108 protein-coding genes (2 of these 108 cut by a window edge) are annotated in these 115,343 nt (G+C 67.6%); 31 read left to right on the forward strand and 77 right to left on the reverse strand.

Features of this window, described 5'->3' with window-relative positions; translation table 11 throughout:
- From AU072_RS24715 to AU072_RS24765, 11 genes are all read right to left on the reverse strand, one after another.
- Positions 1-536: the beginning of a glutamate synthase subunit beta gene (locus AU072_RS24715; protein ID WP_064416198.1), read on the reverse strand. Its footprint begins 973 nt before the window's first position; the window shows 536 of its 1,509 coding nt (coding positions 1-536); it begins with the start codon at positions 534-536; its stop codon lies beyond the left edge, outside the window.
- A complete protein-coding gene (gene gltB, locus AU072_RS24720; protein WP_064416199.1) occupies positions 529-5,070 on the reverse strand; it encodes a glutamate synthase large subunit in 4,542 nt (1,513 codons plus the stop codon). Before gltB ends, AU072_RS24715 begins: the two co-directional genes overlap by 8 nt.
- Positions 5,071-5,153: 83 nt before the next feature.
- Entirely contained in the window at positions 5,154-5,564 is a 411-nt protein-coding gene (locus tag AU072_RS24725; protein ID WP_064346208.1) for a DUF2752 domain-containing protein, read from the reverse strand.
- A complete protein-coding gene (locus AU072_RS24730; RefSeq protein WP_064416313.1) occupies positions 5,554-5,967 on the reverse strand; it encodes an NINE protein in 414 nt (137 codons plus the stop codon). The genes AU072_RS24725 and AU072_RS24730 overlap by 11 nt, the downstream gene beginning before the upstream one ends.
- 196 nt (positions 5,968-6,163) lie before the next feature.
- The gene (locus AU072_RS24735; RefSeq protein WP_064416200.1) at positions 6,164-7,597 is read right to left on the reverse strand and encodes an HNH endonuclease signature motif containing protein; all 1,434 of its coding nucleotides are present in this window, start codon (positions 7,595-7,597) and stop codon (positions 6,164-6,166) included.
- A 75-nt stretch (positions 7,598-7,672) separates the two neighbouring features.
- Complete coding sequence (gene lgt / locus AU072_RS28735) at positions 7,673-10,414, reverse strand: prolipoprotein diacylglyceryl transferase (RefSeq protein WP_082697461.1); 2,742 nt, start codon at positions 10,412-10,414, stop codon at positions 7,673-7,675.
- The gene (trpA, locus tag AU072_RS24745) at positions 10,411-11,199 is read right to left on the reverse strand and encodes a tryptophan synthase subunit alpha (protein ID WP_064416201.1); all 789 of its coding nucleotides are present in this window, start codon (positions 11,197-11,199) and stop codon (positions 10,411-10,413) included. The genes lgt and trpA overlap by 4 nt, the downstream gene beginning before the upstream one ends.
- A complete protein-coding gene (trpB, locus tag AU072_RS24750; protein ID WP_064416202.1) occupies positions 11,196-12,455 on the reverse strand; it encodes a tryptophan synthase subunit beta in 1,260 nt (419 codons plus the stop codon). The genes trpA and trpB overlap by 4 nt, the downstream gene beginning before the upstream one ends.
- 3 nt (positions 12,456-12,458) lie before the next feature.
- A complete protein-coding gene (gene trpC / locus AU072_RS24755) occupies positions 12,459-13,277 on the reverse strand; it encodes an indole-3-glycerol phosphate synthase TrpC (RefSeq protein WP_064416203.1) in 819 nt (272 codons plus the stop codon).
- A gap of 77 nt (positions 13,278-13,354) precedes the next feature.
- Positions 13,355-13,948, reverse strand: coding sequence for a TIGR02234 family membrane protein (locus AU072_RS24760; RefSeq protein ID WP_064416204.1), 594 nt, complete (start codon positions 13,946-13,948; stop codon positions 13,355-13,357).
- The gene (locus AU072_RS24765) at positions 13,945-15,471 is read right to left on the reverse strand and encodes an anthranilate synthase component I (protein WP_064416205.1); all 1,527 of its coding nucleotides are present in this window, start codon (positions 15,469-15,471) and stop codon (positions 13,945-13,947) included. The genes AU072_RS24760 and AU072_RS24765 overlap by 4 nt, the downstream gene beginning before the upstream one ends.
- Positions 15,472-15,661: 190 nt before the next feature.
- Between AU072_RS24765 and AU072_RS24775 the strand changes: the two genes are divergently transcribed.
- Complete coding sequence (locus tag AU072_RS24775; protein ID WP_064416207.1) at positions 15,662-16,126, forward strand: peroxiredoxin; 465 nt, start codon at positions 15,662-15,664, stop codon at positions 16,124-16,126.
- Between the two features lie 28 nt (positions 16,127-16,154).
- Here the strand turns inward: AU072_RS24775 and AU072_RS24780 are convergent, their stop codons facing one another.
- The 10 genes from AU072_RS24780 to AU072_RS24825 form a co-directional block, all read right to left on the reverse strand.
- Positions 16,155-17,066, reverse strand: coding sequence for an alpha/beta fold hydrolase (locus AU072_RS24780; RefSeq protein ID WP_064416208.1), 912 nt, complete (start codon positions 17,064-17,066; stop codon positions 16,155-16,157).
- Positions 17,063-17,407 (reverse strand): phosphoribosyl-AMP cyclohydrolase, encoded by a 345-nt coding sequence (gene hisI, locus AU072_RS24785; protein ID WP_064406212.1) that lies wholly within the window; start codon positions 17,405-17,407, stop codon positions 17,063-17,065. The genes AU072_RS24780 and hisI overlap by 4 nt, the downstream gene beginning before the upstream one ends.
- Positions 17,404-18,186, reverse strand: coding sequence for an imidazole glycerol phosphate synthase subunit HisF (gene hisF, locus AU072_RS24790; RefSeq protein WP_064416209.1), 783 nt, complete (start codon positions 18,184-18,186; stop codon positions 17,404-17,406). The genes hisI and hisF overlap by 4 nt, the downstream gene beginning before the upstream one ends.
- Entirely contained in the window at positions 18,186-19,001 is an 816-nt protein-coding gene (locus tag AU072_RS24795; RefSeq protein ID WP_064416210.1) for an inositol monophosphatase family protein, read from the reverse strand. Before AU072_RS24795 ends, hisF begins: the two co-directional genes overlap by 1 nt.
- Positions 19,001-19,783 carry a bifunctional 1-(5-phosphoribosyl)-5-((5-phosphoribosylamino)methylideneamino)imidazole-4-carboxamide isomerase/phosphoribosylanthranilate isomerase PriA gene (gene priA / locus AU072_RS24800; protein ID WP_407937626.1) on the reverse strand — a complete coding sequence of 261 codons (783 nt, stop codon included), beginning with the start codon at positions 19,781-19,783 and terminating at the stop codon, positions 19,001-19,003. Before priA ends, AU072_RS24795 begins: the two co-directional genes overlap by 1 nt.
- On the reverse strand, positions 19,780-20,400 hold the full coding sequence (gene hisH / locus AU072_RS24805) for an imidazole glycerol phosphate synthase subunit HisH (RefSeq protein WP_064416211.1): 621 nt from the start codon (positions 20,398-20,400) through the stop codon (positions 19,780-19,782). Before hisH ends, priA begins: the two co-directional genes overlap by 4 nt.
- Positions 20,397-21,011 carry an imidazoleglycerol-phosphate dehydratase HisB gene (gene hisB / locus AU072_RS24810; protein ID WP_064395562.1) on the reverse strand — a complete coding sequence of 205 codons (615 nt, stop codon included), beginning with the start codon at positions 21,009-21,011 and terminating at the stop codon, positions 20,397-20,399. The genes hisH and hisB overlap by 4 nt, the downstream gene beginning before the upstream one ends.
- Positions 21,008-22,138 carry a histidinol-phosphate transaminase gene (locus AU072_RS24815; protein WP_064416212.1) on the reverse strand — a complete coding sequence of 377 codons (1,131 nt, stop codon included), beginning with the start codon at positions 22,136-22,138 and terminating at the stop codon, positions 21,008-21,010. The genes hisB and AU072_RS24815 overlap by 4 nt, the downstream gene beginning before the upstream one ends.
- Entirely contained in the window at positions 22,135-23,469 is a 1,335-nt protein-coding gene (gene hisD, locus AU072_RS24820; protein ID WP_082681012.1) for a histidinol dehydrogenase, read from the reverse strand. The genes AU072_RS24815 and hisD overlap by 4 nt, the downstream gene beginning before the upstream one ends.
- An 84-nt stretch (positions 23,470-23,553) precedes the next feature.
- A complete protein-coding gene (locus AU072_RS24825) occupies positions 23,554-24,060 on the reverse strand; it encodes a hypothetical protein (protein WP_064416316.1) in 507 nt (168 codons plus the stop codon).
- 652 nt (positions 24,061-24,712) lie between these two features.
- On the opposite strand from AU072_RS24825, the gene AU072_RS28830 reads away from it, so the two are divergent.
- Together AU072_RS28830 and AU072_RS24835 are read left to right on the forward strand one after the other, a co-directional pair.
- Positions 24,713-26,038, forward strand: a complete 1,326-nt coding sequence (locus AU072_RS28830; protein ID WP_064416213.1) for a PGRS repeat-containing protein — start codon at positions 24,713-24,715, stop codon at positions 26,036-26,038.
- Positions 26,039-26,122: 84 nt separating this feature from the next.
- Positions 26,123-26,533, forward strand: coding sequence for a nitroreductase family deazaflavin-dependent oxidoreductase (locus AU072_RS24835; RefSeq protein WP_064416214.1), 411 nt, complete (start codon positions 26,123-26,125; stop codon positions 26,531-26,533).
- Between the two features lies 1 nt (position 26,534).
- Here the strand turns inward: AU072_RS24835 and AU072_RS24840 are convergent, their stop codons facing one another.
- The gene (locus AU072_RS24840) at positions 26,535-27,560 is read right to left on the reverse strand and encodes a zinc-dependent alcohol dehydrogenase (RefSeq protein ID WP_064416317.1); all 1,026 of its coding nucleotides are present in this window, start codon (positions 27,558-27,560) and stop codon (positions 26,535-26,537) included.
- 64 nt (positions 27,561-27,624) lie between these two features.
- On the opposite strand from AU072_RS24840, the gene AU072_RS24845 reads away from it, so the two are divergent.
- On the forward strand, positions 27,625-28,191 hold the full coding sequence (locus AU072_RS24845; RefSeq protein WP_064416215.1) for a TetR/AcrR family transcriptional regulator: 567 nt from the start codon (positions 27,625-27,627) through the stop codon (positions 28,189-28,191).
- Between the two features lies 1 nt (position 28,192).
- Here AU072_RS24845 and AU072_RS24850 read toward each other — a convergent pair whose 3' ends face one another.
- The 4 genes from AU072_RS24850 to nadA are packed head-to-tail and all read right to left on the reverse strand — an operon-like array spanning position 28,193 to position 32,172.
- Positions 28,193-28,675: a hypothetical protein gene (locus AU072_RS24850; protein WP_235629959.1), complete on the reverse strand. Its 483-nt coding sequence runs from the start codon at positions 28,673-28,675 to the stop codon at positions 28,193-28,195.
- 22 nt (positions 28,676-28,697) lie between these two features.
- A complete protein-coding gene (nadC, locus tag AU072_RS24855) occupies positions 28,698-29,555 on the reverse strand; it encodes a carboxylating nicotinate-nucleotide diphosphorylase (RefSeq protein WP_064416216.1) in 858 nt (285 codons plus the stop codon).
- Complete coding sequence (locus tag AU072_RS24860; protein ID WP_064416217.1) at positions 29,555-31,132, reverse strand: L-aspartate oxidase; 1,578 nt, start codon at positions 31,130-31,132, stop codon at positions 29,555-29,557. The genes nadC and AU072_RS24860 overlap by 1 nt, the downstream gene beginning before the upstream one ends.
- Entirely contained in the window at positions 31,129-32,172 is a 1,044-nt protein-coding gene (gene nadA / locus AU072_RS24865; RefSeq protein WP_064416218.1) for a quinolinate synthase NadA, read from the reverse strand. The genes AU072_RS24860 and nadA overlap by 4 nt, the downstream gene beginning before the upstream one ends.
- A gap of 47 nt (positions 32,173-32,219) precedes the next feature.
- Between nadA and AU072_RS24870 the strand changes: the two genes are divergently transcribed.
- Both AU072_RS24870 and AU072_RS24875 read left to right on the forward strand, forming a co-directional pair.
- Positions 32,220-32,912, forward strand: a complete 693-nt coding sequence (locus AU072_RS24870; RefSeq protein ID WP_064416219.1) for an NUDIX hydrolase — start codon at positions 32,220-32,222, stop codon at positions 32,910-32,912.
- A gap of 42 nt (positions 32,913-32,954) precedes the next feature.
- Positions 32,955-34,292 (forward strand): lipase family protein, encoded by a 1,338-nt coding sequence (locus AU072_RS24875; protein WP_064346187.1) that lies wholly within the window; start codon positions 32,955-32,957, stop codon positions 34,290-34,292.
- Here the strand turns inward: AU072_RS24875 and AU072_RS24880 are convergent.
- The 3 genes from AU072_RS24880 to bioB are packed head-to-tail and all read right to left on the reverse strand — an operon-like array spanning position 34,249 to position 36,113.
- Positions 34,249-34,905, reverse strand: a complete 657-nt coding sequence (locus AU072_RS24880) for a DUF2567 domain-containing protein (RefSeq protein ID WP_064416220.1) — start codon at positions 34,903-34,905, stop codon at positions 34,249-34,251. The two genes, AU072_RS24875 and AU072_RS24880, sit on opposite strands and share 44 nt — an antisense overlap.
- A complete protein-coding gene (bsaP, locus tag AU072_RS24885) occupies positions 34,902-35,093 on the reverse strand; it encodes a biotin synthase auxiliary protein BsaP (protein WP_064346185.1) in 192 nt (63 codons plus the stop codon). Before bsaP ends, AU072_RS24880 begins: the two co-directional genes overlap by 4 nt.
- Before the next feature lie 24 nt (positions 35,094-35,117).
- Entirely contained in the window at positions 35,118-36,113 is a 996-nt protein-coding gene (gene bioB, locus AU072_RS24890; protein ID WP_064416221.1) for a biotin synthase BioB, read from the reverse strand.
- A gap of 69 nt (positions 36,114-36,182) precedes the next feature.
- Between bioB and AU072_RS24895 the strand changes: the two genes are divergently transcribed.
- Positions 36,183-36,788 (forward strand): TetR/AcrR family transcriptional regulator C-terminal domain-containing protein, encoded by a 606-nt coding sequence (locus AU072_RS24895; RefSeq protein ID WP_064416222.1) that lies wholly within the window; start codon positions 36,183-36,185, stop codon positions 36,786-36,788.
- Positions 36,789-36,814: 26 nt separating this feature from the next.
- Positions 36,815-37,150 (forward strand): MmcQ/YjbR family DNA-binding protein, encoded by a 336-nt coding sequence (locus AU072_RS24900; RefSeq protein WP_064416223.1) that lies wholly within the window; start codon positions 36,815-36,817, stop codon positions 37,148-37,150.
- Here the strand turns inward: AU072_RS24900 and AU072_RS24905 are convergent.
- The 4 genes from AU072_RS24905 to AU072_RS24920 all read right to left on the reverse strand — a co-directional run bounded on the left by AU072_RS24905 (position 37,143) and on the right by AU072_RS24920 (position 40,836).
- Positions 37,143-37,664, reverse strand: coding sequence for a 2'-5' RNA ligase family protein (locus AU072_RS24905; protein ID WP_064416224.1), 522 nt, complete (start codon positions 37,662-37,664; stop codon positions 37,143-37,145). The two genes, AU072_RS24900 and AU072_RS24905, sit on opposite strands and share 8 nt — an antisense overlap.
- A gap of 2 nt (positions 37,665-37,666) precedes the next feature.
- The gene (gene bioD / locus AU072_RS24910; protein ID WP_064416225.1) at positions 37,667-38,332 is read right to left on the reverse strand and encodes a dethiobiotin synthase; all 666 of its coding nucleotides are present in this window, start codon (positions 38,330-38,332) and stop codon (positions 37,667-37,669) included.
- Positions 38,329-39,477: an 8-amino-7-oxononanoate synthase gene (locus AU072_RS24915; RefSeq protein WP_064416226.1), complete on the reverse strand. Its 1,149-nt coding sequence runs from the start codon at positions 39,475-39,477 to the stop codon at positions 38,329-38,331. Before AU072_RS24915 ends, bioD begins: the two co-directional genes overlap by 4 nt.
- 69 nt (positions 39,478-39,546) lie before the next feature.
- Complete coding sequence (locus AU072_RS24920) at positions 39,547-40,836, reverse strand: adenosylmethionine--8-amino-7-oxononanoate transaminase (protein ID WP_064416227.1); 1,290 nt, start codon at positions 40,834-40,836, stop codon at positions 39,547-39,549.
- Positions 40,837-40,859: 23 nt separating this feature from the next.
- Here AU072_RS24920 and AU072_RS24925 point away from each other — a divergent pair, with 23 nt between their 5' ends.
- Genes AU072_RS24925 through treZ form a run of 4 tightly spaced genes read left to right on the forward strand, consistent with a single transcriptional unit; the run spans position 40,860 to position 49,234 of the window.
- Positions 40,860-43,037, forward strand: a complete 2,178-nt coding sequence (locus AU072_RS24925) for an acetyltransferase SucT (RefSeq protein WP_064416228.1) — start codon at positions 40,860-40,862, stop codon at positions 43,035-43,037.
- Positions 43,037-45,214: a glycogen debranching protein GlgX gene (glgX, locus tag AU072_RS24930; protein WP_064416319.1), complete on the forward strand. Its 2,178-nt coding sequence runs from the start codon at positions 43,037-43,039 to the stop codon at positions 45,212-45,214. Before AU072_RS24925 ends, glgX begins: the two co-directional genes overlap by 1 nt.
- A gap of 11 nt (positions 45,215-45,225) precedes the next feature.
- Positions 45,226-47,517, forward strand: a complete 2,292-nt coding sequence (gene treY, locus AU072_RS24935) for a malto-oligosyltrehalose synthase (protein ID WP_064416229.1) — start codon at positions 45,226-45,228, stop codon at positions 47,515-47,517.
- Positions 47,510-49,234 carry a malto-oligosyltrehalose trehalohydrolase gene (gene treZ / locus AU072_RS24940; protein ID WP_064416230.1) on the forward strand — a complete coding sequence of 575 codons (1,725 nt, stop codon included), beginning with the start codon at positions 47,510-47,512 and terminating at the stop codon, positions 49,232-49,234. The genes treY and treZ overlap by 8 nt, the downstream gene beginning before the upstream one ends.
- Positions 49,235-49,252: 18 nt before the next feature.
- Here the strand turns inward: treZ and ilvA are convergent, their stop codons facing one another.
- Entirely contained in the window at positions 49,253-50,533 is a 1,281-nt protein-coding gene (gene ilvA / locus AU072_RS24945) for a threonine ammonia-lyase IlvA (protein WP_064416231.1), read from the reverse strand.
- Between the two features lie 29 nt (positions 50,534-50,562).
- A complete protein-coding gene (locus tag AU072_RS24950; protein ID WP_064416232.1) occupies positions 50,563-51,000 on the reverse strand; it encodes a nitroreductase family deazaflavin-dependent oxidoreductase in 438 nt (145 codons plus the stop codon).
- An 88-nt stretch (positions 51,001-51,088) separates the two neighbouring features.
- On the opposite strand from AU072_RS24950, the gene AU072_RS24955 reads away from it, so the two are divergent.
- Positions 51,089-51,319, forward strand: a complete 231-nt coding sequence (locus AU072_RS24955) for a hypothetical protein (protein WP_064416320.1) — start codon at positions 51,089-51,091, stop codon at positions 51,317-51,319.
- Here AU072_RS24955 and AU072_RS24960 read toward each other — a convergent pair.
- On the reverse strand, positions 51,316-51,729 hold the full coding sequence (locus tag AU072_RS24960; RefSeq protein WP_064416233.1) for an SRPBCC family protein: 414 nt from the start codon (positions 51,727-51,729) through the stop codon (positions 51,316-51,318). The genes AU072_RS24955 and AU072_RS24960 overlap by 4 nt on opposite strands.
- Before the next feature lie 30 nt (positions 51,730-51,759).
- Between AU072_RS24960 and AU072_RS24965 the strand changes: the two genes are divergently transcribed.
- Positions 51,760-52,443: a hypothetical protein gene (locus tag AU072_RS24965; RefSeq protein WP_110765834.1), complete on the forward strand. Its 684-nt coding sequence runs from the start codon at positions 51,760-51,762 to the stop codon at positions 52,441-52,443.
- A 2-nt stretch (positions 52,444-52,445) separates the two neighbouring features.
- On the opposite strand, the gene dnaE is transcribed toward AU072_RS24965, so the two are convergent.
- The 5 genes from dnaE to lspA all read right to left on the reverse strand — a co-directional run bounded on the left by dnaE (position 52,446) and on the right by lspA (position 59,194).
- Complete coding sequence (dnaE, locus tag AU072_RS24970) at positions 52,446-55,991, reverse strand: DNA polymerase III subunit alpha (protein WP_064416235.1); 3,546 nt, start codon at positions 55,989-55,991, stop codon at positions 52,446-52,448.
- Between the two features lie 89 nt (positions 55,992-56,080).
- Entirely contained in the window at positions 56,081-56,740 is a 660-nt protein-coding gene (locus AU072_RS24975) for a TetR/AcrR family transcriptional regulator (RefSeq protein ID WP_064416236.1), read from the reverse strand.
- Between the two features lie 31 nt (positions 56,741-56,771).
- Positions 56,772-57,671 carry an EamA family transporter RarD gene (gene rarD, locus AU072_RS24980; protein ID WP_064416237.1) on the reverse strand — a complete coding sequence of 300 codons (900 nt, stop codon included), beginning with the start codon at positions 57,669-57,671 and terminating at the stop codon, positions 56,772-56,774.
- The gene (locus AU072_RS24985; protein WP_064416238.1) at positions 57,668-58,597 is read right to left on the reverse strand and encodes an RluA family pseudouridine synthase; all 930 of its coding nucleotides are present in this window, start codon (positions 58,595-58,597) and stop codon (positions 57,668-57,670) included. The genes rarD and AU072_RS24985 overlap by 4 nt, the downstream gene beginning before the upstream one ends.
- Positions 58,598-59,194 carry a signal peptidase II gene (lspA, locus tag AU072_RS24990; RefSeq protein ID WP_064416239.1) on the reverse strand — a complete coding sequence of 199 codons (597 nt, stop codon included), beginning with the start codon at positions 59,192-59,194 and terminating at the stop codon, positions 58,598-58,600.
- A gap of 73 nt (positions 59,195-59,267) precedes the next feature.
- On the opposite strand from lspA, the gene AU072_RS24995 reads away from it, so the two are divergent.
- Complete coding sequence (locus tag AU072_RS24995; RefSeq protein ID WP_064416321.1) at positions 59,268-59,735, forward strand: hypothetical protein; 468 nt, start codon at positions 59,268-59,270, stop codon at positions 59,733-59,735.
- Here AU072_RS24995 and AU072_RS25000 read toward each other — a convergent pair.
- Positions 59,717-61,087, reverse strand: coding sequence for a DNA polymerase IV (locus AU072_RS25000; RefSeq protein WP_064416240.1), 1,371 nt, complete (start codon positions 61,085-61,087; stop codon positions 59,717-59,719). The genes AU072_RS24995 and AU072_RS25000 overlap by 19 nt on opposite strands.
- Before the next feature lie 33 nt (positions 61,088-61,120).
- Here AU072_RS25000 and AU072_RS25005 point away from each other — a divergent pair, with 33 nt between their 5' ends.
- Entirely contained in the window at positions 61,121-61,354 is a 234-nt protein-coding gene (locus AU072_RS25005) for an RNA-binding S4 domain-containing protein (protein ID WP_064416241.1), read from the forward strand.
- On the opposite strand, the gene ileS is transcribed toward AU072_RS25005, so the two are convergent.
- A complete protein-coding gene (gene ileS, locus AU072_RS25010) occupies positions 61,351-64,503 on the reverse strand; it encodes an isoleucine--tRNA ligase (protein WP_064416242.1) in 3,153 nt (1,050 codons plus the stop codon). The two genes, AU072_RS25005 and ileS, sit on opposite strands and share 4 nt — an antisense overlap.
- Positions 64,504-64,775: 272 nt before the next feature.
- Complete coding sequence (locus AU072_RS25015; RefSeq protein ID WP_064416243.1) at positions 64,776-65,420, reverse strand: hypothetical protein; 645 nt, start codon at positions 65,418-65,420, stop codon at positions 64,776-64,778.
- A gap of 136 nt (positions 65,421-65,556) precedes the next feature.
- Here AU072_RS25015 and AU072_RS25020 point away from each other — a divergent pair, with 136 nt between their 5' ends.
- Both AU072_RS25020 and AU072_RS25025 read left to right on the forward strand, forming a co-directional pair.
- Positions 65,557-65,928, forward strand: coding sequence for a hypothetical protein (locus AU072_RS25020; protein WP_064416244.1), 372 nt, complete (start codon positions 65,557-65,559; stop codon positions 65,926-65,928).
- 44 nt (positions 65,929-65,972) lie between these two features.
- On the forward strand, positions 65,973-66,710 hold the full coding sequence (locus AU072_RS25025) for a hypothetical protein (protein ID WP_064348408.1): 738 nt from the start codon (positions 65,973-65,975) through the stop codon (positions 66,708-66,710).
- 19 nt (positions 66,711-66,729) lie between these two features.
- Here the strand turns inward: AU072_RS25025 and lipL are convergent, their stop codons facing one another.
- The 4 genes from lipL to mutA are packed head-to-tail and all read right to left on the reverse strand — an operon-like array spanning position 66,730 to position 73,131.
- Positions 66,730-68,004: an esterase/beta-lactamase LipL gene (lipL, locus tag AU072_RS25030; protein ID WP_064416245.1), complete on the reverse strand. Its 1,275-nt coding sequence runs from the start codon at positions 68,002-68,004 to the stop codon at positions 66,730-66,732.
- Positions 68,005-68,051: 47 nt separating this feature from the next.
- Positions 68,052-69,044: a methylmalonyl Co-A mutase-associated GTPase MeaB gene (meaB, locus tag AU072_RS25035; protein WP_064416246.1), complete on the reverse strand. Its 993-nt coding sequence runs from the start codon at positions 69,042-69,044 to the stop codon at positions 68,052-68,054.
- Positions 69,045-71,312 carry a methylmalonyl-CoA mutase gene (gene scpA / locus AU072_RS25040; RefSeq protein WP_064416247.1) on the reverse strand — a complete coding sequence of 756 codons (2,268 nt, stop codon included), beginning with the start codon at positions 71,310-71,312 and terminating at the stop codon, positions 69,045-69,047.
- 1 nt (position 71,313) lies between these two features.
- Positions 71,314-73,131 (reverse strand): methylmalonyl-CoA mutase small subunit, encoded by a 1,818-nt coding sequence (gene mutA, locus AU072_RS25045; RefSeq protein ID WP_064416248.1) that lies wholly within the window; start codon positions 73,129-73,131, stop codon positions 71,314-71,316.
- A 99-nt stretch (positions 73,132-73,230) separates the two neighbouring features.
- On the opposite strand from mutA, the gene AU072_RS25050 reads away from it, so the two are divergent.
- Entirely contained in the window at positions 73,231-73,977 is a 747-nt protein-coding gene (locus AU072_RS25050) for a TVP38/TMEM64 family protein (RefSeq protein ID WP_064416249.1), read from the forward strand.
- 48 nt (positions 73,978-74,025) lie between these two features.
- Positions 74,026-75,222 (forward strand): phytanoyl-CoA dioxygenase family protein, encoded by a 1,197-nt coding sequence (locus AU072_RS25055; RefSeq protein ID WP_064416250.1) that lies wholly within the window; start codon positions 74,026-74,028, stop codon positions 75,220-75,222.
- A 6-nt stretch (positions 75,223-75,228) separates the two neighbouring features.
- Here the strand turns inward: AU072_RS25055 and AU072_RS25060 are convergent, their stop codons facing one another.
- Both AU072_RS25060 and AU072_RS25065 read right to left on the reverse strand, forming a co-directional pair.
- Positions 75,229-76,437 carry an SPFH domain-containing protein gene (locus tag AU072_RS25060; RefSeq protein WP_064416251.1) on the reverse strand — a complete coding sequence of 403 codons (1,209 nt, stop codon included), beginning with the start codon at positions 76,435-76,437 and terminating at the stop codon, positions 75,229-75,231.
- A 30-nt stretch (positions 76,438-76,467) separates the two neighbouring features.
- On the reverse strand, positions 76,468-76,899 hold the full coding sequence (locus AU072_RS25065; protein ID WP_064416252.1) for an NfeD family protein: 432 nt from the start codon (positions 76,897-76,899) through the stop codon (positions 76,468-76,470).
- 60 nt (positions 76,900-76,959) lie between these two features.
- On the opposite strand from AU072_RS25065, the gene AU072_RS25070 reads away from it, so the two are divergent.
- On the forward strand, positions 76,960-77,808 hold the full coding sequence (locus tag AU072_RS25070; protein WP_064416253.1) for an Rv1486c family protein: 849 nt from the start codon (positions 76,960-76,962) through the stop codon (positions 77,806-77,808).
- Here the strand turns inward: AU072_RS25070 and AU072_RS25075 are convergent.
- From AU072_RS25075 to AU072_RS25120, 10 genes are all read right to left on the reverse strand, one after another.
- Positions 77,805-78,794, reverse strand: a complete 990-nt coding sequence (locus AU072_RS25075; RefSeq protein ID WP_064416254.1) for a ferrochelatase — start codon at positions 78,792-78,794, stop codon at positions 77,805-77,807. The two genes, AU072_RS25070 and AU072_RS25075, sit on opposite strands and share 4 nt — an antisense overlap.
- A complete protein-coding gene (gene inhA / locus AU072_RS25080) occupies positions 78,791-79,600 on the reverse strand; it encodes an NADH-dependent enoyl-ACP reductase InhA (RefSeq protein WP_064416255.1) in 810 nt (269 codons plus the stop codon). The genes AU072_RS25075 and inhA overlap by 4 nt, the downstream gene beginning before the upstream one ends.
- Before the next feature lie 29 nt (positions 79,601-79,629).
- The gene (gene fabG1 / locus AU072_RS25085; protein ID WP_064406122.1) at positions 79,630-80,409 is read right to left on the reverse strand and encodes a 3-oxoacyl-ACP reductase FabG1; all 780 of its coding nucleotides are present in this window, start codon (positions 80,407-80,409) and stop codon (positions 79,630-79,632) included.
- A gap of 60 nt (positions 80,410-80,469) precedes the next feature.
- Positions 80,470-81,480, reverse strand: coding sequence for a VWA domain-containing protein (locus AU072_RS25090; RefSeq protein ID WP_064416256.1), 1,011 nt, complete (start codon positions 81,478-81,480; stop codon positions 80,470-80,472).
- A 23-nt stretch (positions 81,481-81,503) separates the two neighbouring features.
- A complete protein-coding gene (locus AU072_RS25095) occupies positions 81,504-82,511 on the reverse strand; it encodes a VWA domain-containing protein (protein WP_064416257.1) in 1,008 nt (335 codons plus the stop codon).
- Positions 82,512-82,532: 21 nt separating this feature from the next.
- On the reverse strand, positions 82,533-83,480 hold the full coding sequence (locus AU072_RS25100) for a DUF58 domain-containing protein (protein WP_064416258.1): 948 nt from the start codon (positions 83,478-83,480) through the stop codon (positions 82,533-82,535).
- Entirely contained in the window at positions 83,477-84,625 is a 1,149-nt protein-coding gene (moxR1, locus tag AU072_RS25105) for a chaperone MoxR1 (RefSeq protein ID WP_064348434.1), read from the reverse strand. The genes AU072_RS25100 and moxR1 overlap by 4 nt, the downstream gene beginning before the upstream one ends.
- A gap of 135 nt (positions 84,626-84,760) precedes the next feature.
- Complete coding sequence (ripB, locus tag AU072_RS25110; protein WP_082681011.1) at positions 84,761-85,468, reverse strand: NlpC/P60 family peptidoglycan endopeptidase RipB; 708 nt, start codon at positions 85,466-85,468, stop codon at positions 84,761-84,763.
- 31 nt (positions 85,469-85,499) lie between these two features.
- Positions 85,500-86,924, reverse strand: a complete 1,425-nt coding sequence (gene ripA / locus AU072_RS25115; RefSeq protein ID WP_064416259.1) for an NlpC/P60 family peptidoglycan endopeptidase RipA — start codon at positions 86,922-86,924, stop codon at positions 85,500-85,502.
- Between the two features lie 245 nt (positions 86,925-87,169).
- Complete coding sequence (locus AU072_RS25120) at positions 87,170-87,733, reverse strand: Rv1476 family membrane protein (RefSeq protein ID WP_064416260.1); 564 nt, start codon at positions 87,731-87,733, stop codon at positions 87,170-87,172.
- A 160-nt stretch (positions 87,734-87,893) separates the two neighbouring features.
- Between AU072_RS25120 and AU072_RS25125 the strand changes: the two genes are divergently transcribed.
- Together AU072_RS25125 and AU072_RS25130 are read left to right on the forward strand one after the other, a co-directional pair.
- Positions 87,894-90,728 carry an aconitate hydratase gene (locus tag AU072_RS25125; RefSeq protein WP_064416261.1) on the forward strand — a complete coding sequence of 945 codons (2,835 nt, stop codon included), beginning with the start codon at positions 87,894-87,896 and terminating at the stop codon, positions 90,726-90,728.
- A gap of 20 nt (positions 90,729-90,748) precedes the next feature.
- The gene (locus tag AU072_RS25130; protein ID WP_064416262.1) at positions 90,749-91,342 is read left to right on the forward strand and encodes a TetR/AcrR family transcriptional regulator; all 594 of its coding nucleotides are present in this window, start codon (positions 90,749-90,751) and stop codon (positions 91,340-91,342) included.
- Here the strand turns inward: AU072_RS25130 and AU072_RS25135 are convergent.
- The 14 genes from AU072_RS25135 to AU072_RS25200 form a co-directional block, all read right to left on the reverse strand.
- The gene (locus AU072_RS25135) at positions 91,339-91,530 is read right to left on the reverse strand and encodes a helix-turn-helix domain-containing protein (RefSeq protein WP_064348432.1); all 192 of its coding nucleotides are present in this window, start codon (positions 91,528-91,530) and stop codon (positions 91,339-91,341) included. The genes AU072_RS25130 and AU072_RS25135 overlap by 4 nt on opposite strands.
- Before the next feature lie 121 nt (positions 91,531-91,651).
- The gene (locus AU072_RS25140) at positions 91,652-93,280 is read right to left on the reverse strand and encodes an ABC-F family ATP-binding cassette domain-containing protein (RefSeq protein ID WP_064416263.1); all 1,629 of its coding nucleotides are present in this window, start codon (positions 93,278-93,280) and stop codon (positions 91,652-91,654) included.
- Between the two features lie 12 nt (positions 93,281-93,292).
- Positions 93,293-94,129, reverse strand: coding sequence for an enoyl-CoA hydratase (locus AU072_RS25145; RefSeq protein ID WP_064416264.1), 837 nt, complete (start codon positions 94,127-94,129; stop codon positions 93,293-93,295).
- 26 nt (positions 94,130-94,155) lie between these two features.
- Positions 94,156-94,521, reverse strand: coding sequence for a thioredoxin (gene trxA / locus AU072_RS25150; protein ID WP_064406104.1), 366 nt, complete (start codon positions 94,519-94,521; stop codon positions 94,156-94,158).
- A 40-nt stretch (positions 94,522-94,561) separates the two neighbouring features.
- Positions 94,562-95,194 (reverse strand): hypothetical protein, encoded by a 633-nt coding sequence (locus AU072_RS25155; protein ID WP_064416265.1) that lies wholly within the window; start codon positions 95,192-95,194, stop codon positions 94,562-94,564.
- Positions 95,191-95,721 carry a hypothetical protein gene (locus tag AU072_RS25160; protein ID WP_064416266.1) on the reverse strand — a complete coding sequence of 177 codons (531 nt, stop codon included), beginning with the start codon at positions 95,719-95,721 and terminating at the stop codon, positions 95,191-95,193. Before AU072_RS25160 ends, AU072_RS25155 begins: the two co-directional genes overlap by 4 nt.
- A 101-nt stretch (positions 95,722-95,822) precedes the next feature.
- Positions 95,823-97,115, reverse strand: a complete 1,293-nt coding sequence (locus AU072_RS25165) for an MFS transporter (RefSeq protein ID WP_064416323.1) — start codon at positions 97,113-97,115, stop codon at positions 95,823-95,825.
- Positions 97,116-97,265: 150 nt separating this feature from the next.
- Positions 97,266-97,613, reverse strand: a complete 348-nt coding sequence (locus AU072_RS25170; RefSeq protein WP_064416267.1) for a metal-sulfur cluster assembly factor — start codon at positions 97,611-97,613, stop codon at positions 97,266-97,268.
- The gene (gene sufU, locus AU072_RS25175; RefSeq protein ID WP_064416268.1) at positions 97,610-98,068 is read right to left on the reverse strand and encodes a Fe-S cluster assembly sulfur transfer protein SufU; all 459 of its coding nucleotides are present in this window, start codon (positions 98,066-98,068) and stop codon (positions 97,610-97,612) included. Before sufU ends, AU072_RS25170 begins: the two co-directional genes overlap by 4 nt.
- Position 98,069: 1 nt before the next feature.
- A complete protein-coding gene (locus AU072_RS25180; protein ID WP_064416269.1) occupies positions 98,070-99,323 on the reverse strand; it encodes a cysteine desulfurase in 1,254 nt (417 codons plus the stop codon).
- 2 nt (positions 99,324-99,325) lie between these two features.
- Positions 99,326-100,096, reverse strand: coding sequence for a Fe-S cluster assembly ATPase SufC (gene sufC / locus AU072_RS25185; protein WP_064416270.1), 771 nt, complete (start codon positions 100,094-100,096; stop codon positions 99,326-99,328).
- Positions 100,093-101,289 carry a Fe-S cluster assembly protein SufD gene (gene sufD / locus AU072_RS25190; RefSeq protein ID WP_064416271.1) on the reverse strand — a complete coding sequence of 399 codons (1,197 nt, stop codon included), beginning with the start codon at positions 101,287-101,289 and terminating at the stop codon, positions 100,093-100,095. Before sufD ends, sufC begins: the two co-directional genes overlap by 4 nt.
- Entirely contained in the window at positions 101,290-102,735 is a 1,446-nt protein-coding gene (gene sufB, locus AU072_RS25195) for a Fe-S cluster assembly protein SufB (RefSeq protein ID WP_064416272.1), read from the reverse strand.
- Positions 102,732-103,451: a helix-turn-helix transcriptional regulator gene (locus AU072_RS25200; protein ID WP_064416273.1), complete on the reverse strand. Its 720-nt coding sequence runs from the start codon at positions 103,449-103,451 to the stop codon at positions 102,732-102,734. The genes sufB and AU072_RS25200 overlap by 4 nt, the downstream gene beginning before the upstream one ends.
- A 91-nt stretch (positions 103,452-103,542) precedes the next feature.
- Here AU072_RS25200 and mptB point away from each other — a divergent pair, with 91 nt between their 5' ends.
- From mptB to AU072_RS25215, 3 genes are read left to right on the forward strand one after another with little or no spacing between them, the layout of a single operon-like run.
- Positions 103,543-105,228: a polyprenol phosphomannose-dependent alpha 1,6 mannosyltransferase MptB gene (gene mptB / locus AU072_RS25205; RefSeq protein ID WP_064416324.1), complete on the forward strand. Its 1,686-nt coding sequence runs from the start codon at positions 103,543-103,545 to the stop codon at positions 105,226-105,228.
- A gap of 35 nt (positions 105,229-105,263) precedes the next feature.
- Positions 105,264-106,172, forward strand: a complete 909-nt coding sequence (locus tag AU072_RS25210) for an ABC transporter ATP-binding protein (protein ID WP_064416325.1) — start codon at positions 105,264-105,266, stop codon at positions 106,170-106,172.
- A complete protein-coding gene (locus AU072_RS25215) occupies positions 106,172-106,945 on the forward strand; it encodes an ABC transporter permease (RefSeq protein ID WP_064416274.1) in 774 nt (257 codons plus the stop codon). The genes AU072_RS25210 and AU072_RS25215 overlap by 1 nt, the downstream gene beginning before the upstream one ends.
- Here AU072_RS25215 and AU072_RS28375 read toward each other — a convergent pair.
- Positions 106,859-107,542: a hypothetical protein gene (locus AU072_RS28375; RefSeq protein ID WP_064416275.1), complete on the reverse strand. Its 684-nt coding sequence runs from the start codon at positions 107,540-107,542 to the stop codon at positions 106,859-106,861. The genes AU072_RS25215 and AU072_RS28375 overlap by 87 nt on opposite strands.
- Positions 107,543-107,635: 93 nt before the next feature.
- On the opposite strand from AU072_RS28375, the gene AU072_RS25225 reads away from it, so the two are divergent.
- Together AU072_RS25225 and AU072_RS25230 are read left to right on the forward strand one after the other, a co-directional pair.
- Positions 107,636-108,205, forward strand: coding sequence for a TetR/AcrR family transcriptional regulator (locus AU072_RS25225; RefSeq protein WP_064416276.1), 570 nt, complete (start codon positions 107,636-107,638; stop codon positions 108,203-108,205).
- Between the two features lie 52 nt (positions 108,206-108,257).
- Positions 108,258-109,208: a COX15/CtaA family protein gene (locus AU072_RS25230; protein WP_174523816.1), complete on the forward strand. Its 951-nt coding sequence runs from the start codon at positions 108,258-108,260 to the stop codon at positions 109,206-109,208.
- Here AU072_RS25230 and AU072_RS25235 read toward each other — a convergent pair.
- Positions 109,158-110,099, reverse strand: coding sequence for an ATP-grasp domain-containing protein (locus AU072_RS25235; protein WP_064416277.1), 942 nt, complete (start codon positions 110,097-110,099; stop codon positions 109,158-109,160). The two genes, AU072_RS25230 and AU072_RS25235, sit on opposite strands and share 51 nt — an antisense overlap.
- A gap of 29 nt (positions 110,100-110,128) precedes the next feature.
- Here AU072_RS25235 and AU072_RS25240 point away from each other — a divergent pair, with 29 nt between their 5' ends.
- Positions 110,129-111,100, forward strand: coding sequence for a quinone oxidoreductase family protein (locus AU072_RS25240; RefSeq protein ID WP_064416278.1), 972 nt, complete (start codon positions 110,129-110,131; stop codon positions 111,098-111,100).
- 9 nt (positions 111,101-111,109) lie between these two features.
- Here AU072_RS25240 and AU072_RS25245 read toward each other — a convergent pair whose 3' ends face one another.
- Positions 111,110-112,063 carry a heme o synthase gene (locus AU072_RS25245; RefSeq protein ID WP_064416279.1) on the reverse strand — a complete coding sequence of 318 codons (954 nt, stop codon included), beginning with the start codon at positions 112,061-112,063 and terminating at the stop codon, positions 111,110-111,112.
- A 187-nt stretch (positions 112,064-112,250) separates the two neighbouring features.
- Here AU072_RS25245 and tkt point away from each other — a divergent pair, with 187 nt between their 5' ends.
- Complete coding sequence (gene tkt, locus AU072_RS25250; protein WP_064416280.1) at positions 112,251-114,344, forward strand: transketolase; 2,094 nt, start codon at positions 112,251-112,253, stop codon at positions 114,342-114,344.
- Positions 114,345-114,371: 27 nt separating this feature from the next.
- A protein-coding gene (tal, locus tag AU072_RS25255) for a transaldolase (protein WP_064416281.1) crosses the window boundary here: on the forward strand, positions 114,372-115,343 show its 5' portion. The gene runs 147 nt beyond the window's last position; the window shows 972 of its 1,119 coding nt (coding positions 1-972); the start codon lies at positions 114,372-114,374; its stop codon lies beyond the right edge, outside the window.

A 115,343-nucleotide genomic window follows, 5' to 3' on the forward strand; every position in this document is an offset into this window, starting at 1 on the left:
TCGTGGCCGGCGCGGGTGAGCTGTTGTGCCGCAGCCAGTCCCGCCGGCCCGGAGCCGACGATCGCGACACGCTTACCGGAGGCGATGGCCGCCGGTTGCGGTTCCACCTGGCCGTTGAGCCACGCGTGGTCGGCGATGGTCTGCTCGATGCGCTTGATCGTGACGCTGCCGCCGGTCTGCTCCTCGGAGATCGACAGCACGCACGCCGCCTCGCACGGCGCCGGGCACAACCGGCCGGTGAACTCCGGGAAGTTGTTGGTGGCGTGCAGGCGGTCGCTGGCCGCGTCCCATCTGCCGCGGCGCACCAGATCGTTCCATTCCGGAATCAGATTGCCCAGGGGGCAGCCCGCACTTCCCGAGTGGCAGAACGGAATTCCGCAGTCCATGCATCGCCGAGCCTGCTCGGATACCTCCGCGGCGCGCCGGTTCGGGTCCTGCTGCTCGTAGACTTCGCGCCAGTCCCCGACGCGTTCGTCGACCGGACGTTTGGCCGCCTCGACCTTCGGAACTTTGAGGAATCCGGTGGGATCAGCCACGGCTGGCCTCCATGATCGCAGTGTCGACGTCGCGTCCCTCGCGCTTGGCGGTGAGAGTGGCCTGCAGGACGCGCTGGTAGTCGCGGGGCATGATTTTGGTGAACTGTGTGCTGCGCCTGGGCCAGTCCGACAGCAGTGAGGTCGCCAGGCTGCTTCCGGTGAACTGGGCGTGCCGCGAGATCACGTCGCGCAGCCACGCGAGATCTTCCGGGTCCAGGCGCTGCAACTCCACCATTTCGGTGTTGACCCGTCTCGGATCCAGGCCGAGGACGAAGGCGATACCGCCGGACATGCCTGCGGCCATGTTTCGGCCGGTCTTGCCGAGGACGACGACCCGGCCACCGGTCATGTACTCACACGCGTGGTCGCCGACGCCCTCGACAACCGTCAGCGCACCCGAGTTCCGGGCGGCGAAGCGTTCGCCGGCGCGGCCGCGCAGGTACACCTCCCCCGACGTCGCGCCGAACAGCAGCGTGTTTCCGGCGATCACGTTGTCCTCGGCCAGGAACAGCACGTCATCGGGCGGTCGCACGACGATCCGGCCGCCGGACAAGCCCTTTCCGACGTAGTCGTTGGCGTCCCCGACGAGCTCCAGGGTGATACCGGGCGGCAGGAACGCACCGAGCGATTGTCCGGCCGAGCCGGTCAGGGTGATGTGGATGGTGCCGTCGGGCAGGCCCTGCGCACCGTAGCGACGGGTCACTTCGGCGCCCAGCAGTGTGCCGACGGTTCGGTTGACGTTGCGGATGGGCAGTTCGAGCCGGACGGTATGGGCGTCCTCGAGTGCGCCCTCGGCGAGCTGGATCAGCGTCTGGTCGAGCGCCTGGTCCAGCGCGTGGTACTGCTCGCGGACCTTGCGGCGGGGCGCGGGTTGCCCCGTGTGCGCGTCGTTGGGCACGGCGAAGATCGGTGAGAGGTCCAGGCCGCGGGTCTTCCAATGCTCGACGCCCTTGTCGGTGTCGAGCAGCTCGGCGTGTCCGATCGCCTCGTCGAGAGTCCGGAATCCGAGCTCCGCCAGGTACTTACGGATGTCGTCGGCGATGAAGCGAAAGAAGTTCTCCACGAACTCGGGCTTGCCGGTGAACCGGGCGCGCAGTTCTGGGTTCTGCGTGGCGACGCCGACCGGGCAGGTGTCGAGGTGGCAGACCCGCATCATGATGCAGCCCGACACGATCAGCGGGGCGGTCGCGAAACCGTACTCCTCCGCGCCGAGCAGCGCGGCGACGACGACGTCACGTGCGGTGCGCATGCCTCCGTCGCACTGCACGGTGATCCGGTCGCGTAACCCGTTGAGCATCAACGTCTGCTGGGTCTCGGCCAGTCCGATCTCCCACGGCACGCCGGCGTGTTTGAGGCTGGTCAGGGGTGCGGCTCCGGTGCCGCCGTCGTAGCCCGAGATCAGCACGACGTCGGCGTGGGCCTTGGACACGCCTGCCGCGACGGTTCCCACGCCGACGCTGCTGACGAGCTTGACGTGGATACGCGCCTGGTCGTTGGCGTTCTTGAGGTCGTGGATCAGCTGCGCGAGATCCTCGATGGAGTAGATGTCGTGATGCGGTGGCGGTGAGATGAGGCCGACCCCGGGCGTGGAGTGTCGTGTCTTGGCGATGTTGGGATACACCTTGAAGCCCGGGAGTTGTCCGCCCTCACCGGGTTTCGCCCCTTGGGCCATCTTGATCTGGATGTCCGTCGCGTTCACCAGGTAGTCACTGGTGACGCCGAAGCGACCGGAGGCGACCTGCTTGACCGCGCTGCGACGCTTGGGGTCGTAGAGCCGATCGGTGTCCTCACCACCCTCTCCCGAGTTCGAACGGCCGCCGAGATTGTTCATCGCGATCGCCATCGTCTCGTGGGCCTCGGCCGAGATGGACCCGTAGCTCATGGCGCCGGTGTTGAATCGCTTGAGGATTTCCTCGACGGGCTCCACCTCGTCGAGCGGCACCGGCGGTCTGACCTTCTTGAACTCGAACAGCCCGCGCAGCGTTCCGCCTTCGCGGCTGAGGCGGTCCACTTCGTCGGAGTACTGCTGGAAGATGTCGTGGCGCGCGGTGCGGGTCGAATGTTGCAGCAGGAAGACGACTTCGGGTGTGAACAGATGTAATTCGCCTTCCCGACGAAACGCGTAGTCGCCGCCGACCTCGAGGCGTCGGTGCACGCGCTCGGTCGGGTTTTCCGGGTAGGCCCGGCGGTGGCGCTGTTTGACCTCTTCGGCGATGACGTCGAGGCCGACACCACCGAGTTGGCTGGGGGTGTCGGTGAAGTACTCGTCGAGGACGTGTTTGTCGATGCCGACCGCCTCGAAAGCCTGCGCGGCGGTGTAGGAGGCGACCGTGGAGATGCCCATCTTGCTCATCACCTTCATGACGCCCTTGCCGAGGGCTTTGCAGTAGTTGCGCACTGCGGCGGCGGGTTCGATGCCGGTGAGTTCGCCTTCGCGAACCAGGTCCTCGATCGACTCGAAGGCCAGGTACGGGTTGACCGCGGCGGCGCCGAAGCCGATGAGCATCGCGATGTGGTGCACCTCGCGGGCGTCGCCACTCTCGACGACCAGCGCAACCGTGGTGCGTTCCTTGGTGCGCACGAGGTGGTGGTGCACGGCCGAGACGGCCAGCAGCGAGGGAATCGGCGCACGGGTGTGGTCAGAGTCGCGATCGGAGATGACCAGCGTCCGTGCACCTTTGGCGATCGCCTCACAGGCCTTCGCGCGAAGGTCCTCGAGAGCCTCGGCGAGCCCTTCACCACCGCGTTCGACGTCGTAGAGGGCCTTCAGCACGGTGGTCCGTAGTCCCGGATGTTCACCGTCGTCGTTGATGTGAACGATCTTGTTGAGCTCGTCGTTGTCGAGAACCGGCCAGCGCAGGACGATCTGGCGACATGAAGCCGCGGACGGTTCGAGCAGGTTCTGTTCGGGGCCCATGATGCGGGCCATCGATGTGACGATCTCCTCGCGGATGGCATCCAGGGGCGGGTTGGTGACCTGTGCGAAGAGTTCGACGAAGTAGTCGTAGAGAAGTCGTGATCGTTGTGAGAGGACCGCGGTTGGAGTGTCGGTGCCCATGGACCCGAGCGGTTCTGTCCCGGAGGCGGCCATCGGTGTGAGCAGTACGCGCAGATCCTCTTCGGTGTAACCGAAGGCGATCTGACGCTTGACGACGTTGGCGTGATTGGGCTGCACGCGGGTGCGGTCGGGCAGGGTGGCGATGTCGAGCAGTCCGGCGTGCAACCACTCGCCGTAGGGCTCTTTTGCCGACAGGTCCGCCTTGATCTCGTCGTCGGTGACGATGCGTCCGGCGCCGGTGTCGACCAGGAACATCTTGCCCGGTTGCAGGCGGCCCTTGGCGACGATCTGCGCCGACGGCACGTCGAGCACGCCGCTCTCGCTGGCGAGGATGACGCGGTCGTCGATCGTACGCCACCACCGGCCGGGACGTAATCCGTTGCGGTCCAACACCGCCCCGACGAGTGAACCGTCGGTGAAGGTCACGCAGGCGGGGCCGTCCCACGGCTCCATCATGGACGCGTGGAACTGCCAGAAGGCACGCTCGGCGTCGTCCATAGTGGTGCTGTTCTCCCAGGCCTCGGGAATCATCATCAGCACGGCGTGGTGCAGGCTGCGGCCGCCGAGGTGTAGCAGTTCGAGCACCTCGTCGAATGAGGCAGAGTCCGAAGCGTCCGGCGTGCAGATCGGGAACAGGCGGGACAGGTCGCCGGGAATGTTGGCGCTGGCCAGCATCGCCTCCCGCGCGCGCATGCGGTTGCGGTTGCCGCGGACGGTGTTGATCTCCCCGTTGTGGGCGACGTAGCGGAATGGGTGCGCCAAGGGCCATGACGGGAACGTGTTCGTCGAGAACCGGCTGTGCACGATCGCGATGGCACTGCGGCAACGCTCGTCGCGCAGATCCGAAAAGTACTGTGGCAACTGCTTTGTGGTCAGCATGCCCTTGTACGCCATGGTGCGGCTGGACAGCGATGGGAAGTAGACGCCTTCGCGCTCGGCCCGCTTGCGGAGCGGATAGACGCGCCGGTCGAGGTCGATGCCGCCGACCTCACTGGTCGAGGTGACGAACAGTTGCTCCATGTGAGGCATGCAACTCATCGCGGTGGCGCCGAGGTTCGCACCGAGAGGGTCGATCGGCAAGGGTCGCCAGCCGAGAACCTTGAGCCCTTCGTCGTCGGCGATGGCCTCGACGGTTTCGCGGGCGGCTGCGCGGGCCGCGGACTCCTGAGGCATGAAGCAGATGCCTGCGGCGAAGGTGTTGCTGCCGTCGAGTGCGGTTGCCGGGAGGTCGAAGTCGACCGCTTCGCGCAGTAGTTCGACCGGCAACTGGATGAGGATGCCGGCGCCGTCGCCGCTGTTGGTCTCGGCGCCGGCGGCACCGCGGTGGTCGAGATGTTCGAGGGCGGTCAATCCGTCGGCGACGATGGAGTGCGAGCGTCGACCCTGGATGTCGACAACCATGGCGACACCACAGGAATCCGCTTCATTGGCGGGGTCGTAGAGACCTTGGGGCTCGGGGAATGCCGAAAACAGCATCGAGGGGCACCTTCGCAGTCCGGAAGAATTCATGTCCGGGACTGCACCGGCCCGCAGCCGATTGTAACAGCGCGGCTATCGCCTCACCCGTCGAGAACCGTGGGGACCAGCGGGAATCCGGGCAGATTGCGCGCCACTGTCCAGGTCAGGGCCGAGACGACAATCACGACGATCAGCGGAGTGTTCATCAGCGGTTTGCTCTGACGCCATCGGATCAGAAGCCACGTCAGCAAGAGGGGAAGGCCGACGAGCAGGTAGACGTTGTCGACGACCGCTGCGGCAAGGTCGCCGTGCAGTAGGTCGTGCGTCATGCGCAGACCACCGCAGGCGGGGCAGTCCAAACCGGTGATCGCCTTGAACGGACAGGCGGGGAAGACAAATCCCGGGCGATGCGGGTCGGCGATGCCGACGTACGTCAGGGCGCCGGCCAGTACGGCGCCGGTGCCGAGCGCGCCGTATAGCTGTCTGCGGCTCGTGCCGGCGCTAGGTGCCATCGCGCAGAGGGCGCCCCTGTGGATCGCGGACTTTGTCGGTGAGCAGCATGACGGCGTCGATGATGCCCCAAATGATGGCGCCGATACCGCACGTGACCAGGCCGACGACTAACTGCGCGACGCCTAACCCGGTGTAGCCGAGATAGATGCGGCCGATACCGACCAGACCGAAGAGGCCGAGCAGCTGCAGCAGACCGGCGATGAGTTTGGACTTGTCGGAATACGGCTCGCCCGTGATGGGGTGACGGCCGTAGGGGGCCAATGGATCGCCGTATGCCGACGGGTAGCCCCCGAGAGGCGGCCCGTACTCGCTGCCGGGCGGGGGCGGGTATTGCGGCTGGTAATTCGGCTCCTGAGGGGGCGTGCTGCCATGCTCACTACCACCGAACTGCGGCTCCGTCATGGCTCCCAGCATGCCAGACACGGGTGGGCCAGTCAGTAAGAATTCTGTGGCGCATCGGCCCCAGGGTGTAGCCCAGGCATGCGCGGGTGCGTGCCCAAACCCGCGGTCGTGGCGACATCGGTCAACGGATTGTCGCTCAGGGAGATTCGCTGGAGCTTGGACGGAACGGTTCCGCGGCTCTTCACGGCCGGGCGTGTCAGAACGGCGGGGGCTGGTAGTTGGCGGCCAGCCAGGCTTGCCGCTGCCGCTCTTCTTCGGCGATCAATTCGGCGCGCTCGCGGCGTTCGGCTTTGATCCGGTCGCGAAGGTCGTCCTCACGCGTCTGTTTGCGCCGGGGCATCATCAAGGTTCGATCCGCGGTGTCGTCGGAGATATCCGCGGGAACGTCGAGCTCGCCCGTCGACTGTCCGAGCGCTGGAAACATGCTTGCGCCATGAGGTTCGGTGCGCCACACGTGACCCGTGGGCGCGATCAACTCGATTGTGCCGTCGGGAAGTTGTCGCTCGGTCCAGCCACGTGGCCCACGGAAGAACGTCTTGAGCAGATGGTGAGTCCGGCAGTAGTGCTTGGTATTCGACGGATGCGTCGGTCCCTGGGGCCAAGGCGTGGTGTGGTCAACGTCGCAGTGTTGCACCGGCTTGTCGCAGCCCGGCCATCGGCACGTCAGGTCCCGCCACTGGAGGAACTCCCGCAGCGCGACGTTGGGCCGGTAGCTATTGCCGCCCTTGGCTTCCGGGGTGGGCACGGCCAACGGCTTCGATTGCGCGGTCTTGGCCACCCTGCGTACCGACTCGGCGGGCAGCACTCCGAACCCTTTCAGATAACCGGGTTTGTCGCTGGTTCCATCGAGAGTGCCTTGTTCGGCCAGCAAATGGATGACCGCCGTCTCAACGGCCGCGCGCTCCGCGGCCGCCGGGCAGTCGTCAAGCCCGCATTCGCAGGGCAGTGTGGCCTCCATGCGAGAAAGCGGACCACAGGCGTCAGCGCGGCGCTGATCCTTGGTTCGAGGGTCGTTGTCACATACGGTGGCGGCCAAAGCGTCGAGCCTGGCGTTCAGCGCCGCACCGTCCTCGGCGCGCAGATTGCCTGTAAGCCAGACCATTCCGGCGTCCCCCGGCTCGATCTCGACGTGGCGATTGTTCTCGGATCGGCGCGGCACCCGCACAGCCTCCGGGTCGAAGCGCGTCACGAACATGTCCACGCGGTCAATCAGTTTGGGACCCGAGAGCTTCATCCACTTCTCGGCCTTGGCGGCCAGAGCCTCGTCGAGCGCGGGCATGATGTCCGGTTCCACGTTCTGAGTACGCGACATGATGGTGGCCACTACCCGGTAGTCGATCCACCCGCGCCGAAAGATCTCAGCCACCCGGGGGAGCCGCTCGCGCAGAGCCTTCGCGGCATGGACTTGACCGAGTGCCCTGGCATGACTGATGTTCTGCACCGGCGAAATCTCTGCCGCTACGACGACCGCAACGTCGGTGAAGAACATCCTCGCTTCCTCATGTTCCCTCTCCCGCCGCGCATAGAGTTCGGCCACGAGTGCCAGCCTGCGCCCCATCGCCGCAGCCTCCTCGCGAGCCTCTTCACCCATGAGGGTGAGGAGATCGCCGCTGGAAGCGTCCTCGAACATGTGTTCGATACTACTCGGACCCTATGACACGAAGACGTTTTCGAGCGATGCGCTGAGGAAAACCCGGAAAATTGTCTAGCCCCTCCGGCGGCGGCGCAGCCACTTGCGCACTCGCCCGCCGTCCGAGTTCTCGGCATTGTCTGCGGACTCTTCGGTTGTTTCTTCGGCTGTCGCGGCATCTTCCGTCGCTTGCGCGTCGGTCGGCTCCGTGGCTTCGGCCTCCGCTTCGTCGGCTAGCTCCGCGGCAGTCGCCTCACCCTCGACGGCGGACTCGTGTGCCTCAGCGGCGTCGGCGAGTGCGTCGCTGGCCTCCTCGCTCTCGACCGTGCCCACACCACCGACGTCGGCGGGCTCACCGGACTCAGTCTCCTCCTGGCCTTCCGCCGTGCCATTGCCCTCTGCCTCGGCACCTGCCGATGCGTGGTCGATCGACTCCTCGGCTTGCGCCTCGGCCGCTCGCGCCAGCTCTTCGGCTACCAGCTCATCCTCGGCGGCCTCGACCGCGGCCTCGGTGGGCTCACCGGCTTCGTCGGCTTCAGCCTCGGCCTCACCGGCCAATTCCACGGCTGCAGCCTCGCCCTCGACCGCGGCCTCATGCGCCTCAGCGGCATCCGCGAGCGCGTCGCTGGCTTCTTCACCTTCGACCGCACCGACACCGTCCGCGTCGGACAGCTGCCCGGTCTCGGCGAACTCCTCCGCCTCAAGAATCTCCTCGGCAGGCGCCTCGTCCACCTCGTCAGCTAGGGCTTCGGCCTCCGCGACCGCCTCCGCCTCTACCTCATCGGCTTCAGCTTCATCGGCCAACTCCTCGGCAGCAGCCTCGCCCTCGACGGCGCCCTCGGTGGGCTCACCGGAGTCAGCCACCTCAGCGGGCTCGTCGGCTTGAGCCTCGGCCTCGTCGGCCAACTCCTCAGCTGCAGCCTCGCCCTCCACCGCGGCCTCGTGTACCTCAGCGGCATCCGCGAGCGCGTCACTGGCCTCTTCACCCTCGACCGCTCCGACACCGTCCGCGTCAGCCGCCTGCCCGGCCTCGGCGAACTCCTCCGCCTCGAGAATCTCCTCGGCAGGCGCCTCGTCCACCTCGTCAGCGAGGGCTTCGGCCTCCGCGACCGCCTCTACCTCGTCCGCCTCGGCCTCATCGGCTTCATCAGCTTCTGCCCCAGCCTCGTCGGCCAACTCCTCGGCAGCAGCCTCGCCCTCCACCGCAGCCTCGTGTACCTCAGCGGCATCGGCGAGCGCGTCGCTGGCCTCCTCGCCCTCGACCGCACCCACGCCACCGACGTCGGCCGCTTCACCGGCCTCGGGGACCGCCGCACCGCTTACGTCCGCGCCTCCAAAGGGCTCCTCCGCGGCGACGACGTCCTTTCGCCCGCGCTTCGGCCAGAACCGCAGCCTGCGTCGTGCCTTCGTTGGTGGCGTCGCAGCCGTCTGCGCGGCCGCCTCGTCCGCCAGCTCCTCGGCTGCTTCCTCAGCCTCGACCGCAGCTTCGTGTGCCTCGGCTGCGTCGGCCAACGCGTCGCTGGCTTCTTCACCTTCGACCGCACCGACACCGTCGGCGTCGGACCCCCGTCCGGCCTCGGCGAACTCCTCCGCCTCAAGAATCTCCTCGGCAGGCGCCTCGTCCACCTCGTCAGCGAGGGCGTCGGCCTCCGCGACCGCCTCGATCTCGGGCTCGGACTCTTTGGCCGACCCCTCGTCGCCCTCGGCTGCGAACTCCTCGGCCTCTTCCAAGTCGTCCGCCGGCACACCTGCCACGTCCGCGCCGAGCTCCTCCGCCGACACGTCCTCGACCGGGATCTCCTCGCCCTCCGGTACGTCCGCGGTGAGCGATTCGGCTTTCACCGTCTCCGACTCTTCGTCGGCGGCGGCCTTGGCGGCGGCGAACACACCTGTCGTCGACGCCACCGCGGCCAACTCTTCGGTGAGGTCCTCGACGGTCGGCCGTTCCGGCTCTGCCTTACCCCTGAGGGAGGCCGGATCTTCGCGGCCCTTCGGCGCGACCATGATGTATACGACTGCACCGATGAACGCGAACGTCGCCGTGAAGGAGTTGATCCGGACGCCTTCGATCAACGTCGCATCGTCGACCCTCAACAGCTCGATCCAGAACCGGCCCACGCAATAGCCCGCAACATACAACGCGAACAGGCGGCCGTGGCCGAATTTGAAACGCCGGTCGACGTAGATGAGAACCGCGAAAACCAGCAGGTTCCAGAGCAGTTCGTACAGGAACGTGGGATGGACGAGGTGAACCACTTCGCCGGTCGACACTCCGTTGAGATTGTCGATCATGCCGGCTGAATCGCGGCGCTCATAGATCTTCAGCGCCCAGGGCAACGTCGTTTCGGCGCCCCACAGCTCCTGGTTGAAGTAGTTGCCGAGGCGGCCGATCCCTTGCGCCAGAATGACTCCCGGCGCGACCGCGTCCGCGAACGCGGGCAGCGGAATTCCTCTGCGCCGGCAGGCGATCCACGCGCCGACGGCACCGAAGGCGACAGCCCCCCAGATCCCGAGACCACCGTCCCAGATTCGGATCACGCCGGCCAGCCCGGCGCCGTTGTCCCCGAAGTAACGCCACCAGTCGGTCGCCACGTGGTAGAGCCGGCCGCCGATCAACCCGAAAGGCACGGCCCACAAGGCGATGTCGTAGATGACTCCGCGTTCTCCCCCGCGTGCCTCCCAGCGCCGGTCACCGATGATCAGCGCCGCCACGATGCCGACGATGATGCAGACCGCGTACGCCCGGATCGGTACGGGACCGAGATGCCAGACGCCCTGAGCCGGGCTGGGAATGGCGGCCAAGACAGTCGTCGTCACGCAGTAACCCTTCGCCTGACTCCATCCGCAAGCTCAGCCGTCAATGCTCCGACCGCGTCGACGCCGTCCTGCAACGCCGACACCAACGCCGACCCCACGATCACCCCGTCGGCGTAAGCACCGATCTCGGCTGCCTGCGCTCCCGACCGCACCCCCAGGCCCACGCCCACAGGGATGTCCGAGACGGCCTTCACCCGGCGAACCAGTTCAGGGGCGGCCGTCGACACCGCATCGCGCGCACCGGTCACGCCCATCGTCGAAGCCGCGTAGACGAATCCGCGCGAAGCCTGCACCGTCATCGTGAGCCGTTCCGGTGTCGACGATGGCGCGACCAGGAAGATCCGGTCCAAATCGTGAGTCTCCGAGGCGGCGAGCCATTCGTCGGCTTCGTCGGGGATTAGATCCGGGGTGATCATCCCGAGGCCGCCGGCCGACGCCAGATCGCGGGCGAATGCGTCGATGCCCCACCGCAGCACGACGTTCCAGTACGTCATCACCACGGCCCGACCGCCGGCATTGGTGATCGCCTCGACCGCGGCCAGCGAGTCCCGCACTCGCACTCCCCCGCGCAGCGCGGCCTCGGTGGCCGCCGCGATCGTCGGACCGTCCATGCCGGGATCGGAGTACGCGATGCCGACCTCCACGAGGTCGCAACCGTTTTCGACCAGTGTCGTCATCGCCGAAATCGACCCGGGCACATCGGGAAAACCGGTCGGCAGATAGCCGATCAGGGCGCTGCGTCCCTCGCTTCGGCAGGTGTCGAACAGCGGTGCCAGCCGGCTCACGGCGCACCGTCCAGCAGGCCGAACCATTTCGCCGCCGTCTCGACGTCCTTGTCCCCACGACCCGACAGATTCACCAACACGATCGCCCCGGGTCCGAGTTCCCGACCCAACTGCAAAGCACCCGCAAGACCGTGCGCGGACTCGATCGCGGGGATGATTCCCTCCGTGCGACAGAGCAACGAGAACGCGTCCATCGCCTCGGTGTCGGTGATGGGCCGATACTCTGCACGGCCGGTGTCCTTGAGGAACGCGTGCTCGGGCCCGACCCCCGGATAGTCCAAACCCGCTGATATGGAATGTGATTCGATGGTCTGGCCGTCCTCGTCCTGCAGCAGGTACGAGAAGGAGCCTTGGAACGCACCAGGTGATCCCCCGGTGAAAGTCGCTGCGTGCCGCCCGGTTTCGACGCCGTCGCCGGCGGCCTCATAGCCCACCAGCCGCACGTTGGGATCGTCGATGAACGCGTGGAAGATCCCGATCGCGTTCGACCCGCCGCCGACACAGGCCGTCACCGCATCGGGCAGCCGGCCGGCCTGCGCCTGGATCTGGGCGCGCGCCTCCAGTCCGATCACCCGCTGGAAGTCGCGCACCATCGTGGGAAACGGGTGGGGTCCGGCGGCCGTACCGAAGCAGTAATAGGTGTTGTCGGCGTTGGTGACCCAGTCGCGGAACGCTTCGTTGATCGCATCCTTCAACGTCTTCGAGCCCGCCTCGACCGACACCACCGTCGCCCCCAGAAGACGCATCCGCGCGACGTTCAACGCCTGTCGTGCCGTGTCGACGGCACCCATGTAGATGACGCACTCCAGGCCGAGCAGCGCGCACGCTGTCGCAGTCGCAACACCGTGCTGCCCCGCGCCGGTCTCGGCGATCACCCGGGTCTTGCCCATCTGCCTGGCCAGCAGGGCCTGGCCGAGGACATTGTTGATCTTGTGGGATCCGGTGTGGTTGAGGTCTTCTCGCTTCAGGAAGATCCGGGCGCCGCCCGCGTGCTCGGACAACCGCTCGGCTTCGTACAACGGCGAAGGCCGTCCGCTGTAGTGCCGCTGCAGCCGATCCAACTCGTCGAGGAAGGTCTGGTCGCCACGTGCCTTCTCGTAGGCCGTGGTGACCTCCTCGATGACGGCCATCAACGCTTCGGCGACGAATCGCCCGCCGTAGACGCCGAAATGGCCACGCGCATCCGGGTCGTGGGTGGTGGGTTCGGCTACGGCCGCGCTGGAACGGGGCAGCTCAGGCCCGGCGAGATCGGCCACTTCTCAACGCGCGGGTTTCGGGCACGACGGGTGCGTGCCTGCGGTGACCAGATCGGCGACGGCGCTGCGGGGGTCACCGCTGGTGACCAGTCCCTCACCGACGAGTACCGCGTCGGCGCCCGCACCGGCGTACGCCAGCAGATCGGCGGTCCCGCGAACCCCCGACTCCGCGACGCGGATGACGTCGGTCGGCAGCCCAGGGGCGATCCGCGCGAAGCAATCCCGGTCCACTTTCAACGTCTTGAGATCGCGTGCGTTCACGCCGATTACCGCGGCGCCGGCCGACAGCGCGCGGTCGGCCTCCTCCTCGGTGTGCACCTCGACCAGAGCCGTCATACCCAGCGACTCGGTGCGCTCCAGCAATGACTCCAGCACCGGCTGCTCCAACGCCGCCACGATGAGCAACAACATGTCCGCACCGTGGGCGCGGGCCTCGTGGATCTGGTAAGGCCGGACGATGAAGTCTTTGCGCAACACCGGGATTGACACAGCCGCGCGGACCGCGTCCAGATCCTCGAGCGACCCGTTGAAGCGACGCTGTTCGGTGAGCACGCTGATGATCCGCGCGCCACCGCTTTCGTAGGCGCTCGCGAGTTCGGCGGGGTCCCCGATGGGGGCCAGCTCGCCGCGGGAGGGGCTCGCACGCTTCACCTCGGCGATCACCGCGATTCCCGGTGCGCGCAGTGCGGCCATCACGTCCAGCGGGGGCGGCGCGTCCTTGGCCTTCGCTTTGATGTCGGCGAGCGGGATGACGGCTTCGCGGGCGGCGACGTCGGCTCGGACTCCCTCGATGATCGAGTCGAGTACCGTCGCCGAACTCATGAGTGCCGCTTCCCTTCCCCCGGAAACACCGAACGATCTTCAACCACGAAGGGTAGCCGCCACCACAACACCGCCGATCACCGACCCTTGTTGTCCGGATTCGTCGCATCCTGCGTCGGATCGGAACCGGCGTCGAGGGCGTCCCAGATCGCGCGTTCGGACATCTCGCCTGCGGGTTCGTCGGCCGGTGCGACGGTGCGTCGCGAATACCGGGCCGCACCGGAGCGCTCACTTGCCGCAGACCGCATCAACAGCACCGCGCAGGCCAGCGCCACCGCCGCGGCGACCACGGTGATCACCGCACCCACGTAGTGCCGCTGCGTGCCGACCAGGTCCGCCACGGGCGCCTCCGCGATGTGCGAGGCGCGGACGGCCACGTCCTTGACAACCCACAGGCTGATGGCCAGGTAGGCGGTTCCGGCGCTGGCAGCGGCGACCAGCAGAGCCAGCAGCCGGAGCGGCCATCCACGCACCGCCAAGGCCGCGACGGCCGCCGCCAGCAGCAGGACCGCGAGCGGGATCAGAGCGGTCGACCAGGTGCCTCCGGACAGGGCGACCGTCTTCGGCTCCCCGAGGCCGTCGAACGAGGTCACCTCGACCCAGGTCATCCGTGACGCCACCCACAGCCCCGCCGCCGCGAGCACGAGACCGAGCTGGGCGACCCTGATCATGGCTCGGTCAGCGTCTCGGCGGCGGCGATCGCGTTGAGCACCGCGCGAGCCTTGTTGGCCGCCTCGGTGTACTCGTATGGCCCGTTGGAATCTGCGACGACGCCACCGCCCGCCTGCACGTAGGCGGTGCCGTCGCGCATCAACGCGGTGCGGATCGCGATCGCGAAGTCGGCGTTGCCCGCAAAGTCGAGATAGCCCAGCACACCGCCGTACAGGCCGCGACGCGTCTTCTCGACCTCCTCGATCAGCTCCATCGCCCGGACCTTCGGGGCGCCGGAAAGCGTGCCCGCCGGGAAACAGGCGGTCACGGCGTCCAGTGCGGTCTTGCCGTCGGCCAGCAGTCCCGTCACCGTCGACACCAGGTGCATGACGTGGCTGTAGCGCTCGATGTGGCTGTAGTCCTCGACGCGTACGGTGCCGGGCCGGCAGACCCGGCCCAGATCATTGCGCCCCAGATCGACGAGCATCAGATGCTCGGCGCGCTCCTTCTCGTCGGCCTGTAGCTCCTTTTCGAGCAGCAGATCCTCTTCCTCGGTCTCGCCGCGCCACCGCGTACCCGCGATCGGATGGGTGGTCGCGCGTCCGTCCTTGACGGTCACCAGTGCCTCCGGACTGGAGCCGACGATCGAGAAGTCCGGTCCGCCTGCGGCATTCGGCACATTGAGCAGATACATGTACGGGCTGGGGTTGGTCACGCGCAGCATCCGGTACACGTCCAGCGGATCGGCGTCGGTCTCCATCTCGAACCGTTGCGAGGGCACCACCTGGAACGCCTCGCCGGCCTCGATGTCGCGCACCAGTTTCTCGACGATGGCCTCGTACTCCTCGAGCGTGCGTTGAGCGCGGTGCAACGGCTCGGGTCGGCTGAATGTCGCGACCGCCGACGGCAGGTGCTCACCGAGCGCGGCGGTCATCACGTCGAGGCGGGCGACCGCGTCGTCGTAGGCCCAGTCCACCCGCTCGTCGGTGCCGTTCCAGTTGACCGCGTTGGCGATCAGCGTGATCGTGCCCTCATGGTGGTCGACCGCCGCGATGTCGGTGGCCAACAGCAGCAGCATGTCCGGAAGGCCGAGATCGTCGACGGCGAGCGAGGGAAGCTTCTCCAGGCGCCGGACCATGTCGTAGGCGAAGAACCCGACGAGCCCGCTCGACAGCGGCGGCAGGCCCGGCAGCGGCTCGGTCTTGAGCAGTTCCAGCGTCGCGCGCAGCGCCTGCAGCGGGTCGCCGCCCTGCGGCGCGTCCTGCGGCGTCGCGCCCAACCACACGGCCTCACCGTCACGGACGGTGAGCGCCGACGGTGCACCGGCGCCGATGAACGACCAGCGCGACCACGAACGGCCGTTTTCCGCCGATTCCAGCAGGAACGTCCCGGGTCGATTAGCGGCCAGTTTGCGGTACGCCGACAGCGGGGTCTCGCTGTCGGCGAGGACCTTGCGGGTCACCGGCACCACGCGATGCTCGGCGGCCAACGCGCGGAAGTCCTCCCGCGAGGTGGTGGTCGCGAGGTCGGCCGTGGTCTGCACGGGTCAAGTGTCCCAGACGCGCCCCAGTGCGGACGACGACGAGGGCGTGAGCCGGCGCGGATCCGCGTCGTGCGTCGGCGCTCGAAACCGACGCAATGGTCGATCCGACTGCCCGACACCAGCCCAAACGTCGGCCTGGATGATCGCGCGGGACGGTGGCTCGATCACTTCGCGGCGTAGCGTGACCTCCATGAAAAAGGGTGACCGAGTTGCCGAGTTCGAATTGCCGGACCAGACGGGCACGATGCGCAGCCTCAGTGAGTTGCTCGCGGACGGCCCGATCGTGCTGTTCTTCTATCCCGCTGCGATGACGCCGGGGTGCACCAAGGAGGCCTGCCACTTCCGCGATCTCGCCGCGGAGTTCACCGCGGTCGGTGCCAGTCGTGTCGGAATCAGCACCGACGCGGTCGACAAGCAGGCGAAGTTTGCCGACAAGGAGCGCTTCGACTATCCGCTGCTGTCTGACGCCGACGGTGCCGTCGCAACGCAATTCGGCGTGACGCGCGGCCTGCTCGGCAAGTTCATGCCGGTCAAGAGGACCACCTTCGTGATCGACACCGACCGCACGATCCTGGCTGTGATCGCATCGGAGATCAGCATGGACAGCCACGCCGACAAGGCTCTCGAGGTGCTGCGTCAGCGCCAGTCGGCTTAGTCGGCCGTGGGGTGTTCGTCGCCTGCGCCTAGGGTGTTGCGGGACCGATGAACTCGACGCCCGCGCGGATCGCCGGGCGATGCCGAAGAATCCGGTAATGCGCCAGCCGGCCGAGGCCCTTGGTGGTCATCAACCGCGCGCCCGGCCAAGACGCGACGACGCGCTGGCTGGTCTCATAGGGCGTGTCCGGGTCATCCGGATCATGGATGAGCAGCAGCGGCGGGTAACCGGTGCGGGCGCCGACGACGGTCATGTTGGTTTCGTACAGCGGCATCTCGATGCGGCGTTCGAGGCCACGTTGCAGTCCGGCGCGGATACGGGGGCCGAAGCCGTGGCGTCTGGCGAAATAGTCTAGGTAGAGCGGGAATTCGCCCATCGGCGCGAGGTACACCAGCCGCTCGACTTTCGCGCCATAGGCGATCGCGAATGTCGTTGCGTTCGCGCCGAGAGAGTGGGCGACGACCGCGCGGGCCGGCCCATGTTCGCGGATCATGGCCCCGACCGCGTGTGCGCATTCGATGGCCGTCGTGCGCCCGGGCTTGAGTGCGCCCGCATCGGACTCGTTGTGGCTCGGCAAGTCGAACGCGATCACCCGGTGACCGGATTCGATGAGCGGTTTGACGAACGTGCCCAGATGCGGGCGCCGCCCGCCCCAGCCGTGCACCAGATACACCGGGGGCCCCTCGCCCCACGATTCACCCACGACTCGGTGACCATTCCAGCGCGCTTCGATCGGCTCGCCTGGCTTGACGCCGGGGGGCATGCGCAGGTTCGACTCCATGACCGGCGGGGTGCACCACAGTTCGACTGCCCACCGCGACCCGATGCCGGGCGCGAAGCGCTCCAGCCACCAGAACGCCCGGCGGACACGCGGGTCGACGGGCGGCTCGATGCCTGATCCCTCTAGCTCGACGGCGACGGCACGATCTGCTTCTGTCACGCGGGCCCCATCAACAGGTCCGCATCGAAGCAACTGTGATCGCCCGTGTGACAGGCGCCGCCGACCTGATCGACCTCCAGCAGCACCGTGTCGCCGTCGCAGTCGAGCCGCACCGAGTGGACGTATTGGGTGTTGCCCGACGTTTCGCCCTTGATCCAATGCTGTTGGCGCGACCGCGAATAGTAGGTCGCGCGGCGGGTTTCCAGCGTGCGGGCCAGCGCGAGATCGTCCATCCACGCCACCATCAGAACCTGCCCGGTGCCGCGCTCCTGTACGACGGCGGTGATCAACCCGTTGGCGTCGCGTTTGAGTCGCGACGCGATGTCTGCGTCGAGCGTCATCGAACGGTTATCCCTTCGGCCGCCATCGCCGCTTTCACCTGCGCGATGGTGAGCTCTCGGAAATGGAACACGCTGGCCGCCAGCACCGCATCGGCCCCTGAGGCGATGGCCGGTGCGAAATGCTCGGGTGCCCCCGCACCGCCGCTGGCGATCACCGGCACGTTCACGGCACCGCGAACCGCCTCGATCATCGGCAGATCGAAACCGGCCTTGGTGCCGTCGAAGTCCATCGAGTTCAGCAGGATCTCGCCCACACCGAGTTCGGCGCCCCGCGTTGCCCATTCGACAGCGTCGAAGCCGGTCCCCCGACGCCCGCCGTGGGTGGTGACCTCCCACCCCGAGGGCGTCGGCTCCTGATCCTGCGGCACCGTGCGGGCATCGACCGACAACACGATGCACTGCGATCCGAACTGCCGCGACAATTCGGCGAGGAGTTCGGGACGGGCGATCGCCGCGGTGTTGACCGCGACCTTGTCCGCCCCCGCCCGCAGCAGCACGTCCACGTCGGCGACCGAGCGCACCCCGCCGCCGACCGTCAACGGGATGAACACCTGCTCGGCGGTGCGTTTCACCACTTCGAGCATGGTGGCCCGCCCCGAGGAAGACGCCGTCACGTCGAGGAACGTCAGTTCGTCGGCGCCCTCGGCGTCGTAGGCCGCGGCCAGTTCGACGGGATCGCCTGCGTCACGCAGATTTGCGAAGTTGACGCCCTTGACCACCCGGCCGGCGTCGACATCCAGGCACGGGATGACCCGCACGGCCAGATCCTTGCCGTCCATCAAAAGTCCTTGGGATCGCCGACCGAGCGAAGCAGATCGAGCAATTCGTCGTGCACGCCGGGAGCGCCGGCGAGGGCCGAAGGGCAATCCACCGTCCACTCGTTGCCCGCGAGGTCGGTCACGACACCACCCGCGGCGCGGATCAACGCCACACCCGCGGCGTGATCCCACACGTGACCACCGAAACTGATTGCGCCGCCGAGGATTGCGGCCGCCGTATAGGCCAGGTCGATACCGGTGGCCCCGTGCATGCGCATGCGTGAGCATTTGCGGCTGAGGCTCTCGATGACGGCGAGCCGGTAACGTCCCGGCACCTTGCCGCGGGAATCGACGCTGAATGTGCTGACCCCGACCATCGAGTCGGACAGCGCTGCCCGGTCCAGCGTGGGCGACTCGACGCCGTTGTAGCGCAGAGGCCCTCCGACCACGGCGGTGAAGCGCTCCTTGGTGAACGGCACCCAGGTCAGTCCGGCCACCGGCTCGCCATCACGCACCAGGCCCAGCAGGATCGCCGCCATCGGCGAACCGGCGGCGTAGTTGAAGGTGCCGTCGATCGGATCGAGCACCCACACCAGCGGCGACTTGAGATCCGCGCCGCCGAATTCCTCGCCGTGCACCTCGATTCCGGTTCTGGCGGTCAATGCCTCGACGACCTGACGTTCGATGGCCAGGTCCACCTCGGTGGCGAAGTCGTCGCCCTTCTTCTGCACCGCTGAGTCCGCGCGGTGGCCGTCGACGAACGGGACCGCCGCGTCGTCGAGGATCTGCGCGGCCTCGGCGACCAGGGCGTCGAGGTCGGCCGCGTCCAGGGCCATTACCTGTCCACCGCGGCCAGTGCCTCAGGCAGGGTGAATCGACCGGCGTACAACGCTTTTCCGACGATCGCCCCTTCGACTCCACGATCGGTCAGCGTGGCGATCGCCCGCAGGTCGTCGAGGCTCGACACACCGCCGGACGCAATCACCGGCGCGTCGGTTCGGTCGGTCACCTTCGAGAGCAGTTCGAGGTTGGGTCCGTTGAGCGTGCCGTCCTTGGTGACGTCGGTGACGACGAAGCGCGAACAGCCTTCTCCGTCAAGCCGTTCCAGGACCTCCCAGAGGTCTCCGCCGTCGGTCTCCCATCCGCGGCCGCGGAGGCGATGGTCGCCGTCGACGATCTTCACGTCCAGGCCGACGGCCACCTTCTCGCCGTGTTCGGCGACGACCTTGGCGCACCACTGGGGGTTCTCCAGTGCTGCGGTGCCGAGGTTCACCCGTGCACAGCCGGTGGCGAGCGCCGCCGACAGCGACTGGTCGTCACGGATGCCGCCGGACAGCTCGACCGCCACGTCGAGCTTGCCGACCACCTCGGCCAGCAGTTCTCTGTTGCTGCCCCGGCCGAACGCGGCGTCGAGGTCGACGAGGTGGATCCACTCCGCGCCGTCGCGTTGCCACGTCAGCGCGGCCTCCAGCGCAGAGCCGTATTCGGTCTCGCTGCCTGCCTGGCCCTGCACCAGGCGCACAGCCCGGCCCTCGACCACATCGACGGCGGGAAGAAGAATCAGTCGTTCCGGCACTGTGGTGGTCTCCTCTTCGCGCGAGCGCTCATCGGTGGTCAACCTAATGCCTTCACCCAGTTGGCGAGTAATGCGGCACCGGCATCGCCGCTCTTCTCCGGGTGGAACTGCGTGGCCGACAGTGGTCCGTCCTCGACGGCGGCGAGGAACGGCACATGGTGTGTGGCCCATGTCAGTTTCGCGGCCGGATCGCCCTCCCACTGCTGGGCGGCGTACGAGTGCACGAAATAAAAGCGGGTGTCCGCCTCCATTCCGGCGAACAGGGTGCTGCCCTCGGGGGCGTCGACCACGTTCCAGCCCATGTGCGGGATCACCGGCGCGTCGAGTCGCACCACGGCACCGGGCCATTGGCCGCAGCCGGTCGTCTCGACCCCGAACTCCACGCCCCGGGAGAACAGAATCTGCATGCCGACACAGACGCCGAGCACGGGGCGGCCGGCCGCCACCCGGTCGGCGATGAGCTTGGGGCCGTCGATCTTGCGCAGTCCAGCCATGCACGCCTCGAAGGCGCCGACGCCGGGCACCACAAGCCCGTCGGCGTTCAGCGCGGCGTCGGCGTCGGCGGTGACCGTGACGTCGGCACCGACGCGCTCCAATGCCCGTTGAGCCGAGCGGAGGTTGCCCGAACCGTAGTCCAGGATGACTAATTTGGTTGTCACAGAGTGCCTTTCGTCGACGGCACACCGGTCACCCGAGGGTCGTATTCGACGGCTTGGCGCAGCGCGCGGGCGACGGCCTTGTACTGCGCCTCGGTGATGTGGTGGGGGTCGCGTCCGTAGATCGTGCGCACGTGCAGCGCGATGCGGGCGTTCATCGCCAGTGACTCGAACACGTGCCGGTTGACGACGGTGTGGTACGGCGCCGAGGAGCCGGCGATCGTGAAGTGCAGCATGTGATCCGGTTCACCGGTGTGCACGCAGTACGCGCGGCCCGACACGTCGACCGCGGCGTGCGCGAGCGTCTCGTCCATCGGGATCCACGCGTCACCGAAGCGGCGGATGCCCTTCTTGTCACCGAGCGCCTGCCCGAGCGCCTGCCCCAGCACGATCGCGGTGTCCTCGATGGTGTGGTGGCCCTCGATCTCGACGTCGCCTTTGGCCCGCACGGTCAGGTCGAAACTCGCGTGACTGCCGAGCGCGGTCAGCATGTGGTCGAAGAACGGCACACCGGTGTCGACGTGCACCTGCCCGGTGCCGTCGAGGTTCAGTTCGACGACGATGTCGGACTCTTTGGTCTTGCGCTCGATGGTCGCGCGACGGGGTTCGTTCACGGTGCTCCTACTGGGGATAGTTCGGTCGCGGCCAGGCGGGCGCTGGCGGCCAGCAGCGCGTCGTTCTCCTCGGCCAGGCCGGTGGTGGCGCGCAGATATCCGGGGATGCCCACATCGCGGACGAGGATGCCCGCGTCCAGATACCGCTGCCAGGTGGCGGGGGCATCGGCGAACTCGCCGAACAGCACGAAGTTGGCGTCGCTGCCGATCACCCGAAAACCCATCTCCGACAAGGCTTGTGTGACCCGGTTGCGTTCGGCGATGAGGGTGGCGACGCTGCCGAGCGTGTCGTCGGCGTGGCGCAGTGCGGCGCGGGCGGCGGCCTGGGTCACTGACGACAGGTGGTAGGGCAGCCGGACGAGCAGCATCGCGTCGATCACCGCGGGTGCGGCGATCAGATACCCGAGTCGGCCGCCGGCGAACGCGAACGCCTTGCTCATCGTGCGGGTCACCACCAGGCGGGTCGGATACTCGTCGATGAGGCGCACCGCGCTGGGCTGCGACGAGAACTCGCCGTAAGCTTCGTCGACGATCATCATGCCGGCGCTCATCGCGTCGAGCAGGCGGCGGAGATCGTCAAGCGGAACGCTCTGTCCCGACGGGTTGTTCGGGCTCGCGATGAAGACGACGTCGGGGTTGTGTTCCTTGATCGCGCGCACGGCCGCGTCTATGTCGAGGCTGAAGTCATCGGCGCGGTTGGCCACCAGCCACTGCGTCTGCGTGCCGTCGGAGATGATCGGGTGCATCGAGTACGAGGGCACGAAGCCGATTGCGCTGCGCCCGGGCCCGCCGAAGGCTTGCAGGAGCTGCTGCAGGATTTCGTTGGAACCATTTGCTGCCCATAGGTTTTCGACAGTGAGTGGAGTTCGGGTTTGCGCCGAGAGGTAAGCGGCCAGATCCGTTCGCAGCGCCACCGCATCGCGGTCCGGGTACCGGTGCAGCTCCCCCGCGACCGCGGCGACGGACGCCGTTACGTCGTCGATCAGCGCTTTGGTCGGTGGATGGGGGTTCTCATTGGTGTTCAACCGCACCGGCACGTCCAATTGCGGTGCACCGTAGGGTGATTTACCGCGCAGATCATTCCGCAGCGGAAGCTCGTCGAGCGTGGCCTTCTTTCCGACGGTCACCTTTCGAACCTCCGCCGCACCGCTTCGCCATGCGCGGGCAGGTTTTCGGCGTGAGCAAGCGTGATCACGTAGCCGGAAACATCTTTCAGCGCGGCCTCGTCGTAGTCGACGACGTGGATGCCACGCAGGAACGTCTGCACGGACAGCCCGCTGGAGTGACGGGCACAGCCCGCCGTGGGCAGCACGTGGTTGGATCCCGCGCAGTAGTCGCCCAAGCTGACCGGTGCATACGGGCCGACGAAAATCGCGCCCGCGGAACGGATCCGACCGGCTACCTCGCGCGCATCCAAGGTCTGGATCTCGAGGTGCTCGGCCGCGTAGGCGTTCACGGTTCGGATGCCGGCCTCGAGATCGTCGACGAGTACGGTGGCGGACTGCTTTCCACCCAGCGCGGCGGTCACCCGCTCGCGGTGCACCGTCGTTTGGAGCTGGTTGGCCAGCTCACGGTCGGTCGCGTCGGCCAGTTCGACGCTCGGGGTGACCAGCACGCTGGCGGCCATTTCGTCGTGTTCGGCCTGGCTGATCAGATCGGCGGCGACGTGGACGGGGTCGGCGGTGTGGTCGGCGAGGATCGCGATTTCGGTCGGACCGGCTTCGGCGTCGATGCCCACCTGAGAGCGGCAGATGCGCTTGGCCGCGGTGACGTAGATGTTGCCCGGGCCGGTGATCATGTCGACGGGTGCCAATCCCGCGCCGTCGGTGTCCGTACCACCGTAGGCAAGCAGCGCGATGGACTGCGCCCCGCCGACCGCCCACACCTCGTCGACGCCGAGCAGTGCGGCGGCGGCCAGGATCGTCGGGTGCGGGAGGCCGTCGAACTGCGCCTGCGGCGGGCTGGCGATCACCAGCGAGTCGACGCCGGCGGTCTGCGCAGGCACGACGTTCATCACGACGCTGGAGGGGTAGACGGCGTTGCCGCCGGGCACGTACAGGCCGACGCGCTCGACCGGTACCCAGCGCTCGGTGACCGTGGCCCCGGGGGCGAGCGTCGTGGTCGTATCGGTACGGCGCTGGTCGGCGTGGACTGCACGGGCGCGTTCGATGGCCACCTCGAGCGCGGCGCGGACATCGGAGGGCAGCTCAGTCAGGGCGCTCTGTAAGCGAGCCGCAGGTACGCGCACCTGCGCGGGTCGCACACCGTCGAACGAGTCACCGTATTCGAGCGCCGCCTCGGCTCCGCGCGCGGCGACCGCGTCGACGATCGGGCGGACCTTCGGCACCACCGTGTCCACATCCACGCCGCCGCGCGGCAGGGCGGACCGCAGTTGCGCGGCGGAGAGCTGCGCGCCCCGCAGGTCGATGCGGGCGATCGGGGATGACGGTGGGCTCACACAGCCATTGTCCCAGAACAGGCCAAATCGATATCACCGCGGCGAACCGCAGCGCCTGTGGTCAGGCCAGAACTGGCCGGGGACCTACTTGCACAGATTGATAATCGATGCGCTGGACTCGTCGGCATCCTTGAGTCGCGCCGCCTGGTCGGGATCGGCGTTCGCGGTCCCTGCAATCGAACGCGCACCGATATCCATGAGTTGGTTCGCGAACTTGCGCACGGCATCCGCCAGCTCCGACGGGGTGTCCGGCTGTAGACGGGCGAGGAGGTATTGACCGCCCTCCGAGAGGGAAAGGCGCGCGTTGGCGGCCACTGCCAGCGTGCCGGTGCCGTCAGCCGGTCCGCCGGGGGCCTTCAGGTTGGTGTTGAGCTGGACGCCGTTACGAACGATGTTGAACGCCTCGCAGATGCTGGCCTTGGGGTCATCGGTGGTCGCGCCGGTGAAGACGGAGCCCTGCTGGGCTGACCCGGACTGCGACGACGGCGCTTTCGTCGCCGCCCAAATGGCGATGCCCAGCGCGACCAGCGCCACGACCAGCGCCAATACCGAAACGATGGATCCCCGGGGTCTTTGCGATGTCTCAGACATGCGGCGATCGTAGCGGCCGGTCGACGATCCGTGCAGCAAACTACGGAATCAGTTGCCTTTGACTGTGGCGAAAACAAGATCAATTTACTGAGCGTAGCTCCGGTAGTTATTGACTAATCAAGTAGCCAACTATAGGAGTTAGCTAGAGGCGCCGGGGACTGGACCTTGCTTTTGCTATCCGGACGCCTTTCGCGAAACGGATATACCGTTTCGGCGACGCTCGACCTCAGTGGGTCGCGGAAGTCGAACCGACGGGCCCCAGGAGTTAACTGATGGCCGGCCTAGAGCTGTCCTACCGGGCGTTTTAGGCGGTTACCGGTCCAACTATTCAACGCGACCATCAATATCAGAATTGCTGATGCTCGCCTGCCGCCCCAGAGCTAACCCTTGCGTCTGCAAGCAGATTCCTCGCGGTTCAGCCGCCCGGCTCGGAATTTACGGAGGGGTTGATTCAGCTTTTTTCTCAAGAATTTCTGAAGTTGCTAGGCAAACCAGATCTGAGATGTCAATATGTCTGTGATCGACATCATCGATTAGCTGACTACGGCAGCGGATCCGAGGTCTCGCCACTTGGCCACGGGCTTCGCGAACGGATGTCAGGGGCGTTGGGGTAACTGGGTCACCCGACCCAGGTTCGACAGAAGGGGTATGTATGTCCACGAAATCAGCTGCCGGCAGGCACCGCGCAGCCTCATGCCGAGGTACGGTCGCCCGCCGCGCGGTCGGCGGCGCACTTCTCGGCGGGTCGATGACCGCGGCGTTCGTCGGCGTCGGCTCGATTGGTACGGCGCAAGCGGCGCCCGCCAACGATTGCCCGATCGTCTGCGATCTCCTGCCGACCGGCTTGAATATCGGAGACGGAGCCGATATCAGCCAAGCTCTCGCATTCGACCCCGGTGTCGGGCTGGCGCTGTTCGATCCGATCCTCGACAACCCGCTGACGATGGTCTTCACCTTCGGCATGATCGGCAACGGCGCCGACGGCAATGCGCTGCACCCCGACGGCTTCGACGGCGGGTTCCTCTTCGGCAGCGGCGGTGACGGCTACAGCCCCAACGCCATCGACGGCACGCTCGTACGCGCCGGTAACGGCGGCAACGCCGGCATCTTCGGCGGCAACGGCGGCCGGGGCGGTAACGGAGCTCCCTCCGGCATCCTGGGTCTCACCGAGGCACAGGATGGCGGCAACGGCGGCAACGCCGGATTCTGGGGCAACGGCGGTCGCGGCGGTAACGGCGGTGACGATCTCGCTGTCGCCCTGGGTGACGCGCAAGGTGGCGCCGGTGGTGAGGGCGGCACCGGCGGCTACGTCGGTGTCGGCGGCGGCGGCGGCGACGGCGGCAACGCATCGACTCTTGCCACCAACCTGACCGGCAACGCCACCGGTGGCGCCGGCGGCGATGGCGCCAGCGGTGGCACGGGCGGAGGCGCCGGCGGCACCGGTGGCGATGCGACCGCCAACGGCCCTACTGGGAACGCCACGTCCGGCAGCGGCGGCACCGGCGGAGACGCTGACTTCTTCGGCGATGGCGGTGCCGGCGGCAGCGGCGGTACAGCCAGCACGGACGACGGCGTCGCTACTGGCGGCAACGGTGGCAGCGCCGGAAACGGCGGTGTCATCTACGGCAACGGCCGCAACGGCGGCGCAGGCGGCACCGCGACCACCGAGACGGGCACAGCAGTCGGTGGCAGCGGAGGCACGGGCGGCGACGGCGGCCCTGTCTTCGGCAATGGCCGCAACGGTGGCGCCGGCGGCAACGGAGTAGCCAACCAGGCCGGCGGAGCAGCCACTGGCGGGACCGGCGGCAACGGCGGCAACGGCGGGGCCATCGTCTCTAACGGTGGCGACGGCGGCAACGGTGGCAACTCCGCCGGTACCGGCCCCGGGACGCCCGGCAACGGCGGCCAAGCCGGTTCGGGTGGATTCGGCGGCAACGACGGCGATGACGGCCAGCGGGGCACCGACAGCACCCCGTAGTAACGAAACGGCTGACGCCGCATCACAAATGGCGATGCCCGTCCCCTATCTGGGGGCGGGCATCGTCACGTAATGTCCCAAAACATGTCCGCCAAGGATCACCCCAACAACGCGCCGGGCGTGCCGATGGTGTATCCGCCCGCGTTCGAGCGCCTGCAGATCAAGTACATGAACCCGATGGTCAAGCGGGTCTCGCGGTTCATCCCCGGTCTCGCGAAAATCCGGCACCGCGGCCGCAAGTCCGGCAAGACCTACGAAACCGTCATCACCCCGTTCCGCAAGGGCAACACCCTCGCGGTCGCATTGGGCCACGGCAAGACCGACTGGGTGAAGAACGTGCTCGCCGCCGACGAGGCCGACGTGCTTTTCGGCTCGCGCACGGTCCACATCGTCAACCCGCGCATCGTGCCCGCCGGCGGCGACGCGCAAGGCCTACCTTTCATGGCCCGCCTCCAGGCCAAGAAGATGGGCGTCTTCGTCGCCGACATCGCCTGAGCTACAGCCGGCTGAACACCGTCTTCCCCGTCATTCTCGGCCACACCTCCGGCGCCTCGTCCCACGGCACCACATGTTCAATAGCGGCCGAAAGATCCTGTCCGACAAGCAGTTCCAATACCTCCGGTAGCACCGCGCGGGCGTTGACCCGCCCCGTGACGAAACGCACGCCGCGCGTGTACATCGACAGCAGCGGCATCTCCACCGCGCCCTGGTAGTAGATGCCGGTGTCGGTGCACACACCATCCGGCCAGGTCGCCCGCAGCGTCGCCGCCAACAGCGCCGGGTCCGCCGACGTGTGCACCGTCACCGGATACGGTTCGGCGGTCTTGTCGGGCTTCTCGCGGTCGTGCACGACCGCGCCCAGCTTCTCGGCCACCGCAAGCCGGTGCGGATCGGTGTCGACGTAGTCCACGTGCACGCCCGCCGCGACCGCCGTCGCCGCCGCGTACAGGCCGATCGACAGCCGTCCCACGACCAGCACCCGTTGATCCGCCACCGGTAGCGACGCAAGCTCGTCGCGATACGGCCCGACGCCGCGCCAACCGTCGGGGATGTTGTCCGACATCGAGGCGACGGCGACGGGATCCGCGCCCTCGGGTAACGGCACGAGCATCGCGTCGGCATGCGGCACCAGCACCAGGTCGGCCATGAAACCGCCGCCGTCGAGACCAGACAGCGGCGCCATTCCGTACGTCGCCATCAGCGGCACGGACGCACACGACCCGGTCACACCGCGCAAACACGCGCTGCACTCACCGCAGCTGATCTGGAACGGCACGACGACCCGATCGCCAACCCCGACACTGCGAACGTCGTCACCGATCGCGACCACCTCGGCCACCCCCTCATGCCCAACCGCATGACCGGGCGGCATCGGCAGCCGACCCTGCGCCACCGCAACATCGAGGTCACAGCACGCCACCGCAATTGGTCTGACGAGTGCCTGGCCAGGACCGGCGAGTTGCGGGTCGGGTGCCTCACGCCAGGCGTACTTACCGGCGTCTTCGAGCATCAGCTGTTGCATGGTCACGCCCTTCTTTAGTGATCGCTCAACTATTCTTGAGCGATCTTTCTAGTAAAGTCAAGACATGCCCCGCCCGGACCGCAGCCGCACCGCTCTGATCGACACCGCGGCACTGCTCTTCCGCAGGCAGGGCTACGCGGCGACCGGCGTAAACCAGATCCTCGAGCTCGCCGATGTCAAGGCGGGCTCGCTGTACCACCACTTCCCCGAGGGCAAGCAGCAGTTGGCGGCCGCCGTGGTTGCGCGTGTCGGCGCCGACATCGAACACCGACTGCGGGATCTGCTGGCCACCGAGGCACCCGTACCCGACCTCATCGACGGCTGGCTCGACCTGATGGCCTCGGGACTGACCTCCGACCCGCGCGACGGCTGCCCCATCGAGCCGATCGCCACCGAGTCGGTCGACGCCAGCGCACTGGTGCGGCAAGCATCGGCGACAGCGTTCGCAGGCTGGCGCCGGGCCATCGCGGACCGGCTGCATGCCGACGGGTGGGCGCAGGACGACGCCGAGCAGACCGCGCTGGCTCTGATAGCGCTCATCGAGGGTGCGTTGATACTCGCCCGAACCGCGGGTGACACCGCCGCCCTGGACTCTGCGAAGGCCGCGGCTCGGACGCTGCTGAGCCGGTGAGCTACTTGCAGAGCTCGGTGATGCTCTTGTTTTCCGCGTCGGCGTCGCTCAACCGTTTCGCTTGCGCCGGATCGTCATTGGCCACTCCAGCCGTAGCGTTGGCGCCGATGTCCATCAGATTGTTCGCGAATTGTTCGACTTTCTCCGCGAGCACCACCGGGGTCGCCGGATCGAGCCGCTCCAGCAGGTACTGACCCCCGTCGTACAAGGAGATCCGCGCATTGGCGGCCACCGCCTGCGCCCCGGTGATGTCCTGCGGACCGCCTTCCGGCTGCAAGTTCGTGTTGAGCGTGATGCCTTTCCGGACGACGTCGGCGGCGGTGCAGATCTTGGTCTTGGCGTCGGCGATCTGAGCCGAATCGTATTCTGGGTCCGACGGACTGGTCCTGTACAGCGTCCATCCCGCGAGCGCCAAAGCGACGACGGCTACGGCCAGGCTGACGACGACCAACAATCCGAGGCGTCGCGACGAATCCTCATCCACGCGACCGATGCTATCGGCCGAATCAGATATCGAGCCCGATATCGAGCACCCGCACCGAGTGCGTGAGCGCACCCACCGCGAGATAGTCGACGCCCGTTCCCGCATATTCCGACGCGCTTTGCAGCGACAGCCCGCCAGAGGATTCCAGCTTGGTCGCAGGTGACCGAGAGTCGCGGCGCTGCACCGCGATCTGCGTCTGCCACACGGGAAAGTTGTCGAGCAGCACGAGCTCGACGTTCTCCGCCAGCACTTCGTCGAGCTGCTCGAGTGAGTCGACCTCGACCTCACATTCGATATCCGGCGCCGACGCGCGCACCGCGCGCAGGGCCGCCACCACCGACCCGGCTGCCGCGACGTGGTTGTCCTTGATCAGCGCCGCATCACCCAGCCCCATGCGATGGTTGACCCCGCCGCCGACGCGCACCGCGTATTTCTGCAATGCGCGCAAGCCCGGCAGCGTCTTACGGGTGTCGCGGATCTTCGCCGCACTCCCGGCGACCGCTTCGACCCACGCTGCTGTCGCGGTCGCGATGCCCGAGAGGTGACAGACCAGGTTCAGCGTGGTGCGCTCGGCGGTCAGCAGCCCCTGCGTGGGCGCCTCGACGGTGAGCACAACGCCACCGGGTTCGAGCCGGGCACCGTCCTCGACACGATGCTTGACCAGGTAGTTGTCGGGACCGATCACCTCGTCGAAGGCAAGCAGCGCGATGTCCACACCGGCGATCACGCCGGCCTCGCGCACCACCATCGACGCCGTCGTCCTCGCATCGGCGGGCACTGTCGCCAGCGTGGTGACATCGGGTCCGTACCGCAGGTCTTCTTCGAGCGCACGGGCGATGACGCTGCGAGCCTCGGTGAGCTCGTCGGCGGTGAACTCCATCAGCAACACACTTCCGCCGGTACCAGGACGCGCGCCTGTAGCGGGTCGACGTCGGGGAAGTCCCGGCGATGATGGCAGCCCCGAGATTCGGTGCGGGTCAACGCCGCCGCGGCGACCGCCGCCGCAGCGGTGGTCAGCGCGGCGTCCTCGAAATCGGCGCGCGAGTCGATCACGCGGGGCGGCGCGGTGTCGAGTTCCTTGGCCAGAATCCGCAGACCGTCTGCGTCGCGAACCACCCCGGCGTTCTTGGTCATCGCCCGCTGCAGATCGGCACGGGGCAGCGCGCGCCGCACCACCGGCTCCGGCGGCCGTGCCGTCACCGATCCGGCGGCCAAAGCGTGTGCGGCGGCGGCATTTCCGGCCCTGTCCCCCACCACGAGACCCTCGAGTAGGCTGTTCGACGCCAGCCTGTTCGCACCGTGCATGCCCGTACGCGCGACCTCACCCGCGGCGAACAGGCCGGCCAGCTCGGTGCGCCCGTACGCATCGGTGACCACGCCGCCGCAGCTGTAGTGCGCGCCGGGTAGCACGGGGATGGCCTCCAGCGTGGGATCGATTCCGGCCGCTCGGCATGCCGCGGTCACCGTCGGGAATCGATCCTCGAAGTTGTCGATTCGCCGGGCGTCGAGAAACACGCAGGGCGCGCCGGTCTGCTCGATGCGGGCGTGGATCGCCGCGGCAACCACATCGCGCGGCGCCAGATCGCCCATCGGGTGAACCCCGTCGGTGACCGAACGACCTTGCGAGTCAACGAGTATCGCACCCTCGCCGCGAACGGCCTCGGTGATCAGCGGGCGCCTACCGCCGTTGTGGCCGTCGAAGAGCATGGTGGGGTGGAACTGGATGAACTCGATGTCGCTGACCTCAACTCCGGCCCACATCGCCAGCGCGACACCGTCTGCCGTCGACCCATCGGGGTTGGTGGTCGCCGAGTAGAGGTGGCCCAGTCCCCCGGTCGCGAGAATCACCGACGGCGCGTGCACCACGCCGAACCCGTCGTCGTTGAGCACCAGCACCCCGGTGACCGCGCCTGCGTCATGCAGGATCTCGACCGCGACATGGTCGGGGCGGATGTCCAGCGTGGCCGCGGCGCCATTGAGGGTTCGCTGTACCTCGGCGCCGGTCGCGTCGCCGCCGGCGTGGATGATCCGGCGTCGCGAATGCCCACCTTCGCGGGTCAGCGACCATGTGCCGGGTGTCGACTCGTCGAACTGCGCACCGTGCTCGACTAGTTCGGCGACCGCGCGGTAGCCGTCGGTCACGATCGAGCGCACGGCGTCCGGATCGCACAGGCCCGCGCCCGCCGCGAGCGTGTCGGCGATGTGCGCCTCGTTCGAATCGCCGTCCTCGCGCAGAGCGTCGGGCAGCACGACGGCGATCCCACCCTGGGCGTAGAACGTCGCGGTGGTCCCCACCAGTTTGGGGGCCTTGCTGAGCACCATGACTTTTCGGCCACGACGGTGTGCGGCCAGGGCCGCCACCAGGCCCGCCACTCCGGTCCCGATCACCACGACGTCGGCGCGCTGCTGCCAATGGCCGGCCCACCTGCCGGCACCGCAACCCGCCGGGCGCGTCATTCTCCGCCGCCGGGCTGGCCGATCGCGATCATGCGCTGCACGCTGGCCCGCGCCAGCCGCGCGGTCTCGGGATCGACGTGCACTTCGTCCTTGCCCTCGACCAGGCAACGCAGCAGCGCGGCGGGGGTGATCATCTTCATGAACCGGCAGGACGCGCGGTCGTTGACGGCCATGAAGTCGACATCCGGTGCGGCACGGCGCAACTGGTGCAGCATCCCGACCTCGGTGGCGACCAACACCTGCCGCGCGCCGGTCTCGCGCGCGGCGTCCAGCATGCCGCCCGTCGACAGGATCTTGACCCGGTCCTCGGGAACGGCGCCCTCACCGGCGAGGTACAAAGCCGATGTCGCACAACCGCATTCGGGGTGAACGAACAGCTCGGCATCCGGGTGGGAGCGGGCTTGGTCGGCGAGCTCGTCGCCGTTGATCCCGGCGTGCACGTGGCATTCGCCCGCCCACACGTGCAGGTTCTTGCGGCCCGTGACGCGCCGGACGTGCGCACCGAGGAATTGGTCCGGGCAGAACAGCACCTCGCGGTCCTCGGGAATCGAGGCCACCACCTCGACCGCGTTCGATGACGTGCAGCAGATGTCGGTCTCGGCCTTCACCGCCGCGGTGGTGTTGACGTAGGACACCACGACCGCGCCGGGGTGCTCGGCCTTCCACGCGCGCAGTTCGTCGGCGGTGATGGAGTCGGCCAGCGAACAACCGGCTCGCTGGTCCGGGATGAGCACCGTCTTGTCCGGGGACAGGATCTTGGCCGTCTCAGCCATGAAGTGCACGCCGCAGAACACGATCGTGTCCTCGGGCACGTCGGCGGCGATTCGCGACAGCGCCAGCGAGTCACCGACGTGATCGGCGACGTCCTGGATGGCGGGCAACTGGTAGTTGTGCGCCAGAAGCGTGGCGCCCCGCAGATCGGCAAGGCGACGAACTTCGGCGGCCCACTCCTCGTCACCGTCGACCCCGGAGAAACCGGCAGGACCGTCGACGATGCGGCTCGAAAGGTTGTCCGCGGGCATCTGGTCCAGAACCGTCATCGCCGCCTCCTTCGTCCAAATCGAGTTTTCGACTTACAATCGAAAACATGGCACATATTAGCACCGCCCACGAGGTGCTCGCCGCCGTGTTCCAGGTTCGGGAAGTCGCCAGCGGGAAACCAGCACTTCATGTGCTGTTGTGGCAGCGGGCACTCGATCCGCAACGCGGCAGGTGGTCGCTTCCCGGCGGGCGTCTCGGCGACGACGAAGACATGACGAGCTCGGTGCGCCGTCAACTGGCCGAGAAAGTGGACCTCCGTGAGCTTGCCCACCTCGAGCAGCTGGCGGTGTTCTCCGATCCGCATCGCGTCCCTGGTGATCGCATGATCGCGTCGACGTTTCTCGGGCTGGTGCCCTCCCCCGCCACCCCGGAGTTGCCGCCGGACACGCGCTGGCATCCGGTTAGCGACCTGCCGCCGATGGCGTTCGATCACGGCACCATGGTCGAACACGCACGTACCAGGCTGGTCGCCAAGCTCTCTTATACGAACATTGGATTTGCCTTGGCGCCAACGGAATTCGCCCTATCGGCGTTGAGGGACATCTACAGCGCCGCGCTCGGCCACCACGTGGATGCCACCAATCTGCAACGCGTGCTCGAACGCCGCAACGTCATCACCCGCACGGGCACGACGGCGCGGTCCGGGCGCAGCGGCGGCCGCCCCGCGGCGTTGTACCGGTTCACCCAGGCGCGCTACCGCGTCACCGACGAATTCGCCGCCCTGCGCCCGCCCGGGTGAGTCGACTGGATTCTTAAGGCTTCCTTAAGTAAGAATGGCCGAATGTCTCTGGGCAACGCCGCGCCAGCATCAGGTGCCGAGTGGATCGGGCACGTCCCCCACGAGGACCTGACCCGCGGCACCCGTCCGCAGCTTCCCGCCGATGACCCGTTCTACGAACCGCCCAGCGGCTTTCAGCACGCGGAACCGGGGACCGTGCTGCGCAGTCGCGATGTCGAGCTTGCGTTTCTCGGGCTGATCCCGCAGAAGTTCACCGCGACGCAGCTGCTGTACCGCACCACCGACATGACCGGTGCGGCAGAAGCCACCGTGACCACGGTGATCGTGCCCGCCGAACGCGCGAACCGCGACGTCATACCGGTGATCTCCTACCAGTGCGCCATCGACGCGGTGTCCTCGCGCTGCTTCCCGTCCTACGCGTTGCGCCGCAAGGCGCTGGCTCCCGGTGCGCTCGCCCAGCTGGAGTTTCTCCTGATCGCCGCCGCGCTCGCCGAGGGGTGGGCGGTGTCGGTGCCCGACCACGAGGGCGCGCACGGGCTGTGGGGCACGCCGTACGAGCCGGGCTATCGCATTCTCGACGGCCTGCGTGCGGCTGTGAGCTGCGAACGGCTCGGGTTGGACGAATCGGCGCCCATCGGGCTGTGGGGCTACTCAGGCGGCGGCCTGGCGTCGGCCTGGGCGGCCGAGATGCACAGCCAGTACGCCCCCGAGCTCAACATCGTCGGCGCGGTGCTCGGCTCCCCGGTCGGAGACCTCGGGAGCGCCTACCGGCGGCTGAACGGCAGCCTGTACTCGGGTCTGCCCGCGATGGTGGTGGCGGCGCTGACCCATGTCTATCCGGAGCTGGACCGCGTCATCCAGCAGCACGCCACCGATGCGGGCAAGTCGATGCTGATGCGCATTCAGGACATGACCACCGCCCAGGCGGTGCTGCGATTCGCGGGCATGGACATGGGCAAGCTGGTCGACCGGCCGCTCAATGAAATCCTCGACCTGCCTGAGGTCAAGCACGTCTTCGACAGCATCAAGCTGGGCACCGCGGTGCCCACGCCGCCCGTGCTGATCGTGCAGGCCGTCCACGACAAGATCGTTTCGGTCGACGACATCGATGAGCTCAGCGAGATCTATCGCAGCGGCGGCGCCTCGGTGACCTATCACCGCGACATGTTCAGCGAACACATGCTGCTGCACCCGATGTCGGCGCCGATGGCCCTGCGTTGGCTGATCGACCGGTTCGACGGTAAGCCGCTGTCGGAGCATCTGGTCCGCACCACGTGGCCGACGCTGCTGAACCCGATGACCTATGTCGGAATGACGCGGCTGGTCCGGATCGCGGTCAAGGTGATGACGGGCCGGAAGGTGGAGCGCTCTCCGCTGTGACGTCCGCCGTGGCCGGTGGTGGGACGAACGCCGGCACCTCGACCGGCGGCCAGGCACCGAGATCGTCGCGCGCGGTGGAGACCGCGGCCAACGAGTAGACGAGCGCGGCCACCGCGGCGGGAAACAGGATGGTCAACGCCGCCTGTAGCGGGGAGGGCCCGAAGAAGACCGGCGGCGCCTCGGTGACGTAGTGCACGCGGTGTTCGGGGGTCACCGGCGCGGCGGCGACGTCGATGGTCCCGTAGCGCAGGTGCACCAGAAGCGCGCCCACACCGGCGGCCACCCCCGCGGCCAGCATGCATCCGGTCGCCAGCGCCGCCGTCATCACCGGTCCGCGGTGCGCCCGCCACTGCCACACCGCGACCGCGGCGACGGCTCCGACGACGCACAGCATGCCGACGAGCAGGAAGGCCGCCACGAAGAAATGGTCGCTCTCGTTGCCCAGGTGCGCGCGGACGCGCTCACCGTCACGCGCCAACGCGACGACACCATGGACAGGCGGCGCCAGCCACGCCCACAGCGCGCCGACCGCAGCGCCGGTCGCCGTCAGCGCCACGGCGACGGTCAGTGCCGCACGGACACGTGAGAAGCGTGGCGCCTCAGCGTCGTTCATCGCAGCTCCAGATCTTTCGAATCTGTCAGCCCGTGCCGTGAGCACTTGGCCGACCAGCCGTCGGGGCGCACCTGGACGATCATCCGCCGGCCGCATTCGGCGCAGAACCGGGGCGGCTCCAGACCCAGCTGGGCCGCGGTCGGCACCGTCGTGCCGTCGGGCTCGCCCGTGTAGACGTTGAACGCCATACCTGTACGTTCTACCGGCTGGCCTCAGAGACTGGCATTGAGCGCCTTGATCGGCATCTGCAGATCGTCGAGCAGCTCGAGGTCGGCCTCGGCGGGCCGCCCCAGCGTGGTCAGGTAGTTACCGACGATGACGGCGTTGATCCCGCCGAGAATGCCCTTCTTGGCGCCGAGATCGCCGAGGGTGATCTCCCGGCCACCCGCGAAGCGCAGCATGGTGCGGGGCAGCGCCAGACGGAAGGCCGCGACGGCCCTGAGCGCGTCGGCGGCGGGCAGCACCTCGAGGTCGCCGAACGGGGTGCCGGGCCGCGGGTTGAGGAAGTTCAGGGGTACCTCGTGCGGATCGAGTTCAGCCAGGTTGGCGGCGAATTCGGCACGTTGTTCGAGGGTTTCGCCCATGCCCAGGATGCCGCCGCAGCAGACCTCCATACCGGCCTCGCGGACCATCTGCAGGGTGTCCCAACGCTCTTCCCATGTGTGCGTGGTGACGACGTTGGTGAAGAACGACCGCGCGGTCTCCAGATTGTGGTTGTAGCGGTGCACGCCCATCTCGGAGAGCCGCTCGACCTGCTCCTCGGTCAACATGCCCAGCGAGCAGGCGATCTGGATGTCGACCTCGTTGCGGATCGCCTCGATTCCCGCGGCGACCTGTGCCAGCAGCCGCTCGTCGGGTCCGCGCACCGCGGCCACGATGCAGAACTCGGTCGCACCGGTCTTCGCGGTCTGCTTGGCCGCCTCCACCAAGCTCGGCACGTCCAACCATGCGCTGCGCACGGGTGAGGCGAAAAGCCCTGACTGCGAACAGAAGTGGCAATCCTCTGGGCAGCCGCCGGTCTTCAGGCTGATGATGCCCTCGATCTCCACGTCGGGACCGCACCACGCCATGCGCACCTCGTGTGCCAACGCGAGCAGGTCGTCGAGGCGGTCATCCGGCAACTGCAGCACTTGCAGCGTCTGGTCCTGGTTCAGGCCTTCGCCGCGCTCGAGCACCTGCTCGCGGGCCACTGCCAGAATGTCGCTCACTGATCACCTCTGTCACTTGAACACGTCGGCGAGCCGACAATTGAACGGTGTTCAGGTTAGGGTACGGGCGTGCAGCTTCACAAACGCGATGTGGTGGCCGCGGCGGCGACGTTGTTGGACAGCTATGGCCTTGCCGACCTGACCATGCGTCGGCTGGCACGCGAGCTCGAGGTCTCCCCCGGGGCGCTGTACTGGCACTTCACCAGCAAGCAGCAGCTGCTGGGTGCGGTCGCCGACCGCATCCTCGAGCCCGTCGGTGACCCCACCGGAGCCTGGCGGGACCGGGTGTCGGGGATCTGCGCGGCGCTGCGCGATGCGCTGTTGTCGCACACCGACGGCGCCGAGCTGGTGTCGGCCAGCTTCGCGGCTGGGCAGTCGACCGCGATGGCGCAGATCCTCGAACGGCTCACCGAGGCGGCCGCCGACGCCGGGGTGCCCGTCGGCCACGCCGAGCTGGCCGCCCGCACCGTCGTGTACTACGTGTTGGGCTTCACGGTCGACGAGCAGTCGCGGCTGCAGTGGGACGCCGCCGGCGCCGACCTGCCCGGCGACCAGTCGGTACTCACCGAGGACGCCTCGGCACGGTTCCGCTTCGGCGTGGGACTGCTCATCAGCGGGATCCGCGTCGGCGAACGTGAGCTTGTTCGCGAAGATTCGCCGATTTCTCACGCATAAGCGCACTCTCGACGAGGATCGGAGCAGTGATCACCCTCGACGACGTGCGGCGCATCACCGCGACGTTGCCGCGGTCATCCGAGGCGGTGGTCCGCGACAGCGTCAGGTTTCGGGCGGGGCGCCTGGTCTACGTCGCGTTCTCGCGCGACGAGACGGTGATGGGGGTCGCCTTTCCCAAGGAGGAGCGGGCCGCGATGGTGGCCGCCGAGCCCGACAAGTTCGCGTTGCCGCGCAAGTCGGAGATGCGGTTCAACTGGATTCTGGTCAGGCTCGACGCGATCGCCTACGACGAACTACGCGAGCTGGTCATCGACGGTTGGCGGATGTGCGTGCCGAAAAGCGTTGGCGCAACGGTCAGCTGATCGGATACTCGACCCGGTTGTCGCCGTCCCAGTGACGCAGGCCGGTCACCGTACCCCGCAGTTCGCGCCCCACAGACTTGAGCGTCAGCGCGGTGGGAAGCTTGTCGGGCCCGACGCGACGGGCCAGCGTCACGTGCGGCGTCCACTGCCCCGGATCGGCGTGGCCCAGGACGCCGGCCGGCATGTGCGGCAGGCACAGGTCGTGCACGTGGCGGTGCAACGCCAGCAGTTCCTCCGAGGGCACCACCAGTCGCACCAGGGTGAACACGCGGCCGCCGAACAGCATCGGCGCTCCGATGGTGCAGGTCAGCGGGAGCCGCTTCAGCACCGGACGTAATGCGCTGTTGGCCGCCTCGTCGATGTTCTCGGCGACGGTCACCGTGATGTGCGGCCGATTGCTCGGCGACGTGTTGCTGGCCTGACTGCGGATCCCGGCGCGCGTGAGGTCGTCCCAGACAGCGCGGATCTTCGCGTCAGTGTCCGGATCGAAGATCAGCTCGACGGAATGCACCATGCCTACACCAGACTTCGGACCCACGCGGGGTCGAAGGCGCCGGCGCTCATGCTCTCGAACTCCGCAGCGGTCAGTGCCCCGGCACCCGCAGGCAGGATCGCCCGCACGGGAGCCAGCTCGGCCAGCGCCTCGCGGTTGCCCTGCTCGGCGAGACCCGGCGCCGACGGCCATGCGCCGATTACCAGGCCGGCACACGAAATGCCTTTGCCGGCAAGGGCTTCCAGCGTCAACGCGGTGTGGTTGAGCGTGCCCAGACCGGCGGAGACGACGACCAGCACCGGCGCGCCCAGCTCGGCCGCGAGGTCGCGCAGCGTCGTTCCCGCTCCGATTTCGACGAGCAACCCGCCGGCCCCCTCGACGAGGGTCAGCGCCGCGGTCACCGATCGCACCGATTCGACGAGTTCGGCGCGGGTCGGCAGCGTCATCCCCGCTCTTCGCGCGGCCGCGACGGGCGCCAGCGGCTCGGGATACCGCCATCCGCCGTGCAGCCGCGTCCCACCCGAGAGCCGCCCGACGTCGGCGAGGTCGTCGTCGCGCGGGCTGCCGGTCTGGACGGGTTTGCACACCGCGACATCGATGCCCGCAAGCCGGGCATGGCATGCCAGGGCGGCGGTGGCGACCGTCTTTCCGACGCCGGTGTCGGTGCCCGTGACAAGGAGCGTGCTCACCGGCGCGCGGTCGCCAGCACGTCGGCGAGCACCTCGCCCGCCAACTGAATCTCGTCGTCGGTCAGCGACGCCCGGGCGGTCAGTCGCAGCCGCGAAGTACCTGCGGGCACCGTCGGAGGGCGGAAGCACCCCGCCCGGACACCGCGATCCAGGCACGCAACCGCGGCGCCGAAGGCGACCTCGGGGTCGCCGAGAATCACTGACACGACGGCCGATTCGGGCCGCTCGGGCACCGCGCAGATCGACGCGAGTTCCGCGGCGCGGTGGATCACGGCCGCTGCGCGCCACGGCTCGGCGATCAGGATGTCGAGTGCCGCCCAGGCCGCACCGACGGCGGCGGGCGCGAGTCCGGTGTCGAAGATGAACGGCCGGGCCGCGTCGATCAGGTGGTCCCGCACGGCCGCCGGGCCCAGCACCACGCCGCCTTGACTGCCCAGCGCCTTGGACAGCGTCGTCGTCATCACGATGTCGGGCGCACCTGCCAAACCGACTTCGTGCAACAGCCCGCGTCCGCCCGTGCCGCGGACGCCCAGACCGTGGGCCTCGTCGACGATCAGCAGTGCGCCGTGGTGCCGGCATACGTCGTGCAGGGCGCGCAACGGGGCGAGGTCGCCGTCGGCGGAGAAGACGGAGTCCGTCAGCACCACCGCGCGCTCCTCACCGCGCGCCGCCAGCGCCGCCTCCACCGCGGCGACGTCACGATGGGGCGTGACGACGACTCGGGCCCGCGACAACCGGCACGCGTCGACCAACGACGCGTGGGTGAGGGCGTCGGACACCAGCAGTGACCCGGCACCCGACAGCGCCACAACGGCGCCGAGGTTGGCGGTGTAGCCGGAGGAGAACACCAGCGCCGACTCCGCGCCGACGAACTCGGCCAGCGCCCGCTCGAAACCTTCGTGCAGTTCGGTGTTTCCGGTCACCAGCCGTGATCCGGTGGAACCCGCACCCCAGGTCCGCAATGCGGCCACCCCGCCGTCGATGACCGCGGGGTGCTGCGACAGGCCCAGATAGTCGTTGGAGGCCAGGTCGAGTTCGGTGCCGACCGGTGGCCGCGGACGCAGGGAACGGCGCAGACCCGCGGCGCGCCGCTGCCTTTCGACATCGTCGAGCCACGCCAGCGGTGAGAGACCTGCGCGCGTCACCGTGCTCCTCGCATCGGACTTGAACAGCGTTCAGGTTAAGTCACCTGCGCGCGACGGCACAAATGCGGTTCACACCGCCCGGGCGACGGCCACCATCCCCGCGGTGATCTGCGCGATCTCTTCGGGCGTGCAGATGTATGGCGGCATCGCGTAGATGAGGTTGCGGAACGGGCGCAGCCACAGCCCGTGCTCCAGGGCCGCGGGCGTCGCGACCTTCAGGTCGACGGGTCGGTCCATCTCGATGACCCCGATGGCGCCGAGCACCCGCACGTCGGCCACACCGGGCAGCGACGAGGCGGCGGCCAGCCCCGAACGCAGTCCCGCCTCGATCTCGCGCACCCGCGTCCGCCAGTCCTGGCCGACCAGCAGCTCGACCGCGGCGACCGCGACCGCGCACGCCAGCGCGTTGGCCATGAAGGTGGGGCCATGCATCAACGCGCCGGGCTCATTCGAGCTGATCGTGTCGGCGATCTCGCGCGTGCACAGGGTCGCCGCCAACGTGATGTAGCCGCCGGTCAGCGCCTTGCCGACGCACATGATGTCGGGGCTCACGCCCGCATGGTCGGCGGCGAACAGTTCACCGGTGCGGCCGAAGCCGGTCGCGATCTCGTCGAAGATCAGCAGCACCTCGTGCCGGGAGCAGATATCGCGAAGCGAGGCGAGGTACCGAGGGTCGTGGAATCGCATCCCGCCCGCGCCCTGCACGACGGGTTCGACGATCACCGCGGCCAGTTCGTCGGCGTGTTCGGCCAACTGCCTCTCGAACGCCTCGATGTATCCGGCGTCGTAGTCGCGCGGCACCGGCGGCGCGAACTCCTGCGCCATCAGCACATCGGTCCACAGCGAGTGCATCCCGCCGTCCGGGTCGCACACGCTCATCGGGGTGAAGGTGTCGCCGTGGTATCCCCCCCGCCACGTCATCAGGCGATGTTTGGCGCCCCGCCCCAGGCTCCGCCAGTACTGCAGCGCCATCTTCACGGCGACCTCGACCGACACCGATCCCGAGTCGCTGAAGAACACGGTGTCCAGGCCGTCGGGGGTGATCTCGACGAGCAACTGCGCGAGCCGCGCGGCCGGTTCGTGGGTGAGCCCACCGAACATGACGTGATTCATGGTGGCGAGCTGATCGGTGACGGCGGCGTCGAGCAGCGGATGCCCATGGCCGTGGATCGCGGTCCACCACGAAGCCATCGCGTCGAGTACCTGCAGCTCGCGCCCCTCGTGATGAAGTGTGAGCCAGGCGCCGCGGGCCCCGACCGCGACGACGGGGGCCAGGGCTTCCGCGCCGATCGTGCTATAGGGATGCCAGACGTGGGCGGCGTCGATCGCACCGATCTCGGTAGGCGTCAGTCCCGGCACCTTCGGTAGATTATCGGTCGACCATGATGACCCTCGCCCCTGCCCGGTCGGCGCCCGTCCGCTATCCGGGACGTCCGTCGCGCGCCGCGAAAGTTTCGAGCGGCACCCGCTCTTCAGCGGCCTACCGGCACGATCTCGACGGTTTGCGCGGCATCGCGATCGCGCTCGTCGCCGTCTTTCACGTGTGGTTCGGCCGGGTGTCCGGCGGTGTGGACGTGTTCCTCGCGTTGTCGGGCTTCTTCTTCGGCGGACGCCTGCTGCGCGCGGCGATGACGCCGGGCGTGTCGCTGCGGCCCGGGCCTGAGGTGTCGCGGCTGATCCGGCGGTTGCTGCCCGCGCTGGTGGTCGTGCTCGCGGCGTCGGCGGTGCTGACCGTGCTGATCCAGCCGCAGACGCGCTGGGAGACCTTCGCCGACCAGAGCCTGGCCAGCCTCGGGTACTTCCAGAACTGGGAACTCGCCAACTCCGCGTCGAACTACCTGCGCGCGGGCGAGGCGGTGAGCCCGCTGCAGCACATCTGGTCGATGTCGGTGCAGGGCCAGTTCTACATCGCGTTCCTGGCGATAATCTTCTTGTCCGCCTTGCTGTTTCGACGGGTCTTCGGCCGGTACACGCGGGTGGCGTTCGTCGTGCTGCTCAGCGTGCTGACCATCGCGTCGTTCGTCTACGCCGTTTACGCCCACAACGCCGACCAGGCCACCGCGTACTACAACAGCTTCGCCAGGGCGTGGGAACTGCTGCTCGGGGCGCTGATCGGTGCGCTCGTGACACATCTGCGGATGCCGATGTGGCTGCGGACGACGGCCGCGGTGGTGGCGCTGGCGGCGATCCTGGCGTGCGGCGCACTGATCGACGGCGTCAGGGAGTTCCCCGGGCCGTGGGCGCTGGTCCCGGTCGGCGCCACCGTCCTGTTCATCCTGTCGGCGGCGAACCGGGTGGCCGACCCGCACACCGCGGGCCGGATGCCGCTGCCCAACCGCCTGCTCGCGTCGGCGCCCTTCGTATCGCTGGGCGCGATGGCCTACTCGCTGTATCTCTGGCACTGGCCGCTACTGATCTTCTGGCTGTCCTACACCGGGCACAGCCGCGCCACCTTCGTCGAAGGAGCGGTGGTTCTGCTGGTGTCCGGGGTGCTGGCGTGGCTGACCACCAAGTACGTGGAGAACCCGCTGCGCTACCGCAGTGCCGCCGCCCAGCGCACGGTCGCGCCGAAGAAGGCGCGCCGGCGCAGGCCGCCGGTGGTGCTGGGGTCCGTGGTCGCCCTGCTGGGTGTCGCGTTGACCGTCACCTCGTTCACCTGGCGGGAGCATGTGCTCGTCCAACGCACCAACGGGGCCGAACTCGTGTCGCTCTCGACCCAGGACTACCCCGGCGCCGCCGCGCTGCTGAGCAATGCCAGGGTGCCCAAGCTCCCGATGCGCCCCAGCGTGCTGGAGGCGAAGAACGACCTGCCGGAGACCACCGAGGACGGGTGCATCAGCGACTTCGAAACCGTCGACGTGATCAACTGCACCTACGGCGACAAGCACGCCAAGCGCACGATCGCGCTGGCCGGCGGATCGCACGCCGAACACTGGGTCACCGCTCTCGACCTGCTCGGCAAACGGCACCACTTCAAGATCGTCACCTATCTGAAGATGGGGTGCCCGTTGACCACCGAAGAGGTGCCGCTGGTGATGGGCGACAATCGCCCGTACCCGAAGTGCCATGAGTGGAACAAGCGGGTGATGGCCAAGATCGTGGCCGACCGGCCCGACTACGTCTTCACCACCTCCACGCGGCCCTGGAACATCAGGGCCGGTGACGTGATGCCCGCGACCTATGTCGGCATCTGGCAGGAATTGTCCGACAACAACATCCCGATCCTCGCCATGCGGGACACGCCGTGGCTGGTCCGCAACGGTGAACCGTTCTTCGCCGCTGACTGCCTCGCCGACGGCGGTGACGCCATCTCGTGTGGAACACGGCGATCCGACGTACTCTCGGAGCGCAACCCGACACTCGATTTCGTCGAGCGGTTCCCGCTGATGAAGCCGCTCGACATGAGTGATGCGGTGTGCCGCAAGGAGATTTGCCGAGCCGTGGAGGGGAATGTGTTGCTCTACCACGACGCTCATCACATCTCGAAGACCTATATGAGCACGATGGCCCCCGAGCTCGGCCGTCAGATCGCCGCCGCCACCGGCTGGTGGGTTGGCTGATGCCTTCCGGCGAACCGGCTTCCCGTACGCGAGGAGGACCGGAGACTTCGGTACCCACCGTCTGGCCGGGAGCGGCGTATCCCCTGGGCGCGACCTATGACGGCGCGGGCACCAACTTCTCGGTGTTCTCCGAGGTGGCCGATCGGGTCGAACTGTGCCTGATCGGCAAGGACGGCAGCGAGCAGCGGATCAACCTCGAGGAGGTCGACGGCTACGTCTGGCACTGCTACCTGCCGACGGTCACCCCGGGACAGCGCTACGGCTTTCGCGTGCACGGCCCGTGGGATCCCGCGGCGGGCCACCGCTGCGATCCGAGCAAGCTGCTGCTCGACCCGTACGGCAAGTCGTTCCACGGTGACTTCGAGTTCTCCCAGGCGCTGTTCTCCTACGACTTGAATGCCGAGGATCTCGCGTCCGGCGGTATCCCGCCGGGTGTCGACTCCCTCGGGCACACCATGACCAGCGTCGTGATCAACCCGTACTTCGACTGGGCCTCGGACCGCGCACCGCGCACGCCTTACCACGAGACGGTGATCTACGAGGCCCACGTCAAGGGCATGACCCAGCGGCATCCGGGTATCCCCGAGGGGCTGCGCGGCACCTACGCGGGCCTGCACCACCCGGTGATCATCGACCACCTCAAGTCGCTGAACGTGACCGCCATCGAGCTGATGCCGGTGCACCAGTTCCTCCACGATCACCGGCTCGTCGACCTCGGGCTGCGAAACTATTGGGGCTACAACACTTTCGGGTTCTTCGCGCCGCACCACGAATACGCCGCGAACAAGCATGCCGGCGGCGCGGTCGCCGAGTTCAAGACCATGGTCCGGGCGTTCCACGAGGCCGGGATCGAGGTCATCCTCGACGTGGTCTACAACCACACCGCCGAGGGCAACCATCTCGGCCCGACGCTGAACTTCCGGGGCATCGACAACGCCGCCTACTACCGGCTGCTCGACGGTGATCTCCGGCTGTACAAGGACTTCACCGGGACCGGCAACAGCCTCAACGCCCGCCACCCGCACACCCTGCAGCTGATCATGGACTCGTTGCGGTACTGGGTGATGGAGATGCACGTCGACGGGTTCCGGTTCGACCTGGCCGCCACCCTGGCCCGCGAGTTCTACGATGTCGACCGCCTGAGCGCGTTTTTCGACCTGGTGCAACAGGATCCGGTGGTCAGCCAGGTCAAGCTGATCGCCGAACCGTGGGACGTCGGCGAAGGCGGCTACCAGGTCGGCAATTTCCCAGGTTTGTGGACCGAGTGGAACGGGAAGTATCGCGACACTGTGCGTGATTACTGGCGGGGCGAGCCCGCAACCCTCGGCGAGTTCGCATCGCGGCTGACCGGTTCATCCGACCTCTACGAGGCGACCGGCCGGCGCCCCAGCGCGAGCATCAACTTCGTCACCTGCCACGACGGCTTCACGTTGAACGACCTGGTGTCTTACAACGAGAAACACAACGAGGCCAACGGCGAGGACAACCGCGACGGCGAGAGCCACAACCGGTCGTGGAACTGCGGTGTCGAGGGCCCCACAGACGATCCGGACATTCTTGCGCTGCGCGGTAAGCAGATGCGCAACATCATGGGCACGCTGATGGTTTCGCAGGGCACGCCGATGATCTCGCACGGCGACGAGATCGGCCGCACCCAGCGGGGCAACAACAACGTGTACTGCCAGGACTCCGAGATCTCCTGGATGGACTGGTCGCTGTGCGAGAAGAACGCCGACCTGCTCGAGTTCACCCGCAAGGTCACTCAGCTGCGCACAGACCACCCGGTCTTCCGCAGGCGCAGATTCTTCGAGGGCAAGCCGATCCGCAGCGGCGATCAGGTCCGTGACATCGCGTGGCTGACTCCCGCCGGTGAGGAGATGACCCTCGAAGACTGGGGTACGGGGCTGGGCAAATGTGTTGCGGTGTTCCTCAACGGTGACGCCATCGCGGCGCCGAACGAACGCGGGGAGCGAGTCGTCGACGACTCATTCCTGTTGTGCTTCAACGCCCATGACCGTACGCAGGACTTCGTCACTCCGTCGGGCGACTACGCAAAGGAGTGGACCGCGGCGCTGGACACGGCGGACACCACCGGGTCCACCGAGCTGGTGGCCAAGGCCGGCGAGAAGATCTCGCTGCCGGCGCGCTCGCTGCTGGTCATGCGCAAGACGGCCTGATGGCGCGACAAATGCCGGTCCAGTCGACGTACCGCCTCCAGATGCGGGGCGACTCTTTCACATTCGCCGACGCCGAGAAACTGCTCGATTACTACTCGGCGCTCGGCGTGTCCCATCTGTACCTGTCGCCGATCCTCACCGCGGCCGAAGGGTCCACGCACGGCTACGACGTCACCGACCCGACGACCGTGTCCGCCGAGCTCGGCGGGCCCGAGGGGTTCGCACGTTTGTCGCGCGCGGCCCGCGACAAAGGCATCGGCTTGATCGTCGATATCGTGCCCAACCACGTGGGTGTGGAGAAACCGCGGCAGAACGCCTGGTGGTGGGATGTCCTCAAGCACGGACGCGCATCGGCCTACGCGTCCTTCTTTGATGTCGATTGGGATCTCGACGGCGGGCGCGTCGTGCTGCCGGTGCTCGGATCCGACGACGACGCCGACGATCTCGAGGTCGACACCAGCGACGCCGAGCCCGTGCTGCGCCTCGGCGACCTCGTCTACCCCATCGCGCCCGGCACCGAAAACGGGACCGGTCCGCAGGTGCACGATCGCCAGCACTATCACCTGATCGGTTGGAAGAACGGGGTTTGCGGCTATCGCCGTTTCTTTTCGATCACCTCGTTGGCCGGATTGCGCCAGGAGGACCGCGCCGTTTTCGACGCCACCCACGCCGAAGCGAAACGGTGGTTCGACGAGGGGTTGGTCGACGGCATCCGCATCGATCACCCGGACGGGCTGTCGAACCCCGCCGGATATCTTTCCTGGCTGCGTGAACTCACCGGCCCCGACGCCTGGATCGTGATCGAGAAGATCCTGGCCGCAGACGAGCCGCTGGAGCCGACGCTGCCGGTGGCCGGCACCACCGGCTACGACGCGATGCGGGAGATCGGCGGGGTGTTCATCGATCCCTCGGGCGAGGAGGCGCTGACCAACCTGTTCGACTCCACCGGCTTGGCCTACAGTTCGATGCCGGATCTCGCGCGCACCCTCAAGGCGAATGCGGTGACCGAGACCCTGGGCAGTGAGCTGGCCCGGTTGCGCCGCACCATCGTCAGCGCCACCGGCACCGACCACCACGACCTGCCCGCAGCGATCGCCGCTCTGCTCAGCCGCATCGACGTCTACCGCTCCGACTACCGCTCGCTGTCGGGTGTCCTGCCCAGCGCGCTCGCCGAAACAGCCTCCGCGGAACCGAAATTGGCCGAGCCGCTGGCGCTGATCGCAACCGCGCTGGCGGTCAGCAAGGAGGCCGAGGTCCGGTTGCAGCAGCTGTGCGGCGCTGCGACGGCGAAATCGATGGAGGACTGCCTGTTCTACCGCGACGCGCGACTGGTCTCGCTCAACGAGGTCGGTTCCGAACCGCACCATTTCGGGGTCAGCGTCGCCGAGTTCCACCAGCGGGCCGCGGTGCGCGCACGGATGTGGCCCGACGCGATGGTCGCGCTGACCACCCACGACACCAAGCGCGGTGAGGACGTCCGCGCACGTATCGGAGTGCTGTCGCAGGTTCCGTCGCTGTGGGCCGAGTATGTCACCGCGTGGGAGCAACGCACCCCGGCTCCCGACCGTACAACCGGTTTCTTCCTGCTGCAGAACATGTTTGGGGTCTGGCCGGCCGACGGTAGGGTGAGCGACGAGTTGCGTGAGCGACTGCATGCCTATGCGGAGAAGGCCATCCGCGAAGCCGCGGAGCACACCACCTGGAACGATCCGGACGACGACTTCGAGACCCGCCTGCACGCCTGGCTGGACGCCGTGATCGATGGCCCGGTGGCCACGGAGATGTCTGGTTTGGCCGCGCGGCTCGACCTGCATGCCCGCAGCGACGCGCTCGGCCAGAAACTGTTGGCGCTCACCGCGCCCGGGGTGCCCGACGTCTACCAGGGCACCGAGCTGTGGGAGGACAGCCTGGTCGATCCGGACAACCGCCGGCCCGTCGACTACGCGGCTCGCCGCGATGCGCTGCAGGCGATGCGCCACCCGAAGCTGCGGGTGGTCGCCGCCGCGCTGGCCGTCCGAAAGGAGCGGCCGACAACGTTTTCGACCGGCGGCTACACCCCCGTGCTGGCCGACGGGCCCGCGGCGCAACACCTCGTTGCGTTCCTACGCGGTGACGATGTCCTGACCGCGGTCACCCGGCATTCGGTGCGGCTTTCCGAAACCGGTTGGGGGGACACCGCTGTCGCCCTGCCCCCGGGCACCTGGGCGGACCGCATCGGCGGGCGTCGACACCACGGGCGGGTGCTGGCCGCCGAACTCTTCACCGACCTGCCGGTCGTACTGTTGGAGCGGGTCGATGGCTGAATTCAGCGTGTGGGCGCCGCGACCGCAACGGGTCCGGCTCGACGTCGACGGCACACTGCATGACATGACCCCGGCGGACGACGGGTGGTGGCGCGCCGAGGTCGAGGCCGCGTCCGACGCACGCTACGGCTTCGTCCTCGACGACGACCCGAAGGTGCTCCCCGATCCCCGCTCCCCCCGTCAGCCCGACGGCGTGCACGAGAGATCGCAGCTGTGGCAACCCGATCCGACGGCATGGACGGACGGCGACTGGGCAGGCCGCTCGATCGAGGGTGCGGTGATCTACGAGCTGCACGTTGGAACCTTCACCCCCGAAGGCACATTCGACGCGGTGATCGACAAGCTCGACTACCTCGTCGATCTCGGCGTCGACCTCGTCGAGCTGATGCCGGTCAACGCGTTCGGCGGGACCCACGGGTGGGGTTACGACGGTGTGCTCTGGTACGCGGTACACGAACCCTACGGCGGGCCCGACGCGCTGGTGCGCCTGATCGACGCCTGCCACCAACGCGGACTCGGGGTGCTGATCGACGCCGTCTTCAACCACCTGGGCCCGTCGGGGAACTACCTGCCCAAGTTCGGGCCCTACCTGTCCAGCGGTAGCAATCCGTGGGGTGAGTCAATCAACATCGCCGACGCCGACGCCGACGAGGTGCGGCGCTACATCATCGACTGCGCGCTGCGCTGGATGCGCGACTTCCACGCCGACGGGCTGCGCCTGGACGCGGTGCACGCCCTCGTCGACACGACGGCGATCCACATCCTCGAAGAGCTGTCGGCCGAAACCGATGCGCTGGCCGCGGAGTTGGGCCGGCCGCTGTCGTTGATCGCCGAAAGCGACCTCAACGATCCGCGGCTCATCACGCCCCGCGACCAGGGTGGACTGGGGATGACCGCGCAGTGGGACGACGACATCCACCACGCGATCCACTCCGCGGTATCCGGCGAACAGCAGGGCTACTACAACGATTTCGGCACGCTCGAGGCGCTGGCCGCGACGCTGAAGAACGGTTACTACCACGCGGGCACGTACTCGTCGTTCCGGCACCGCAGACACGGGCGTCCGTTGGACACCGCCACCATCCCCGCCACCCGGCTGCTGGCCTACACGCTGACCCACGATCAGGTGGGTAACCGGGCGGTCGGCGACCGTCCGTCGCAGAACCTGACGTCCGGGCAGCTCGCCGTCAAAGCCGCCTTGGCACTCGGAAGCCCTTACACGGCCATGCTTTTCATGGGTGAGGAATGGGGGTCGTCGTCGCCGTTCCAGTTCTTCAGCTCACACCCCGAGCCGGAACTGGCGCGCGCCACGGCCGAGGGCCGCAAGCGCGAGTTCGCCGAGCACGGCTGGGACGCCGACGAGATCCCCGATCCGCAGGACCGCGAGACCTTTTTGCGCTCGAAGCTGAAGTGGGACGAGATCGACGAGGGTGATCACGGCCGGCTGCGGCGGGTGTACCGCGAGCTGATCGCGTTGCGGCACAACGAGCCCGATATGGCCGACCCGTGGCTGGACAACCTCCAGATCGACTACGACGAAGCCCGGCGCTGGATCGTGATGCACCGCGGGTCGCTGTCGATCGCATGCAATCTCGGCGCCGAGGCGGTCGAAGTCCCGGTCACCGGCGAGGTGGTGCTGGCGTGGGATCAGCCGACGGTCGGAGCGGAATCAACACGGGTGCCGGGACATTCGTTCGCTGTCGTCCGCCGAAACTGACCTGGGCCCGCGAAACTGTCAGAGCAGGTAGCGGTACGCCGGCGAATCGGGCTCGAGCGCCTCGACGTGGATGTCCGAGGCGCGCATGCGCTCGAGCAGACCCTCGAAGTCGGTCGCCGAACCCAACTCGATCCCGACCAGCGCCTCGCCGGTCTCACGGTTGTTGCGCTTGACGTACTCGAACAAGGTGATGTCGTCGTTCGGGCCGAGTATCTGGTCGAGGAACCGGCGCAGCGCGCCCGGTTCCTGCGGGAAGTCGACCAGGAAATAGTGCTTGAGACCGAGATGCACCAGCGAACGCTCCAGTACCTCGCCGTAGCGCGACACGTCGTTGTTGCCACCCGAGATCACGCACACCACAGTGGATCCCGGTGCGATGTCAGCCTCCATCAACGCGGCCACCGACAGCGCCCCCGCCGGCTCGGCGATGATGCCCTCGTTCTGGTACAGGTCGAGCATCGCGGTGCACACGGCGCCCTCGTCGACGGTCGTCATCGACACCATGTCACCGGCGGCCGCCAGCACCTCGTACGGCAGCGTTCCCGCGCGGTTGACCGCCGCGCCATCGACGAACTGGTCGACGTCGTCGATGGTCACCGGCTCACCCGCCGCCAGCGCCGCGATCATCGCGGGCGCCCCCGCCGGCTCGACTCCCAACACGGCGGTGCCGCTCGTCCGTTCGACCACATAGGTGGTGATGCCCGCGATGCATCCGCCACCGCCGACCGGAACGACAACGAGGTCGGGCTCGGTGTCGAGTTGGTCGAGGATCTCCGCGGCGATCGTGCCCTGTCCGGCCATCGTGCGCAGATCGTCATACGGGTGAACCAGCGTCGCACCCGTGCGGGCGACGTCGTCGAGCGCGGCGGCCGCGGCGTCGTCGTAGGTTCTGCCGCCGACGATCAACTGGATGAACTCGCGACCGTGGTACCGGATGCGGTCGCGCTTCTGCTTGGGCGTCTTGCCCGGCACATAGACCCGGCCGCGGACCCCCATCGAGCGGCACGCCATCGCGAAGCCCTGCGCGTGGTTGCCCGCCGACGAACACACCACGCCTGCGGCCAGCTCGTCGGCAGACAACTGCATCAGCAGGTTGTGCGCGCCCCGCAGCTTGTAGGACCGCACGGGCTGCAGATCCTCACGCTTCAGATACACCGCCGCGCCGGTGGCCTCCGAGAGCCTCTCGCTGAGCTCCAGCGGACTGCGCAGCACGACGTCCGCAATTCGCTGAGCGGCCTCGTCGATATCCGACGCACGAAGCGGCGACGTCCTCGGGCTTTGGCTCAGTTCAGCGGACACCGGTCAATGGTGCCACCAACCAGCGGTTTTCAAGAAATCGGGCTCAGCACGAACACCGGGATCTGGCGGTCGGTCTTCTTCTGGTACTCGGCGTAGTCGGGCCATGCCGCCACGGCCCGCTCCCACCAGAGGGCCTTTTCCTCACCGGTGACCTCGCGCGCGTCATACTCCCTGGTCACCGCCCCGTCCTGCAGTTCCACCCGCGGATGAGCCTTGATGTTGTGGTACCAGACCGGATGCTTGGGGGCGCCACCCAACGAGGCCACGACCGCGTACTGGCCGTCGTGTTCCACCCGCATCAAGGGGGTCTTCCGGATCTTGCCCGTCTTCGCGCCGACGGTCGTCAGGAGGATGAGGGGTTTACCTTTCATGTCCACACCCTCGGTGGTTCCGGACTCCGTGATGCGGTCGGCGTGTTCCCTTACCCAGTCCCACGGGCTGGGTTCATACTCTCCGGAAAGTGGCATCTCATCAGCTTAGACGCGCTTTAAATCCGCGGGCCTGATCCGGTGTTTCGGGTGGCCGAAAAATCAGTTACGAGCTATCGTGGAGGTCATGACCGCCGCAGGTAACTTCCGCACCGCAGCCGCACGCGCGACGTGCGACGTGTCGGTGGCGGGTGTGCCCTGGCCGGCGTACAAGCTGATCGCCCTCGTGCTGAGCGCGGTCGTGGCGCTGGTGATCGGGATCGCGACCGGCACGGCGGCGACGGCGGTACTCGCGGGTGCCGCGGTGGGCACCGTCACCTGGGTGGCGTTCAGCGCGCTCTGCTCGGCGCGCCTCTAGTCCTCGAGCAACCTCTTCAGCGTCGCCAGGTCGGCGGCGACCGCTTCGGTGTCGGCATCGAACTCCTCGTCGGTCATTTCCGGCCGTCGGCGCACGCTGAACACCACCTCGCTGTGCGCCTCGTCGGCGTCGGTCGGCACACTCCAGGGCTGCACCCGCATCGGGTTGTAGACCGCTTCCCCGGTGGGCAGCCGCACCACGTGGTCAAGCACACCGAGGTCGTTGCGCGGCGAGAACTCGACCGTCACCTCGCCCATCGGTGAGTCGGCCACCCAGCCGCTCGGAGTCTGGCGAAGCCCGCTCTGCGCGAGACCGGCCGCCCAGCGCGGCCACGTCTGCGGATCCGCGGCGAACCGGTAGACGGTCTCGGCTGGCGCGGCGATCCAGATGCTGACGTGTCGTGACTCCATCCGATCATCCTGGCGCATCAGAATGACGTGATGGAATCACCGCCGGAACAGCACCGCACGCCGGCCTGGCTGCGGCGAGGCGATCCAGAGAGCACGCTGCCCGTGCTGATCGCGGTGGTGGCCGTCATGGCGTTGCAGCTCGCGATCCCCAAGGGCTACACGCTGGTCCCCCGCTGGCCGCTGGTGGTGTTGGAGGGACTCCTGCTGCTGGCGCTGCTGGCGATCAACCCGCGCGTCATGACCCGGCGCACCCGGTTCGGCCGGTACACGACATGGGTCCTGCTGGCGGCGATCACCCTCGACAACACGCTCTCGGCGGTCGTGCTGGCGGTCGGCATTCTCAGCGGCGACGAGAGCAACGACGCGGCGGTGCTGCTCGGCAGCGGCGCCTCGATCATCGTCACGAACGTGATCGTGTTCGGCATCTGGTACTGGGAGCTGGACCGGGGTGGGCCGTTCGCGCGGCACGCGGGAGAGCGGCCCTATCCCGATTTCCTGTTCCCGCAGATGACGACTCCGCATGTCGCCGAACCGGATTGGCGGCCCACCTTCGTCGATTACCTCTATGTCAGCGTGACGAACGTCATGGCGTTCTCCCCGACCGACACCATGCCGCTCGCCCGGTGGGCCAAGATGATGATGACGGTGCAGGCGATCGTCGCGCTGGGCACCGCGGGACTCGTCATCGCGCGGGCGGTGAATGTCCTGAACTGACGTCAGCCGCCCAGACAGCCGGGCCCCAGCAGGGCCTTGAGGTCGCCCATCAGCGCCGACGACGGCGTGACACGCAGCGATGTGTCCAGTTCCAGCGTGGTGATCCGCTCCCCGCTGATCAACCGCAGATGCACCTGCGACGTGCCGGGATGGCGGGCCAGCACCTGCTTGAGCGCGGTCACCTTGTCCACGGTGCACTGTCGGGTCGGCAGGCTCACCGCCAACGGGCGATCCAGTTGCGCATTCGAGAAGTCGGGCACCACAAGGTCATTGGCGATCAATGAGATCCGATCGTCGCGGATCGCCACCTTCGCGCCGACCAGCACGACGGCGTCGTCGGCGATCTCGGCACCGAACGTCGAGTAGGTCTGCGGGAAGAACAGCACCTCGATGCCGCCGGTCAGATCCTCCAATTGCGCCGAGGCCCACGGCAACCCGTTCTTGTTGACCCTGCGGTTGACCGAGGCCAGGATGCCGCCGACGCGCACCTGCGTGTCGTTGGGCAGGTCGCCGTCCAGAATGGCCGGGATCGCCGTGTCGACCTGGGCGGCCAGCAGGTGGGCGATGCCGTTGAGCGGATGACCGGACACGTAGAGGCCCAGCATCTCGCGTTCGAGCGCGAGTTTGTGCTTGTCCTCCCACTCCTCGTCGGGCACCTTGATGGTGAACACCGCGTCGGTGGCCGTGTCGGCGCCGCCGAACAGGTCGAACTGCCCCATCGCCTCGGCCTTCTTGGTGCCCAGCACGGAGTCGACGGCGTCAGTGTGGATCAGGAACAAGCCCTTGCGCGGGTGCCCCAGCGAGTCGAACGCACCGGCCTTGATCAGCGACTCCGTGACCTTCTTGTTGCACGGGCCGATCTCGATTTTGTTGAGGTAGTCGGAGAAGTCGATGAACTTCCCCTTCTCGGTGCGCGTATTGATCACCGAGGCAACCACATTGGCGCCGACGTTGCGCACCGCGCCCAGCCCGTAGCGGATGTCCTCGCCGACGGAGGCGAAATTCAGGTGCGACTCGTTGACGTCGGGCGGCAGCACCGTGATGCCGAGCCTGCGGCAGTCGGCCAGGTATACGGCGGCCTTGTCCTTGTCGTCACCGACCGACGTCAGCAACCCGGCCATGTACTCGGCCGGATAGTTGGCCTTGAGGTAGGCCGTCCAGTACGAGACGAGGCCGTACCCGGCGGCGTGCGACTTGTTGAACGCGTAGTCGGCGAACGGCAGCACGGTGTCCCACAGCGCCTTGATGGCGGCGGCGGAGAAGCCGTTGGTCTTCATGCCCTCGGAGAAGCCCTCGAACTCCTTTTCCAGGACTTCGCGCTTCTTCTTGCCCATGGCTTTTCGCAGAATGTCGGCTCGGGCCAGCGAGTACCCGGCAACCTTCTGCGCGATCCGCATGATCTGCTCTTGGTAGACGATCAGGCCGTAGGTCTCGGCGAGGATCTCGCGCAGCGGCTCTTCGAGCTCCGGGTGGATCGGCTTGATCGCCTGGCGGCCGTTCTTGCGGTCGGCGTAGTCGTTGTGGGCGTTCATGCCCATCGGACCGGGGCGGTAGAGCGCGATCACCGCGACGACGTCCTCGAACCCCGTCGGCTGCATGCGCCGCAGCAGGTCGCGCATCGGCCCGCCGTCAAGCTGGAACACCCCGAGCGTGTCGCCGCGGCCCAACAGCTCGTAGGTCGCCTTGTCGTCGAGTGGAACGGCTTCGAGGTCGAGCTCGATCCCGCGGTTGGCCCTGATGTTGTCCAGCGCGTCACCGATGATCGTCAGGTTGCGCAGCCCCAGGAAGTCCATCTTCAACAGGCCGATGGCCTCGCACGACGGGTAGTCCCAGCCGGTGATGATCGCGCCGTCCTGGGGCCGCTTCCACAGCGGGATCGCGTCGACGAGCGGCTCGGAGCTCATGATCACCGCGCAGGCGTGCACACCGGCGTTGCGGACCAGGCCCTCGAGTCCGCGTGCGGTCTCGTAGATGGTGCGGACGTCGGGGTCGGTGTCGATCAGGCCGCGGACCTCGGCGGCCTCCTTGTACCGCTCATGGTTGGGGTCGGTGATGCCCGACAGCGGGATGTCCTTGGCCATGATCGGCGGAGGCAGCGCCTTGGTGATCCGGTCGGCGATCGCGAAGCCGGGCTGGCCGTAGTGCACGCGCGCCGAGTCCTTCAGCGCCGCTTTGGTTTTGATGGTGCCGAAGGTGATCACCTGGGCCACCCGGTCGCTGCCCCACTTGTTGGCGGCGTATCGCAGCATCTCACCACGGCGGCGGTCGTCGAAGTCGATGTCGATATCGGGCATCGACACCCGCTCGGGGTTGAGGAACCGCTCGAACAGCAGCCCGTACGGGATCGGGTCGATGTTGGTGATGCCCAGTGCGTAGGCGACCAGCGACCCGGCGGCCGACCCGCGGCCGGGGCCGACCCGGATGTCGACCGAACGCGCGTAGTTGATCAGGTCGGCCACGATCAGGAAGTACGACGGGTAACCCTTGTCGCAGATGACCTTGATCTCGTAGTCGGCGCGATCGGTGTACTCCTGCGGTACGTCACCGGAGGGGAAACGACGCTCGAGCCCGGCGCGGACCTCGTGGCGCAGCCAGGACTCCTGGGTGTGGCCCTCGGGCACGGGGAAGACCGGCATCCGGTCGCGCACCGTCCACACGTCCTCATACGACGACACCCGCTCGGCGATCAGCAGCGTCGAGTCGCACGCGCCGGGCACCTGGTCGTCCCACAGGGCACGCATCTCGGCGGCCGTCTTGAGGAAGTAGCCGTCACCGTCGAACTTGAACCGGTTCGGGTCCGAGAGCGTCTTGCCGGTCTGGATGCACAGCAGCGCCTCGTGATTCTGGGCGGCGTCGCGGGTGACGTAGTGGCAGTCGTTGGTGGCCAGCGGCGGGATGCCGAGCTTGCGCCCGATATCGAGCAGCCCCTCGCGCACACGGCGCTCGATGTCGAGGCCGTGATCCATCAGCTCGAGGAAGAAGTTGTCCGGTCCGAAGATGTCCCGCCACTTGGCGGCCGCAGCCACGGCCTCGTCATGGTGGCCGAGCCGCAGCCGGGTCTGCACCTCGCCCGACGGGCAGCCCGTGGTGGCGATGATGCCCTCGGCGTGCTCGGCGATCAGCTCGGCGTCCATACGCGACCACTTGCCGAGTTGCCCCTCGAACGAGGCGAGCGAGGACAGCTTGAACAGGTTGCGCAACCCGGTGGCGTTCTCGGCCACCATCGTCATGTGGGTGTAGGACCCGCTGCCGGATACGTCGTCGCCCTTCTGGCTCGGATCACCCCACAGGATGCGCTTGGTGTCGAACCGCGAACCCGGCGCGATGTAGGCCTCGACACCGATGATCGGCTTGATCCCGGCGTCGGTGGCGGCGTTGTAGAACTCGCTGGCGCCGAACATGTTTCCGTGATCGGTCATCCCGATCGCGGGCATCTCCAGACGCTGAGCCTCGGCGAGCATCGGCTTGACCTTCGCGGCACCGTCCAGCATCGAGTACTCGGTGTGGTTATGCAGGTGCACGAACGACCGCGAATCCGAAGGGCTCATAGGAGGGCCAGTCTATGACCGCCCTCCGACAGTTCCCGGCGTGTCGGAAATGCGTGTCTTCGAGCCGCGGACAGAATTCCGGCTTCTCGCTAGACCGCGAGGCGCTCCGATGACTGGAGCAAGCCTCGACGCAACAGTCTGTTCAGTTGCTTGGCAACTGCAATCGCCGGTTCGGATCCGTGGACGAACCGGCCGAAGAACCCCATTCCCCAGAACATCGCCGAGAGCATGTTGACCACCGCGCGGGCGTCCACGTCCTCGGGGATCTCACCGCGGCGGATCGCTTCGTCGACCATCCAGGTGTAGAAGTCGGCCACCGCCTCGGCGACCGGTGTGACGCTGCCGCGCAGCCCGGGATGACGGTGCTGCTCGAGTCGCGACGCAATCACGAACCGCATCATCGAACCGTCCGAGGGATCCAGCTCACCCGCGGCGGCGACGAACGCAGTCAGCTGTTCCAGCAGCGTATTCCGCTGTCTAGCGGCCTCGATCGAGGCCGAGACCGCCGCGTATGCCTCACGCTGGAGGCAGTCGTAGAGGTCTTCTTTGGTGGCGAAGTAATAGTGCATGGTCGGCCGGCTGATCCCCGCGCGCACCGCGATCGCCTTGAACGTCGCCGCCTCGTACCCGCGTTCGTTGATCACCGCGCGTGCGGCCCGAAGGATGCCGGCCCGCGTCTCGGCCGAGTCCGATCCCACGGGACGTCCCCGCCCGCGCGGGCCGAGAGCCGGCTCGGTCTCGTCAACCACGAGCAAACGTTAAGACATTGCTAGTTCAAGGTCAACCGGCAGTTTCGCAAAGTTGCCGATCGGCCCGCGACCGGCCGACGGCGTCGGCGCTGAAAACCACCAGCGCCACCCAGATCAACGCGAAGCCCACCCAGCGGGCCGGCGGCATCGGCTCCCCGCCCACGAACACGCCCCACGTCAGCTGCATCACCGGCGTCAGGTAGAACAGCAGGCCCATCGTCACCAGCGGCAACCGCTGTGCGGCCGCGGCGAACAGCAACAGCGGCACCGCCGTCAGGACACCCGAGAGCACCATCAGCGCGACGTGGTCACCGCCGTGGTCGGTGAACGTTGCGTGCCCGGTGCAGTGCAGCACGACGATGTAGGCCGCCGCGAACGGCGTGGCGATACCGGCCTCCACCCCGACGCTGACCCGCGGGTCGGTCGCCACGACTTTCTTGACCGCGCCGTAGAGGCCGAAAGACAACGCCAGACCCAGACCGATGTAGGGCGGTGCGCCCACTTGCACCGTCAGCACCACCACGCCGGTCACAGCGACGGCCAACGCCACGAACTGCGCGCGGTTGAGCCGCTCCCGGAACACGATCAGCCCCAACCCGACGACCACCAGCGGGTTGATGAAGTAGCCGAGCGCCGCGTCCACCACGTGCCCGTTGTTGACGGCATAGACGTAGATCCCCCAGTTGATCGAGATCAGCGCCGACGCGGCGGCCAGCAGCAGCCACGTGCGACCGGAGATTCGTTTGAGGTCGCCGAGCCTGCGCACGACCGCGACCACGACGATCATCAGCAGGAAGTTCCACACGATGCGGTGCGCGAGCACCTCGAGGGCCGACGCGGGTTTCAGCAGCGGGAAGAACGCGGGAAACGTTCCCCAGCACGCGTATGCGCCGACCCCGAACAGTAAGCCGGGTCTGCGGGTGTCGCTCACAGTTCGTGGTTGCGCAGTGCGTCCAGGGCGTGTTGCAGATCGGCCGGATAGGGACTGGTGATCTCGACGCGGCGCCCGTCGGCGGGATGCGTGAAGGCCAGCGATCGTGCGTGCAGCCACTGCCGTTCCAGCTTGAGCCGCTTGGCCAACGTGGGATCGGCGCCGTAGGTGAGATCGCCGACGCACGGATGGTGCAGCGCGGCGAAATGTACCCGGATCTGGTGTGTGCGACCGGTTTCCAGTTCGATGTCGAGCAGGCTGGCGGCGCGGTGCGCCTCGAGGGTGTCGTAGTGGGTGACGCTGTGCCTGCCGTTCTCGGTGACCGCGAACTTCCAGTCGTGTCCGCGGTGCCGGCCGATCGGTGCGTCGATCGTGCCGCTCGATGGGTCGGGATGCCCTTGCACGAGCGCGTGATAACGCTTCTCGACGGTGCGCTGTTTGAACGCCCGCTTGAGCACCGTGTAGGCGCGTTCCGAGAGGGCCACGACCATGACCCCCGAGGTGCCGACGTCGAGGCGGTGCACGATGCCCTGGCGCTCGTGGATCCCCGAAGTGCTGATGCGGAAGCCCGCCGCGGCCAGGCCGCCCAACACCGTCGGACCCGACCAGCCCACGGTGGCGTGCGCGGCGACCCCCGGCGGCTTGTCCACGGCGACGATGTCCTCGTCGGAGTACAGGATGGCCATCCCGTCGATCTCGACGGGTGTGTTCTCCACCGGCGCAGGCGCTTCGGGCAACCGCACATCCAGCCAGGCGCCCGCGGTCAGCTTGTCCGATTTGCCCGCGGGGGCGCCGTCGATTACGACACCGCCTTCTTCGGCCAGCGCCGCCGCGACCGTGCGCGACAGGCCGAGCAGCCGAGCGAGGCCCGCGTCGACCCGCATGCCCGCCAGACCCTCCGGGACCGGAAGCGACCGATCGGCCATCTATTCGTCCTCGGCGGCCTTCCGCCGCCCGACGGTGTCGTAGTCGAACCCGAACAGCGACAGCCCCACCAACAGGATCGCCCCGCCGACGACGCACGGATCGGCCACGTTGAAGACCGGCCACCACCCGATCGACAGGAAGTCCACGACGTGGCCCTGCAGCGGGCCGGGCGAGCGGAAGAACCGGTCGATGAGATTGCCGAGGGCGCCACCGAGGATCATGCCGAGCCCGACGGCCCACCACGGTGACACCAGCCGGCGACCCATCCACACGATCCCGATCACCACGCAGGTCGCGATCAGTGTGAGCACCCACGTGTAGCCGGTGGCCATCGAGAACGCCGCACCCGAGTTCCGCACCAGGGTCCAGGTCACCGTGTCGCCGATGATCGACACGGGCTGGCCCGGGGTGAGGAGTTTGACCGCGAGCACCTTGGTGACGACGTCGGTGACCAGCACGACGCCCGCGATAGCGAGCAGCAGGCCCAGCCGTCGCCTCGGCGGCGCGGTCTCCTGGGTGGTCTCGTCGGCCACTTCTGGGTCGTCAGTCACTGGACCATCATCCCAAAACGTCGATGCAGAGGAATTCCGCACCATGGGTCGCGTCGACGAAGCCGTCGACCGATGGGGTTGACGCGCATGGCACCGTGGACGCGTGCACTTCGAGAACATGGTTCGCCGAGGCGCCACGCTGACCGCCGTTCTGGCGCTGACCCTGGCCGCCGGCGCGGTGGCCCGTGCCCAAGCGCCCACGGGAGCGGACGCGATCGATCACTACCCCGTCGCCGAAGGCTTCTACCGACCCGGCCCACCGCCCAACTACCACGTGTTCTTCACGACACCCGACGGGCTGTCCTGCGGCATCGGCCCCAACGGCGGCCCCATCGGTTGTGACGGGGTTCCGCTGGAAGCCCCGCCCGGCACCAACCAGACGTTTTTGACCAGCGGCGGCCCGGCAGAATATCGCCACTCCCCCGCACCGACGTTCACCCGCGAGGGCGTCGACGTCCTGCCTGCGGGGTACCGGCTCGAAAACTGGGGAGCCAGTTGCGGTGTCGGACATCAGGGCACGGTGACCTGTACGACGTACGGCGGTCACGGCTTCACGATCTCGAGCGTTTACGGGGTGCTCTGGTAGCGCGCCAGTTCGGCGATGTAGTCGGGCCAGTCGAGCGAATCGACGGGGTTCGCGCGCTCGATACCGGGCGTGTCGACCGGGAACGTGCGGGCTTGGCCCGGTCCGCTGGTTCTGGTCTCGAACCGGACCGTCATCACCCCGTGCCCGGCGCCCTGAATCCACCCGTGTCCAAAATCCGGGTGGGTGACATCGTCGCCGATGCGCCAAGCGGGTGCGGTCGCGGCGAGATCCGAGACGGTCGGCGGCACCCCGGTGTGCGTCACGTCCTCGTCGTACGCCATCAGCTCCAAGTCCGGGAACAACGACTCCTGCCGAACATCGGAGAGCCCCGAAAAGCCAACGCCCAGAAGGCGAATCGGACCGACCTCGACGGGGTCGAGCAGCAGCCGGCGCGCGGTGGCGGTCAAGGTGGCCGCATCGGCGGTGGCATAGGGCAGGGTCGCCGATCGGGTGAGGGTGCTCATATCGGACTTCTTGAGCTTCACGGTGACGGTGCGCGCACCGCGGCCGTCCTTCTCCAGGCGCCGGTGGGCGTGCTCACCGATCGGGCCCATCGCTTCGCGAAGCTGGTCGAGGGTGGTCAGGTCTTCGGGGAAGGTGGACTCCGCGCTGATCTGTTTGGCCGGCGCGTTCTCGGCCACCGGCCGGTCGTCGATACCGCGGGCGAGGCGGTGCAGCGCCGGGCCCACGGTGCCGCCGAGGATGTCGGCGGCCTCCGCCTCGCTCAGAGCGGCGAACGCGCCGATGGTCTCGATGCCGAGCCTGTGCAGCTTCTCCCCGGCGACAGGTCCGATCCCCCACAGCCGCCGCACCGGCAGGCCGTCGAGCAACGAGCGTTCCTCGTCGCGGCGAACCACCCGCATACCGTCGGGTTTCGCCAATCCGGATGCGATCTTGGCGAGCTGCTTACCCGAACCCGCACCGATCGACGCGACGAGCCCGGTCTCGGCGAGCACCCGGGCGCGCAGCGTCCGACAGAAGTGCTCGACGTCGGCCGCCGATGCGCCGGCGAGTTCGGCGGGCTCGCCGAAAGCCTCGTCGTACGAGAGCTGCTCGAGAACCGGCACCATCGCGCGCACCGTCTCGAACACCCGGCGGCTGGCCACGCCGTAGACGACTCCGCGCGGCGGAAGAACCACCGCTGTGGCGCCGACCAGCCTGCGGGCCTGGTGCATGGGCATCGCCGACTTGGCGCCGTACACCCGCGACTCGTAGCTCGCCCCGGCGACCACACCGCGACCGCCGAGCCCACCGACCAGCACCGGGCGTCCCCGCAGCGTCGGACGGGTCAGCTGCTCGACGGACGCGAAGAAGGCGTCCATGTCGAGGTGCAGAACCCAGCGAGCGTCCATTGCTGCAGATGCTAAGGCGCTAACCTGACCCCCATGGCACACCCGGGCGCCGAACCCCTCGATGTCGTCATCTCCGACGACTCGATCCGGTTGGGCCAGTTCCTCAAACTGGCCGGGCTCATCGACTCGGGCGCCGACGCGAAGTCGGTGATCGCCGACGGGCTGGTCACCGTCAACGGCGAAGTCGAGCACCGACGGGGCAGACAGCTGCGCCGCGCCGATGTCGTGGTGTTCGACGGCCGCGGCGCCCGCGTCGCCGATGGTTAGCGATCGACCTTCGCGATCGCGACCTTCACGCCGTCGCCGATCTCGCTGCCGTCCGCCGGCTCACCGAAATCGAAAGTCGTGGCGAGGATTTCGCGTGCGATCAGGTCGCGGTGCGTGCGCGCCCACGCCTCGCGTTCCTGCGGAACCGAGATCACGACGCTGATCCGGTCGGATACGTCCAGACCCGTCGACTTGCGCAGATCCTGCAGTTCGCGGATGCGGTCTTTCGCCCAGCCCTCGGCCTCCAACTCCTCGGTGACCGTCCCGTCGAGCACCACCAGCCCGGCCCCGTCGGACAGCGCCGCGGTGTACTCCGGATCGGCGGCGACCAGCCGCGAACTGTACTCATCGGGCTGCAACACGGCCGGTCCGGCACTCAAAGTGCCGTCGGGGTTGACGACGGCCTCGCCCGCCTTGACGGCCTTGATGGCCGCCTGGACGTCCTTGCCCAGCCGCGGACCCGCGACGCGCGCGTTGACCGTGAGCTCGAACCGGCCGTAGGTGTCGATGTCGTCGGTGAGTTCGACGGCCTTGACGTTGAGCTCGTCGGCGATCAGGTCGGTGAACGGCTCGAGCCGCTGCGGGTTGTCCACGGCGACAGTGAGTTTCGGCAGCGGCAACCGCACTCGCAGCTTCTTGGCCTTGCGCAGCGACGACGCCGCCGACGCCACCTCGCGCACCAGATCCATCGTCGCGACCAACTCGGGGTCGGTGGGTAGCAGGTTCTCCTCGGGCCAGTCGGTCAGGTGCACCGACCTCTCACCGGTCACCCCCCGCCAGATGACCTCGGTGATCAACGGCAGCAGCGGTGCGGCCAGCCGGGCGGTCACCTCCAGCACGGTGTGCAGGGTGTCGATCGCGTCCGGGTCCTCGTCCCAGAACCGGGAACGGGACCGTCGCACATACCAATTCGTCAGCGCCTCGGTGAACTGCCGCAGCTCGTCGCAGGCCCCGGAGATGTCGCAGACATCCAGCGACGCGGTGAGCGCGTCGCGCAACACAGCGAGCTTGGCCAGGATGTAGCGGTCCAGCACGTGCGTGGAGTCGGTGCGCCACGTACCCTTCTTCGGCGCGTACAGCGCCAGGAACGTGTAGGCGTTCCACAGCGGCAGCAACACCTGCCGGACGCCTTCGCGGATGCCCTGTTCGGTGACGATCAGGTTGCCGCCGCGCAGGATCGGCGAGGCCATCAGGAACCACCGCATGGCATCGGAACCGTCGCGGTCGAACACCTCGGTCACATCCGGGTAGTTGCGCAGCGACTTGCTCATCTTCTGGCCGTCGTTGCCGAGCACGATCCCGTGCGCCACACAGGTTTTGAACGCCGGCTTGTCGAACAGCGCGGTGGCCAGGATGTGCAGCGTGTAGAACCAGCCGCGGGTCTGCCCGATGTACTCGACGATGAAATCACCCGGGAAGTGCCCGACGACCTGCTCGTCGGGGTCGGCGGAATCGACCCCGGCGAACCAGTCCTGGTTCTCGAACGGGTAGTGCACCTGCGCGTACGGCATGGAACCGGAGTCGAACCAGACGTCGAAGACGTCTTCGATGCGGCGCATCGTCGAGCGGCCCGTCGGATCGTCGGGATTGGGCCGGGTGAGCTCGTCGATGTAGGGCCGGTGCAGATCGGTGGGCCGCACCCCGAAGTCGCGCTCGAGCTCGTCGAGGCTGCCATAGACGTCGATGCGCGGATACGCCGGATCGTCGGACTTCCACACCGGAATCGGCGTGCCCCAGTACCGGTTTCGCGAGATCGACCAGTCCCGGGCACCGGCCAGCCATTTGCCGAACTGACCATCCTTGACGTGTTCGGGATACCAGGTGATCTCCTGGTTGAGCTCCACCATGCGGTCGCGGAATTCGGTGACCCTGATGAACCACGACGACACCGCGCGGTAGATCAGTGGATTGCGGCACCGCCAGCAGTGTGGATAGGAGTGCTCGTAGGTCTCGTGGCGCACCAGCACCGCACCGTGCGGTGCCGCCGGCCCGGTCTGGTTCTTCAGATCGCGGATGATCTGCGGGTTGGCGTCGAAGACGTGCTGTCCGGCGTAGTCGGGGACGGTGGCGTCGAACCGCCCCTTGGAATCGACCGGTGTGACGGCCTCGATGCCTGCGGCCTGTGCGGTGAGCATGTCGTCTTCGCCGTAGGCGGGCGACATGTGCACGATTCCGGTGCCGTCCTCGGTGCTGACGAAGTCGGCGGGCAGCACGCGGAACGATCGGGGCGCATCGGCGAAGTAGGCGAACGGCGGCAGGTAGCGGGTCTCGAGCAACTCGCGCCCGGAGAAGGTGGCCAAAACCTCCGGCTCTTCGCCCAGTTCCCGCGCGTAGGCGCCGACCCGGGCCTCGGCCAACACGACGCGGCGCCCGTCGGGCGCCTTCACCTGCACGTAGGTGACGTCGGGGTGGACCGCGACCGCCTGGTTGGAGGGCAGGGTCCATGGCGTCGTCGTCCAGATCAGTAGGTATGCACCGGCCAGATCCCCCTCGGCGACCCGGAAGCCCACGGTGATCGCGGGGTCCTGGCGGCTCTGATAGACGTCGTCGTCCATGCGCAGTTCGTGGCTGGACAACGGTGTCTCGTCATTCCAGCAGTACGGCAGCACACGATTGCCCTCGTAGGCAAGGCCCTTGTCCCACAACTGTTTGAAGGCCCAGATCACCGACTCCATGAACTCGGGTTCAAGGGTCTTGTAGTCGTTGTCGAAGTCCACCCAGCGGGCCTGCCGGGTCACGTAGGCACGCCATTCGTCGGTGTACTTGAGCACCGAGGCCCGGCAGGCGTCGTTGAACTTCTCGATGCCCATCTCTTCGATCTGCGCCTTGTCGGTGATGCCGAGTTGGCGCTGCACCTCGAGTTCGGCGGGCAGGCCATGGGTGTCCCAGCCGAAGCGGCGCTCCACCTTGTAACCGCACATGGTGCGATAGCGGGGCACGATGTCCTTGACGTAGCCGGTGAGCAGGTGCCCGTAGTGCGGCAGCCCGTTGGCGAAGGGTGGGCCGTCGTAGAAGACGTACTCGGGCGCGTCGTCGCGGCGGGCGATGCTGGCGCGGAAGGTGTCGTCGCGGTCCCAGTATTCGAGGACTTCGGCTTCCAGCGCGGGGAATCTGGGCGCCCCAGCGGCCGGCTTCGGGTAGGCGGTCATAGCTCCTGTGCCTCGTTCGGCTTCCGGTTCGGAAGCCTCAGGTGTTCGTCCAAGGCACGGGGACGACGTCGCGCCGGTGCGCGAGCGCCGCGGTACCACCCCGCTTGCGCACCTCGAAGTCGCGATGTGCGCCGCTCACTTGGGGCGTTGACGGGCCCACCCGTTCGGTTCTACTGGGCTCACGCCGCCGCAGAGCTGGAGGCGCCGAACTGTTCTTCCGAAGGCTCCCCGGTGATGGCCGGATCCAAGCCGTTGACGCCGATCTTACCGAGTCAGTTCGGGGGCAGTGCGTCCGATGTCATCTCGACGAGCGCGAGCGGGAACTGCTCGGACAGCTCCTCGACGGTGTACTGCTCGAAGCGGCTGGTGTCGTACCACCAGTCGACCCGCACCTCACCACCGGCGCGGTAGACCCGCACCTCCAACGCATGACCGAGGCCGGGCGGCGTCTCCTGCACCGGCACGGTGTCCGACGGCAGTTCGCCGATGTAGTTGAAGTACACCTCTGGCGAAGCGGCGACCTCGCGCTCCGAGGCAGCGGCCAGCGTCTGGTGCACGGAGGCCAGTACCTCGGTGGCGGTACCGTGCTGCCCCGTCACACACACCAGCGGTACGGCATCGAGTAGGGAGCCGCGCTCGCTGGCGATGTCAACACGGGCAACGCCCTCGCCGAGTGTGCGGGCGATGGTCCTGCTCAACGCGGCGACCAGGATTTCGTCAGCCGGCAGGCCGAACCATTCCGTGGCCCCGTCGAGCTCGGCTGTCAACTCCTCGCCTGCGGGGGTTGAAACCTTGAAGATGCCGGCGGAGCCACCGGCGTCCGCAGCGTCGTAGTCCGTGACGCGGACCGTTGCCGTAGCAAACTCGCCGAGCGGGCGCAGAACCTCTGTCGGCGAAGCCAGGTAGGGAGCAACCATGCGACCAAAGATAGCTCAGGTGTCCCAGAAATGGGAGATACCTCCCAAAACTGTGACGCCAGTGTCAATTTAGGCAAACTCCTCCAGTTTGCGGACCGCACTGCCCAAACCCGGGACGTTGGTTTAGAGTGGACGAGTGCCTCGGACAGACGAGAACGGCAGACAACTCAAAGCGCTGCTCGACTACCTGCTCGACGGGGACATCGAAGCCAAGGACATCTACGACGCGCTGGGCACGTCCAGCAGCACGTACTACCGCCGGATCAAAGAACCGGACTATCCAGACGCCGAGGAGCTGCGGCGGGTCGCCGACCGATTCGGCCTGAACTATCCCGACCTGCAGATCAGGTTCGGCCTGATGACCAGGCAAGAAGTGCTCAGTTACGTCGAATACCTCGAACGCACCGGCGGTTCGGGCCAGACGGCCGTGCGGGAAACGACCAAGGCGCGCACCCGGATTCCTCGGCTCTCCGAACTGCGACCGCGGAGTGACGCTCCGCCCCTTTAGCCGTACACTTTGCCCAGTACTGCAGCAGCTCCGAAGGCACCCCTATGGCTTTGGCGACCCTGATCGCGATCACGCTTTGCTGTATCGCGTGGAGCCTGTGGATTCGCCGGGTCACCTGGTCCTCCCGTTGGGAAGTCGCCGCCACCCTCAACATCGCCCTGCAGGGCATGGCCGTGCTGTTGATGTCCCCCTGGGCCTCCGAAACGCTCGGGGTCGCGCTGCACGCGCTGACCGGGAAATGGAACCTCGAGGACTTCATCGGCCACGACTGTTACATCGTCGCCGCATCGGCCGTCGTCTACAACGCCCTCGGGCGCCTGCAGGACGACCACTCGCTCCAGAGGTCGTTCAAGCAGTACGTCGAGATTCCGGCCACGCTGTGCATCCCGCTGCTGCTGGTCACGTTCTCCCTCGGTAACGGCGCGCGCATCTTCAAGCGGGACTTCTTCCAGGTGCCCACCGACTTCTGGCTGAACACCTACTGGCTGATCCTGTGCGGCATCCTGATCTACCTGCTGGGCTACGGCAGCCGGGCCCTGTTGGTGCTGCGCAGGGATCCGCGGTCGCGCAAGATCGCCAACGTCTACCTGATCTCGTCTGCCGCCGGCATCGCCGCGTGCATCGTGCGCCTGCTGACGGCCTACATCCCCGCGCTGCAACAGCACGACGGCGGCGCGACCCTGGTCTGGGTGTTCGCGTGTATGTGCGGCGCCGGTTTCGCGCTGACCTCGGCGGAGTCCTGGCGGCAGAAGACGAAGTGGTTCAGCAGCGCGTCCCAGTGACTCAGCCCGCGAGCGAGCGCTATAACGCGACCGGCCGCGACACGCTGTAGAACGGCGCGCCCAGATCGGGCACCGTCTGATAGCCGCGCCTGCGCGCCCGCGCCGCGTCGCGCCGGATCAACACGCCCAGCCCGGCGAACGTCGCCTGGTCGAGCACCATCCGCGTGAGCAGCCGGTTGTGCACGAAGCCGAACGCCAACCCGCTGCTCGGATCGGCCCAGCCGACCGAACCGGCCAGCCCGGCGTGGCCGAATCCGGGCATCACACCCGGCGGCAGCGGGAGCGAGTGGTAGCCCAGATTGAAGCTCAACGGCACGAAGATGTTGCGGTCGGGCCAGTAGCTCGCCCGGCCCGTCAGCGCCGCGACCCGCTCCTCGGACAGGAACTGTTTGCCCTCGATGCGCCCGCCGTTGGCGATCGCGCCGTACATCTTGGCCAGGCTCCTGGCGGTGGCGACACCGTTGGCGGCGGGGATCTCGGAGTCCAGGAACGGGGTGTCCCCCTGAACCACGGACTTCATGCCCGGAAAGTACATCGAACCGAACATCCCGGACACACCGAGGGCCGCGATGCGCGGGGCGACGAAGTTGAACACCGGGTTGGCGAGGGCGCCCTGCGGGGCGAGGATCTGGGCGGCACGCGTCGGCGCGTCGGCCGGCGGGCGGCCCAGGTGCAACCCGTCGGTGTCGAGCGGCTCGGCCAGCTCCTCGCGGATCAGGTCGCGCATGCCCTTCCCGGTGACCGCTCGGCCCAACCCGGACATCAGCCAGCCGTAGGTCAGCGCGTGATAGGCCTGATGGCCGAACAGCAGCTTGTTGACCGGCGCGGCCGCCACGCGCTCCTCCATCACCCGATGGTCGAGCAGCTGCGCCTTGGTGCATCCGTTGAGGTGCGACAGCCCGGCCCGGTGCTGCATCAGCTCGCGCACCGTGATCGCGGCCTTGCCCTTCACGCCGAACTCCGGCCAGTACTCGGCAACGGGCGTGTCGTAGTCGATCAGCCCGCGATCGGCGAGTCGGTGGATGACCGTCGACGCCATGCCCTTGGTGACCGAGAAGACCATCGCACCGGTGTCAGCGTTCCAGTACTGCGTGCCCCGGCGGTCCGAGTAGCCGGTCCACACATCGACGACGGGCTCACCGTGCAGGTAGATCGATAGGGCGCCGCCACCGTAGCGAGGGCCGGGGAACAGTCGCGAGAAGCCGCGCAGGGTGCAGGCGAAGTTGGAATCGGCAGCGCCCTGGACACCGTGCGGGAGCGCGGCGCTGCGCTCCCGTTTGTTGACACCCGTCACAATTTATTTAATTTACTCGTAAGCCCGGCAAATAAACCTGCCGTTACCTATTTGTTAGGTTCGCGCATGTCAGAGGCATCGAGCAGGTGTTGCGCAGCAAGCGCGGGGGTCAACTCCCCGTCCCGCACCTGACGTTCGATCTCGGCGCGCACGCGCTTCACGTTCGGGTTGGACAACACCCGGTCGAGCACCGCATCCCGCACCATCGACCAGGTCCACTCGACTTGCTGAGCACGGCGTCGGCTCTCGAACTCCCCCGCCTCGGTGAGCACGTCGCGGTGTTTGAGCACGGTCGCCCACAGCTCCTCGAGGCCCGTGCCCTCCAGCGCGCTCATCGTGAGAACCGGTGGGCGCCACAGAGTTTCGCGGGGATAGATGAGTCGGATGGCGCCGGAGAGTTCGCGGGCGGCCCGTTTGGCCTCGATCGCATGCTCACCGTCGGCCTTGTTCACCACGACGATGTCGGCGAGCTCGAGAACACCCTTCTTGATGCCCTGCAGCTGATCGCCGGTGCGCGCGAGCGTCAGGAACACGAACGTGTCGACCATGTTGGCGACCGTCACCTCGGACTGCCCCACGCCGACCGTCTCGACCAGGACCACGTCAAAACCGGCCGCCTCCAACAACACGATCGTTTCGCGGGTCGCCTTGGCGACGCCGCCGAGCGTGCCCGAGGTGGGCGATGGGCGGATGTAGGCGTCGGGGTGCACCGCCAGCTGTGCCATGCGGGTCTTGTCGCCCAGGATCGAGCCCCGAGTCCTGGTCGAGGACGGGTCGACGGCCAGCACCGCGACGCGGTGTCCCTGGTTGATCAGGTACATGCCGAGCGCCTCGATCGTCGTCGACTTGCCGACGCCGGGCACCCCGGTGATCCCCACGTGTAGCGAGCTGCCCGCATGCGGGGTCAGCTTCAGCAGCAGTTCCTGGGCCTGCTCGCGGTGGTCGACACGCGTCGACTCCACCAGCGTGATGGCCCTGGCCAGAGCGGCGCGGTCGCCGTCCGCCACGGCGGCCGCAAGGTCGGCGGTCGGATCGGCCATCTAGTCGAGGCGGTAGCCCAGCCGCTCGGCCAGCTTGTGCAGGAGGCCGACCGCCGCGTCGGCGATCACCGTGCCGGGCGGGAAGATCGCGGTGGCCCCGGCCGCGTAGAGCTCGTCGAAGTCACCGGGCGGGATGACCCCGCCGACCACGATCATGATGTCGGGCCGACCGACTTCGGCGAGCGCTTCGCGCAGCGCGGGCACCAGGGTCAGGTGCCCGGCGGCGAGCGACGAGACACCGACCACGTGCACGTCGTTGTCGGCGGCCTGCCGCGCGACCTCCTCGGGGGTGGAGAACAGCGAGCCGACGTCGACGTCGAAGCCGATGTCGGCGAAGGCGGTCGCGATCACCTTCTGCCCGCGGTCGTGGCCGTCCTGGCCCATCTTGGCAATGAGGATGCGCGGCTGACGACCGTCGGCTTCGGCGAACTTCTGCACGAGGTCGGTGGCTTGCGTGATGTTGCTAACCCCTTTACCCCCCATCTCATCTCGGTAGACGCCGGCGATCGTACGGATCTCGGCGACGTGGCGCCCGTAGACCCGCTCGAGCGCATCGGAGATCTCGCCGACGGTGGCCTTGGCCCGCGCGGCGTTGATCGCCAGGGCCAGCAGGTTGTTGCCGAGCCCATCGGAGCCCGCCGGCTCGCGGGTGCCGGCCGCCCGGCTCAGCTCGGCCAGCGCGGCGTCCACCTCCGCCTGGTCGCGATCGGCCCGCAACTGCTGCAGTTTGGCGAGCTGCTCGGCGCGCACGCGGCTGTTCTCGACCTTGAGGACCTCGACCTCGTGGTCCTCGTCGACCTGGTACTTGTTCACGCCGATCACCGTCTGCTGGCCGGAGTCGATGCGCGCCTGCGTGCGCGCGGCGGCCTCCTCGATGCGCAGTTTCGGGATGCCGTCGGAGATCGCCTGGGCCATCCCGCCGTGCTCGACGACCTCGCCGATGTGCATCCGCGCCGCGGTGGCCAGCTGGTGGGTCAGCCATTCGACGTAATACGAGCCGCCCCACGGGTCGATCGGGCGCGTGGTGCCCGACTCCTGCTGCAGCACCAATTGGGTGTTGCGCGCGATGCGTGCCGAGAAGTCGGTCGGCAACGCCAACGCTTCGTCGAGCGCGTTGGTGTGCAACGACTGGGTGTGCCCCTGCGTCGCGGCCATCGCCTCGATACAGGTGCGCGCGACGTTGTTGAACGGGTCCTGGGCGGTCAACGACCAGCCCGATGTCTGCGAATGGGTACGCAGCGACAGCGATTTGGGATTCTTCGGGTTGAACTCGGCGACCAGCTCGCTCCACAGCAGCCGGCCCGCCCGCAGCTTGGCGACCTCCATGAAGAAGTTCATGCCGATGCCCCAGAAGAAGGACAGCCGCGGCGCGAACTTGTCGACGTCGAGCCCGGCATCCAGACCCGCCTTGATGTACTCGACACCGTCGGCCAGGGTGTACGCCAGCTCGAGATCGGCTGTGGCACCGGCCTCCTGGATGTGGTAGCCCGAGATCGAGATCGAGTTGAACTTTGGCATCTTGACGCTGGTGTAGCCGAAGATGTCGGAGATGATCCGCATCGACGCCTGCGGCGGGTAGATGTAGGTGTTGCGAACCATGAACTCTTTGAGGATGTCGTTCTGGATGGTCCCGGCCAACTTCTCCGGCGGCACGCCCTGCTCTTCGGCGGCGACGACGTACAGCGCGAGGATCGGCAGGACGGCGCCGTTCATCGTCATCGACACCGACACGGTCGACAGGTCGATGCCGTCGAACAGCTGGCGCATGTCGAGGATGGAATCGATTGCCACGCCTGCCATTCCGACGTCACCCTGAACGCGTGGATGGTCGGAGTCGTAACCGCGGTGGGTGGCAAGGTCGAACGCCACCGAGAGGCCCTTCTGACCCGCGGCGAGGTTGCGCCGGTAGAACGCGTTGGACTCCGCGGCGGTGGAGAAACCCGCGTACTGCCGGATGGTCCACGGCTGGTTGACGTACATCGTGGGGTACGGGCCCCGTACGAACGGCGGTTCACCCGGGAACGTGTCGAGCGGATAGCCGGCGGCCGCGGCGGCGTCGCGGTCGGAGCCGATGTAGACGGGCTTGACGTCGATGCCCTCCGGCGTCACCCAGTCCACCTGGTCAGCGCTGTACCCGTGCGTCGCGGCGGCCGCCTCCACGTGTGCGGTGACGGCGGCTTCGGTCGGCGCTTCGGCACGCTTCTCGCCGTGCAGCGGGACGTCGGCGAAGCTCCCGATGGTCTTTCCGATCCCGGCTGTGGCAGTCACCTCAGGCCCCCAATCTGGTGAGCAGGTCCGACAACGTGGCGACCGCGTCGATCTTCGCGGTCAGGTAGCCGTCCGGTTTGGAATCAGCTTGCGCGACGGCCTTTTCCGGCCCGGCGAGCAGCACATGCGTTACGCCGGCCGCGCGCGCCTCTTCGACCGCGGCCGAGGCTTCCTCGGCGTAGCGGGCGTCGGTGCCGCAGATCACGGCGATCGGCGGGGTCTGATCCGCCTCGGTCACCGCTTCGATACCGCCCGACGCAAGCAGGTTCGCCGCGAAGGTGGTGCGCACGTTGTGTTCGGCGAGCGGACCGAGCGGCAGCAGCAGCACCTCGGGTCGGGCCCCGGTCTTCTCGAGGAAGGCGTCGGAGCGGTCCCGCAGTTCCTCGAAGCCCGCCGCATATCGGGCCACACCGGGCAGCGAATCACCCTGCGGCAGAGCCGGATCGGCGATGTTGGGAAACTCGTTCACCCCCGTCAGCGCGGTGCGCCGGTGTGCGATGTCCTCGGCGCGCCGCTCGGCCACCTCGGCGATCTGGGATGCGATGTGATCACGGGCCTGTTCGAAGCCGCCGCGGGACTCGATGTCCTGGAAGTGTTTCCAGGCCTGCTCGGCCAGTTGCTCGGTGAGGTCCTCGACGTGCCAGGAGCCCGCCGCCGGGTCGAGCACGCGGCCCAGGTGCGACTCCTCGAGCAACAGCAGTTGGGTGTTGCGCGCCATCCGGCGCGCGAAGCTGGGGGCCGTCCCCGGAAAGCCACCGGGAATCGCGACGTCGAACGGGTGGACCTGGATGGTGTCCGCCCCGCCGACACCGGCCGAGAAGGCGGCCACCGTCGTTCGCAGCATGTTCACCCAGGGATCGCGCTTGGACATCATCGGCAGCGACGTCGTGGCGTGCAACCTGACCGCACCGTGCTCCGGCGCCCCGACCACCTCGGCGGCCCGGGCCCACAGCAGGCGCGCGGCCCGCAGTTTGGCGATCGTCATGAACTGGTCGTCGTCGGCGGCGATGCGGAAACTGATCTGCCGCAGCGCATCCGCGACACCGACTCCGCCCTCCTCCAGCGCCCGCAGGTAGCTCACGCCCGCGGACACCAGGCCAGCCAGCTCCCACGATGCGTTGGCGCCGAGGTTGTGGAACGCGGGTCCGTCGACGGTGACGGCGCGAACTCCGCCGCTGTAGTCACCGAGTTTGGCGGCGGTGGCCACGACGTCGGCGGTTTCGGGAGCCACGCGTCCGCTCAGCGGTGCGGTCAGCGGGTCCGCGCCGAGATCCACCGAGAGCCGGGAGCGCTGATCGTCGTCCAGGTCGCTCAGCAGGCCGAGCACCGCGTCGGCGGCCGGAAGGTAATCGGGCCCGGCGATCTCGAAGAGCACGGGGACGAGGTCGAGGAAGACGCCGTCGAACAGCCGGTCGAGCTCGGCGGGCGCGACGCCGGCGGGCGCACCGACGCGGATGACGAGCGCGCTGACCCCCTCGCTGAGGCTGAGCAACACCGCGCCGTTGTGTTCGGCCACGTTGCCCGACCCGTTCGCCGGAAACGCCTCGGCGACTTTCCAGCCGGCCTTGACGTCGCGCAGTGCGTCACCACCACGCACGAACGGCCACTGCCCGGGCAGCGGGGGTTCGGGTAGCGCATCGGCGCTCGTGTACAGCGGGCGGATCGCGAAGCCGTCGTAGGTGGGCGAATCCAGCAGTCGCTCGGGTTCGGCGGGTAGATCGGCGGGATCCCGCCGGGTGCTCTTTGCCAGCACCGCGGCCACCGCTGAGCGCCAGCGCTCGCGATCGGCCTCGACCACAGTGGGTTTCTGCACGATCATCAGGCTAAATGATCGCAGTCACAGCGGTGTCCGCCGGTCGGCCGACTCGCGGGCTCGCGAACAGGTGACTGCGGCCGCGGTTCCGTAGTCTTGGTAGACGTGAACTCCGTCGTCAGCACCCTGCGCGCGGTCCGCGGCGCGGTGATCGCGACGCTTTCGAGCGTCTCCAGGGCGCGTCTCGTCGGTTCCCTGGCGGCGATTGTGATTCTCGTCGCAGTTGCGTTGCTGGTCCCGATGCCGACCGCCGTGCAGTTGCGTGACTGGGCCACCTCGGCCGGGCCGTGGTTTCCGCTGGCGTTCTTGGCCGCCCACATCGTGGTGACGGTGTTCCCGTTTCCGCGCACGGCGTTCACGCTGGGTGCGGGCCTGCTCTTCGGGCCGGTGCTGGGGATTCCGCTGGCGGTGACGGCGGCGACGATCAGCGCGGTCATCGCGGTGCTGCTCGTGCGCGCGGTGGGTCTGCGACTGGACCGGGCGGTGCGCCACCCGCGAATCGAGTCCGTCAACGCGCGGCTACGCGAACGCGGGTGGCCGACGGTGCTGTCGATGCGGCTGATTCCCGCCGTGCCGTTCGCCGTGCTCAACTACGCCGCCGGCGTGTCGTCGGTGCGCGTGCTGCCGTACGCGCTGGCCACCCTGGCGGGACTGGTGCCGGGCACCGCGGCGGTGGTGATCCTCGGTGACGCGCTCACCGGCAACGTCAGCCCCCTGCTCGTGCTGATCTCGTTCTGCACGGCCTGTTTGGGCGTGGCAGGTCTGGTCTACGAGGTCCGCGTGCACCGGCGTCATCAGCGCGAGCGGACCATCGCACCGGAGGCCGAAGAGGCGCTCCGCCTGACGCGGTGAGGTGCACTTGATCGGGAGGGCCGGAACTTCCTACGCTGTTTTGCACACATGAGTGTCGACGTACGAACGAGGGTCGACGGCGAGCCCGCGCTTATTGAGCCCGCCGAATTCTTCGAGGCCACACTCCCGCGACTGTTCGTCGACTCGAACGAACGGCTCGCGCCGTCGCTTCAGCAGCGGCCGCCGCGACCGCTGACCGTTTCGGTAGACGATCAACGCTGGACTCTCGGCGTCGACGGCCGGCGCATGACATGCGCGAGAGGGGCGGCGACCGGCACGGAATTGCGCATCGACGCAGAGCAGCTGGCGGCGCTGGTCAACGACCAGGTCACCCCGATGGGATGGCTGACCACCGGCACCTTGCAGATCGCCGGGCAACTGTCCGACGTTCTGGACTGGTGGCTCCTGCTGCGAGCCGCACTCGACAGCACGACCCCTCATGTCAACGGCGCCGTCGTCTTCAAGGATCGCGACGGCGAGCAACTGGACCTGAAACACTGCTACACCCCGGACGATCCAGCCGACGAGATGGCCTGGTTCCTCGAACAAGCCGGCTACCTGCACATCAGGGGCATGTTCAGCCAGGCGGAGATGGCCGCCGTCTCGACCGAAATGGATCTTGCCGCACCGCGCTACTTCGAAGGCGACGGGCGTTCGTGGTGGGCCACCCTCGAGGACGGGAGCAGCGCGCTGGTCCGGATGCAGGGGTTCGATGCGGAATCTCGAACAGCCGCTGAGCTCGTCGCTGACGAACGCCTCTTGGGAATCGGTGGGTTGACCGGTGACGGCCACGTCTTCAGCGGGTGGGAAGGCAAACGCCTCGAGGCGCTTTTCAAGCCGCTCGGCGTCACACGGGGGATTTCAGATGTCCCCTGGCACAAGGATTGTGCCCTCGGCCGGCACAGTTATGACTGCTGTGGGCTGACGGTCGGCATCTCAGTGACCGCGGGCGGTGCCACGTCGGGCCAGCTGCGCGTCGTCGCCGGTTCGCATCGAGCCCTCGTGTGGCCGGCACCCAGCCTCCAACCGGGTCTCGACCTTCCCGTCGTCGATCTGGCCACCGAGGCCGGCGATGTCACCGTCCACCTGTCGTGCACGTTGCACATGGCCCAGCCACCGGTAGAACGGGATCGGCGGGTGATGTACACCAGCTTCAGCCTTCCGACAATCGACACCCACGCCCAGGTCGGCCGTCAGCAGGTGAAGCGGATGGCCGACGCGGCGCCGCTGAACACGAGCCAGTGAGCCCGGTCAGCGGGAGTGCGCCCCGCCGCCGGATTCGCGTTCCTGCGGCGCGGGATTCGGCTGCTGCTGGCCGATTCCGGGAAACGACGGCGGTGGGGTGACGGCCGCGGGACCGTCCACCGACGTGCGCGCCTCGGCTTCGGCCTTCGCCACGGCGCGGGCGATCTCGGGATCGGTCTCGGTGTTGAACCAGTCGGCGACCTCGTCGTCGTCATCCTTGACCGGCACGTCGTCGACCGGCGACGGCGTGTAGCGGAACACGCCGTCCTCCCCCGGCGCCCCGAGTAGCTTGGTGAAACCCTGTAGCGCCGAACCGAAGTCGCTGGGCACCAACCAGACCTTGTTCGCCTCACCCTTGGCCATCTGGGGCAGGGTCTGCAGGTACTGGTAGGCCAGCATCTCCGGCGTGGGCCGGCCCGCCTTGATGGCCGCGAACGTCTTCTCGATGGCCTTGGCCTGGCCCTGGGCCTGCAGGTAGGCGGCGGCGCGTTCGCCTTGGGCGCGCAACATGCGCGACTGGCGGTCGGCCTCGGCGGCCAGGATCGCGGCCTGCTTGGCGCCCTCGGCTGCCAGGATCTGGGCCTGCTTCTGGCCCTCGGCCTGTTTGATGGCCGATTCCCGGTTGCCTTCGGCGGTCAGGATCATCGCGCGCTTCTCGCGGTCGGCGCGCATCTGCTTTTCCATCGAATCCTGGATCGACGGTGGTGGGTCGATGCTGCGCAGTTCGACGCGCGCCACCCGCAGACCCCACCGGTTGGTGGCCTCGTCGAGCACGCCGCGCAACGCCGTGTTGATCTGGTCGCGCGAGGTCAGCGTCTGCTCCAGCGTCATGCCGCCGACGAGGTTGCGCAGCGTGGTCGTGGTCAGCTGCTCGACGCCGACGATGTAGTTGCTGATCTGGTAGACGGCGGCCTGCGGATTGGTCACCTGGAAGTAGACCACCGTGTCGATCTGCACGGTCAGGTTGTCCTCGGTGATCACCGGCTGCGGCGGGAAGGACACCACCCGCTCGCGCAGGTCCACCCGGGCGCGGATCCGGTCGATGAACGGCAGCAGCAGCGTCAGCTGACCGGACACTGTCTTGCTGTAGCGACCCAGCCGCTCGATGACCGCGGCCTCGGCCTGCGGTATCAGCGCGATCGACTTCGCGACGATGATGGCGGCGAACACCACCAGCACGCCGACGAGCACCAGGCCCGCGACGGCACCATCCATGACGATTCCTTCCCTCGTACCCAGTGAGTCCTAGGCGAGCCTCTGGACGACGGCGGTGGCACCGTCGATCTGCACGACGGTCACCTGGTCGCCCGGTTCGTAGACATCGTTCTCGTTGAGGGGGCGCGCGGTCCAGACTTCGCCGTCGAGCTTCACCTGGCCCTCGTGCTGGGCCACCCGGTCGAGCACCAGCGCGCTCTTGCCCTCGAGCGCCTTGGCCGGATCGGGTAGGCCGCCGCCGGCCTGGAAATGCCTGCGCAGCGCGGGCCGCACGAGCACGAGCAACAGGATGGACACGACGGCGAACACTGCGCCGTGGACCCACAGGTCGTCGAAGATCAGGCTCGACCCGGCGGCGGCCAGCGCCCCGCCGCCGAGCATGAGCAGGAACAGGTCGCCGGTCAGTGCCTCGGCACCGGCGAGCGCCAGCGCGGCAATCAACCAAATCAGCGCAGCGGGCATGACACCACCCTATCGTCGTGTCCGACCGGCTGCGGGCGTAACAACTACACTTCGAACATCATGTGGTGTCCCAGTGTTTCGCTGTCGGTGTGGGCCAATGCCTGGTTAGCGGGCGTGGCCGCCCCCGACGATGTGCTCGACGCGCTATCGCATTGGGCGCCAAAGCATTCCGTAACCGCCTATGATTCGGTGGCGGCCGGCGCGACCGGTTTGCCCTGGCCCGATCTGGTGGATACGGGCGCGGTGTCGCTGTTGCAGACGCTGCGCACCGCCGCCGGTCCCGGCCTGACCGAACCGCCGATCGGCCTGGCGCTGCCGGTCCCCGGCGACGTCCGGGGTCTACCCGCGGGCACCCAGTTCCAGCGCGACGCGGTGACGGCGGGTGAAGCCATCGTCGTCTCCGGTCCGGGGTCGATCGGCCTCGTGCCCGACTTCGAATACGACGAATTCGATGACGAGGACGAGTTCGACCGCGACCCGTGCGGGCTGTCGTGGACGGTGTACTCGATACCCGATGCGTCCACGTCCGCCGGATACGGCGACCTGGCCGAGGCGGAGTACGCGCTACGGTCGGCGGTCCGCTCGGCGGCCGACGCGCTCGGGGCACTGCGTGCCGGCGCGGCCGAGATCGACGTGGAGGATCCCCGCGGACTGGTCGAGCAGACGCTGGAATCCACCCGCATGCACCGCCTTCCCGACCACGCGCCGCACCGGGCGGCGCGCGTGCTGGAGAACGCCGCGCACGTCGACGCGATCATCTCGGTCAGCGCCGGGCTCATACCGATCGGGCTGCACAGCTCCGCTGAGGTGCAGATCGCCAACGACGCGCTGCGGCCGCTGTCGACCGTGGTGCGCTCGGCGCGACTGGCCGCGATCGACGCGGTTCTGCATTCGGCCTGGCAGGGCTAACCACAGGCCGGCGTACAGACCACGCCGTCGACCGAATACCCCTGCAGCAGCGGTGGATTCGTTCCGGAAACCCGTACGGGGTCCCGGCCGTCGCGTAACTCGGCGAGCAGCTCGGCGGCGACCCGCGCGAGATCCGCGTTGGGCGTCGCCGCCCTCGCGAAGGCCATTCCGGCTGCTTCGGCCTGTTCGCGCAGTTCGTGGTCGAGGTCCCACACCACCTCGATGTGGTCGGCGACAAAACCGATCGGGCAGACGATGACGGCTGTGGTGCCGTTCTCGGCGAGGGACGAAAGATGGTCGCCCACATCGGGTTCCAGCCACGGCACCTGCGGCGGCCCGGAGCGCGACTGCCACACCTGGTCGTAATCGTCGTATCCGGCCGCGGCCGCCACCAGCGCCGAGGCATACCCGACCTGTCGCTCGTAAAGCTCAGTGCCGCAGCGCGACCGCGCGGCCAACGGAATCGAGTGCGCGGTGAACACCAGGCGGGCATCCTCCGGCACCGTCGCTGCCGCAGCCGTGATCGCGTCGGCGAACATCTGGACGAACAGCGGATGGTCGAAGTACTGACGCAGTTTGATCAGCTGCGGGGCCGAGGCACCCGCCGCCTGCCGCCCCCGCGCGATGTCCTCGACGTACTGCGTACAACTCGAGTAGCCGCCCCACGCGGACGTGGTGAACACCGCCGCACGGCGCACCCCGTCGTCGCGCATCGCGGTCACGGTGTCCTCGACGTAGGGCTCCCAGTTGCGGTTGCCGAAGTACACGGGAACGTCGACGTAGCTGCGCAGCCGCTCGATCACCGCCCGGTTGATGCCGTTGATCGGTGAGACGCCGCCGAAATGCAGGTAGTGCTCGGCGACATCCGCCAACCGCTCCGGCGGGATGCCACGGCCGCGGGTGACGTTCTCCAGGAACGGAATCACGTCGTCGGGACGCTCCGGCCCGCCGAAGGAGAGCAGCAGGACGGCGTCGAACTCGGTCACAACAACTGCGTGCTGGCGCCGCCGTCGGCGTAGATCACGGTGCCGGTGGTGGCCGGCAGCCAGTCCGACAGCAGGGCGCACACCGTCTTGGCGACCGGCGTGGGGTCCTTCATGTCCCAGCCGACCGGTGCGCGCTGATCCCAGCCTTCTTCGAGCAACCGCATCTGCTCACCGGCCTCGGCGCCGAGCGCACCGCCGACGATCGCACTCATCGCCAGCGTGCGGATCGGTCCGGCCGCCACGAGATTGGAGCGCACACCGTACGGTCCGGCTTCGCGCGCGACGAAACGGTTCACCGACTCGAGCGCACTCTTGGCGACCGTCATCCAGTTGTAGGCGGGCATCGCGCGGGTCGGGTCGAAGTCCATGCCGACGATGCTGCCGCCGCGGTTCATGATGGGCAGCGTCGCCTTCGCCAGCGAGGCGTACGAATAGGCCGAGATGTGAATGCCTTTGGCGACGTCCTCGTAGGGCGCGTCGAAGAACGGGTTGATGCCCATGCCCGACTGCGGCATGAAGCCGATCGAGTGCACCACGCCGTCGATCTTGTTGCCCTCGCCGATCACCCCGGTGATGCGCTCGGCCAGCGTGTCGAGGTGTTCGTCGTTCTGCACGTCGAGTTCCAACAGCGGCGCCGGATTGGGAAGCCGGTCGGCGATCCGCTGGATCAGCTTCAGGCGGTCGAATCCGGTCAACACCAACTCCGCACCCGACTCCTGGGCGACCTTGGCGATGTGGAACGCGATCGACGAGTCGGTGATGATCCCCGTGACGAGGATGCGCTTGCCTTCGAGCAAACCGGTCATGTGAAAGTCCCTCTCCTTCGCGAAAAGATCTAGTGGCCCATACCCATGCCGCCGTCGACGGGGATCACCGCGCCGGCGATGTAGCTCGCATCCTCGGACGCCAGGAAGCTGACCGCGCCGGCCACCTCCTCGGCGGTGCCCACCCGCTTGGCGGGGATGAAATCGAGCGCCCCGGCCTGGATCCGCTCGTCGAGGGCCCGGGTCATCTCGGTGTCGATGTAACCGGGCGCGACGACGTTGGCGGTGACGTTGGCCTTGGACAGCTCACGGGAGATCGACCGGGCCATACCGATCAGGCCGGCCTTGGCGGCCGCGTAGTTGGCCTGGTTGCCGATGCCCCACATGCCCGACACCGAGCCGATGAAGATGATCCGGCCGAAACGCTTGCGCTGCATCGTGCGGGAGGCCCGCTGCGCCACCCGGAACGCTCCCGTGAGGTTGGCGTCGATGACCTCGGTGAACCGCTCCTCGGTCATCCGCATGAGGAACGCGTCCTTGGAGATGCCGGCGTTGGACACCAGCACCTCCACCGGGCCCTGATGCTCCTCGACCTCTTTGAAGGCGCGGTCGACGGCGGCGTTGTCGGTGACGTCGCAGACCACCCCGAACAGTCCTTCGGGGGCGCCAGAACCGCGGTGGGTGACGGCCACCTTGTGACCGTCGGCGGCGAGGCGCTGCGCGATGGCCAGGCCGATGCCACGGTTACCACCGGTCACCAGCACCGAGCGGGAGACGAAAGGCGGACGACCACCGGCCGATTCGGATTCGGCGGTCGCTCCTGTGTCATTGCTCGTCGCGTGCGCAGTCATGCCCGCCAACCTATCGCCTGCCCGCCATTCTTAAGAAATCGCCTTAGTGAACGGGTGCGCTCACAGCGGTAGCCGTCGGTTGATCAGCAGGGCGGCCACCGCCGCCACGGCCGCGAACAGGGCGCCGAGCCGGAGCCAGCCGGTCGTCGCCTCACCTCGCACGGTCTCGTACCCGATCTGATCCTGCAGGGTGTCGTAGACCTTGTTCAGCTCGTCGAGGTTGGACGCGGTATAGGCCTCGCCGCCGGAGAGCTGGGCGATCTTCTCCATGCCCTCGTCGTCGACGGGCACCGGGACCCGCTCGTTGTTCACCTCGACCGACCCATTCGGCGTGCCGAACGAGATCGTCGAGACCGGCACACCCTGATCCTTGGCGGCCCGCGCCGCGGTGAACGCGCCCTTCGGGTTGTCGGGGTTGTTCGGCACGGTTTCCTTGCCGTCGGAGAACAACACGATGTGCGCAGGCGGTGGCGTATCGCCGCCACCGATGACGGCGCCGACGGTGGAGATCGACGACAGAGCGGTGAAGATGGCCTCACCGGTCGCAGTCTTATCGGCCACCTGCAGATTCTCGATGGCGCGCCGGCTCGCGTCGCGGTTGGTGGTGGGCGAGACCAGCACGTTGGCGGTTCCGGCATAGGCGATGACTCCGAGGTTGATACCCGGCGTCAGCTCGTCGACGAACCTCTTCGACGCCTCCTGGGCGGCGGCCAGGCGGCTCGGTTCGACGTCGGTCGCGCGCATCGACTGGGAGACGTCGATGGCCAGCACCACCACCGCGCGGTTGCGGGGAAGGCGCTGGTCGTGGGTGGGCCCGGCCAGCGCGATGGTGCACAGCAGCAGCGAGATCGCCAGCAGTGCCGCGGGCACGTGGCGCAGCGGACTGGGCCGATGGGGCGCGACGCTGTCGAGCAGTTCGGTGTTGGCGAAGCGCTGCAACCGCTTTCGCCGAGCGATCTGGGCTGCGGCGTACAGCCCGGCCAGCACCAGCAGGACCACCACGAACAGAAGGAACCACCAGATGTGCTGAAAACCGGTGAGCGACAGCGGTCCCAACAGTGGAATCGTCATGTCAGATCGTCATCCCTTGCGAATCAGTTCGGCAGACGACGGTTGATGAACAGGGCCGCCAGCGTCGCCATGGCGAGCGCCAGCGTTCCCAGCCGCAGCCACCCCACGCTCGCATCACCACGGATCGTCTCGTAGCCGATCTGCTGCTGAAGGTTGGCGTAGACCTCTCGCAGCTGTTGAAGGCTCGACGCGGTGAACGCCTCACCGCCGGACAGATCGGCGATCTTCTTGAGCATCTCGTCGTCGACCGGTACGGGCTGGCGCTGGTCGTTGATCTCGACATAGCCGTACGGCGTGCCGAACGAGATCGTCGAGATCGGCACCCCCTGCTCCTTGGCGGTGCGGGCCGCGGTGTAGGCGCCCTTGGGGTTGTCCGGGTTCGACGGCACGGTCTCCTTGCCGTCGGAGAACAACACGATGCGCGCCGGCGGGGGTTCGTCGCCGCCGCCGATGACCGCTCCGACGGTGGCGATCGCCTGCAGCGCCGTGAAGATGCCCTCACCGGTCGCCGTGCGGTCGGCGAACTGCAGTTTGTCGATCGCGGCCTTGGTGGCCTCCCGGCCCGTGGTCGGCGACACCAGGACGGTCGCCGTGCCGGCATAGGAGATCAACCCCAGATTGATGCCCGGAGTGAGTTCGTCGGCGAACTGCTTGGACGCCTCCTGCGCGGCCGCCATCCGGTTCGGGGCGACGTCGGTGGCCCGCATCGACTGCGAGACGTCCATCACGAGCATCACCACCGCGCGGTTGCGCGGGATGCGGACGTCGTGGGTCGGGCCGGCCATCGCCACCGTCAGCAACACCAGGCCGATGACGAGCAGGATCGCGGGCACGTGACGCCAGCGCGAAGGACGTTTGGGCGCAACGCTTTCCAACAGCTCCATGTTGGCGAACCGCAGCATCCGCCGATGCCGGGCCAGCTGAACCACCATGTAGAGCCCGACGATTCCGAGCACCACGAGCAGGAACAGGAAGAACCAGGCGTTTTCGAAACCCGACAGCGTCATGGGTCCGAGCAACGGCAATGTCATGTGCGCCTAATCATCTCGATATCAGGCGTGGCCCGCCAGCGCGCCACGCCTGCGGTTGGCGACGAACCGGACGACGTCGGCGATCCAATCGCGGTCGGTGCGCAGCGTCAGCAGCGGTGCATCGCATCGCCGCAACGTCCTGGCCACCTCCGCGCGGTGCGCCGCGGCCGCCCGCTCGAAGTCGTCGCGCAACTGTTCGTCGATGGTGAACTCACGGGTCGCCCCGGTCTCGGCATCCTGCAGCACCACTTCGCCGACCGCAGGCAGTTCGACGTCGCGCGGGTCGAGCACTTCGATTCCGAGCACCTCATGGCGCCCCGCGATGGCCCGCAGCGGACGCATCCAGTTGATCGGCCCAAGGAAGTCGCTGATGATCACCGCCATGCCGCGGCGGCGCTCGGGTCTGCGCAACGCGTCGATCGCCGCCGCAAGGTCACCGCGGACACCGGCGGGTGCCTTGGGCATCGTGGCGATGGCGCGCAGCATCTCCTGCTCGTGCATCCGGCCCGACAGCGCGGGCACCCGCCGCATGGTGTCGCCGTTGGCGATGATCGCACCGATCCGGTTACCGCCCCCGCTGTTGAGGAACGTGATCGCCGCGGCGGCAGCCACCGCGAGATCGCGCTTCTCGCAACCGGTTGTGCCGAAGTCGAGGCTGGCCGACATGTCGATCACGAGCCAGGTCTCGAGTTCGCGGTCGGCGATCATCTGCCGCACGTGCGGATGCGTGGTGCGCGCCGTGACCGACCAATCCATCCGGCGCACATCGTCGCCGGGCTGGTAGAGCCGCGACTCCCCCGGTTCCGATCCCGGGCCGGGCAGCAGGCCGAGGTGGTCGCCGTGCAGCACGCCGTCGAGCTTGCGCCGCACCGTCAACTCGAGCTTGCGCAGGGCCGCGCTCAGTGCGGGGTCACGGATCTCGCCGCGCTTCAGCGACGGCAGATCAACGGAGCGCCGGGAACTGGTCACCGATTGCTGGCCGCACCAGCGGCGGCGGGCACGACGGGCGGCACCGAATGACCTTGCTGCGGAATGGCGTTCACCTGCGGCAGGGCCACGGTCTGCAGAATGCGGTTGATCACCGTCTCGGCCGAGATCTCGTCGGCCAGCGCGTCATAGGTCAACACCAGCCGGTGCCGCAGCACATCGGGGATGACCTCGACGACGTCCTGCGGAATCACGTAGTCGCGGCCCCGCACGAGAGCCAGCGCGCGCGACGCCGCGATGATGCCGAGCGATGCGCGCGGTGATGCGCCGTAGGCGATCCACGCCTTGGCGTCGGGCATGCCGAACTTCTCGGGCTGACGGGTCGCGGTCACCACCCGGACGACGTAGTCGACCAGCGCGTGGTGCACGAAGTTGTTGGCCGCCACGTCCTGCAGGCGCAGCAGGTCACCGGGCGCGAGGATCTGCTTGGGCTCCGGCGGCTTGACGCCCATCCGGTAGATGATCTCGCGCTCTTCCTCGGGCGACGGGTAGTCGATGTTCAGCTTGAACAGGAAGCGGTCGCGCTGGGCCTCGGGCAGCGCATACACGCCCTCCTGCTCGATCGGGTTCTGCGTGGCCATCACCAAAAACGGCTGCGGCAGCGGGAACGTCTTGCCGCCGATGGAGATCTTGCGCTCGGCCATGACCTCCAGCAGCGCCGACTGCACCTTGGCCGGTGCGCGGTTGATCTCGTCGGCCAGCAGGAAGTTGACGACGACGGGCCCGAGTTCGATGTCGAACTCCTCCTTGCCCACCCGGTAGATGCGGGTACCGACGATGTCGGTCGGTACCAGGTCCGGCGTGAACTGGATGCGTGCGAAGGTGCCGCCCACCACCTTGGCGAAGGTCTCGACGGCCAGCGTCTTGGCCACGCCGGGCACACCCTCGAGCAGGACGTGGCCCTTGGCGAGCAGGCCGACCAGCATGCGTTCGACCAGTTGGTCCTGTCCGACGATGATCCGCTTCACCTCGAAGACGGCCCGCTCGAGCGTGTGGACCTCCTGCTGCAGACCGCCATTCTGGGAAGCCGGGCTCGACGGTGCGGCGTGTGAGCCCTGGTATCCCTGTGCCGGTGCCTGGCCGGGGTAGCCTCCAGGCCCCTGCGACGGCCCACTCGGTGAGGTCATCAACATTCCTTCCACATAACTCGCTGGTCAAAGCGGCGCAGGCCGGTCTGGGCCGCACGCTCGACGTCAACTATTCCAGGCACGACAGAATCCGTCGACGTTGCCCGATACCTTCAGGTTCGGCTCAGGTTGCGCTCAGGATTCGATGATGCGCGCCACATACGGCTGCAGGCCGGAATGACGCACGGGGCCCACCGTGACCTTGCCGGCACTGCCCGAGGACTCGAGCATCTGACCGCCACCCAGATAGATGGCCACGTGCTGGCTGCCGCCTGGACCCCAGAACAGCAGGTCGCCGCGCTTGGCCTGCGATGTCGGCACCTTGCGGCCGGTGTCGTACTGGTCGCCGGAGTACTTGGGGATCAGCACCCCCACCCCCGCGAACGAGAACTGGGTGAAGCCCGAGCAGTCGAACCCGACGGTGTTGGCCCCCGAGTCGATACCCCGGCTCGGGCCGTTCGGCTTTCCGCCGCCCCACGAGTACGGCACCCCCATCTGCGAGGCGCCGCGACGGATCACGTATTCGATCGCCTGCGGTCCACGCACCCGGCCCGGCGCGACGCTCGCCGTCGCCGCCTCCGGCGGCGCGAGACCCAAGGTGGTCAGAAACTTGCGGCCCAAGTTCATCGTGACCTCGGTGGCCTGGGCGGTCGCCGCGAGCGAGGCGTTGGCGATCGCCAGAGGATCGCCCGGGGCGCCGGCGCTGATCAGTTTGGGCAGCGTCGGATCCCACTGGCCGTCCTCGGGCGCCGACGCCGCCGGCGTCGCCAACCCGACGGTGAGTGCGACGGTCGCCACAAGCAGCGCGCAACCGCCCAGGAACCGAATCAGCTTGAAACGCAAAGTTTTCCTAACGTCTGTCGCTTGTGACCTCTCACCATTCGATGAGACGGGTCGCGTACGGGGTCATGCCGCTGGTACGCACCGGCGAGATCTTCACCACCGAACCCGTGTAGGGCGCTTCGATCATCTGTCCGTCGCCGAGGTACAGCGCCACGTGCTGGCTGGCGTTGGGACCCCAGAACAACATGTCGCCGCGCCGCATCTGTGAGGTCGGGACCTTGCGCCCGGCGTTGTACTGCGAGCCCGAGTAGTGGTCGAGCTTGATGCCGACGCCGGCGAACGCGTAGAGCATCAGCCCCGAGCAGTCGAAACCGACTGTGCCCGCGCCGGAGTCGATACCGCGACTGGGTCCGGCGGCGTTGCCGCCGCCCCACGAGTACGGCACGCCCATCTGCGACATGGCCCGTTTGATCACGAACTCGGTCGCCTGCCTGCCGTAGACGCGGGGAATCGCGCCGTTGTTGAAGGCCGGCGCGACAGCCGGTTTCGGGAGGATCCCCACCGACTGCAGGAATTTGCGCCCGAGGTCCTGGGTCACCTGCGCCGAGGTCGACGCGATGCCGAGAACGGCGTTGATGATCGCGATCGGGTCGCCGCTGACGAAGGCGCTGGGGATCGCGGGCAACGTCGGATCCCACGGCGTGGCCCAGTTACCGGTGCCGGGGTCGACCCCTTGCGGGGCGCGGTCCCAGTCCGGGCTACCCGGCGCCGCGGCGGCCGCCGGTTGTGCCGGAGCACCGGCCGCTTGCGCCGGAGCGGCCTGAGTGCGCGCCTCGGCGAGCTTGGCCTGCGCGGCCTTGCGCTCGGCGGCCAGCTTCTCGAGTTGGGCCTGCTGGGATTTGAAGGTCTCCTGCGCGTTGGTCAGTGCCGAAACCGCGGACTGCTGGCTGGCCTCGGCGTCGGCGACGGCCTTGTCCGCGTTCTGTTTCGCCAGCCGCGCCGCGGACTCACGGTTGACCTGCTCGGTACGGGCCCGTTGCAGATCGGCGATCACCTGCTGCGAGCTGATCGCCAGTGTCTGCCCCGCCGCGGCGGTCTTGATGACCTCGGCGGGATCGCCCGCGGTCAGGTACGAGTCCGAGGGGCCGTTGACGTATGTGGCGGCGGCAAACGAATTGAACCGCTTCTGCGCCTGCTCGATAGCGATGTTGGCGTCCTCGACGCGCTGTCGGCTCGCGTCGACCTCACGCTGCGCGGCGTCGGCGTTGTCCCGCGCGGTCTGCACGTCGAGGATCGCCTTGTTGACGCTTTCCTGCTGCTGCTGGATCTCGGCACCCAGATCCTGCAGCCTCTGGTCGGCATCGGCGACGGCGGCGACCAACGCCGCGAGGCTGTCGGGACTGCTGGGTTGAGCGAGGGCCAGGCCGGGCGTCGTGGCCAACATGGTCGCCACGACCAGGGCCGCGCAGAACCGTCCACACGGCCGCGTAGCGGATGCGCCAGGTGTGCGTCTCATCCGACTCAGTTCTCCTATGGCTTCAGGCGAACGTGCGGACACATTCGTCGCGGTGACTGTGCTCATTTGTCACAACATGCACATCTACAACACAGTTACCGATTGCACCGTACGTCACATCTGACGCCAAAGAAACTTAAGTCGCGAATTACAACTTTGTAATTGAAAGAAGTGTTATCGCGTCGTGACTTCGCCAATACCGAGGCGGTATCCGATCACGCCAAAACCGTTGTCGCAGTGCGGTTTCAGGCGTCCTGGCGCGACGCGGCACGCTTGGCGCGAACCTGCAAAAGTCGCGTACCGATAACGGCGGCAACCACTCCCAAGACCACCACAATCGTCAATGCAGTCCACGGAAAGTGCGATGCCGTCAACTCGCTGAGGAAATTCTTCGAACCCTGCACCGGGCCACGCCCTTCGGCCACGTCCTGACCCGCCTCCAACGTCATGCGGTCGAACGTCGTACTGAAGGTGCCCGAATCCGTCGGGCTGAGCACCAGCACCGTCGACCCCGGGAACGCCTCCCCCACCTCGGTGGCGATATCGCGCAGTGGCGTGTCGATCGGCGGGTTCTGGTCCACGACGACGATCTTCAGGTCGATGCCCTTCTGCTGGGCCTCGGCGACCACCTCGGGCAGGCCCTCGTTCTCCGGCTTAGGCGAGGCGCTCACCCCGTCGTCGCGAACGTCCTCGATGACCAGGTTCAGGCACGTGTCGACCGGCGTGGTCGCGGGGTCCATGCCCACGGGCCCGCAGACGTCGGGAGGGATGTAGGCCGGAAGAAACGGAATCACATGCGGTCCGAACACAGAAGAACCGTACGTGATGGGTACCCGACAGGGTGACAGCACGCGCGGTCCCGGACGACACCGAGAACGGACCCCGTCGGCCTTGCAGGACAAGCGTACTGTTAGAGTTGAAACGTGGCCGTCACAGCCCGTCGGCTGCGAGAACTAGCCGGGAGTTGATGTGAGCAAAGGTAATACGGAAAATTCTTCCCCCAATTCTTTTGGCGCCCGCGACACCCTGAAGGTCGGAGACAAGAGCTACGAGATCTACCGCCTCGACGCGGTGCCGGGTACCGACAAGCTGCCCTACAGCCTGAAGGTCCTTGCCGAGAACCTGCTGCGCAATGAGGACGGCGCCAACATCACCAAGGACCACATCGAGGCCATCGCCAACTGGGATCCCGAGGCAGACCCCAGCGTGGAGATCCAGTTCACGCCGGCGCGCGTGGTGATGCAGGACTTCACCGGCGTGCCGTGCATCGTCGACCTGGCGACCATGCGCGAGGCCATCGCCGACCTCGGCGGCGACCCCGAGAAGGTCAATCCGCTCGCCCCGGCCGACCTGGTGATCGACCACTCGGTGATCGCCGACCTGTTCGGCCGCGCCGACGCATTCGAGCGCAACGTCGAGATCGAGTACGAGCGCAACGGCGAGCGCTACCAGTTCCTGCGCTGGGGCCAGGGCGCCTTCGACGACTTCAAGGTGGTGCCGCCCGGCACCGGCATCGTGCACCAGGTCAACATCGAGTACCTGGCCAGCGTGGTGATGGACCGGGACGGAGTGGCCTACCCGGACACCTGTGTGGGCACCGACAGCCACACCACGATGGTCAACGGCCTGGGCGTGCTCGGCTGGGGCGTCGGCGGTATCGAGGCCGAGGCCGCGATGCTGGGCCAGCCCGTGTCGATGCTCATCCCCCGTGTCGTCGGATTCAAGCTGACCGGCGAGCGGCAACCGGGAGTGACGGCCACCGATGTCGTGCTCACGGTCACCGAGATGCTTCGCCAGCACGGTGTGGTCGGCAAGTTCGTCGAGTTCTACGGTGACGGTGTGGCCGAGGTGCCGCTGGCCAACCGGGCCACGCTGGGCAACATGAGCCCCGAGTTCGGCTCCACTGCGGCGATCTTCCCCATCGACGAGGAGACCATCAACTATCTGCGCTTCACCGGGCGCAGCGAGGAGCAACTGGCGCTGGTCGAGGCCTACGCCAAGGAACAGGGCATCTGGCACGACCCCCAGCGGGAGCCCAAGTTCTCCGAGTACATCGAGTTGGACCTGTCCGACGTCGTGCCATCGATCGCCGGGCCGAAGCGCCCGCAGGACCGTATCGCGCTCAACGAGGCCAAGGCGGCCTTCCGTCAGGACATCACCGACTACGTCGAGGACGGCGAGTTCAACGGCGAGTACTCGCAACTCGACGAGGCCATCGACGAAACCTTCCCGGCCAGCGATCCGGTGCGCAACACGTCGTTCCTCAACAACAAGAAGCCCCCCGCCCACGTCGCCTCCGCGGCGCTCGAACCCAACGGCCGGCCGAGCAAGCCGGTGACCGTGAAATCCGACGAGCTCGGCGAATTCGTGCTCGACCACGGCGCGGTGGTGATCGCTGCGATCACGTCGTGCACCAACACCTCCAACCCCGAGGTGATGCTCGGCGCGGCGCTGCTGGCCAAGAACGCCGTCGAGAAGGGTTTGGCCACCAAGCCGTGGGTGAAGACGACGATGGCGCCGGGCTCGCAGGTGGTGACCGACTACTACGAGAAGGCCGGGCTGTGGCCGTATCTGGAGAAGCTGGGCTTCTTCCTCGTCGGCTACGGCTGCACGACCTGCATCGGCAACAGCGGCCCGCTGCCCGAGGAGATCAGCAAGGCCGTCAACGACAACGACCTCGCGGTGGCCGCGGTGCTGTCGGGCAACCGCAACTTCGAGGGCCGGATCAACCCGGACACCAAGATGAACTACCTGGCGTCCCCGCCGCTGGTGATCTCCTACGCGCTTGCCGGCACCATGGACTTCGACTTCGATGCCATGCCGCTGGGCCAGGACAAGGACGGTAACGACGTCTACCTGCGCGATATCTGGCCGTCGCAGTCCGACATCAACGACACGATCGCCAACGCGATCAGCCAGGAGATGTTCACCAAGAACTACGCCGACGTCTTCAAGGGCGACGAGCGCTGGCGCAACCTGCCGACCCCGGAGGGCAACACCTTCGAATGGGCCGAGGAGTCGACCTATGTGCGCAAGCCACCGTACTTCGACGGGATGTCGGCCGAACCGGAGCCGGTGACCGACATCAAGGGCGCGAGAGTGCTGGCGCTGCTGGGCGATTCGGTGACCACCGACCACATCTCACCCGCCGGCGCGATCAAGCCGGGCACGCCGGCCGCCGAGTACCTGGAGTCCAACGGCGTCGAGCGGGCGAACTACAACTCCTACGGTTCCCGGCGCGGCAACCACGAGGTGATGATCCGCGGCACGTTCGCCAACATCCGGCTGCGCAACCAGTTGCTCGACGACGTCTCGGGTGGCTACACCCGCGACTTCACCAAGGACGGCGAGCAGGCGTTCATCTATGACGCCGCGCAAAACTATGCGGCGCAGGATATTCCGCTCGTGGTGCTCGGCGGCAAGGAGTACGGTTCGGGTTCGTCGCGTGACTGGGCGGCCAAGGGCACGCGGCTGCTGGGTGTGCGCGCGGTGATCACCGAGTCGTTCGAGCGGATCCACCGGTCGAACCTGATCGGCATGGGCGTGATCCCGCTGCAGTTCCCCGAGGGCGAGTCGGCGGAGTCGCTGGGCCTCGACGGCACGGAGACGTTCGACATCACCGGCATCGAGGAGCTCAACGAGGGCAAGACCCCGAAGACGGTGCACGTCACTGCGGAAAAGGAAGACGGCTCCAAGGTCGAGTTCGACGCGGTGGTGCGCATCGACACCCCGGGCGAGGCGGACTACTACCGCAACGGCGGCATCCTGCAGTACGTGCTGCGCAACATGCTCGAGTCGCAGTAACCGAAGAAGGGACAACCGCGTTGCCCCGGGTCACCGACGACCACCTGGCGGCGCGTCGTCGGCAGATCCTCGACGGCGCCCGCCGGTGTTTCGCGGAGTACGGCTACGACAAGGCGACCGTGCGGCGGCTCGAGCAGACGATCGGGCTGTCGCGCGGCGCCATCTTCCACCACTTCCGGGACAAGGACACGCTGTTCTTCGAACTGGCCCGCGAGGACGCCGAGCGCATGGCCGATGTCGCCGCGCGCGAGGGGCTGGTCCAGGTGATGCGCGACATGCTGGCCGCGCCGGAGCAGTTCGACTGGCTGGCCACCAGGCTCGAGATCGCGCGAAAGCTGCGCAACGATCCCGACTTTCACCGGGGCTGGGCGGAACGGTCCGCTGAGCTGTCGGTGGCCACGACCCAGCGGCTGCGCATGCAGAAGCAGGCCGGCCGGCTGCGCGACGACGTGCCCAGCGCCGTGCTGCAGACCTATCTCGACCTCGTCCTCGACGGCCTTGTCGCGCGTTTGGCGTCGGGTGACGATCCCGAAAAGCTCAGTGCCGTACTGGACCTGGTCGAGGCGTCACTGCGGCAGCGACGCGACCAAGAGACCGTGCCGCAGGGCGACTAGCGGCGCCTGCTGCGGTGGTTCGGACCGCCACGGCTGCGCATCGTCGTACCCGACTCACGCAGCATGCTGTGGATGGAACCGTACGAGCGTCCCGTGGACGCGACCAGAGTACGGATACTTGCGCCACCCTCGTAAGCACTCCGCAACTCGTTCAGCAACTGGTCTCTCGACTTGTCCAGCTTCTTCATCAGCACCTCCCCGCTTCGATGCCCCGACGGATACCCAGCGTAGGAAGCGGTTACACACGACGCTTGAAAATGCCCAAACGCTTCGCGGAACGGACCTGCCCGACTTGACCGGTCACCCAGTTCAGGCGAGCTCGATCAGTTCCGAGTAATCCTCGGACCAGTAGTCCTCGGTGCCGTCGGGAAGAAGGACCACGCGTTGCGGTTCGAGTGCCTCGGCGGCGCCGGGATCGTGGGTCACCAACACGACCGCGCCGACGTAGCTGCGCAGCGCATCGAGGACCTGCTCGCGCGAGGCCGGATCGAGGTTGTTCGTCGGCTCGTCGAGCAGCAGCACGTTCGCAGTGGACGCGACCAGGCCGGCCAGCGCCAGCCGGGTCTTCTCGCCGCCGGACAGCGTGCCCGCCGGCTGATCGAGCTGCGGTCCGCTGAACATGAAGGCACCCAACAGCCCGCGCAGGTCCTGCTCGCCGGTGTCGGGTGCGGCGTGGCGGATGTTCTCCCACACCGTCGCGTTGTTGTCCAGGGTGTCGTGCTCCTGGGCGAAATATCCGAGCTTGAGGCCGTGACCCGGTTCGAGGCGCCCGGCGTCGGGCGTCTCGGTGCCCGCCAGCAGGCGCAACAGGGTGGTCTTGCCGGCGCCGTTGAGCCCGAGCACCACCACCCGCGAGCCTCGGTCGATCGCCAGGTCGACGCCGGTGAAGACCTCGAGCGAGCCGTAGTTCTTGGTCAGCCCCTTGGCGACGAGCGGGGTGCGCCCACACGGCGCGGGGGTGGGGAACTTGATACGGGCCACCTTGTCGGCGACGCGTTCCTCGTCGAGCGCGGCCATCATCCGGTCGGCGCGACGCAACATGTTCTGCGCGGCAACGGCTTTGGTGGCCTTGGCCCCCATCTTGGCCGCTTGGGCGCGCAACGCGGACGCCTTGCGTTCGGCGTTGGCGCGTTCGCGGCGGCGCCGGGCTTCGTCGGTGGCGCGGGCGTCGAGATATTTCTGCCAGCCCATGTTGTAGACGTCGACCTCGCTGCGCACGGCGTCGAGGAACCACACCCGGTTCACCACGTCGGCGAGCAGGTCGACGTTGTGGCTGATGACCACCAGGCCCCCGGGATGGTTCTGCAGAAAGTCACGCAGCCAGCCGATGGAGTCGGCGTCGAGGTGGTTGGTCGGTTCGTCGAGCAGCAGCGTCGTGCTCGAGCCCGCGCCGCTGTCGGAGGCCGCGAACAGAATCCGGGCCAGCTCCACGCGGCGGCGCTGACCGCCGGACAGTGTGCGCAGCGGTTGGGTGAGGACCCGCTCCGGCAGTCCGAGGCTCGCGCAGATACGGCCCGCCTCACTCTCGGCGGCGTAACCGCCCAGCGCGGCGAAGCGCTCCTCGAGCTGACCGTACTTGCGCACGGCCTTGTCGCGGGCGGCGTCGTCGGCGACTTCGGCCATCAGCAGCTGCTGTTTTTCGAGGTCGGCGAGCAGGGTGTCCAGGCCGCGCGCCGAGAGCACCCGGTCGCGGGCCAGCACATCCAGGTCGCCTTCTCTGGGATCCTGTGGCAGGTAACCGATTTCGCCGTTGCGGACGATGTCGCCCGCATACGGTTCACCCTCACCGGCGAGGATGCGCATCGTGGTGGTCTTACCCGCGCCGTTGCGGCCGACCAGTCCGATCCGGTCGCCGGGCTGTACGCGAAGCGCGGTTCCGTCGGTGGACAGCAACGTGCGCGCCCCGGCGCGGACCTCCAGGTCCGTTGCGGTGATCACGCTGTGCGGTCCTTACTTGTCGTCGGTGAATACGGGGTCTCGTTTTTCGGCGCGCGCTGCCACCGCTTCTTCGAAGTTGGCGGTGAGCAAACGGACGAACAGTTGTCCGAGGCCCTCGGCTTGCATGTGCCCTTCCAGGCTACCGGCGTCCAGTCCACTCCAAAGTGTGCGCTTGGTCAACTCGATTCCGGGCCGGGAGAACGCGGCGATGCGCTCCCCCATCTGGTAGCAAACCTCGAGCAGCTGGTCGTCGGGCACCGCTCGCGACACCAACCCGATGCGTTCGGCCTCCGCGGCGTCGACGTCGCGGCCGGTCAGCATCAGCTCGAACGCCCGTGACGTGCCGATGGCGCGCGGAAGCAGATAGGACAGTCCCAGCTCGCTGGCGGTCAGGCCGTTGTTGATGCCGGCCGCGCGGAAGTAAGCACCGTCGGCCGCCACACGGATATCGCAGGCCAGCGCCAGGCACAGGCCCCCGCCGATCGCGGCGCCGTTGACCGCCGCGATGACCGGCTGGTGCATTTTGCGCAGGGCGAGGATGACGTCGTCGAGCACCTCCATCGAGCGCAGCGCGAACGTCGGCCGGGTCAAACCGTCGATGTGAGGCACCGAACCGGCCGACTTGTGGTCGGCGCCCGAGGAGAATCCGCGGCCTGCGCCGGTGAGCACGACCGCCCGCACGGAGTTGTCGTAGGTCAGCTCGTCGAGCACCTTCTTGAGCGGAACCATGACGTCGAACGCCATGGAGTTCATTCGCTCGGGGCGGTTCAACGTCACCAGTGCGACGCCGGGTCGCGGCCGGTCGACCAGGACGAAGTTGCTCTGCTCGTTCTCTGCGTGCTCGCTCACGCATGCACGCTATCGCGTGCGGGGGTTCACTCCGGCTGGCCGTTGTCCTGCGCGGCGATCGCCGCGTCGATGTCGAACTCCTTGACGCGCTGGACCAGTTCCTCCAGGGCCGCGGGCGGCAGCGCGCCCGCCTGGTTGAACACCAGCTTGCCCTTCTTGAACGCCATCAGCGTGGGGATGGACCGGATGTCGGCCGCAGCGGCCAGCGCCTGCTCGGCCTCGGTGTCGACCTTGGCGTACACGACGTCGGGGTGTTGTTCGGAGGACGCCGCGAATGTGGGGGCGAACGCCTTACACGGGCCACACCACGACGCCCAGAAGTCCACCAGCACGATCTCGTTGTCGTTGATGGTGTCGTTGAATTGTTCGGCAGTGATGTCTTGGGTAGCCACGTTGCTTCCTAACGCTGATGGTCAGCTGTCTGTTCCCAGCCTACGGGCGGATACCCAGTTCAGTGCGGCCGCGCTCGAAGAACTCGGTGACCCGCGCGGCCAGCGTGTCGACGTCGTGCGTGGCGTCGAGCGGGTAGAGGGCTCCGAACGGCGCATTCCAGAACGGTCCCGTCCGCTTCTGCCATGGGCCGACGTATGCGTACGGCGTCGGGTGGGTCTCGTCACCGGCCGACACCCCGTAGTTCACCTCGTCCTCGACAGCGGCGACATCGAAGTGCTCCGGCCACAGCGTCGGATGTTGCTGCGGCAGAACATGTTTGAGGGCATATCCACCCGCGTAGTGGGCCCGCTGGAGCCACGCCGCCGCATCGGGATCGAGTGCGAGCTCGGCGTGGGCGGGCAACGGATCGACGATCCGGTAGACGCCCTCCGGCGGCCCGGGTACCACGCCGGCCGCCTCGGCGATGGCCGCGACGCGGCCGGCCAGCGCAACGCTGCCGTCCGGGAAGACCAGCTCCGTCCCGTGCACCGACAGGGGTAACGCGACGGCGGCGAAACCGTCGGGGCGCACCGCGAGCCGGATCGTGCCCGCGGACCGGTACTGGGGGCCTGCGATGAGGCTTTCGGCCACACCACGCAGTTGACGGCGGGTGGCGACGTAAGGATGGCTCATACCGCATCGAGCGTACGGGCGTGGGTCAGCAGCTGGGATTGCCGTCGCGGCCACCAGAACAGCTCGACAAGCAGTGCGACCAGGTAGATGACGGATGCCACCGCGTTACCCCAGGAGCCGAAGAAGGCGTCCCAGACCGCCGCGCCCAGCGCGACGACCAGGGCGATGACCAACACCCACCGCAGTGGACGGGCCTCTTCCGCCGCGGCGCACAACCCCCGCGCGTAGTCGATTTCTGGCCCCGCCAGCCGGGAATCGGCCAGGTCGCCCCCGCTTCGCACCGCGCGCACGACCGCGACCCGCTCCTGACCTGTGAGCTCTCTCGATCCCGGCCAGTACCGGTTCATCCGGCGCGCCATCCAGATGCCGTAGAACGTGCCGACGACCACCGTGACGATGACAGCGCTGAGGAGGAAGCCGGAATCGAGCCACGCCAAAACGCCGAGGCAGAGCCCGACACAGCCGCCGATCAACAGCGCGCGCCATCCGAACCCGCCCCGCCAGACGAACGCCGGGACCGTGACCACGAGATCATTCTGGGCTCTTCGTCCACGACTTCGTATGACAATGTCGGCAATTCCGAATACCAACACCACCGTCCCTGCTCCGGCAGGCCCGGTGCCGGCGTTCAGATTTCCGTCAAAGCCTTCGGCCGCAGCAGCAATGTGGCCACGACGCTGATCAACGCGGTGACCACGAGGTAGGTGCACGCGAGCCACGGCGACTGATTCGTGGCGGCGATCAACGCGGTCAGGATCAGCGGGGTCAGACCCGACGCGTAGACCCCCGACAGCTGGTACACCGTCGACAGCCCGGTGTAGCGGATTCGTGCCGGATACAGCGACGCGTAGAGCGTGCCCTGGGCACCGTAGAACCACGCGTGAATCACGCCGAACACCACCAACATTCCGAGCGCGTAGGCGGTCATGCTGCCGGTGTTGAACAACGCGAACACCGGGAACACCGCGACGGCGTAGGCAGCGATCCCGCTCGCGTACACCGCTCGCGCCCCGAACCGGTCGGTCAGCAATCCCGAGACGGGGAGCAGCGCGGCCATCAGCAGCGCCGCGACCGTGACGGCGATGAGCACCGGAACCCGCTCCAGCTTCAGTGTTCCGGTCGCATACGAGATCGCGAACACGCCCCATGTATTGAAGGCCGCGCCCTCGCCCCATCGCGACAACAGTCCCAGCACCGTATTGCGCAGCGCGGGAGGGCGGAACACGTCACGCAGCGGCGCTGCCGAGCGGTCGTCCTCGTCGCGGACCTTCTCGAAGGCCGGTGTCTCGGTCGCCTTCCATCGAACGATGAAACCGAAGACCACCAGCACGATGCTGAACAAGAACGCGATCCGCCAGCCGTACGACTCGAAGGCATCCTCCGGCAAGGCGATTTGGAGCAGCGCGAACACGCCGGTGCCCAGTGCGAGCCCGAGCGCCAGACCGACTTGAGGCACGCTGCCCGCTAAGCCACGCCGATGCGCCGGACTGTGTTCGACGGCGAGCAAAATCGCCCCGGCCCATTCGCCGCCGAGCGCGAAACCTTGTACGACGCGCAGGAGTACCAACAGGATGGGCGCGAGCACCCCGATCTGGGCGGCGGTGGGCAGCACCCCCATCAGAGCGGTCGCACCGCCCATCAGGACCATGGTGAGTGCCAGCGTCTTCTTCCGGCCGATCCGGTCGCCGACGTGGCCGAACACGAAGCCGCCGATCGGGCGCACGATGAACCCGACCGCGAACGTCGCGAAGGACAACAGCGTCCCGACCAGCGAGCTCTGATCGGGGAAGAACGCCTGGTTGAACACCAGGCTCGCCGCGGTCGCATAGAGAAAGAAGTCGTACCACTCGATCGTGGTTCCGACGAGGCTCGCGACCAGCGCGGTGCGGACCCTCGACGCATCCGCCTTCGAATCGATCAGCGCGCGTGCGGGTTCGGGGTAAACATCTGTCGCCGAAGACACGAGATTCGACAATTGTCGATTCGGCGACGGCGGCACAGATTTGTGCCCGCCGTGATTCGAAGGCTGACTCCACGAGGCCGTCGCGGGCCAGACCCGACGCTGCCTGAGCTAGACGGTGAAACCCAACGCGCGCAACTGCTCGCGGCCGTCCTCGGTGATCTTGTCCGGCCCCCACGGCGGGTTCCACACCCAGTTGATCTTCAGCTCGTTGACCAGCCCCGCGCCGACCAGCGCTGTGCGCGACTGGTCCTCGATCACATCGGTGAGCGGGCAGGCGGCCGAGGTCAACGTCATGTCGATCAACGCGACCTTGCCCTGCTCCCCCTGCTCGACGTCGATCCCGTAGACCAAGCCCAGATCGACGACGTTGATACCGAGCTCGGGGTCGACGACGTCGCGCATCGCCTCCTCGAGATCGAACAACAGTTCCTCGTTGGGCACTGCGGTATCACTCATCCTGCCTCCTGAAATCTCTCCGATGCCTGTGACAGTGCATCTTTGAAAGCCATCCACCCCAGCAACGCGCACTTGACCCGCGCCGGGTACTTCGCGACGCCGGCGAACGCGATGCCGTCCCCGATGACGTCCTCGTCGCCCTCGACGGTCCCGCGCGAGGAGATCATCTCGCTGAAGGCGGCGACCGTTTTGAGTGCGTCGCCGACGCTCTGGCCGATCACCTGATCGGTCAGCACCGATGTCGAGGCCTGGCTGATCGAACAGCCCTGCCCGTCATAGGAGATGTCGACCACCTGCTCACCGTCGTCGGACAGCGCCACCCGCAGCGTCACCTCGTCGCCACACGTCGGGTTGACGTGATGGACCTGAGCTCCGTACGGCTCACGCAATCCACGGTTGTGCGGACGCTTGTAGTGATCGAGGATCACTTCCTGATAGATCTGATCCAGCCGCACGTCAGTCCCTGCCGAAGAATTCCACGGCCCGGCGCACACCAGCCACCAACCGGTCGACCTCGTCGATAGTGTTGTACACCGCGAACGACGCCCGCGCGGTCGCGGCGATCCCGAACCGCCGATGCAGCGGCCACGCGCAGTGATGGCCGACACGCACCGCCACGCCCTCGTCGTCGAGCACCTGGCCGACATCGTGCGCATGAACTCCGTCGACCACGAAACTGACCGGCGACGCCCGGTTCTCCAGCGAGGTCGGGCCGATGATGCGTACGCCGTCGATTGCGGACAGTCCCTTCAGCGCGGCGGCCACGAGCTCGGCTTCGTGCGCTTCGACGGCGCTCATCCCGATCTCGCGCAGGTAGCGCGCGGCGGCGGCCAAACCGACCACTTGCGACGTCACCGGCGTTCCCGCCTCGAAGCGCTGCGGCGCAGGCGCGTACGTCGTCTCCTCCATCGTGACGGTCTCGATCATCGAGCCGCCGGTCAGAAACGGTGGCATCGCATTCATCAGCGCAGAGCGTCCGTACAGCACGCCGATCCCCGTCGGCCCCAACATCTTGTGCCCGGAGAACGCGGCATAGTCCACGCCGAGCGCATGCAGATCGACAGGCTGATGCGGCACCGACTGGCAGGCGTCGAGCAGGGTCAGCGCGCCGACGGCCTTGGCCCGCGTGACCAACTCGTCGACCGGCGCCAATGCGCCGGTGACATTCGAATGATGGCTGAACGCAACGATTTTCACACGCTCATCGAGCTGCAGCGAATCCAGGTCGATGCGGCCGTCCTCGGTGACGCCGTACCACTTGAGCGTCGCTCCCGTCCGGCGCGCCAACTCCTGCCACGGAACCAGGTTGGCGTGGTGTTCGAGTTCGGTCGTCACGATCACGTCGCCGGGCCCGACGCCGTGGTCGAACCGCTTGTCTCCCATCGCGTACGAGACCAGGTTGATCGCCTCGGTCGCATTCTTGGTGAACACCAACTCATCGGGATCGGCGCCGACGAACGCCGCGATGTCCGCCCGGCCGTCCTCGTAGGCGTCGGTCGCCTCCTCCATCAACTGGTGCGCGCCGCGGTGCACCGCGCCGTTGGAGGTCACGAGGAACTCGCGCTCGGCGTCGAGGACCTGCACCGGCCGTTGCGAGGTCGCCCCGGAATCGAGATACGCCAACGTGTTTCCGCCGCGCATCTGCTTCTTCAGGATCGGGAAGTCCGCGCGGATGGCGGTCAGATCCAGCGGGCGAACGGTGGCGGTCATGGCTACGCCTCCGCGGCAGCCGTCTGCGCGAAGCGGACGTAGCCCTTCTCCTCGAGCTCGTCAGCGAGCTCGGGACCACCGGAAGTGACGATGCGGCCGTCGACGAAGACGTGGACGAACTGCGGCTGGATGTAGCGCAGGATTCGTGTGTAGTGGGTGATCAACAGCACGCCGCCGTTCTCGGTCTCGGCGTAGCGGTTGACGCCCTCGCTGACCACCCGCAGCGCGTCGACGTCCAGGCCGGAGTCGGTCTCGTCGAGGATCGCGATCTTCGGCTTGAGCAGGGCCAGCTGCAGGATCTCGTGGCGCTTCTTCTCGCCACCCGAGAACCCCTCGTTCACACTGCGTTCGGAGAACGAGGGGTCGATCTCGAGGTCGCCCATCGCGGACTTGACCTCTTTGACCCAGTGCCGCAGCTTCGGGGCCTCACCGCGCACCGCCGTCGCCGCCGTGCGCAGGAAGTTCGACATCGAGACTCCCGGCACCTCGACCGGATATTGCATCGCGAGAAACAGGCCGGCGCGGGCTCGCTCGTCGATGCTCATCTGGAGCACGTCCTGCCCGTCGAGCGTGATCGAACCGGACGTCACCGTGTACTTGGGGTGCCCGGCGATCGCGTAGGAAAGCGTGGATTTGCCCGAGCCGTTCGGCCCCATCACCGCGTGGGTCTCCCCCGATTTCACGGTCAGGTCGACGCCCTTGAGGATCGGGATCTCGGTCTGCTCAGGGGTTTGCACCGAGACGTGCAGGTTCTTGACTTCAAGTGTGGTCATGATTGGGTTGTTCTCGATTCCGTGATCGCTAGTTCTCGTTCGATTGCTTCGGTGAGGCGCTCGCGGACCGCGGGCACGGCGATCTTGGCGATGATCTCGTTGAAGAAGCCGCGCACCACCAAACGCCGCGCCTGATCCTCGGGGATGCCGCGGGCCCGCAGATAGAACAACTGCTCGTCGTCGAAACGCCCGGTGGCACTGGCATGTCCGGCGCCGATGATCTCGCCCGTCTCGATCTCGAGGTTCGGCACCGAGTCCGCCCGAGCGCCGTCGGTGAGCAGCAGGTTGCGGTTCACCTCGAAGGTGTCGGTGCCGGTGGCCTCCGCGCGGATCAACACGTCGCCGACCCACACGGTGTGCGCATCGGGCCGGTTGGATGCCGGATCACCTTGCAGCGCACCCTTGTACAGCACATCGGATTTGCAGTTCGGATGGGCGTGGTCGACCAGTAGCCGCGACTCGAAGTGCTGGCCGTCGTCGGCGAAGTAGGTGCCGAGCATCTTGGCGTCGCCGCCGGGTCCGGTGAACCGCACCGTGGCCGTCGTTCGCACCACGTCCCCGCCGAGCGTCACGTTCACGTGGCCGAGCACGGCATCCTTGCCGAGGCGGGCGTGATGTGCGCTGACGTGAACGGTGTCGTCGGCCCAGTCGGCGATCCAGATCACCCCGAGGCCTGCCGAATCGCCGACGATGATCTCGACGTTGTCGGCGTAGGTCCCGCTGCCACGCAAGTCCACGACGACGATCGCGCGCGAAAGCTCCTCGACGCGGATCTGCAGATGCCCGTAGGCCACCGCGCCCTCGCCGGGGCCGTCGATGTCGATCTCGATCGGTTCGGCGACCTCGGTGTCACGGCCGACCGTGACGATGGTGGCGGTGTCGAACGACGAATACGCCTGTGCGGCAACTCGGTCGGCGGGCACACCGCCCTGGCCGAGCCGCTCGTCATCGCGACCGACCGTCTCGACGGTGACACCGGGGCACTCCCTCACGGTGATGCGTGCGCTGTCGGTGGCGACGGCGGAACCGTCGTGCAGGCCGCGCAGGCGCTTCAACGGCGTGAACCGCCAGATCTCGTCGCGGCCGCCGGGCACCTCGAAGGCGTTCACGTCGAAGGACGTGAAGATCTCGCCCTTGTTGAGTGCCGACCCGGCTGGTGTCCCTTCGACCGCTGTCTGCAGAGGGGAACTCACTTAGCCCACAGCCCCTTCCATCTGCAGCTCGATCAGCCGGTTGAGCTCCAGCGCGTACTCCATCGGAAGCTCCTTGGCGATCGGCTCGACGAAGCCGCGCACCACCATCGCCATCGCCTCGTCCTCGGTCAGGCCGCGGCTCATCAGATAGAACAGCTGATCCTCGCTGACCTTGGACACGGTGGCCTCGTGGCCCATCGTCACGTCGTCCTCACGGATGTCGACGTAGGGGTAGGTGTCGGAGCGGCTGATCGTATCGACAAGCAGCGCATCGCATTTCACGCTCGACCGCGATCCGTGGGCACCCTTGTTGACCTGGACCAGGCCGCGGTAGGAGGCCCGACCGCCGCCGCGGGCGACCGACTTGGACACGATGTTGCTCGACGTGTTGGGCGCCAGGTGCAGCATCTTGGCGCCGGTGTCCTGATGCTGCCCCTCGCCGGCGAACGCCACCGAGAGCACCTCACCGCGAGCGTGCTCACCGGTCATCCACACCGCGGGGTACTTCATGGTGACCTTGGAGCCGATGTTGCCGTCGACCCACTCCATCGTCGCGCCGGCCTCGGCCCGGGCCCGCTTGGTGACCAGGTTGTAGACGTTGCTCGACCAGTTCTGGATGGTCGTGTAGCGGCAGCGCCCGCCGGACTTGACGATGATCTCCACGACCGCGGAGTGCAACGAGTCGCTCTTGTAGATGGGCGCGGTGCAGCCCTCGACGTAGTGCACGTAGGCACCCTCGTCGACGATGATCAGCGTGCGCTCGAACTGGCCCATGTTCTCGGTGTTGATCCGGAAGTAGGCCTGCAGCGGAATGTCGACGTGCACACCGGGCGGGACGTAGATGAACGAACCACCCGACCAGACCGCCGTGTTCAGCGCGGAGAACTTGTTGTCGCCGGCTGGGATCACGGTGCCGAAGTACTGCTTGAAGATCTCCGGATGCTCGCGCAGCGCGGTGTCCGTGTCGAGGAAGATGACGCCCTGCGCCTCCAGGTCCTCGCGGATCTGGTGGTAGACCACCTCGGACTCGTACTGCGCCGCGACACCGGAGACCAGGCGCTGCTTCTCCGCCTCCGGGATGCCCAGCTTGTCGTAGGTGTTGCGGATGTCCTCGGGCAGGTCGTCCCACGTGGCCGCCTGCTTCTCGGTGGACCGCACGAAGTACTTGATGTTGTCGAAGTCGATGCCCTCGAGGTTGGAACCCCAGTTCGGCATCGGCTTCTTCTCGAAGGTGCGCAGCGCCTTCAGCCGGATGTCGAGCATCCACTGCGGCTCGTCCTTCTTGCCGGAGATGTCGCGAACCACCGCCTCGGACAACCCGCGCTGTGCGCTGGCGCCCGCGACGTCGGAGTCCACCCAGCCGTAGCCGTACCGGCTCAGCGAGGCGATCGCCTCATCCTGGCTGAGCGGTTCGCCTACCTTGTGGACCTCAGGTGTCGTCGTCATCTCGACGCTCCTTGCTTGCTAGTGGGGGCTGTTGGGGCTGAAGCACTGATCTTTTCGACCAGAGGTACGTGCGTTGTGCAGGCGCAGTCGCCGTTGACGATGGTGGCGAGCCTCTGCACGTGGGTTCCCAGAATCTCCGCGAAAGCCTCACGCTCGGTCTCGCACAACTCGGGGAACTCCTCCGCGACGTGTGAGACCGGACAGTGATGCTGACACAGCTGGATTCCGTGGATTGATCCAGGCGCCGGTGTCACCGAAGTCACACTGGTCGCGTAGCCGGCCTTGGTCAGCGCGTCGGCCACCCGGTCGGCTTTGGATACAACGTCATCGGGGCCCTTGGTTACTCCCGCGAGGATCCCGTCGATACGGCGCCGCGCGAACGTCCGCACGGCGTCATCGCCGCCGATCTCGCGTAGCTGACGAATGGCCGCCGCGGCCAGGTCGTCGTAGGCGTGGCCGAGCTTGGCGCGACCCGCCGCGGTGAGCCGGTACCGTTTCGCGGGCCTGCCGCGGCCGGTGTGCTGCCAGGCCGCCGCCGCGCTGGCCTGCGCGTCGCCGGCCTCGATCAATGCGTCGAGGTGGCGACGCACGCCCGCAGCGGAGATTCCGAGCTGTTCGCCGATCTCACCGGCGGTGATCGGTCCGGATTCGAGCAGCAATTGCACGATCGCACCACGCGTGTGGCGATCGGCTCCTGCCTCCGGACTGAATTTCACAACACTATTGTGACGGAATTCGGAAACCGCTGTAAAGCAAGGGCACCCTTAGCGGGACGGCAGCCATGACGTGGACGGTTACGCTGCTGAGGTGGCAGCCCGCCTCCCGTCGTTCAGCTCGTCGATCGCCCGTTGGCACGCCGACGAACGCCCGGTGGGCTCGCCGCTCAATGATGCCGAGGTCATCGCGCTGCGCCGGACACGGCTGTTCGGCGCGGCCGGCACCGTCCTGATGGCGATCGGTGCGCTCGGCGTCGGGGCCAGGCCGGTCGTGCAGGACCCGACGTTCGGTGTGCGGTTGCTCAACCTGCCCTCGCGCATCCAGACCGTGAGCCTGACCATGACCACCACCGGCGCGGTGATGATGGCGCTGGCCTGGCTGATGCTCGGGCGGTTCGCTCTCGGCGACCGACGCATGTCGCGCAGCCAACTCGACCGGCTGTTGTGGCTGTGGGTGCTGCCACTGCTCATCGCCCCGCCGATGTACAGCCGCGACGTCTACTCCTATCTGGCGCAGAGCGAGATCGGCGTCAAAGGCCTCGACCCGTATCGAGTCGGCCCGGCCACCGGGCTGGGCCTGGACCACGTGTTCACGCTCTCGGTGCCGAACATGTGGCGCGAGACACCCGCGCCGTACGGGCCGCTCTTCCTGTGGATCGGTCAGGGTATCTCGGCGCTGACGGGTGAGAACATCGTCGCCGCGGTGCTGTGCCACCGATTGGTCGTGCTGCTCGGCGTGGGCCTGATCGTCTGGGCGACCCCCCGCCTGGCCCGGCGCTGCGGCGTCGCCGAGGTGAGCGCGCTGTGGCTGGGCGCCGCCAATCCGCTGCTGATCATGCATCTGGTCGGGGGTATCCACAACGAGGCGCTGATGCTGGGCCTCATGCTTGCCGGCACCGAGTTCGCGCTGCGCGGTGTCGACGCCGCCGCGCCGCTGCTGCCCAGACCACTGTCCTGGCCGCAGGGACGTGAGCAGTGGGCGCGCTGGTGGCCGCTGACGATGCTGCTGGTCGGCGTCGTGCTGATCACGCTGTCCTCGCAGGTCAAATTGCCGTCGCTGCTGGCGCTGGGTTTCGTCGCGATGGCGCTGGCCTGTCGATGGGGCGGCACAGTCAAGGCGTTCTTCCTGGCCGGCGGATCGTTGACCGCGGTGTCGGTGGTGGTGATGGCGCTGATCGGGTGGGCCAGCGGCCTGGGGTTCGGCTGGCTGAACACGCTGGGCACCGCCAACGTGGTGCGCAGCTGGATGTCGCTGCCCACCCTGCTGGCCCTGGGCACCGGTCAGGTCGGCATCCTGCTGGGGCTCGGCGACCACACCACGGCGGTGCTGGGACTCACGCGTGCGATCGGCGTGTTCATCATCGCGATCCTGGTGACCTGGCTGTTGCTGCTCGTTCTGCGGGGACGCCTGCATCCGGTGGGCGGGCTCGGCGTCGCGCTGGGGGTGACGGTGCTGCTGTTTCCGGTCGTCCAGCCCTGGTACGTGCTGTGGGCCGTCCTGCCCCTCGCGGCGTGGGCCACCCGGCCGGCATTCCGCAGCACCACGATCGTGGTGACGCTGGCCGTCGGCATCTTCGGCCCCACCGCCAACGGCGATCGCTTCACGGTTTTCCAGATTCTTCTCGCTACCGCGGCGAGCACCGTGATCGTTGCCGCGCTGTTTCTGCTCACCTACAACCGGTTGCCCTGGCGCAGCGTGGCCAGCCCGCCGCACGAACAACCGCCACCACCGCCACCACAGCCCGCGCGGCCCGACGCTTACGCTGAGTCCCCGTGACCCACTCTGGATCCGGGGCTTCGCCCCCCGTGCCCGTGCGCCTCAGCGGGGTCACGAAGCGCTACGGGTCGACCGTCGCGGTGTCCGAACTCGACCTGCAGGTGCAGGCCGCCGAGGTGTTCGCGCTGCTCGGACCCAACGGCGCCGGGAAGACCACCACCGTCGAGATGTGCGAGGGCTTCATCCGGCCCGACTCCGGCACCATCGAGATCCTCGGCCTCGACCCGTTCGGCGACAACGCCCGGTTGCGTGAGCGCATCGGCGTGATGCTGCAGGGCGGCGGCGGCTACCCGGCGGCCCGCGCCGGCGAGATGCTCAACCTGGTGGCGTCCTACGCGGCCAACCCGCTCGATCCGGCATGGCTGATGGACACTCTGGGGCTGACCGAGGCGGCGCGCACGACCTACCGCAGGCTGTCCGGTGGCCAGCAGCAGCGGCTGGCGCTGGCCTGCGCGGTGGTCGGCCGTCCGGAGCTGGTCTTTCTCGACGAGCCGACCGCGGGGATGGACGCGCATGCGCGAATAGTGGTGTGGGAGTTGATCGATGCGCTGCGCCGCGACGGCGTGACCGTCGTGCTGACCACCCATCAGCTCACCGAGGCCGAGGAGCTGGCCGACCGCATCATGATCATCGACCACGGCGTCCCGGTGGCCACCGGTTCGCCCGAGGAGCTGATGCGCAGCGGCGCCGAGAACCAGCTGCGGTTCCGCGCCCCGCGCATGCTCGACCTGTCGCTGCTGGTTTCCGCACTGCCCGAGACTTACCAGGCAACCGAGACCGCGCCGGGCGAATACCTCGTCGAGGGCGCAATCAACCCCCAGGTCTTGGCGACGGTGACGGCGTGGTGCGCGCGTCTCGATGTGCTGGCCACCGATATGCGCGTCGAACAGCGAAGCCTCGAGGACGTGTTCCTCGACCTGACCGGGCGGGAGTTGCGGCCGTAATGACGAATCGCTTTGCGCCGGGCACCTTCACACCCGATCCGGGGCCGGCCTCGGTGCAGAAGATGCTCGCCGCGCAGTTCGGCCTGGAGGTGCGGCTGCTGCTGCGCAACGGCGAACAGCTCCTGTTGACGATGTTCATTCCGATCACGTTGCTGGTGGGCTTGACGCTGCTGCCGCTGGGGTCGTTCGGGCCGAACCGGGCGGCGACGTTCGTACCCGCCATCATGGCGCTGGCCGTGATCTCCACCGCGTTCACCGGGCAGGCGATCGCCGTGGCATTCGACCGCCGCTATGGGGCGCTCAAACGCCTTGGCGCCACGGCCCTTCCGGTGTGGGGCATCATCGCGGGCAAATCGCTGGCGGTGGTCGCGGTGGTATTCCTGCAGGCGATCGTGTTGGGCACCATCGGGGTTGCCCTCGGCTGGCGACCGCATCTGGCGGGGCTCGCGCTCGGCGCAGCGGTGATCGCCTTGGGCACAGCGGGTTTCGCGGCGCTGGGGCTGCTGCTCGGTGGCACCCTACGCGCCGAGATCGTCTTGGCGCTGGCGAACTTGCTCTGGTTCGTGTTCGCGGGGCTCGGCGCGCTGACGCTCGAGGGCGGCATGGTGCCCTCCGCCGCGCAGTGGGTGGCCCGGTTGACGCCGTCCGGTGCCCTCACCGAAGCACTGACCCAGGCGATGACGTTGTCAGTGGACTGGTTCGGCCTTCTGGTGCTCGCGGTCTGGGGCGCCGTCGCCGCACTGTGCGCGCTGCGCTGGTTCCGCTTCACCTGAGCGCAGCTGCGGCAGCAGATATTCGAGCTGTCCGACCTCTTCGATGTTGTGCTTCACCCAGGCGCGCAACTTGTGGTCCGGGAACCGTCGGCGCACGATCCTGTTCACGGGCGTGAGCAGCGGTGAGCGCGCGCCGAGATCCATCACCGTCACGTAGTGGGCGCCGTCGGCACCCGCAGACCAGGTGTGCTCCAACTGGAAGATCGGAATCCCCGCAACGCGTTTGACCAGTCGGATGCCGGTCTCGTCGAGCTTTTCGACCCTTGCGATCTCGTCGATCTTGTATTCGGGTCGCCCACCGAACGCCTCGACCATGCGGAATCGCGCGCCATCGGCCGCACCACCTCCCGGTGCCGGACGGGCCAACGCCCAGTGGATGTGATCGATCGGGTGCCAGGCGAGATAGCGGTCGATGACCTCTCCCCCGTACGCCATCGTTTCGCCGAGGTGCGTGAACCAGTCGAGGAGCATCGCCGGGGTTACTTCCGCGAGCGGCCGGTGGTCGATGGTGATGCGGCGCCTGCCATGGCGATGGTCGAGATAGTGCACGGTCGCGGTGTCGACGCAGCGCAGCGGATAAAGCACCGGGCGAGCCATGGGATCCTCCTAAGATACGGATGCGTTTCTTATAGCCCGACGGTAAGCTTCCGCGTTAAGATACGCAAGCGTTTCTTCTCGAAGGAGTGGCGGATGGCGCGTCGGCGCGGCCAAGAACTCGACGCCGCGATCCGTGACGCGGCGCTCGATCTGCTCGCCCGGGTCGGACCGGCCGGTGTCACGATGGAGGCCGTCGCCGCGGCGGCCGCAACGAGCAAACCCGTGCTCTACCGTCGCTGGCCCGACGCCACCGCCCTGCTCCGAGACACGCTGCTCAGCATCGCGACCGAGGCCATTCCGCACGAGGACACGGGGAGTTACCGCGGCGACATGCTCGCCGTATTGCGCGGATGGGCCGCGCTGTTCACCGGCCCTCGGGCGCCGCTGATCCGCGCCGCGATCGCGGCCGGCTCCCACGACCCAGACCTCACCGAGGCCTTCCGCAACGGCGTCATCGGCTGGCGCAAAGAGGAGATGGCCGCGTTGTTGGCGCGTGGTGTTGCCCGCGGCGACGTGCGCGCCGACGTTCCCGTTGAGATCGCCCGCGAGTTGGGGCAGAGCGTGCTGTGGCATCGACTGCTGATCACCGGCGACCGCATCGACGACGATCTGGTCGTGCAACTGGTCGACGAGGTCCTGGTTCCGTTCGTGTCGCCCCGGTAACCGGCTCACCCGCTACTACGGCGTGTAGTTGCGCTGCTCTACCATCGGAACCGTGCGACGCGCCTTTCTGCGGCTGGTCGATCTGCTGCCGCTGCCCAGCCTGCGGACCCAGCGCGTCATCGCCTTCCTGGTCATCCTGACCCAGGGCGGGATCTCGGTGACGGGCGCGATCGTCCGCGTCACCGCGTCCGGGCTGGGCTGCCCGACCTGGCCGCAGTGCTTCCCGGGCAGTTTCACACCGGTGCCTGTCGCGGAGGTTCCGGTGGTGCACCAGGCGGTCGAATTCGGCAACCGCATGGTCACCTTCCTCGTCGTGCTCACCGCCGCGGCGGCCGTGCTGGCCGTGACGCGGGCCCGCCGCCGCCGCGAGGTGCTCGTATACGCATGGCTGATGCCGGTGTCGACGGTGGTTCAGGCGGTGATCGGCGGCATCACGGTGTTGACCGGGCTGCTGTGGTGGACGGTCGCGATCCACCTGCTGGTCTCGATGACCATGGTCTGGCTCGCTGTGCTGTTGTTCGTCAAGATCGGCGAGCCCGACGACGGAGTGCCGATCCGACGCGTGCCCGAACCGTTGCGGCAACTGACGTTTCTCACCGGAGTCGCGCTGGCTGCGGTGCTCGTGACCGGCACGTTGGTGACGGGCGCAGGCCCACATGCCGGGGACAAGAGCATCGAGGCGCCGGTGCCGCGGTTGCAGGTGGAGATCGTGACGCTGGTGCAGGTGCACGCGACGCTACTGGTGGCGTACCTGTCTTTGTTGGTGGCGCTGGTGTTCGCGTTGCGAGCCGTGGCCGCACCGCGACATGTCGTGCGGCGACTGGCCGTGCTGCTCGCCCTTGTCGCCGCCCAGGCTCTGGTGGGGCGCGTGCAGTATGCATTGGATGTGCCGGCCGCGTTGGTGGCCGTGCACGTCGCGGGCGCTGCGCTCTGTACCGCCGCGACGGCCGCGCTATGGGCGTCGATGCGAGAGCGGGCCGAGCCCGAACCGGTCGAGCGCTGATTCGACGGCGACGACGAACTCGCGCTGCTGCCGGGACCTGGTGGTTTCGTCCAGCTGCATCCAGCCCAGTGACGGTTCGACGAGCTCGACTTCCAGCACGCGTGGGTCGGAGCGTCCGCCGATGACGTCGACCCGCGCGTAGAGCAACTCATCGACGGACAGGTCCAGGTGCGCGGCCGCCGCCGCCAGCGCATGGTGCCCGATGTCCCAGACCTCGAAATCGGGGTCGGCGGGGCCGAGGGACTCCTTGGCGTAGGTACCCGACTCGTCGAACGAAGGCGCCTCGCCGGGCCGCTGCAGGATCGGGCCCTTCGCGAAGGCATGCGACTGCGCGCCGCCGATGAACACCAACGCGGTCTCCCCGTCTTCGATGCGCGGGTCATAGGGCTGGATCACCACGGTCCGACCGGCGGCCATCAGTCGGGCCGCATGCCGCCGCGCATCCTCACGATTCGAAAACCGAAGGGTGTCAACCGATCCCACGCCAACGGCGGGTTTGACCACGACTTCGCGGCTGTTCGGCAGCGCAACCGCGTCACCGGGGGCGAAGAATCGGCTCGGGACCGTCGGCACTCCCGCTGCCGCCAGGTCGGCCAGGTAGCGCTTGTCGGTGTTCCAGGGCACCACCCGGGCCGGGTTGAGCAGGTTGCGGACCCGCCGCGTCCAGGACAGGAATTCGTCGAGGCGATCGATGTAGTCCCACGTCGCCCGCAGGATCACCAGATCCGCCGTCACGGTCGCCGGGTCGTCCCACGACATCCAGCGCGCGTGTAACCCACGCTTACCCAGCGCCGCGACCAGGCCGGCGTCGTCGCCGTCCCCTTCCGGCAGTGCCGGGCATCCGGCCAACACGATGCGTGGATGGAACACGTCGGGCCGCGCGAGCTTCACGAGTGCCAGGATATTGGCACGATGGAGCCATGCATGCCATCGAAGTCGCAGAGACCGGCGGACCCGAAGTCCTCACCTACGTCGAGAAGCCAGAGCCCACGCCGGGCCCCGGGGAGGTGCTCATCAAGGCCGAGGCCATCGGCGTGAACTTCCTCGACACGTACTTCCGGTCCGGCCAGTACCCCCGGGAGACGCCGTTCATCGTCGGCAACGAGGTGTGCGGCACCGTGGCGGCGATCGGTGAAGACGTCGCCGCGCTGAAGGTCGGTGATCGGGTCGTCACCGCTCAGGCCAACGGGGCTTACGCCGAATACAGCGTCGCCCCAGCCGATTTCGTTGCCTATGTACCGGAAGGCGTGGCCCCCGATGCGGCCGCCGCATCCCTGCTCAAGGGCATGACGGCGCACTACCTGATCAAGTCGCTGTATCCGGTGCAACAGGGCGACTCGGTGCTTGTGCATGCGGGTGCGGGCGGCGTCGGGCTCATCCTCACCCAGTGGGCGACCAGCATGGCGGTACGCGTCATCACCACCGTCTCGACGCCGGAGAAGGCCGAGCTGTCGCGTCAGGCCGGTGCGGTGCGAGTGCTGGACTATCCGACCGACCCGGCCGCCTTCGGCGCCGAGATCAAGGAGATGACCGACGGTGGTGTCGCGGCCGTGTACGACGGGGTGGGGGCCGCCACCTTCGAAGCCAGCCTGGCCAGCCTGCGGGTGCGGGGCACGCTGGCGTTGTTCGGGGCCTCGAGCGGGCCGGTGCCGCCGTTCGACCCGCAGCTGCTCAATGCGGCGGGCTCGCTGTTCCTCACCCGGCCGACGCTCGTGCACTACACCCGCACCGCCGACGAATTCGCGTGGCGTGCCGGTGAACTTCTCGATGCGATCGCGTCGGGCACGCTGACGATCACGGTCAGCGAGCGCTATCGTCTCGCCGATGCCGAGCAGGCGCACCGCGACCTGCAGGGCCGCAAGACCGTCGGTTCGGTGGTGCTGGTGCCCTAGCGGGGCGGGCTACAGCAGCGTGGGCAGCGCCAGGACGGAGTCGACCGCGAGGGCCAGGAACACGACGGCGAGATAGTTGTTCGACTGCAGGAACAGGCGCAGCGGCTTGACCGCCTCGCCGCGACGCACTCCGTTGTAGAGCTGGTGCGCCATCACCAGGAACCATCCGCCGGCCAGCAGCGCAACCGCCGCGTACAGCCAGCCGGTGACGGGCGTCAGCGCGAGCGTCGCGGCCACCGTCAGATACGTGTAGATCAGGATCTGCTTGGTGACCTGACGTTCGGTGGCGACCGCGGGAAGCATCGGGACGCCCGCGGCGCGGTAGTCCTCCTTGTAGCGCATCGCCAGCGCCCAGGTGTGCGGCGGAGTCCAGAAGAAGATGATCGCGAACATGACCACTGCGGGCCAGGCGATCGTCCCGGTGACCGCGGACCAGCCGATCATCACCGGCATGCAGCCGGCCGCCCCACCCCACACCACGTTCTGCGAGGTGCGGCGCTTGAGCAACAGCGTGTAGACGAGTACGTAGAACGCGATCGTCGCGCCGGCGAGATGGGCCGACAGCATGTTCGTCGTCCACCACAGCCAGAAGAACGACGCGACGGACAGGGCCAGCCCGAAGATCAGCGCGTGACTGCGCGGAACCGTGGCACGCGCCAGCGGCCTGCGCTCGGTGCGCTTCATCATCTTGTCGATGTCGGCGTCGGCCACGCAGTTCAGTGCGTTGGCGCCTGCCGCGGCCAGCAGTCCGCCGAACAGGGTGTTCAGGATCAGCAGCGGATCGACCGTGCCCCGGCTCGCCAACAGCATGGCCGGGATGGTGGTGACCAGAAGCAGTTCGATGACCCGCGGCTTGGTCAGCGAGACGTAGCCGAGAAGCGTGTCGCGGATTCGCGTCCGGAACCGCCCCCGCGGCGACATCGAATCCCCGTCGACGAGGTGATGACCGTCGCGAACTCTCACGCAGTTGCTCCTGTCGAAATGGTCCCAGCGCGCGGGCGTCTACTACAGACGATGGTAGACCGCACGACAACGCCGTCCTAATCCTGCCCGGCATCTCGCCCCAGCGGCCTGCATTGCGCGACCATCCCGCACTAGGGTGGTTGAACGTGCAGCTGAGAAATGCTCTATGCCGACCAGGAGTGCGCCTGTGACCACACTCGAAGAAATCTCCGCGCTGACCCGCCCGAATCACCCCGAGGACTGGACCGAGGTGGACTCGGCGGCGGTCGACACCGTCCGCGTGCTGGCGGCCGACGCGGTGCAGAAGGTCGGCAACGGCCATCCCGGAACCGCGATGAGCCTGGCGCCGCTGGCCTACACGCTGTTCCAACGTCAGATGCGTCACGACCCCAGCGATGTGCACTGGCTCGGCCGCGACCGCTTCGTGCTGTCTGCCGGCCATTCCAGCCTGACTCTGTACATCCAGCTCTATCTCGGCGGATTCGGGCTGGAGTTGGACGACATCAAAGCCCTGCGGACGTTCAAGTCCAAGACCCCGGGCCATCCGGAGTTCCGCCACACCGACGGCGTGGAGATCACCACCGGTCCGCTTGGACAGGGCCTGGCCTCCGCGGTCGGCATGGCGATGGCCTCGCGCTACGAGCGCGGGTTGTTCGACCCCGACACTCCCTGGGGTGAGAGCCCGTTCGACCACTACATCTATGTGATCGCCTCCGACGGCGACATCGAAGAGGGCATCACCAGCGAGGCGTCCTCGCTGGCGGGCACCCAGCAGCTCGGCAACCTGATCGTGTTCTACGACAAGAACCAGATCTCGATCGAACACGACACCAACATCGCGCTGTCCGAAGACGTCGCCGCCCGCTACCGGGCCTACGGCTGGCACGTGCAGGAGGTGGAGGGCGGCGAGAACGTCGTCGGCATAGAAGAAGCCGTGCGGGCCGCCAAGGCGGTGACCGACAAACCGTCGTTCATCGCGCTGCGCACGATCATCGGCTACCCGGCCCCCAACAAGATGAACACCGGCGACGTGCATGGTTCGGCGCTGGGCGAGGACGAGGTCGCGGCGACCAAGAAGATCCTCGGCTTCGACCCCGACAAGACCTTCGAGGTGCGGCCGGAGGTCATCGAGCACACCCGCAAGCTGGTGGATCGCGGCAAGGAGGCACACGCCAAGTGGCAGACCGACTTCGACGCGTGGGCCGAGCGTGAGCCCGAGCGCAAGGAGCTGCTGGACCGGCTGCTGGCTCAGAAACTTCCCGACGGCTGGGATTCGGACCTGACCCACTGGGAGCCGGGTTCCAAGCCGTTGGCCACCCGCGCCGCGTTCGGCCAGGTGCTCAACGACGTCGCCCCGAAGCTGCCCGAATTGTGGGGTGGTTCGGCGGACCTCGCGGGAAGTAACAACACCACCATCAAGGGGGTGAACTCGTTTGGCCCGCCGTCGATCTCGACGGACGATTTCACGGCGGACTGGTACGGCCGGGTGCTGCACTTCGGTGTGCGCGAACACGCGATGGGCGCGATCCTGTCGGGCATCGTGCTGCACGGCCCGACCCGCGCGTTCGGCGGCACGTTCCTGCAGTTCTCCGATTACATGCGGCCGGCCGTGCGGCTCGCATCGCTGATGGACATCGACACCATCTACATCTGGACCCATGACTCGATCGGTCTCGGCGAGGACGGCCCGACGCACCAGCCGATCGAACACCTCGCGGCGCTGCGCGCGATCCCGAACCTGTCCGTGGTCCGACCGGGCGATCCCAACGAAACGGCGTACGCGTGGCGCAGCATCATCGCCCGCGGAAACGGCAGCGGTCCGGTCGGTTTCATCCTGACGCGCCAGGGCATCCCGGTTCTGGAGGGCACCGACGCCGACGGGGTGGCCCGCGGCGGCTACGTCCTCGGCGGCGGCAACCCCGCCGACGACGCGGACGTGATCATCATCGCGACGGGTTCGGAACTACAGCTGGCGGTGGAGGCGAGAAAGCAGTTGGCGGAAAAGGACATCACGGCCTACGTGGTGTCGATGCCGTGCGTGGAGTGGTTCGAGTCGCAACCGCGCGAGTACCGCGATTCGGTTCTGCCTCCGAGCGTTTCAGCGCGCGTGGCGGTCGAAGCGGCCGTCGCGCAGAGCTGGTACAAGCTCGTCGGCGACACCGGGGAGATCGTCTCGATCGAGCACTACGGCGAGTCCGCCGATCACAAGACGTTGTTCCGTGAGTTCGGGTTCACTCCCGAGGCTGTGGTGGCCGCCGCGGAGCGATCGATAGACAACTGAGGTCGAAACGCTAGGAAAGGCACAGCTATGGCTCAGAATCCGAATCTCGCGGCATTGTCCGAGGCAGGCGTGTCGGTGTGGCTCGACGATCTGTCGCGCGACCGACTGCAGACGGGAAATCTCCAGGAGCTCATCGACACCAAGAGTGTCGTCGGGGTGACCACCAACCCGTCGATCTTCCAGGCCGCACTGTCCAAGGGACACGCTTACGACGAACAGGTCAACGAGCTGGCCGAGCGTGGCGCGGACGTGGACGCCACGATCCGCACCGTGACCACCGACGACGTCCGCAACGCGTGCGACGTATTGGCCAAGCAGTACGAGCTCTCCGACGGCGTCGACGGCCGGGTGTCGATCGAGGTGGACCCGCGGGTCGCGCACGACACAGACAAGACGATCCTGCAAGCGATCGATCTGTGGAAGACCGTCGACCGGCCCAACCTGCTGATCAAGATCCCCGCGACGATGGCCGGCCTACCCGCGATCACCGCGGTGATCGCCGAGGGCATTTCGGTCAACGTCACGTTGATCTTCTCCGTGGAGCGCCACCGACTGGTGATGGACGCCTACCTCGAAGGCCTCGAGAAGGCCAAGGAGGCGGGCCACGACCTGTCCAAGATCCATTCGGTCGCTTCGTTCTTCGTGTCCCGCGTGGACACCGAGATCGACAAGCGATTGGACAAGATCGGAACGCAGGAGGCGCTGGATCTGCGGGGTAAGGCCGGTGTGGCCAACGCGCGACTCGCCTACGCCGCCTATGAGGAGGTGTTCGTCGGCGGCAAGCGCTACGAAGCGCTCAAGGGCGACGGCGCCCGTGTGCAACGTCCGCTGTGGGCCTCCACCGGGGTGAAGAATCCCGAGTACTCGGACACCTTGTACGTCACCGAGTTGGTCGCCCCGAACACGGTCAACACCATGCCGGAGAAGACGATCGACGCCGTCGCCGAGCACGGCGTGATCACCGGCGACACGGTAACCGGCACGGCCGACGAATCGCAG

Origin of the sequence: Mycolicibacterium novocastrense (genome assembly GCF_001499835.1) — a bacterium.
Classification (GTDB): domain Bacteria; phylum Actinomycetota; class Actinomycetes; order Mycobacteriales; family Mycobacteriaceae; genus Mycobacterium; species Mycobacterium novocastrense.

Bases quoted from the DNA above. Each gene is read 5' to 3' on its own strand.
- gltB (WP_064416199.1), bottom strand. From the start codon at position 5,070: ATGCTGTTTTCGGCATTCCCCGAGCCCCAAGGTCTCTACGACCCCGCC.
- AU072_RS24725 (WP_064346208.1), bottom strand. From the start codon at position 5,564: ATGGCACCTAGCGCCGGCACGAGCCGCAGACAGCTATACGGCGCGCTC.
- AU072_RS24730 (WP_064416313.1), bottom strand. From the start codon at position 5,967: ATGACGGAGCCGCAGTTCGGTGGTAGTGAGCATGGCAGCACGCCCCCT.
- AU072_RS24735 (WP_064416200.1), bottom strand. From the start codon at position 7,597: ATGTTCGAGGACGCTTCCAGCGGCGATCTCCTCACCCTCATGGGTGAA.
- trpC (WP_064416203.1), bottom strand. From the start codon at position 13,277: ATGAGTTCGGCGACGGTACTCGACTCGATCATCGAGGGAGTCCGAGCC.
- AU072_RS24760 (WP_064416204.1), bottom strand. From the start codon at position 13,948: ATGATCAGGGTCGCCCAGCTCGGTCTCGTGCTCGCGGCGGCGGGGCTG.
- AU072_RS24775 (WP_064416207.1), top strand. From the start codon at position 15,662: ATGAAAAAGGGTGACCGAGTTGCCGAGTTCGAATTGCCGGACCAGACG.
- hisI (WP_064406212.1), bottom strand. From the start codon at position 17,407: ATGACGCTCGACGCAGACATCGCGTCGCGACTCAAACGCGACGCCAAC.
- hisF (WP_064416209.1), bottom strand. From the start codon at position 18,186: ATGGACGGCAAGGATCTGGCCGTGCGGGTCATCCCGTGCCTGGATGTC.
- AU072_RS24795 (WP_064416210.1), bottom strand. From the start codon at position 19,001: ATGGCCCTGGACGCGGCCGACCTCGACGCCCTGGTCGCCGAGGCCGCG.
- AU072_RS24825 (WP_064416316.1), bottom strand. From the start codon at position 24,060: ATGTCTGAGACATCGCAAAGACCCCGGGGATCCATCGTTTCGGTATTG.
- AU072_RS28830 (WP_064416213.1), top strand. From the start codon at position 24,713: ATGTCCACGAAATCAGCTGCCGGCAGGCACCGCGCAGCCTCATGCCGA.
- AU072_RS24835 (WP_064416214.1), top strand. From the start codon at position 26,123: ATGTCCGCCAAGGATCACCCCAACAACGCGCCGGGCGTGCCGATGGTG.
- AU072_RS24840 (WP_064416317.1), bottom strand. From the start codon at position 27,560: ATGCAACAGCTGATGCTCGAAGACGCCGGTAAGTACGCCTGGCGTGAG.
- AU072_RS24845 (WP_064416215.1), top strand. From the start codon at position 27,625: ATGCCCCGCCCGGACCGCAGCCGCACCGCTCTGATCGACACCGCGGCA.
- nadC (WP_064416216.1), bottom strand. From the start codon at position 29,555: ATGGAGTTCACCGCCGACGAGCTCACCGAGGCTCGCAGCGTCATCGCC.
- AU072_RS24860 (WP_064416217.1), bottom strand. From the start codon at position 31,132: ATGACGCGCCCGGCGGGTTGCGGTGCCGGCAGGTGGGCCGGCCATTGG.
- nadA (WP_064416218.1), bottom strand. From the start codon at position 32,172: ATGACGGTTCTGGACCAGATGCCCGCGGACAACCTTTCGAGCCGCATC.
- AU072_RS24870 (WP_064416219.1), top strand. From the start codon at position 32,220: ATGGCACATATTAGCACCGCCCACGAGGTGCTCGCCGCCGTGTTCCAG.
- AU072_RS24875 (WP_064346187.1), top strand. From the start codon at position 32,955: ATGTCTCTGGGCAACGCCGCGCCAGCATCAGGTGCCGAGTGGATCGGG.
- AU072_RS24880 (WP_064416220.1), bottom strand. From the start codon at position 34,905: ATGAACGACGCTGAGGCGCCACGCTTCTCACGTGTCCGTGCGGCACTG.
- bsaP (WP_064346185.1), bottom strand. From the start codon at position 35,093: ATGGCGTTCAACGTCTACACGGGCGAGCCCGACGGCACGACGGTGCCG.
- AU072_RS24905 (WP_064416224.1), bottom strand. From the start codon at position 37,664: ATGGTGCATTCCGTCGAGCTGATCTTCGATCCGGACACTGACGCGAAG.
- AU072_RS24925 (WP_064416228.1), top strand. From the start codon at position 40,860: ATGATGACCCTCGCCCCTGCCCGGTCGGCGCCCGTCCGCTATCCGGGA.
- glgX (WP_064416319.1), top strand. From the start codon at position 43,037: ATGCCTTCCGGCGAACCGGCTTCCCGTACGCGAGGAGGACCGGAGACT.
- treY (WP_064416229.1), top strand. From the start codon at position 45,226: ATGCCGGTCCAGTCGACGTACCGCCTCCAGATGCGGGGCGACTCTTTC.
- treZ (WP_064416230.1), top strand. From the start codon at position 47,510: ATGGCTGAATTCAGCGTGTGGGCGCCGCGACCGCAACGGGTCCGGCTC.
- AU072_RS24950 (WP_064416232.1), bottom strand. From the start codon at position 51,000: ATGCCACTTTCCGGAGAGTATGAACCCAGCCCGTGGGACTGGGTAAGG.
- AU072_RS24955 (WP_064416320.1), top strand. From the start codon at position 51,089: ATGACCGCCGCAGGTAACTTCCGCACCGCAGCCGCACGCGCGACGTGC.
- AU072_RS24960 (WP_064416233.1), bottom strand. From the start codon at position 51,729: ATGGAGTCACGACACGTCAGCATCTGGATCGCCGCGCCAGCCGAGACC.
- AU072_RS24965 (WP_110765834.1), top strand. From the start codon at position 51,760: ATGGAATCACCGCCGGAACAGCACCGCACGCCGGCCTGGCTGCGGCGA.
- dnaE (WP_064416235.1), bottom strand. From the start codon at position 55,991: ATGAGCCCTTCGGATTCGCGGTCGTTCGTGCACCTGCATAACCACACC.
- AU072_RS24985 (WP_064416238.1), bottom strand. From the start codon at position 58,597: ATGGCCGATCGGTCGCTTCCGGTCCCGGAGGGTCTGGCGGGCATGCGG.
- lspA (WP_064416239.1), bottom strand. From the start codon at position 59,194: ATGGTGCGGAATTCCTCTGCATCGACGTTTTGGGATGATGGTCCAGTG.
- AU072_RS24995 (WP_064416321.1), top strand. From the start codon at position 59,268: ATGGTTCGCCGAGGCGCCACGCTGACCGCCGTTCTGGCGCTGACCCTG.
- AU072_RS25000 (WP_064416240.1), bottom strand. From the start codon at position 61,087: ATGGACGCTCGCTGGGTTCTGCACCTCGACATGGACGCCTTCTTCGCG.
- AU072_RS25005 (WP_064416241.1), top strand. From the start codon at position 61,121: ATGGCACACCCGGGCGCCGAACCCCTCGATGTCGTCATCTCCGACGAC.
- ileS (WP_064416242.1), bottom strand. From the start codon at position 64,503: ATGACCGCCTACCCGAAGCCGGCCGCTGGGGCGCCCAGATTCCCCGCG.
- AU072_RS25015 (WP_064416243.1), bottom strand. From the start codon at position 65,420: ATGGTTGCTCCCTACCTGGCTTCGCCGACAGAGGTTCTGCGCCCGCTC.
- AU072_RS25025 (WP_064348408.1), top strand. From the start codon at position 65,973: ATGGCTTTGGCGACCCTGATCGCGATCACGCTTTGCTGTATCGCGTGG.
- meaB (WP_064416246.1), bottom strand. From the start codon at position 69,044: ATGGCCGATCCGACCGCCGACCTTGCGGCCGCCGTGGCGGACGGCGAC.
- mutA (WP_064416248.1), bottom strand. From the start codon at position 73,131: ATGATCGTGCAGAAACCCACTGTGGTCGAGGCCGATCGCGAGCGCTGG.
- AU072_RS25055 (WP_064416250.1), top strand. From the start codon at position 74,026: ATGAGTGTCGACGTACGAACGAGGGTCGACGGCGAGCCCGCGCTTATT.
- AU072_RS25060 (WP_064416251.1), bottom strand. From the start codon at position 76,437: ATGGATGGTGCCGTCGCGGGCCTGGTGCTCGTCGGCGTGCTGGTGGTG.
- AU072_RS25065 (WP_064416252.1), bottom strand. From the start codon at position 76,899: ATGCCCGCTGCGCTGATTTGGTTGATTGCCGCGCTGGCGCTCGCCGGT.
- AU072_RS25070 (WP_064416253.1), top strand. From the start codon at position 76,960: ATGTGGTGTCCCAGTGTTTCGCTGTCGGTGTGGGCCAATGCCTGGTTA.
- inhA (WP_064416255.1), bottom strand. From the start codon at position 79,600: ATGACCGGTTTGCTCGAAGGCAAGCGCATCCTCGTCACGGGGATCATC.
- fabG1 (WP_064406122.1), bottom strand. From the start codon at position 80,409: ATGACTGCGCACGCGACGAGCAATGACACAGGAGCGACCGCCGAATCC.
- AU072_RS25090 (WP_064416256.1), bottom strand. From the start codon at position 81,480: ATGACGATTCCACTGTTGGGACCGCTGTCGCTCACCGGTTTTCAGCAC.
- AU072_RS25095 (WP_064416257.1), bottom strand. From the start codon at position 82,511: ATGACATTGCCGTTGCTCGGACCCATGACGCTGTCGGGTTTCGAAAAC.
- moxR1 (WP_064348434.1), bottom strand. From the start codon at position 84,625: ATGACCTCACCGAGTGGGCCGTCGCAGGGGCCTGGAGGCTACCCCGGC.
- ripA (WP_064416259.1), bottom strand. From the start codon at position 86,924: ATGAGACGCACACCTGGCGCATCCGCTACGCGGCCGTGTGGACGGTTC.
- AU072_RS25135 (WP_064348432.1), bottom strand. From the start codon at position 91,530: ATGAAGAAGCTGGACAAGTCGAGAGACCAGTTGCTGAACGAGTTGCGG.
- AU072_RS25155 (WP_064416265.1), bottom strand. From the start codon at position 95,194: ATGAGCCATCCTTACGTCGCCACCCGCCGTCAACTGCGTGGTGTGGCC.
- AU072_RS25170 (WP_064416267.1), bottom strand. From the start codon at position 97,613: ATGAGTGATACCGCAGTGCCCAACGAGGAACTGTTGTTCGATCTCGAG.
- AU072_RS25180 (WP_064416269.1), bottom strand. From the start codon at position 99,323: ATGACCGCCACCGTTCGCCCGCTGGATCTGACCGCCATCCGCGCGGAC.
- sufC (WP_064416270.1), bottom strand. From the start codon at position 100,096: ATGACCACACTTGAAGTCAAGAACCTGCACGTCTCGGTGCAAACCCCT.
- sufB (WP_064416272.1), bottom strand. From the start codon at position 102,735: ATGACGACGACACCTGAGGTCCACAAGGTAGGCGAACCGCTCAGCCAG.
- AU072_RS25215 (WP_064416274.1), top strand. From the start codon at position 106,172: ATGACGAATCGCTTTGCGCCGGGCACCTTCACACCCGATCCGGGGCCG.
- AU072_RS28375 (WP_064416275.1), bottom strand. From the start codon at position 107,542: ATGGCTCGCCCGGTGCTTTATCCGCTGCGCTGCGTCGACACCGCGACC.
- AU072_RS25225 (WP_064416276.1), top strand. From the start codon at position 107,636: ATGGCGCGTCGGCGCGGCCAAGAACTCGACGCCGCGATCCGTGACGCG.
- AU072_RS25240 (WP_064416278.1), top strand. From the start codon at position 110,129: ATGCATGCCATCGAAGTCGCAGAGACCGGCGGACCCGAAGTCCTCACC.